Here is a 114,932-nt window from a genome sequence, read left to right as displayed (position 1 = left end):
GTGATCCCCAACCAGCTTCCGCTCGCCGTGGTCTGACAACGACGTCCGACCAGCGGTCAGCAGCATGGCGCCCCGGCCCCGACAACGACGTCGGACCGGGGCGTTCGCCTTTCAGCGGACGGGGTGGCCGATGGCCGCCACCCGGTCCGCCACCGCGGCCAGGGTCGTGGCGGGGTTGAGCGCGGTCACCACGTCCGAAGTCAGCGACCGCCCGGCGTACACGTGCCGCACCGCGCCGAGGTCGACCGGCATCTCGTAGTAGTCCCGCGCCCAGTCCTGATAGGACTCCGGCGTGCGGTCGGTCAGCAGCGCGAACAGCCAGTCCGCCCCGTCCTGGTCGTCGTCGGGGAAGTCGATCTCCCCGTGCTGCCAGGCGGTGTCGTCGGTGCGCCGCCACAGGCACACCGTGCTGCGCGGGACGCCCTCGTCGCAGAACGCCGGCTCCTCCACGCACTGCCGGAACACCTCGGGCACGGCGTCGACGACACCGGGCCACGGCTGGTCGTCGTCGGTGGCATAGGGACTCATCGGCGACTCGTGGTCGAAACCGCGCACGTACGCGCCCGCCGCCGTGAACACGACGGAGTACTCGTTGCCCGAACCGTCGTCCATGGACGCCAGCTCCTCACCGGGTGCCCACGAGGCGTCGAACCGGTGGCGCCGGACGTCGTCGTCCGGGTTCAGCACGAGGTCCAGAACGGCAAGCGAACGGCACAACGCGCGCAGTTCCTCGATGGCGGGCAGGAGCCGGGCGACGTCGTAGGCGGTCACGCCGTCATCCAAGCAGTTCCGCGCCGGTAAAAGTCCGCGTGAGGTGTCCTTCGTGATGGGAACGAGAAAGGTTCGGCCCTTCGCTGATGATTTGCGCCACAAACTGAATGGAGGACTAGGGTGTGTGTCAGGCGTGAGCGTCGTTCCACTCCGTGAAACGCGAAGCACCTTTCGGGTGAATTTGCCGGTTGAGACGGTGCAATCGCGCCCCCGTTAACCCATTGGTCATCCGCTCGGGTAAAACTGGAAGTGCGAGATCAACTCGGTCGGGGGGTGAACCATGCGCAGTGTGTTGCTGGCCGTCGTGGTCGCCCTGTGCGCCGTGCTGGCCCCGGCGGTGTCGACCGCGTCGATCGGCGCGCCGCCGCCCAAGTCCAAGACGTCGGCCCCGAAGGAAGAGGCGCCGCGCGAGGAGCGCGAGCCGAGCCGGTTGCGCCTGCTGACGGCCTCTTCGGCGGTTGAACGTTCATCCACCGTGGCCAAGCCCCGTGAGGTGGCCCTCGCGCCGCGCGTCGAGGCGGCCGGTGCCAAGCCGGTTCCCGCCGCCGAACCGACAGCGGTCTGGCGCACACCACCCGCACTGCAGGTGTTCCGGAACTGATCGGTCCCCGCCGGTCGGTTCCAACTGAACACAGATCTCAACCCCAGCAGTGAGGGATTCCCGTGGACTTCCACCGCTTTGTTCAGCATGCCCGCGCACACGCCAAGTCGCGGCCCCAGGCCATTGGCGAGCAGCTCGCGCGGGGGCAGAAGCCGTCGACGATGTTCATCACGTGTGCCGACTCGCGCATCGTCACCGCGGCCATCACCGGCGCGGAACCGGGCTCTCTCTTCGAGCTCAGGACGGCGGGCAACGTCATTCCGCCGTATTCGCTGAACGCGCCCACGAGTGAGATGGCGACGATCGAGTTCGCCGTCCTGCAGCTCGGCGTCAGCGAGATCGTCGTGTGCGGGCATTCGCACTGCGGTGCGGTGATGGCGCTCAACGGCGCCGCGATCGACCACCTGCCGGCCATGCGCGGCTGGCTCGGTGAGCAGCGGCCGCGCAGCTCCGCGGACCCGGCCCTGCGCGGTGAGGGGCAGGAGCACGTGCGCGCGCAGCTGAGGGCGTTGCTCGACTACCCGTTCGTGGCGGAGAAGGTCGACCGAGGCGAGCTCCGCGTGCACGGCTGGTTCTACGACATCGAGACCGGCGAGGTCTCCGCGTGCGCCGAGCACGCGTTCCTGCCGCTGTAGGGGGGCGGGGTCCGGATGAAGAACAAGGTGTGGGCCGACCTGGGTGCGTCGGTCGTCGTCTTCCTCGTGGCGCTGCCGCTGTGCGTCGGTGTGGCGGTGGCGTCGGGGGTGCCGGCCGAGCTCGGGATCGTGACGGGCGTGGTCGGCGGGATCGTCGTCGGGTTGCTGCCGGGCAGCACGATGCAGGTGAGCGGACCGGCGGCCGGGTTGACCGTGCTGGTGGCGGACGCGGTCGGCACGCACGGGATCGCCGCGCTCGGCGTGATCGTGCTCGGCGCCGGACTGCTGCAGGTGGTCCTGGGCCTGGCGCGGTGCGGGCGGTGGTTCCGCGCGATCTCGCCGTCGGTGGTGCAGGGCATGCTCGCGGGCATCGGCCTGGTGCTGGTGCTGGGGCAGCTCTACCCGCTGGTCGGCGCGCAGGCGCCGGCCACGACGGGGGAGAAGGTCGCGGGACTGGTCGACCTCGCGGTGACGCCCGCGGCGGTGCTGCTGGGCGTCGCGACGATCGCGATCATGCTGCTGTGGCAGCGGTTCGCCTGGCGTGCGGTGCCGGGTGTGCTCATCGGAGTGGTGGTCTGCACCGCGGTCGCCGAGGTGGCGGGGCTGCCGGTGGCGCGGATCCAGGTCGGTGAGCTGGCCACGGACGTGCACCTGCCGGAGTTCTCGCTGCTCGGCGCCGGGGTGGTCGGCTCCGCGGTGGTGTTCGCGCTGGTGGCCTCCGCGGAGAGCCTGTTCAGCGCGGCCGCGGTGGACCGGATGCACGAGGGGCCGCGGACGAAGTACGACCAGGAGCTGGTGGCGCAGGGCGTGGGCAACACGATCTGCGGCCTGCTCGGCGCACTGCCGATGACGGCGGTGATCGTGCGCAGCTCCGCCAACGTGGCGGCGGGCGCGCGGACGAAGGCGTCACGGGTGCTGCACGGCGTGTGGCTGCTGCTGTTCGTGGTGGCGCTGCCGGGGCTGCTCGCGCTGATCCCGGTGGCCGTGCTCGCCGCCGTGCTGGTGCACGCCGGGTGGAAGCTGCTCGGGCTCAAGCAGGTCGTCGCGCTGTGGCGCACCGACCGGGCCGAGGGAGCGGTCCTGGTGCTCACGGCCGGGCTCATCGTCGCCACGGACCTGCTGACCGGCACGCTGGTCGGCCTGCTCGCGGCGATCGTGAAGACCGCCTGGGACGTGTCCCGGCTGTCGGTGGTCGTCACCCCGGACGGGCTGGAGCTGAAGGGCAACGCCACGTTCCTGCGGCTGCCGAACCTGCTCGACGTGCTCGACGGCGTCGACAGGGACCACGTCAGGATGGACCTGAGCGGGGTCCGGCACCTCGACCAGGCCTGCGTGCAGGCGATCGACCAGTGGGTCGACGAGTCCCGCCGCGCGGGCCGCACCGTCGAGCTGGTCGGCAGGTAGTGCGGGGCCCGGTGCCGCGGCCGGCTGTGGTCGCGGCACTGGGCCGTTCGGGTGTACGCCGCTAACGGTCGTGGTGACACTGTCGATCCTGCAGGTGAGTCACAGGGGGCGACACATGACCAGCACAGCGGTGCAGACGGGCTTCGACACCGGGTTCCTCGGCACGGACGCCGGGATTCCGGTGCTGACCGGGGCGGGCGCCGAGGACGCGGTCGAGCTGAACGGCTCGACCACCATCGACTACACCCACTTCTCGCTCGCGCTGAGCAGGTCGCGCAGGTTCGCGAGCTGGGTGGCGTGGAACATCGACGGTGCCGCCATGAAGGCGTTGAGCCGCACCGGCATCCCGTTCGTCAAGGACCCGAGGGTGCCCGCGGAGTTCCAGACCGGTGACGAGCTCTACCGAGACAACCGGCTCGACCGCGGCCACATCGCGCGCCGCGCCGACCTGTGCTGGGGGCCGACGGCGGAGGCGAAGAAGGCCAACCGGGACTCCTTCTTCTTCACGAACATCACCCCGCAGATGGACGACTTCAACCAGAGCACCAAGGAAGGCCTCTGGGGGCGGCTGGAGGACGCGGTGCTCGCCGACGTCGACGTGGACGACCTGAGGGTGAGCGTCTACGGCGGACCGGTGTTCAACGTCGACGACCGGGTGTTCCGCGGTGTCCCGATCCCGCGCGAGTTCTTCAAGGCCATCGCGTTCGTCGTGGACGGCGAGCTGCGTTGCAGCGCGTTCCTGCTCACCCAGAACCTCGTGCTGGCCGAGGCGCTCGACCTCGACGAGTTCCGGGTGTTCCAGGTGTCGCTGACCGAGCTCGAACAGCGGGTGAGCTTCACGTTCCCGGCCGAGCTGCACGCCGCCGACACGTCCGCCGTGCAGCCGCAGGACGCGTCGCAGCGCCCGCCGCTGGGCAGCCTCGCCGACATCAGGTGGTGATCCGCAGCCCCGGCAGCTCCCGGCGCAGCCCGGCCAGCCGGGCCGGTGACTCCGGCTGGTGCACGACGAGGTGCTCCAGCGCGGGCAGCACGCGCAGCTCGTCCGCCGCGGGCACCCCGAACACCTCCAGCGTCGTGATGGTCGGCCACCGCTCCAGCCCCGCCAGCGGGTAGGGCGGGCGGTGGTCGAGGGCCAGGTGCCGCAGCGCGGGCAACGCGGGCAGCGCCGCCAGACCGCCGTCCAGGCCCTCGTCGCGGACCTGCAACCGCCGCAGCGCACCGCCCTCCAGCGACGCGAGGTCGACCCGGCTGAAGTGCAGGTGCAGCTCATCGAGTCCCCGCACCGGCGCCAGGTCGAGCCGCCCCAGCGGCCGGCACCGGCTCAGGTGCAGCTCCCGCAGCGACCCCGACAATGCGAGCGGGGCCAGCTCGCGCACCACCTCGTTCTGCCACAGCTCCAGCCGGTTCAGCGCGGGCATGGCGCCCAGCGGGTCGAGCGGGTTGATGTTGCCGATGCACCGCACGTACCGCAGCTTCGCGAGGTGCGCGATGAACTGGATGCGGTGCCAGCCGCGGACGTCCACCCGCCGGTCGCCGAAGTCCACCCCGGACAGCACGGTCCGCGCGTAGTCCTCCGCGTCCGGGGTGTTCCGCCACGCCCTCAGCAGCTCGTCGACGACCATCACCTGGTCCACGGCCACGAACTCCGCGAGCCGCTCCCACGCGCCCTCACCGCCGATGTTCGCGAGCGTCCGCACGACGAACGCGGCCTCGGCCACCGCCTCCGGTCCCGGCAGCAGGTCCACGACGAACGACCCGGCCTCGGCCAGCGCGTCGGCGTGCGCGAAGCTCGTCGGCGGGATCAGCGCGGCCGCCGCCGACGTCACCTGCGCGCGTGCGGTCTCCGGTTCGATCACGTCGGCCTGCTCCAGGCACGCCAGCGCGAGCAGCCGCAGCCTGTCCCGGCCGCGTTCGTCCTTGCGCGTGTCGTCGTTGCCCGCCAGCAAGTCCATCAGCACCCTGGCCCGTTCGCGCGGCCGGGCGTGCGCGACGGCCATGACCACCACGTCGTGCCACTCGTCCAGGTGCGCCCGGTCCACCAGCAGGTTCAGGTCGCCCGCGTCCACGACCTCCTTGGCCGCCAGGTAGTCGCGGAACGTCCGGTGCACGAACTGCACCCGTTCCCCGGCCGCCTCCCGCAGCAGCCCGGCGCGTTCCAGCAGCCGCTGCATCGCCTCATCCGGGTCCACGTCGTGCGAGCGCAGGCCGCGCATCGCGTTCCCCAGCCGGTGCACCGCCTCCTCGCGCGGCACCATCAGCTCCCTGTTGCGCACCAGCGAGTACGCGAACCGCTGCAGCAGGACGAGCTGCTCCTCCTTGGAGAACGCCGGCAGCACCAGGCCGCGGTCCTCGTCCCAGCGCACCAGCAGCAGGTCCAGCGCCGCCTCGTACAGCGACCGCCGGTCCCGCGGCAGGTGCATGTTCCGGTCCTGGTGCAGCGCGCACAGCAGTCCCGCCAGCAGCGGGCTCGACGCGAGCCGCCGCAGGTCGGGGCGCTTCGCGAGGGTCGCCACCAGCCGCGTCTCGCACTCGGCGAGCCACACCCGCGCGTCCCGCGGCAGCCCCGGCTCGTCGCGCGCCGCCGTGTGCCAGGCCTCGACGAAGTCGCGGACCCCCTTGTCGCTCAACGGCAACAGGTCGAACGCCGCGAAACCGCAGTCCTCCAGCCAGTCCTCCGGCACCGCCGCCGGCCGGGTCGTGACCGCGTACCGCGCCTTCGGGTAGGCCGCCACGAGCTGCGCGAGCCACTGCCGCGCCTCGGCCCGCCGCTCCCACACCAGCTCGTCCACGCCGTCGACCAGGACCAGCGCCCTGCCCTCCCGCAGCCGCGCGGTCACCCACCCGGACGGCTTCTCCTCCTCGATCACGGCCGCGGTCCAGGCGATGAACTCCTCCGGCTTCGGCAACGCCGTGCACTGCCGCAGCGGCACGAAGAACGGCACCAGGCCGAGCCACTCGTCGCCGGAGGTCCTGGTCTCGCCCAGCGCGTTCATCGCGAGCCAGCGCAGGAACGTCGTCTTGCCCGCACCGGCGCCGCCGCGGACCAGCACCCGCGGCGTGTCCGCCAGTGCCGCCGCCACCGGCAGCCCGGCACCGGTCAGCTCGCCGGTGTCACCGACCCTGGCCACGGCCAGCGACACGTACGAGCTGTCGAACGAGTGCCGGCGCGGCGCCCGTCCCCGCGAGACCCCGAACACCTCCAGGCCGCCCAGCGCGTGCGCGACCTGCTCGGCGTACCGGTCCTCGAACTCGCGGTGCGCGGCGACCACGGCCGCGCGCTGCTGCTCGGGCAACCGCGCCACGGCGTCCGCGGTGCGCTGACCGAGCTGGAACATCGCCACGGCCAGCCGCCGCGCGTACTCCGGCTGCGACCGCACCAGCTCGACGATCGCGACGCACACCCGCGTGAGCAGCGCGTCGTAGCCGGCCGAGGCCGCCTCGGACAGCCCAGCCGCCCGCCGCACCGCCACCGACCTGGCCAGCACGTGCGCCCGCAGCGCCTCGGGCGTCAGCACCACGTGCAGCGCCTCGTCCTCGCGCAGCGGCAGCGCGGCCTCGACCGACTCGCGCACCGCGGCCACGGCGGCGCGCCACTCGTTCTCCGCGACCCCGCCGAGCTCACCGCGGGCGAGCTCGGTGCCGATCCGCTCGACCAGCGGACCCGGCCTGGTCAGCTCCCGCTGCCGCTTCTTGTCCCGCGCACCCTTGTGCGCCGCGTCGAAGAGCCCGAGCAGGAAGCGTTCCAGCACGGTCTCGAGCACCATCAGCAGTCCGGCGGAGAACGGGTCGGGCACGGTCCCCAGTATCAGCACGTGATCACCGGTGCGGCGGCGACTTCACCAGGTGTTCACCCGCCGGGCGCGTGCACCGCGCGGACGTGCTCGATGCGGAACTCCCGGCTCACACCGCCCTCGCAGTCCGCCGTCAGCACGCCGTCGAGGTGCTTGACCGGTGTGATCAGGACCGACTCCGTCTGCCGCGGGCCGCTCGCGTACCCGATGCGCACCGGCCGGCCGTCGACCAGCGCCGACGCGAGCCGCTGCACCTCCTCGTCGCGCAGGAAGACGTTCTGGTCGCGCAGCAGCCGCGCCGCGTTCGCCCTCGGCGTGCCCCGGCCGAGGACCTGCCGTTCCTGCTCCACCAGCCGCACCGCGAGCTGGGTGAGCTCCAGGTCGTCCAGCTCGGCGCGCTGCCGGTCCGGTCCGCGCTCACCGCGCGCGGGCGCCCGGTCCGGCCGTGAACGCTCCACAATGGACCGGTCAGCGCCGTCGACGCCCTTCGGCGCGTACCCGGCCGCGCGCAACGCCGCCAGCGTCTCGGGCATGGGCGCCGCGGACGCCAGCACGGTCGGCGCGAGGAACCGCAGTCCCAGCTGCGCCAGCGACCGGGACCGCGCGATCTCCCGCAGCAGCGCGGGGTCCTCCGCCCGCACGCAGCACGCGACCTCGGTCACCGTCAGCTGCCCGTGCCGCCGTGCCACGTCCTGCACCAGGTGCTCGACGGCCTGCGGCAGCGGCCCGTCCGCCACGACCCCCAGCCGCAGCAGCACCTCCTCGGACGGCAGCCCGGCGTCGAGCGCCCGCCGGATCGACTCCGCCGACAGCCGCCACACCCGCGCGGAGTCGCCGTCCTCCAGGTCCGCCACCAGGTCCAGCGTGGCGGCGAGCACCGTGCCCGGCAGGCCGTCCACCACCGCGGTCAGGTCCGCCAGGAACACCGCCCGGTCCGCGGCCGGCGGCATCAGCTCCACCGCGGCCGCCGCCACGTCACCGCCGTCGCGCACCGCCAGTCCCAGCGGCGTCAGCGCGCCACCCGCGACCAGCCCCAGCGCCTCCAGCTCGGTGATGACGACCGCCGTGGCCCGCAGGTCGTGCACGGCCGGGCGGGCCCACTCCAGCTCGGCGACCAGCTCACCGGGCTCCACGACCGCGTGGCCGGTGCTGAACGCCGCGAGCGTCGACCGCCGCAGCTCGGCGCCGCACTGCCCGGCGTAGTCGCGCAACGCCGCCCGCGCCTGTTCGGCGTCGGGCCGCCAGTCCATCCGCCGCCACGCCTCGACCAGCCGCGCGAGCCGGTCCCCGGGGTGCGCGTCCCGCCACGCGTCGGCGTGCCGCGTCGGCAGCAGGCGCCCGCGCTCCAGCCCCAGCAGCTGCGCCTCGACCGCCAGCTCCAGCCGCAGCCGCAGCACGCCGTCGGTGACCCGCAGAGCCCGCGCGACCCGCCGGATCTCCCCGGTCGCGACACCGCCGGTGTGGCGGGCCTCGAAGGCGTCCCGCTCGCAGTGCGCCAGCAGCCGCGCCACCCCGTCCACCGTGGACGTCGCGGGCCCGACCGGCGAGACCCGCGGCACCGGCCCGCGCCGCGCCGCCGGTGGCCGCGGCGTGAGGTGCGGCCGGGCGTGCAGGGCCCGCACCGAGTTGACCTCCTTGAGCACCGGCCCCTCCGGCCAGGCCAGCGCGCGCACCTTGAGCTCGGCGAACGCCCGGTCGAACTCCCGCACCGAGCACCGCAGCTCCGCGCACACCGCGTCGACGCTCGCCGAGCGGCCCAGCCGGACGATCGCGCCGAGCACGTCCACCGCGCCCTGGTCGAGGTCCTCCTCCGCGCGGTGCACCGAGTCGGGGTCCGTGAGCTGGTACGCGAGGTCCTTGAGGGTGCGCAGCAACCGGTCGCCCACGTCCCTGCGGTGTGTCAGCACCGCCGCCACCGCGTCCTGGTCGAGCCGCTGGAGCCAGTTCGCGAGCGCGGTGGTACGGCGTGGCATTCGTCCGAGTATGCCCCGACCGTCTGCGCTCAAACGAGTTTTCACGCATTCGGGCGTGCCGCCTAGGCTGACTCGGTGACGTTCGAAGGTTTCGGCGAGTACGCGATCGACTTCTACGACGGCCTGGTGCTGGACAACTCGAAGGCGTACTGGGACGACAACAGGGAGACCTACCTGCGCGACGTGCGCGCCCCCATGGAGGCGCTGCTGCTCGCGCTGGAGGGGGAGTTCGGTGAGGGCAAGGTGTTCCGGCCGTACCGCGACGTGCGGTTCGCCAAGGACAAGACGCCGTACAAGGACCACTGCGGCGCCGTGATCGAGAAGGGCCGCGGCGGCGGCGCGTACTACGTGCAGCTCAGCCCGGAGGGCCTGATGGTGGGCGGTGGCTCGTTCCACATGCAGTCCGACCAGCTGGCCCGCTACCGCGCCTCCGTCGACGCGCACGGCGTCCTGCTGCGCAAGGTCGTCGACAAGCTCGTCAAGCAGGGCTGGAAGCTGCACGGCGACGTGATGAGGTCGAAGCCGCGCGGGTTCGCCGACGACCACCCGCACCTCGACCTGCTCAAGCACCGGTCGATCTGGGTGCGCAAGGTCTGGGAGCCCGACGACGTGCTGCACGAGCCGGGCGCCCTGGACCGGGTGCGCAAGGCGTGGCGGCAGCTCAGGGACCTCAACGCGTGGTGCGAGGACCACGTCGGCGTGAGCGAGAAGCCGCGGCGATAGCCCAGCCGAGACCGATCCCGGCCACGTCCACCAGCGCGTCGAGGACGTCCCCGCTGCGGTGCAGCGGCGTGATGAGCTCCTGCAGCACCTCCGAGAGCCCCGCGTACGCCACCAGCGCCCACAGCACGTGAGGGATCTTCGCGTGCAGGCCGGTGAACGCGAGCAGGCCGAAGAGCACCAGGTGCACGACCTTGTCGGTGCCCGGCGGCGAGGAGGGCACACCTGACTCGGGGGTGAACAACACGACGACGCTGAGCAACGCGGCGAACACGAACGGGAACACTCGACCCATTGGCAGAACATTACCGAGGAGTAGTTCGGGATCGGTCCAGGAACGAGGACTACTCTCTCTACACGTGAGTCGACGCGCAAAGATCGTCTGTACCCTCGGTCCCGCCACTGGCACGCCCGAAAAGGTCCGTGACCTGGTAGCGGCCGGTATGGACGTGGCCAGGATGAACTTCAGCCACGGCAGCCATGCCGACCACAAGCAGGTCTACGACATGGTCCGCGCCGCAGCGGACGAGTCCGGTCGCGCCGTGGGCATCCTCGCCGACCTGCAGGGCCCCAAGATCCGGCTCGGCCGGTTCGCGGCCGGCCCTGTCGACTGGAACAACGGCGACATCGTCCGCATCACCGTCGAGGACGTCGAGGGCACGCACGACCGCGTGTCGACGACGTACAAAGAGCTCGCGAAGGACGCCAAGGTCGGCGACCGCCTGCTCGTGGACGACGGCAAGGTCGGCCTCGTGGTCGTCGAGGTCGAAGGCTCCGACGTCGTGTGCGAGGTCACCGAGGGCGGACCCGTCAGCAACAACAAGGGCCTCTCGCTGCCCGGCATGGACGTCTCCGTGCCGGCGCTGTCGGAGAAGGACATCGAGGACCTCGAGTTCGCGCTCTCGCTGGGCGTGGACTTCATCGCACTGTCGTTCGTCCGCTCGCCCGCCGACATCGACCTGGTCCACCAGGTCATGGACCGCGCGGGCAGCAAGCGCCTCCCGGTGATCGCGAAGATCGAGAAGCCGGAGGCCGTGGACAACCTCGAAGCCATCGTGCTGGCCTTCGACGGCGTCATGGTCGCCCGCGGCGACCTGGGCGTCGAGCTGCCGCTGGAGAGCGTGCCGCTGGTGCAGAAGCGCGCGATCCAGATCGCCCGCGAGAACGCCAAGCCGGTCATCGTCGCGACCCAGATGCTCGACTCGATGATCACGAACTCCCGCCCGACCCGCGCCGAGACGTCCGACGTCGCGAACGCGGTGCTCGACGGCGCGGACGCCCTGATGCTCTCCGGTGAGACCTCGGTCGGCCGCTACGCCATCGAGTCCGTGCAGACCATGGGCCGCATCATCGAGGCCGTCGAGACCGAGTCGGTCGTCGTGCCGCCGCTGACGCACGTCCCGCGCACCAAGCGCGGTGTGATCTCCTACGCGGCCCGCGACATCGGCGAGCGCCTCAACGCCAAGGCCCTGGTCGCGTTCACCCAGTCCGGCGACACCGTCCGCCGCCTGGCCCGCCTGCACACGCACCTGCCGCTGCTGGCGTTCACGCCGGAGCCGTCGGTGCGCTCGCAGCTGTCGCTGACGTGGGGCACCGAGACGTTCATCGTGCCGCGCGTGGAGTCCACCGACGAGATGGTCCGCCAGGTCGACGTGGCCATGCTGGAGATCGGCCGCTACCAGGCCGGTGACCTCATGGTGGTGGTCGCCGGATCGCCTCCTGGCACCATTGGGTCGACGAACCTCATCCGGGTGCACCGGCTGGGGGAGGAAGACCACGCGTAGGAGTGTTGGAACGTGACTGAGGCCGCCCGTGCCGCTGCCGCCGGACCACCCGGTGTGAGTGGCCAACCCGCAGTGGACGACCTGGTCGCGTTGCTCGACCTGGAACGCATCGAGGAGAACATCTTCCGCGGTGTGTCCCCCGCCGAGTCGCCGGTGCGCGTCTTCGGCGGGCAGGTCGCCGGTCAAGCCCTGGTGGCCGCGGGTCGGACCGTGCCGGTGGAACGACGGGTGCACTCGCTGCACTCGTACTTCATCCGGCCCGGCGACCCGCGGGTGCCGATCGTGTACGAGGTGGACCGCATCCGCGACGGCCGCTCGTTCACCACCCGCCGCGTCGTGGCCGTGCAGCACGGCAAGGCCATCTTCGCCCTCTCCGCCTCCTTCCAGCTGGAGGAGCAGGGCGTCGAGCACGCTTCCTCGATGCCCTCCGTGCCGGACCCGGAGACCTTGCCGACGTGGACCGAACAGGCCGCCGGCTACTCCCTGGTGAACTCGAAGTTCCCGCGCCCGATCGACGTGCGCTACGTCACCGAGCCGCCGTGGGAGTCCCGTGAGGACGGTCCCGGCGAGGCCGTGTCCCGCGTGTGGATGAAGGCCGACGGCAAGCTGCCGGACGACCCGATGCTGCACATCTGCGTGATGACCTACGCCTCGGACATGACGCTGCTGGACGGCGTCCTGGCCAAGCAGGGCGTCTACTGGGGACTGGACAAGGTCCTCGGCGCCTCCCTGGACCACGCGATCTGGTTCCACCGCCCGTTCCGCGCCGACGAGTGGCTGCTGTACGACACCGCCTCGCCGTCCGCCTCGGGGAACCGCGGGCTGGCGACCGGGCAGTTCTTCACGCAGGACGGGCAGCTGGTGGCCACGGTGGTGCAGGAGGGGCTGATCCGGGTCGTCAAGTCGGACTGAGGCCCTGTGTGAGTGATCAAGGGCGGGTCGTCGCACGTCGATGACCTGGCCGTGATCATCACGCTGGCCGACTACGACGCCCTGCCCGAGGAAGACTGCCGCCGCCACGAGCTGGTGGACGGGGTGCTGGTGGAGATGCCACCGCGCTATCCCGTGCACCAACGCGCGGTGCGCCTGCTGGCGGACCAGTTGGAGGACCAGCTGCCCGTCGAACTCGACGTCGTGCACGCGTTCGACGTCCTCCTCAAGGACAGTGCACGCCCGCTCATGCGCAAGCCGGACGTCGTCGTGGCTTCGAGCAAGCTCTTCGACGCCGGGGTGACGCGCTTCGACGCGGCGGACGTGGCGCTGGTGGTCGAGGTCCTGTCCGAGGAGTCGGAGGACGTGGACCTGCGGGTGAAGCCGCGCGAGTACGCCGCCGCAGGAATCCCGGACTACTGGGTGGTCGCGCTGGACGAGCCGGTCAGCATGGTCGCGCACTCCCTGGTGGACGGCCGGTACGAGCTGGCCGGAGGAGGCTCGCGGGTGCTCGACGTGCGCAGCCCGGCACCGATGACGGTGGACCTCGCCGCACTGGTTCGACGTCGCCTGATGGAGTAGCTCCTAGCACGCCTGTTCGAACCACCCGTGCGGGTCTTCAAGCCGGGTCGGACCTGAAGATCAAGCCGGATGAGTACGCTGCTGCGGGTATCCAGTACTACTGGATCGTCGATCTCAAGGACCCGATCAGCATGGCGGCACACGTTCTGGTCGACGGTCGCTACGAGTACGTCGGCGGCGGTACCGGGAAGGTCGAGCTCCTCAGTCCCGCACCACTGGTGGTCGACCTGGATGCGTTGACCCTCAACCGCTAGTCCGCGCGGCGCCGCCGGTGCGTCGGCCGCAGGGTCGCCGGCGGGGTCAGCGCCCGTGTCTCCACCCGCTCCAGCACCACCGACGACGTCAGGTTCCGCACCTCCGTCCGCGACGCGATCTTGTCCATCAGGAACGCCTGCAGGTGTGTGGAGTCCGCCACCGCGATGTGGATCAGGAAGTCAGCCTGCCCGGAGACGTGGAAGATCGACCGCGTCTCGGGCTGGGCCATCACGAACGCGCGGAACGCCGCCACCACCGGGCGCGTGTGCGGCCGCACGTTCACCGAGATGACGGCCTCCAGCGGCAGTCCGAGCACGGCTGGGTCGACGACGGCGTGCGAGCCCGTGATCACGCCCAGCTCGCGCAGCCGGCGCACCCGCTGCAGGCACGACGACGGGGCCAGGCCGACGATCTCGGCGAGCGACCGGTTCGGCAGGGTGGCGTCGTTCTGCAACTCCTCCAGGATGTGCCAGTCCACCGAATCCAGTTCGGCTTGTTCGCGCATAAGCGAACATCGTACTGACCAGGTGGAATGTGGCAGAACGAGTGGCGGACGATCCCGCCATGCACATCGCGTGGACGTCTTTCCTGCTGGCACTCGTGGTGATCACGGTCGTGCCCGGTCCCGACTTCGTCCTGATCATGGGGAACGCGGTGCGCAGCCTGAGGCTGGGCGTCACGGCGGCGCTGGGCGTGGTCACGGGGCTGCTCGTCCACGCGACGCTCGCGACCGTCGGACTGAGCGCGCTCGTGGTGGCGGTGCCGACCGCGCTCTTCCTCGTCAAGGCGGTCGGCGCGCTGTACCTGGCCCACCTCGGGTTCATGACGCTGAAGGGCGCGGGCAAGGAGCAGGAGCTGCCGCGCAGCGGTGGCAACGTGTTCCTGCGCGGCCTGCTCTGCGATCTGTTGAACCCCAAGGTGATGCTCACGTTCCTGAGCCTCATCCCGCAGGCGATGGACCCGAACAGCCCACCGCTGCCGCAGGCCGCGCTGCTGAGCGCCGTGACGGTCGGTGTGTTCGCGGGGTTCTGGGTGGTGGTGGTCCCGCTGGCTCGTCAGCTGGGCACGGTGCTGAGCAGGCCGAAGGTCCGCACGGCGTTCGAGCGGGTCTGTGGTACCGCTCTCATCGGGATGGCGGCGTCAGTTCTCGCCGCTTGAGTCCCACGAGACGCTCAGCTCGTCGCGCGTCCCGAACCGCACCAGGTGCCGTTCGACGACGTCGCGCAGCCGGGCGGCGTCCTCCTCCGAGGAGGCCTCGACGCGCAGCCGCAGCGCGTCCGGAAGAGCGGCGAAGGACGCCGTTCCCGCGGAGAAGCGGACGAAACCGCGTCCGTCCTCCCAGGACCCTTCCAGGTCCTTCTGCGTGAAGTGCTTGACCAGCTGGGACCCGTAGCGCTCGGCGCGGTCGGTCGCCGAGGTGCCCTCGCTCACGAACGTCATGAAAACCAACTTACGCCTTGCTGTACGTACCGTTGGGTGACGCGGTTCACCTGGCGAAACGATGGCTGAGAAGACGCTGTGACATCTCGCGCAAAGCTTGAGAACACGGCAGGCTGTCGGCCATGACGGAAGGCAAAGCACGTATCGCGGTCACCGGTCTCGCCACCATGGGCAGCAACCTCGCGCGCAACCTCGCGCGGCACGGTTTCAAGGTCGCCGTGCACAACCGGACCCCCGCGAAGATGAAGTCGCTGCTCGACGAGCACGGCCACGAGGGCGACTTCGTCGGCGCCGAGACGCTGGAGGAGCTCGTGCAGAGCCTCCAGACGCCGCGCCAGATCATCATCATGGTGAAGGCCGGTGGGCCGACCGACGCCGTCATCGACGAGCTGAGCGGGCTGCTGGAGCCCGGCGACATGGTCATCGACGGCGGCAACGCCCACTACGCCGACACGCGCCGCCGCGAGGCCGCCCTGAAGGAGAAGGGCCTGCTGTTCGTCGGCGCCGGCATCTCCGGCGGCGAGGAGGGCGCCCTCAACGGGCCCAGCATCATGCCCGGTGGTCCCGCCGAGTCCTACGAGCACGTCGGGCCGGTGTTCGAGGAGATCGCCGCCAAGGTCGACGGGCAGCCGTGCTGCGTGCACGTCGGGCCGGACGGTGCCGGGCACTTCGTCAAGATGGTGCACAACGGCATCGAGTACGCCGACATGCAGCTGATCGCCGAGGCGTACGACCTGCTGAGCCGCGTCGGCGGGCAGACGCCGGCGGAGATCTCCGAGGTCTTCACGCAGTGGAACTCGGGCGACCTGGAGTCGTACCTGGTCGAGATCACCGCCGAGGTGCTCAAGCACGTCGACGCGGACGGCACGCCGCTCGTGCAGGTCATCGAGGACGCCGCCGAGCAGAAGGGCACCGGCCGCTGGACCGTGCAGGAGGCGCTGGAGCTCGGCGTCCCGGTCACCGGCATCGCCGAGGCCGTGTTCGCGCGCAGCCTGAGCGGCCACACCGACCAGCGCAAGGCCGTGCGCGACGCGTTCGGTGCGAGCGAGGTCGTGGCGAAGCCGGACGCCGAGCTCGTCGACGACGTGCGGCAGGCGCTGTACGCGTCGAAGGTCGTCGCGTACGCGCAGGGCTTCGACATGATCCGCGAGGCGTCGAAGAACTTCGACTGGGACATCGACCTCGGCGCGATGGCGACGATCTGGCGCGGTGGCTGCATCATCCGCGCACGGTTCCTCAACCGCATTCGCGAGGCATATGACGCGAACGCGGATCTCGCGTCTCTTCTGGTGGACGACTACTTCCGCGACGCCGTCCGGAATGCCGAGGCCGCTTGGCGGCGCGTCGTGGTCCGCGCGGTCGAGTCCGGTGTCCCGACGCCCGGTTTCGTGTCCGCTTTGGCCTACTACGACGGACTTCGCTCGGAACGGCTGCCCGCGGCACTCGTTCAGGGACAACGCGACTTCTTCGGCGCACACACTTATCGGCGCACCGACAGGGCCGGTAGCTTCCACACGTTGTGGTCAGGCGACAGGTCTGAGGTGGAAGCGTGAAACTTCGTTTACTGGGGGCGGTCGTCGTCGCGGCGGCGGGGTTGACCCTGACGTCCAGCGGTGGCGCCGTGGCGGTCGGCAACGAGGCGCTGACCCGCGATCTCGACGCCATCCTCGCCGACTCCGGGCTCAAGGGCGCGGACGTCGGCATCACCGTGCGGGATGCGAACACCGGTGAGGTCGTGTACACCAGATCAGGTGGTAAGCGCTCTCAGGTCGCGTCGAACCTGAAGGTGCTCACGACCGCGGCGGCGCTCGACCTGCTCGGGCCGGACCACCGGTGGAAGACCGAGCTGCAGTCGTCCGGTGCCCGTTCGGGTTCGACGCTGACCGGCGACCTCGTCCTGCGCGGCACGGGCGACCCGACGATGTCCGCCGCGCGCTACCAGGCGCTGGCGGCGGCGTTGAAGAACAGCGGTGTCACGCAGGTGACCGGCGCGCTCGTGCTGGACGACACGGCGTTCGACGCGCAGCCGTACGGCAGTGGCTGGGCGTGGGACGACGAGCCGTACTCCTACAGCGCGGAGACGTCGGCACTGACGCTCTCGCCGGATGAGCGGTACAGCGCCGGCACGGTCCTCGTGCGGGTGAAGCCGGGCGCCGCGACGGGCGCGCCGGTGCAGGTGAGCGTCGAGCCCGCGAACGACGTGGTGCAGATCCAGAGCACGGCGACCACCAACGGGGACGCCGGCATCACCGTCGAACGCGAGCACGGCACGAACGTGATCAAGGTCAGCGGTTCGACCTGGGTCGAGACGACCGCGCTGTCCACCGTCAAGGATCCGACCGGGCTCGTCTCGTCGGTGTTCGGCAAGGCGTTGGAGCAGAACGGGGTCCAGGTCCTCGGCGGCGTCAAGCGGGCCAAGGCGCCGCAGGGTGCCGCGGTGCTGGCCTCCGACACGTCGCAGACGCTCGGCCAGCTGATCACCCCGTTGCTGAAGAACAGCAACAACATGCTGGCCGAGGTGCTGGTCAAGACCGCGGGCGGCTCGTTCGCCAACGGTGTCAACCAGCTCAGCCGCAAGTGGGCGGGCCTGGGCATCGACCCGAACTGGGTCGAGGTCTTCGACGGCTCCGGCATGTCCCGGCTGAACCAGATGTCGCCGGACGACCTGACCTCGATCCTGGTGAAGGCGAAGACCAAGCCGTGGTTCGGCACCTGGTCGGCGGCGCTGCCGGTCGCGGGCAGGGACGGCACGCTGGCGGGCCGCATGAAGGGCACCGCCGCGGAGGGCACCGTGCTGGCCAAGACCGGGTCGCTCTCGGGCGTCTCGGCGCTGTCCGGGTACGTCACCACGGCGTCGGGCCGCCAGCTGGTGTTCTCGCTGGTGCAGAACAACGTGGTGCTGTGGTTCAGCCCGAAGGCGGTCGAGGACAGGGTCGCCGTGCGGCTCGCCTCCGACGGCGGCGCGCAGGTGGCGACGCCGAAGGTCGAGTCCGTTCCGCAGCAGCGGAAGGCCCCCGCGCAGGAACGCGTGACGGTTCCCCCGCAGGAGCGCTTCGACGTCGAGTGCTCGTGGATCGGCACCTGCTGACCCACGCGTGAGACCACTGGAGCCGCCCCGGGACGAACCGGGGCGGCTCCGGCGTTTCCTAGGCCGGTGACGGCACGGGTTCGAGCCCGTTGCGGTCCGGGTCCACCAGGTACACGCGGGCGTTCGAGATGTCGAAGTACAGGCCCTTCAACGAGAGCGCGCCCGCGGCGACCGCCTCCCGCACGCTCGGGTACCCGAGCAGGTTGTCCAGCTGCTGCGCCACGTTCGCGACCGCGAGCCGGTCGGCCACCGGCAGCTCCGCGCAGCCGGGCGCGGTGGGGGCGTGGAAGCGGATCAGCGACGGTTCGGCGTTGCGCAGCCAGGAGTGCAGGTGTGAGCCGCGGGCGGCGCCGCCGCTCACCAGCGCCTTCATCGCACCGCAGTCGGAGTGCCCGCACACGACGATCGAGCGGACGCCGAGGACCTCCACCGCGTACTCGACCGCGGCGCCGACCGACCGGTCCTCAGCGGTGTGCATCGGCACCAGGTTGCCGATGTTGCGCACGCAGAACAGGTCGCCCGGCCCGGACGTGGTGATCAGGTTCGGCACCACCCGGGAGTCGGCGCAGGTGATGAAGAGCTGCCGCGGTCGCTGCCCGCGCACCGCCAGCTCCCGCAGGAACGGCCGGACCAGCGGCGCCGACCGCGTCTCGAACTCGTGCATGCCCCGCAGCATGGGATCGCTCTCCGGCGACGGCCGCTGCGACGGCAGGTGCACCGTGGTGCCCGCGCCCTGCCAGTGCGACCACGGCGCGAACCAGCGCGGCAGCGGACCGGGCAACGTCTTGCGCCGCCCCGGCCTGCCCTGGTCCGCCTGGTCGAACCAGGTGTCGTGCACCTCGTCGACCTGAACCCGGCCACCGAGCCGTTCGTAGCCCTCGCGCCAGTCGTCGATCGCCTCGTAGGACGCGTGGTCCAGGTAGTCGACGTGCAGCTCCAGCACCACGGTCTGCCCGAGCGGCAACCGGCGCAGCTCGCGCACCAGCCCCCCGACGCCGAGGAACACCAGCGACCCGCGCACGCACACCCGGTTGCCCTCGACCCGCACCGAGCAGTGCGTCAACCGGTACAGCGCGCGCAGCAGCGCGATCGTCAGCCCCGCGACCACGCCCTCCAGCAGTCCGAAGAGGACGACGCCGAGCACGGTCGCCGCGTAGACCAGGAGCTCCTGGTGCCGCACCAGGTTGCGCATCCGCTCGACCGACACCAGCCGCAGGCCGACGACCAGCAGCACGCCCGCCAGCGCCGCCAGCGGGATCTGCTCCAGCGCGGGAGCGAACGCCAGCACCGCCACCGCGATCCACAGCCCCTGCATCATGGCGGCGCAGCGGGTCTTCGCGCCCGCGGCGACGTTCGTGGAGCTGCGCGCCAGGCCACCGCTGATCGGGAACCCGCCGAGGGCGCCCGCGAGCACGTTGCCGGTGCCCTGCGCCATCAGCTCCCTGTCCAGCCGGGCCCTCGGCCCGTCGTGCAGCCGGTCCACGGCCACCGCCGACAGCAACGACTCCATGCTCGCCACCAGCGCGACCGTCACCACGGCCACGACCACGGTTCCGGCGCTGCCCTGCGGCATCTCCGGGAACACCGGGGAGTGGCTGTCCGGCAGGTCGACCCGTGCGACGTCGAGGCGCAGCGCGACCGCGAGCCCGGTCGAGGCGGCGACGGCGACCAGCGGCGCCGGCACCAGCGAGGCGCGCGGGACCCGCGGCCACAGCAGCAGGACCGCGACCGCGACCGCGCCGGCCAGCACTGATCCCAGGTGGGACCCGGCCAGCTGACCCGGCAGCAGGGCGACGTTCGCGGGAACCGACGACGCCGCCGTGCCGCCCAGCACCACGACGAGCTGACCGGCCGCGATCGAGATGCCGATGCCCGCCAGCAGGCCGTGCACGACGGCGGGGGACAGCGACATCACCAGCCGGCTGATCCCGGTGAGGCCCAGCGCCACCTGGAGCACCCCGGCGGCCAGCGTGATCGCGGCGGTCGCGGCCCAGCCGAACTGCGCCACCAGCCCGGCGACGATCACCACGAGCCCGGTGCCCGGTCCGCTGATCTGCAACGGCGCCCCGCTGAGCGCGCCGACCACGACACCGCCGACGACGGCGGAGATCAGCCCGGCCATCAGCGGCGCGCCGGTGGCGTGGGCGATGCCCAGCGAGAGCGGGATCGAGATCAGGAACAGCACGAAGCTCGCGGGCAGGTCGTGCCGCAGGACCAGGCGCACCCCGCCCGGAGGACCGTGCGGGGTGTGCTCGCCGGCGTTGGACCGCTGGAGGTGGTTCACGTCTTCTTGCCTTTCGTGGGAACGGCGGAATGACCGCATGGCCCTGTGCGACCGGCACAGGACATGGGGAAGGGGGAGAGCGCGGGTGAAGGGGCGCTAGCGGCGCTGTAAGGGCAGCAGGCGGCGCGGCCGGACGGCAGCGAGCGCGTCGGCGCGGTCATGCGGGGTCGGCACGGGAACACCTCCGTGTCGGCACGAGGATCCGGGGTCGGGACCAGGCCGCGTCACCACAATGATGCGGGCGGAGGCGGCGCTGTGACAGACCTTTCAGCCGGTCGTGTTGATCTTCGCGGTGATCGTCACGCGAGGTGATGGCCGACCGGCACGAGAAGGGCCGGCTCCGGTCGGGGGGTGCGGAGCCGGCCCAGGCCGGGGCGGAGCTGAAGAACTATCGAGTTCCGGAGTTCAGCCCACCGGGCGCAGGTGCTTGCCGTGCGAAGTCCCCTGTCCCACGACGGTCAGGACGAGCTGCGCCGACAGGTAGGCCCGGCACGGCGCGGGCATCCGCCGGGAGAACCAGCCGCGCCTGCACGTGGCGCAGCGGCCGTGCTCGTCGGGCTGGTGCTCGTCCAGCAACGCCTTGACGACCGCGACCACCCTCGGCAGCTCTACCCTGGCGAGCACGAGGGCCGTCTGGTCGTCACCGCGCTCGGCGAGGTCCGCGAGCGTGGCCAGGTGGGAGTGCAGCGACCTGTCCAGTTGGCTGAACACCGTGACGGCCATCAGGCTCAGAGCTCCAGTCCTCGCGTGAGCAACCCATGCAGCCTGGCCCGGCCCGGAGCCGAACTGCAAGTTGCAGTACACGAATGGATGACGTCCCTTTGCGGGCGTGTCCTTTGCTCTCAAACTTGGACGCGGACCAGGAGGTGTGGATGCCACGGGGTAGCAGCCCGACCCTGCGCAAACGCCGGCTCGTGAGCGAGCTGCGGCGGTTGCGCGAAGCGGCCGGGCTGACGATCGAGGAGGTCGGCGAGCGCCTCGAGTGCTCGGCTTCCAAGATCAGCCGCATCGAGACCGGGAGGGTGGGGGTGAGCCCGCGCGACGTGCGGGACATGCTCACCGCCTACGGTGCGGACGCCACCACCCTGGAAGAGCTGGTCCAGCTGGCCAGGGAAGCCCGCCGCAAGGCGTGGTGGGACGAGTTCGGCGACATCGTGCCCGGTCGCTACGTCGGGTACGAGGCCGACGCCGACTCCATCAGGACCTACCAGGGCCTGATGATCCCCGGCCTGCTGCAGTGCGAGGCGTACACGAGGTCGTTGATCTCCCAGGTGCTCCCAGAGGCGAGCACCGCGGAGATCGACCGGCGGGTCCGGTTGCGCAAGGCTCGGCAGGCACTGCTGAGCGAGGACGACCCGTTGCGCCTGCACGTCGTGATCGACGAGGCCGCCCTGCACAGGCTCGTCGGCGGCGCGAAGGTGATGCGCACGCAGATGGCGCGTCTGCTCGAAGTCGGTGCACTGCCGAACGTCACGATGCAGGTCGTGCCGTTCAGCGCCGGTGGTTACGCTGCGATGGACGGGCCGTTCGTCATCCTGAGCTTCCCCGAGCAGCTGGACCCCGACGTGGTGTACATCGAGAGCACGAGAAGCGGCGTCTACCTGGAGCAGTCCGGTGACGTCAATTGGTACGCCGAGGTGTTCGAGCGTCTGGTGCGGACCGCCCTCAAGCCGGCGGACTCCGCGACCCTGATCACGGAAGTCGCTCGCGCTCTCGGCTGATCGCAGACCGGGAGTGAACAGACAGTGGAAAGCCTGCGTTGGCGCAAGAGCAGCCGATCGTCCGCCAGCGGACCCGACTGCGTGGAGATCGCGCTCGTCCCGGCCGGCGCGGCCGTGCGTGACAGCAAGAACGCGGACGGGGCCCAGCTCCGGTTCGGGTCCGCCGGGTGGGAGGGCTTCCTCTCCGCCGCCAGGACCGGCACGTTCGCCAGCTGATCGACGACAAGCCGCGAAGAACCGCGAAGCCCCGGCTGGATCGCCCAGCCGGGGCTTCGTCGTGTGCGGAAAGGGGGACGTGGGCCGGCCGGCGTTCCGCCGCCGCGGGCTGGATGCCCCTTGCACGCCGGCCGGCCCACGTCGATCATGGGGAGCAGCGGGTGTTCCGCTGTCCGGTCCAACCCCGTCGACTGCTCGACCCCCGGGTTTCCGTTGATCTCGCCGTCTGTGGTTGGTTGGACACGCTAAGCGTAAGAATGCCTTCTACAGCACGACTGGAGCCCGACTGAAGTGGTCCTCAAGCTCCAGCTGGCCACCAGGCGAAGGACAGATCGGTGACACTGCGCGAGGAACCCCTGCGGTTCGAGGTTCTCGGCCTTCTCCGGGTCGTTCGCGCAGGTCACGAGGTCGATCTCGGTGCGGCCAAGCAGCGCGCCGTGCTCGCCGTGCTGCTGCTGTCGCGCAACACCCCGGTGAGCAGGGGCACGATCATCGAGGCCGTCTGGGGCGACAACGTGCCCTCCAGCGCGGTCAACCTGGTGCAGACCTACGTCGCCGGGCTGCGCCGCGCACTGGAGCCGGCCCGCGCGCGCCGGGCCCCCGCGGAGCTGCTGACGTCCGTCGGCGACGGTTACCTGCTGCGGGTCGAGACGGGCGCGCTGGACCTCGACGTGTTCGAACGCCAGGTCTCGCTCGCGCACCGCATGCGCGCGGCGGGGGACCTCGCCGGAGCCGCGGTGGAGCTGGACGACGCGCTGGCGTTGTTCCGCGCCGAGCCGCTGGGCGGCGTGTCCGGTCTCTTCGCCGACGTCGAACGCGGCCGGCTCGTGGAACGCAGGCTGGCCGTGGTCGAGGAACGCGCCGAGCTCGGTCTCGCGATCGGCCAGGGCCCCGAGCTCGTCTCGCAGCTCACCTCCCTCGTCGCCGAGCACCCGTTGCGCGAACGCGGGCACGGGCTGCTGATGCGCGCCCTGGTCCAGGCCGGCCGGCAGGCGGAGGCGCTGGCCGCCTACCGCGAGGCCCGCCGGGTGCTGATCGACGAGCTGGGCGTGGAACCGGGGCCGGAGCTGCGCCGCGTGCACCAGGCCGTGCTGGCGGGGGACAGCCCCGAACCGGAACGCGCGCCGGTCCGCCTCCCGGCGCAGCCGGCCCCCGAGCCCGTCGTGACCGTTCCCGCGCAGCTGCCGCGCGCACCCGTCGCGTTGATCGGGCGGGACGCGGAGCTGGCGCGGATGGACTCGTTGCTGAGCGCGCACGACGGTCCCGTGCTGCTGGTGACCGGTCCGGCCGGCGTGGGCAAGACGGCGCTGGCGCTGCACTGGGCGCACCGGGTGCGCGAGGAGTTCCCGGACGGCCAGCTCTACGTCGACGTCCACGGCTACGACCCGAACCGGGAACCGCTGGAGATCGGCGAGGTGCTGAACCGGTTCCTGCGCGCCCTCGGCGTTCCCGCCGGCGACACCCCGGTCTCGGTCGACGAGCGGTCGGCGTTGCTGCGCACGCTCTTGGCCGACCGCCGGATGCTGGTGATGCTCGACAACGTCCGCGGCTCCGGTGACCTGCTGCCGCTGCTGCCGGGCGCGCCGTCGTGCGTGGTCGTCACCTCGCGCCGGCGCCTGGTCGGCCTGGTGGCGCAGGTCGAGGCGGAGCTGGTCGAGCTGGACATGCTCACCGCGGACGCCGCCGTCGACGTGCTGGGCCGCGTCGCGGGCCGCGGTGCCGCCGAAGCCGCCGCCCTGCGGTCGCTGGCCGAGCTGTGCGACGGTCTGCCGCTGGCGTTGCGGATCGCCGCCGCCCGGCTGGCGGTGTCCCCGAAGCTGCGCGTCGCCGAGCTCGTCGAGGAACTGCAGGACGAACACGGGCGGTTGGCCGCTCTCGGGCTGGAGGACGGCGAAGGTCCCGTGCGCGCCGCGCTGGACGCATCACGCCGTGCGCTGCCAGCGGTTCCCGCTCGCCTGTTGCCCGTCATCGGCCTGCACCCCGGCGCCGACCTGACCCCGCACGTCGTCGCGGCGATGGGGGAGGTCTCCCTGCTGGAGGCCCAGCGCGCGCTGGACGCACTGGCCGCCGCGAACCTGCTGTCCGTCTCCGAACCGGGCCGCCTCGTCGCCCACGACATGGTCCGCGTCTACGCGAAGACCCTGGCGGGCGAGCTCTCCGAACCGGAGCGCCGGGCCGCCACCGGCCGCATGCTGGACTACTACCTGCACTGCGCGGACCTCGCCGACGGCCTGCTGCCCATCAACCGCGGCAGCGTCCTGGTGGCCCCGGAGCACCGCCCGGCCGCCGTGCCGTCCCTGACCGGCCCCTCCGACGCGATGGCCTGGTTCGACTCCGAACGCGCCAACCTCATCGCCGCCACCGAGCACGCCGCGTCCTCCGGCTGGCACGTCCACGCCTGGCAGCTGCCGTACACGCTGTCCCGCTACCTCTGGCTCCGCACCGAACGCGAGACCTCGCTGCGCATCACCCAGGCCGCGCTGGCCGCCGCGAACGCCCTCGGCGACGACGAGGCGCGGTTCGTGATGCAGTTCAACCTCGGCGTGGCGCTGTTGCAGGTGGAGCGCAAGGAGGAGGCGCTGACCGCCCACCGCGGCGCCCTGGAGGTGGCCCGCGGCAAGGCCGACGTCCACCAGCAGGCCCGCGCCCTCACCACCGTCGCCGGCACCCTCATGGACCTGGGCCGCACGGAGGAGGCGGAAGCGCACTACCGCGAGGCGATGGAGGTCTCGCGCATCGCGGGCTCCCGGTGGGCGGAGGCCAACGCCCACCACCACCTCGGCCTGCTCTACCTCGCCAACGACCGCTACGACGACGCGATGCCGTGGCTGCGCGTGGCCCTGCGGATGTACCACGAGGTCGGTGAGCAGTGCGGGGAAGCCGCCTGCCACGTCGACCTCTCCACCGCGCTCCTGGAGACCGGTGACACCGAGGGCGCCCTGTCGTCGGCCCGCACCGCGCTGGCCGTCGCGTGCGACGCGGTGTCGCCCTACCACCAGGCCCTGGCCCACGACCGGCTCGCCGCGGTGTTCGACCGGCTCGGGGCCGCGGGTGCGGCGGCGCACTGGCAGCGGGCGCTGGCGCTGTTCACGGAGCTGGGGGCACCGGAGGCGGACGGCATCCGGGCGAGGCTGGCACGGGCGCGCGCGGTGACCGCGGTGTAGCAGGCGGGGTAAGGCTTCTCGCTGCCGATCGCACCCGTTCTGCCAATGCGCCCGGCCCACCCTCAGCACCACCCTCAGGTCCATGACCGAGTGGACCCTCGAAGCCGTCAACGCCGAGATCGCCTACCGCCGCGCGAACGCCCGCTGCACCTGGCAGCGGTCCAACGGCGGCCCGCGCCGCTGGTTCCACCGGGTGATCCACCGCACCTCCCGGAAACACGGCGGCACCAGCCCGTGAGGTGTGCGAGCATGCCTCCCGTGGCACGTCTGGGTTCCGGAATTCCCCTGGTCGCCCGCGACCGCGAGCTGGCCCGGTTGCGCGCCGCCCTCACCGGCGCCGGCAACGGCACCGCCGCCGCGGTGCTGCTCGCCGGTGACGCCGGCGTCGGCAAGACCCGGTTGGTCGACGAGCTGGCCGCCGCGGCCGACGACACGCTCGTCCTCTTGGGACGCTGCCTCGACGCCGGTGAGACCGGGCTGCCCTACCTCCCGTTCGCCGAGGCCCTCGGCCAGCTCAAGACCGGGACCGCGCACCGCCCGGCGCTCGCGATGCTCCTGCCGCAGCTGGCACTTCCGGCCGAACGCGAGCCCGGCACCGAGGCGATGCTGGCGCCCAGCCTGATCCCCGGCCGCCGGCCCGTGCAGGACGTCGGCCAGCTCCAGCTCTTCGACGCGGTGCTCGGCCTGCTGACCGAGCTGTCGGAGCGGCAGCGGGTGCTGCTCGTCGTCGAGGACCTGCACTGGGCCGACGCGTCCACCCGCTACCTGCTGTCGTTCCTGTTGTCCCGCTTGAGGTCCCAGCGCCTGCTGGTGGTCGGCACCTACCGCAGCGACGACCTGCACCGCAGCCACCCGCTGCGGCCCCTGCTGTCGGAGCTGGTGCGGCTGCCCGCCGTCGAACGGCTGGACCTCGCGCCGTTCAACGCCGCCGACGCACGCAGGTTCGTGGACGCGTTGAGCGACGACCTGCCCGCCGACGTCGTGCAGCAGGTCGCGGAACGCTCGGAGGGCAACGCGTTCTTCGCCGAGGAGCTCATCGCGGTGGCGGCGTGCGACGACCGCTCGCTGCCGAGCGCGCTGGCGGACGTGCTGCTGAGCCGGGTCGAGCGGTTGAGCCCGGAGGCGCAGCACGTCGTGCGGGTGGCATCGGTGCGGGGCCGCCGGGTGCGGCACGAGCGGCTCAGGGAGGTCGCCGGGATGAGCGACCTCGCGCTCGACACCGCGCTGCGCGAGCTCGTCCAGCACCACCTGCTGGTCGTGGACGACAACGAGGTCTACACCTTCCGGCACGCGTTGCTCAGGGAGGCTGTCTACGGCGACCTCCTCCCCGGCGAACGGGTCCGGCTGCACGCGGCGTACGCGCACCACCTCGCGCACCACCTCGACGAGCGGGGCGCCGCGGCCGCGCTGGCGCACCACGCGTTCCAGAGCCACGACCACGGGCAGGCGCTCACGGCGTTCATCAAGGCCGCCAAGGAGGCCGAACGCGCCGGCGCGCCCGCGGAGTCGTTGCAGCACCTGGAGATGGCGCTCAACCTGTGGAACGCGGTGCCCGCGGCGGACCGTCCGTCCGATGTGGACGAAGCGGTGCTGCTGCGGCGGGCGTCCTGGGTGGCGGGCACGGCCGGGCAGCCGGAGCGGGCGGTGGCGTTCGGGCGCAGCGCGACGAAGGCGCTCGCCGGGCAGTCGCCGGAGGAGCAGGCCGAGGTGCTGCTGCGGCTCGCCCAGGCGTTGTCGATCCTGGACGGCAACGACCAGGAGCACCACGAGGTCATGATGGCGGCGTGGAACCTGGTCTGCGACCGGGACGCGAGCCCGACGCGGGCCCGCGTGCTCGCCGGCAAGGCCTCCCTGCTGCGGCAGGAACGGCGCGGGGAGGAGGCGCGCGAGGCGGCGGAGCTGGCCATCGCCGACGGGCAGGCGGCGAACGCGCCGGGAGCCGTGGCGGACGCCCTCGGCACGCTCGGCATCCTCGACGACTACGCGAACCGGCCGGAGGACGCGTGGCGGAACTTCGAGCGCGCGATCGAGTGCGCCAGGGAGGTCGGCGCGGTCAACACCGAGCTGCGCGCCCGGTACTACCACGGCCTGATGCACTACGACCGCGGTGACCTCACCGCCGCCGCCCGCGTCTACAACGAGGCGGGCGAGCGGGCCCAGGAGACCGGGCTGACCTGGAGCATGTTCGGCCTGGAGATCCGCATCCAGCAGGTGCTCGTGCACTACTACCTGGGCGACTGGGACTACGCGGACTGGGCCAGCGAACCGCCGGGCATGTCCGTGTCCTCGACGGTGCTGGCCAGGTTGCGCGCCGCGAACACCCACCTCACCATCGGCCGCGGGCAGCTCGCCGAGGCCGAGCGGGTGATCACGAAGCTGCGCAGCGACTGGCACCGCGACATCCAGATCGCCCTGATCACCGGCGGCACCGGCGGTGAGCTCGCGCTGTGGCGGGGACGGCCGGAGCTGGCCGTCGAACGGGTCACCGACGTGCTGGAGTGGACCCGCAAGCTCGGCGGGCCGTGGATGCTGGCCGACATCCGGATCGGCGCGATCGGCGTCGCCGCCCACGCCGACATCGCCGCGAAGGCCCGCCGCAAGCGGGACCGGCAGGCGGAGGAACAGGCCGTCGCCGAGGGCCGCAGGCTGGCCGAGCACGTCCGGCTGACCGCGCGCAACGGCGTCCCGCGCTCCGGTGCGCTCGGACCGGAGGGCCGCGCCTGGCTGGCCCGCTCGCAGGCGGAGGAGTCCCGGCTGACCGGCCCCGGTGACCCCGCGCTGTGGCAGGCCGCGGTCGACGGGTTCGGCTACGGCCTGGTGTTCGAGCAGGCGCTGTGCCGGTGGCGGCTCGCCGAGGCGCTGCTGGGCGCCGACCGCAGGGAGGCCGCGGCCGACGAGCTGCGCCGGGCCGACGAGACCGCGGCGAAGCTCGGTGCGAAAGCGCTCGCGGACGCCGTGGCCGGTGTCGCCAGACGGGCCCGCATCACGCTGAGGGCTGACGCGCCGGTGCGCGAGCAGGTCGACCTGTTCACGCCGAGGGAACGCGCGGTGCTGGAGCTGGTGGCCTCCGGGCGGACGAACCGCGAGGTCGGCGAGGAGCTCTACATCAGCGAGAAGACCGTGTCCGTGCACCTCTCGCGCATCATGGCGAAGCTGGGCGCCTCCCGGCGCGCGGAGGCCGTGGCGATCGCCTACGACCGCGCCCTGCTGGCACCGCCCTGACCCCTTGCTTCCCGCCGCAGATGCCATCGGCGAAAGGAGGGGGCGGGCGGGTACGACTGGGGGCTGCTCGAATCGCCGTGGGTTGTCATCCCACAGGCTGATGCGGAACGCGTCGCCGAGATGATGCCCGCGCACGAACCACCGAAATAGCTTCTTCCTCGTCAAGGACAGACCCCCTGCGAGGAAGGCACGAGACATGTCTGCACTGGTGTCCGAGGTCGGCACCCGGACCGCCGCGGCGGCCCACAACCTGGTGAAGGTCTACGGCAAGGGTGACACCGCCGTGCGGGCGCTCGACGGGATCGACGTCGCGTTCCAGGCCGGGCGGTTCACCGCCATCATGGGCCCGTCCGGGTCCGGCAAGTCGACGCTGATGCACTGCCTCGCCGGACTGGACACGGTGGACAGCGGCGCGATCCACATCGGACAGACCGAGATCACGAAGCTGAACGACAAGGACCTCACCAAGCTGCGCCGCGACCGCGTCGGGTTCGTCTTCCAGGCGTTCAACCTGCTGCCGACGCTCACCGCCGAGCAGAACATCCTGCTGGGCCTCGAACTGGCCGGCCGCAAGCCCGACCAGGAGTGGTTCGACACCATCGTCACCGTCCTGGGCCTGCGCGACCGCCTCACCCACCGCCCGACCGAGCTGTCCGGTGGCCAGCAGCAGCGCGTGGCCTGCGCCCGTGCCCTGGTCGCCCGCCCCGAGGTCATCTTCGCCGACGAACCGACCGGCAACCTGGACTCCCGCAGCGGTGCCGAGGTGCTCGACTTCCTGCGCATGTCGGTGCGCAAGCTGGGCCAGACCGTGATCATGGTGACGCACGACCCGGTGGCCGCCAGCTACGCCGACCGCGTGGTCCTGCTGGCCGACGGCCGCCTCGCCGGTGAGATCCACCAGCCCACCACCGAGTCCGTCGTCAACGCCCTCACGCACCTGGGGGCGTGAAGCGATGCTGAAGACGATCCTCGCGGGCCTGCGCGCCCGCACGGCGCGGCTGGTGCTGTCCAGCATCGCCATCGCGCTCGGCGTCGCGTTCGTGACGGGCACCCTCGTGCTCGGCGACGCCGTCGAGGAGCAGACCAGGGACAACTTCGCCCGCAGCGCCCGCAACGTGGACGCGGCGGTGCACCTGTCGGAGAACAGCCCCGACCGGGACAACGGCATTCCCGTCGACTTCCTGCAGAAGATCCGCGCCGCCACCGGTGTGGCCGGCGCCGACTCCCGCGAGTTCGGCAGCGCCGCACTGCTCGGCGGTGACGGCAAGGCCCGCAACGCGCTGGTGCAGCCGCTGCCCACCACGGAGGCGCTGCGCGACTTCAACCTCAGGGACGGCCGGTTCCCGGCCAAGGCCGACGAGGCCGCCGTCGACACCAAGACCGCGCAGATCGCGAAGCTCAAGGTCGGTGACCAGGTCAAGCTGCTCGACGAGGACAACGCCGAGCACGCGTTCACCGTCGTCGGCACCTACCAGCAGGGCGCCGGCAGTCTCTCGATGTCCGGCAGCGACCACGTCGTGGTGTCGCCGGAGGGCCTGCACACGGTCATCCCGAAGCAGCGCGTGTACGAGATCGTCGCCGTGGCGAAGGACGGCGTGTCGCAGCAGCAGCTCGTTGACACCATCAAGGGCGTCGTCGGCGCGAGCTACCAGGTGCAGACCGGTGAGCAGCTGACCCAGGAGACGCTCAAGCAGGTCGGTGACGCCGCCGCGGAGATCAAGACGTTCCTGCTCGCGTTCGCCGCGATCTCGCTCGTCGTCGCGGGCATGGTCATCTACAACACCTTCACGATCCTGGTCGCCCAGCGCACCAAGGAGCTCGCGCTGCTGCGCTGCGTCGGTGCCGAACGCGGCCAGGTGTTCCGCAGCGTGCTCGCCGAAGCGGTCTTCATGGGCCTCGCGGCGTCCGTGCTCGGCATCCTCGGCGGTCTCGGCGTCTCGGCCGGCCTGCAGGCACTGGTGGGCACGGTCGGCGGCCCGAGCGGGGACGACGTAGCGATCCGCCTGCCGATCTCGTGGGTGACCATCGCCGCCGGCTTCGGCGTCGGCGTGGTCGTGACCGTGCTGTCGGCCGTGCTGCCGGCCCGCCGCGCCACGAAGGTCGCCCCGGTGGCCGCGCTGCGCTCGCAGCCCGACAGCCACGACGACGTCGCCCGCACCGGCAAGGTCCGCATCGTCCTCGCCGCGTTGATCGCGCTGGCCGGTGGCGTCGCCGTCTACTTCGGTCTCCGGCAGGAGGAGGAAGAGCTGGCGATGTTCATCACCGGCGGTGCCACGATGGTGCTGCTGCTCGCGGTCCTGCTCCTCGGCCCGCTCTACGTCGGCCCGGTCAACCGCCTGTTCGGCAAGGTGCTGCGCGGTGTCCCGGCCAAGCTGGCCTCGGCCAACGCCGGTCGCAACCCGAAGCGCACGGCCGCGACCACGGCGGCGCTGATGATCGGCGTGACCATCGTCGCGATGGTGACCGTGGTGGCCGGCAGCGGCCGCGAGACGATGAGCAAGAAGGTCGACGAGCGGTTCCCGTCCGACTACGAGGTCAGCTCCAGCGTCTACAGCCAGCCGCTGACCTCCAAGTTCGCCGACGAGCTCGCGAAGGTCCGCAACGTCGCCCAGGTCGCGCCGCAGCTCACCGCGTCCACCGAGTCGCCGCAGCTGCCCTACGCCTACGTCACCGGCTACCCGGCGGACGCGATCGGCTCGCTGGTGCGGGCGGAGACGACCACCGGGCCGCTGACCCCGCTGAAGGACGGCGAGATCGCGATGCGCGAGAAGGAGGCCAAGGAAGCGGGCCTCTCGATCGGGTCGTCGCTGAAGCTCGGCGGCAAGGACTTCACGGTCGTCTCGCTGCTCAAGGACAACAGCTACGGCACCGGCATCGTCACGCTGCCCTCGGCCACGGCCCTGCTCCCCGAGGCCCCGAAGGGCTACGAGAAGCTGCTGGTCAAGCTCGCTCCCGGCACCGACGTCGCGACCGCGCGGGCCGACCTGGAACGCGTCATCGCCACCTCGCCGGTCGCGGTGCTGAACTCGGCGGCGGAGACGAAGGCCGAGCTCAACGGCCAGATCGACCAGATCCTGCTCTTCATCTGGGCGCTCGTCGGCCTGGCGCTGGTCATCGCGTTGTTCGGCATCGCGAACACGCTGACGCTCTCGGTGCTGGAGCGGACCCGCGAGTCGGCGCTGCTGCGGGCGCTGGGCCTCACCAGGGGTCAGCTGCGGCAGATGCTGGTGGTCGAGTCGATCCTGATGGCGCTGATCGGCGCGGTCGTGGGCGTCGTGCTCGGCGCCGGGTTCGGGTGGCTGCTGGTCCAGGCGATCTCCAACTCGGAGCTGCAGATCAGCTTCTCCGTCCCGTACGGCCAGATCGGCATCATGCTCGGCCTCGCCGTGGTCGCCGCGGTCGTCGCGGCCGCCCTCCCGGCCCGCCGGGCGGCGAAGAGCTCCGTGGTGGCGGGCATGGCGGAGGCGTAGGACGTCCGTTCCGGCCGGGTGAGTTCGGGGACCCGCCGGAACGGACCGGGTGGTGCGGAACAGGGGCCGCACGACCGGGGATCGGCAGAGGTCCGGTGCACTCGGGGCACCGGACCTCCGCTGTGTCGAGTGCACGCGGGGAGCTTTCGTACTCTCCTGGTGCACGGAAGGGCCCCGCGTGCCCACCCGGCAGGGGGGACGGGCGGGAGTGGAAAAAATCTTGGGAGCGCGCGTCATGTTTTGGGCGCGACGCCCTCTACCTGGGGTGAGAGGGACGACCGGAGCGAGGGCCCGGTCGTCCCTCTCTCCGTTCCGGCGCTTCCGCGCCACCCGGTTGAGACGCCGCGGGAGTTCGTCCCAGGTTTTTGTTGCTCCTGTCCACAAAGTTACGGAACGATGTCGACCGCTTGACACCGGCGCGTCTCCAGTTGAGTGTGAGAGCGCTCTCACCGAGGTTCACATGCGCCAACGGCGCCGTCGAGGAGGACGGATGAACAGAAGGCTGGTCGGCAGCGCTGCTGCGACCCTCGTGATGGTTCTGGTCGCGGGATGCGGCGGGAGTTCCGAGGCTGACGGCAAGGTCGAGCTGTCACTCGGCCTGTTCTCCGACTTCGGTTACGACAAGCTGATCGAGGAGTACATGGCCTCGCACCAGAACGTCAAGATCGAGCAGCGCAAGGTCAAGATGGAGCAGCACAACACGCAGCTCGCCACGCAGCTGGCGGGTGGCCGCGGTGCCGCCGACATCGTCGCGCTGGAGGAGGGCGTGATCTCGCAGTTCCGCGCCTCCAAGGACAAGTTCGTGAACCTCGCCGAGTACGGCGCCAAGGACCTGAAGTCGCAGTGGGCCGACTGGAAGTGGAACCAGGGCACCGCCGACAACGGTGAGTTCGTCCTGGGCCTCGGCACCGACATGGGCAGCCTGGGCCTGTGCTACCGCAGCGACCTGTTCGCCGCGGCCGGCCTGCCGACCGACCGCGCCGAGGTCGCGAAGCTGTGGCCGACCTGGGCGGACTACGCCAAGGTCGCGGACCAGTTCACGGCCAAGACGCCGAACGTGAAGTTCGTCGACACCGGTCGCAACGTCTACAAGGCCATCCTCGACCAGACCGAGGAGGGCTACTTCGCGAAGGACGACTCCTACATCGCGGAGAAGAACGACAAGGTCAAGACCGCGTTCGACACCGCGGCCGCGCTCGGCGCCAAGCAGCAGACCGGTGCGCTGGAGCCGTTCAGCCAGGAGTGGAACGTCGCGCTGAAGCAGGGCTCGTTCGCCACCACCACCTGCCCCGCCTGGGCGCTCGCGCTCATCAAGGCCGGTGCCGGTGACGGTGCGGCCGGCAAGTGGGACGTCACGACGGCGCCCGGCGGTGGCGGCAACTGGGGCGGGTCGTTCCTCGCGATCCCGAAGCAGGGCAAGCACCCGAAGGAGGCCTACGAGCTGGCCAAGTGGCTGACCGCGCCCGAGCAGCAGAAGCGGATCTTCAAGGAGACCGGCAACCTGCCCAGCCAGCCGAAGGTCTACCAGGACGCCGAGGTCCAGGCCACGGTCAACGAGTACTTCAACTCCGCGCCGGTGGGCCAGATCTTCGCCACCTCCGCCGAGTCGCTCAAGCCCACCTACCGCGGCACGAAGGACTCGAAGGTCGGCCCCGTGTTCGGCACCGCGCTCACGCGCGTCGAGCAGGGCAAGCAGTCCGGAGCAGACGCCTGGACGCAGGCGTTGAAGGAAGCACAGGACCTCGTCAAGTGACGTTGACGCGTCCGGAGACCGAGGCGGCCAGGGCCGCCTCGGTTCCTCCGTCCTCGAACGAGCCCCGGCGGCTGGGGCTGAGCCGCTGGGACGCCAGGTACACGCCCTACCTGATCATCGCGCCGTTCTTCCTGGTCTTCGCGGTCTTCGGGCTCTACCCGCTGCTGTACACGGCGTGGGTGTCGCTGCACGACTGGCAGCTGATCGACGGTGACCAGGGGTTCGTCGGCCTGGAGAACTACAGCCGGCTGTTCGGCGACCCGAACTTCTGGAACGCGCTGTTCAACACGATCAGCCTGTTCGTGCTCTCGACCGTCCCGCAGCTTCTCGCCGCGCTCGGCCTGGCCGCGCTGCTCGACCGGGGGCTGCGCGGCAGGGCGTTCTGGCGCGCGGGCGTGTTGCTGCCGAACGTCATCTCGGTCGCCGCGGTCGCGCTGGTGTTCGCGCAGTTCTACGGCCGCGACTTCGGCATCGTGAACTACCTGCTGGGGCTGGTGGGCATCGACCCGGTCGACTGGCGCGCCGAGACGTGGGCCTCACACCTCGCCGTGTCGTCGATGGTGATGTGGCGCTGGACCGGCTACAACGCGCTGCTGTACTTGGCGGCCATGCAGTCGGTGCCGAGGGACATGTACGAGTCGGCCACCCTGGACGGTGCCTCGCGCTGGCGGATGTTCTGGTCGATCACCGTGCCGTCGATCCGCCCGACGATCCTCTTCACCGTCGTCACCTCGACGATCGGCGGTCTGCAGCTGTTCGCCGAACCCGCGCTGTTCGACCCCGGTTTCGCGGCCAACAACTCGACCGGTGGCAGCGACCGGCAGTTCCAGACGCTCGTGCTTTACATGTACGAGAAGGGCTTCCGGCTGTTCGACGCGGGCTACGCGGCCACCGTGGCGTGGATGCTCTTCCTCGTCGTGCTGGTGGTCGCGGTCATCAACTTCACGCTGACGCGGCGCATCGCGTCGAAGGGGTGATCGGCCGATGACTCGCACGAAGGCCGGACCGCTGCTCTACGGGTTCCTGGTCGCGGTGCTCGCCGCCTCGGTGTTCCCGCTGTACTACTCGTTCATCGTGGCGTCGAAGGACAACTCGGTGCTCGGCGAGAAGCTGCCGCCGCTGGTCCCCGGCGGCAACCTCGTCGAGAACGTCACCCGCGTCTTCGACACGGTCGACTTCTGGCTCGCCATGCAGAACTCGTTCATCGTCGCCTCGACCGTGGCCATCTCGAACGTCGTGCTGGGCACGCTCGCGGGCTTCGCGTTCGCCCGGCTGCGGTTCAAGGGCCGCGACTCGCTGTTCCTGGTCGTGCTCGGCACCGCGATGGTGCCGACGCAGCTGGGCGTGATCCCGCTGTACATGCTGATGTCGGACCTGGACTGGTACGGCACGCTGCAGGCGGTCATCGTCCCGGTGCTGATCGGCTCGTTCGCGGTGTTCTGGATGCGCCAGGCGTGCGAGGAGACCGTGCCGCACGAGCTGATCGAGGCCGCGCGGGTGGACGGCTGCTCGGTGCTGCGGACGTTCTGGCACGTCGGGTTCCCCGCCGTCCGGCCGCAGGCGGCGGTGCTCGGCATGTTCACGTTCATGACGTCGTGGAACGACTTCTTCTGGCCGCTGATCGTGCTGGACCCCAACGACAGCCCGACCGTCCAGGTCGCGCTGTCGACCCTGGCCAGCGGCTACTACACCGACTACTCGCTGATGCTGGCCGGCGCGTCGCTCGCCGTCCTGCCGGTCATCGCGATCTTCGTCCTGCTCTCCCGCCAGATCGTCGGAGGAATCATGCAGGGTGCTGTGAAGGGGTGAGTGAATGACGACCGACTCGGACGTCGAGGTCGAGCGGGAGGTGCTGAGCTTCCCGCCGGACTTCCTGTGGGGAGCGGCGACCGCGGCGTTCCAGATCGAAGGATCGACCACAGTGGACGGTCGGGGGCCTTCGATCTGGGACACCTTCGCGGCCACGCCGGGCAAGGTGCTGAACGGCGACGGCGGCGACCCGGCCTGCGACCACTACCGCAGGTACGCCTCCGACGTGGACCTGATGGTCTCGCTCGGGCTGGCCGCCTACCGGTTCTCCATCGCCTGGCCGCGCGTGCAGCCCAGCGGCAGCGGCGCGGTCGAGGAGCGCGGGCTCGCGTTCTACGACCGGCTGGTGGACACGTTGCTGGACAAGGGCATCCAGCCGCTGGCCACGCTGTACCACTGGGACCTGCCCCAGGTGCTGGAGGACTTCGGCGGCTGGCGCAACCGGGACACGGCCTACCGCTTCGCGGAGTACGCGGCCGTCGTGCACGAACGGCTCGGCGACCGGGTGGAGGCCTGGACGACGCTGAACGAGCCGTGGGTGTCGGCGTTCCTGGGCTACGGCAACGGCATCCACGCCCCCGGCGTGGCCGACCCGGTGGCCTCCCTGGAGGCGGCCCACCACCTGCTGCTCGCCCACGGCCTCGCCACGCAGGCGCTGCGCGCCCAAGCCCCGGCCTCGCACCGGCTGTCGCTCGTGCTGAACTTCAGCACGATCTGGGCGGACGACTCCTCGGAGGCGTCGCTGGAGGCGGTGCGCAAGGTCGACGGGCTGCAGAACCGCATCCTGCTCGACCCGGTGCTCGGCCGCGGCTACCCGCTGGACGTCCTGCAGGACACCGCCTGGCTGGGCGACTGGACGAACGTGGTGCGCGACGGCGACATGGAGACCATCGCGACCCCGGTCGACTGGATCGGCGTCAACTACTACAACCCGACCCGCGTGGCACCGGCCGAGGAGGACTTCGTGCCCGAGGGCCCGCACGCAGGCCTGCGCGGGGTGGCGCTGCAACCGCCGCGCGGTGAGCTCACCGGCTTCGGCTGGGAGCAGAACGCCGACGCGTTCACCGAGCTGCTGGTGCGGCTGTCGAAGCACGTCGACGGCATCCCGCTGGTGGTCACCGAGAACGGCTCCGCGTTCCCGGACGAGGTCGACGAGCTCGGTCGCGTCGTGGACGTGCAGCGCACGAGGTACCTGGTGGACCACGTGCGCGCGGTGCACCGGGCCATCTCCGAAGGCGCGGACGTCCGCGGGTACCTGGCGTGGTCGCTGCTCGACAACTTCGAGTGGGCGGCCGGGTACTCGCAGCGGTTCGGCATCGTGCACGTCGACTTCGAGACGCAGCAGCGCACGGTCAAGGAGAGCGCGGCGACGTTCTCCCGGATCATCGGGAACAACGGCCTGCCGGCGCACGGCTACGCGGTCTGACCGCTCGGCCGGACCGGGGACTCCGGCGCTCTCACCCGCGGACACGCCCGTCCGCAGGTGAGAGCGCTCTCTCGTTTTTCCGGCCGCTCGGCGTCACTGGCCAGGACGGCGGAGTTCGCCGGGGACGCGCGACAATTCCCCCCATTTCGAGACCCCGGGCTTTTCTGGATCGTTTTACCGCGGTGTCGCGTTCCCGCAACAGCACCCGGCGATCCTGGTTCGCATGATGCGAGGAGTGCTCACCGAGGACCTGGTGCTGCGTCCGGGCACGGCCGCGGACACCGACGCCGTCGCCGCGCTGCACGGCAGATGTTCGATGGGGACGTTGTTCAACCGCTACCACTCCGGGATGAGCACCGTGCCGCGGCGCTGGCTGCACCGCCTGCTCAGCCCCTCGCGCGGGACCACGACCGTGGTGCAGAACGGTGACCGGCTGATCGCGCTGGGGCAGCTCATCCGCACCGGGCTGCCGGGCTGCGCGGAGGTGTCGTTGCTGGTGGAGGACGCGTGGCAACGCCGTGGAGTCGGTGCCGCGCTGCTGTCCGCACTGGCTTCCGAGGCGGAGCTGTTCGGCTGTCGGGAGCTCGTGGCGTGGTGCCTGCCGTCGTCGACCGCTCTGGTGCGGACGGCCGTTTCCGCCGGTTTGCCCGTTGCGACCCGCCGGGAGGACGGACTGGTCCGGGTCTCCATCGCGCCACGGGGAAGCACGCCCGATCCGCCGAAAGTGGCCGCTATTGGGGAAAAAACGCGCTGAAAAACGCGGAAACCCTCCTCCGAGATCGCTTGCGGCTAAGCTGACCAGCGACTCAAAGGCTTTTCATCGAGGAGTGGTGGTGCTCGTGTCCAACCACGCGCGACCGACGCTGGAGGACGTGGCCGCGAGGGCAGGGGTCTCCCGCGCCACGGCGTCACGGGTGCTGAACGCGTCGCCGAGGGTGAGCCCCGAGGCACTGGAGGCCGTGAACGCCGCCGTGCACGCGCTGGGCTACCAACCCAACCGCGCGGCCAGGGCACTGGTCACCCGCCGCACCGGCGCCGTCGCCGTCGTGTTCTCCGAGCCCGAACCCAAGATCTTCGACGACCCGCACTTCGCGCGTCTCATCCGCGCGGGCGCCCGCGCGCTGGCCGACGTCGACGTGCAGATGGTCCTCATGCTCGTCCACTCGCTCGACGACCAGGCCCGCGCCCACCGCTTCCTCGCGGGCGGCCACGTCGACGGCGCGCTGGTGTTCGCCCCGCACCGCAACGACGAGCTGGTCTCGATCGTGAAGAAGCTGCCGCTGCCGGTGGTCTACGCCGGCAAGCCCTGGGGCTCCCTGCGCGGCATGCACCTCGTCGACAACGACAACGAGGGCGGCGCCGTCCTCGCGACCGAGCACCTCAAGTCGCTGGGCCGCCGCAAGATCGTGCACGTCTCCGGCCCGCTCGACGAGCTGTCGGCGATCGACCGGCTGAACGGCTTCAAGTCCGCGCTCAAGCTGGACGACAAGGCCGCGGCCCGCCTCACCGAGGACGGCGGCTTCACCCGCGAGGGCGGCCGGAAGGCCATGTCGGCGCTGCTGGCGAAGGTGCCCGCGCTCGACGCCGTGTTCGTCGCGTCGGACCTGATGGCCGCCGGCGCGCTGGAAACGTTGAACGAGGCCGGGAAACGGGTGCCGGAGGACGTCGCCGTGGTCGGGTTCGACGACCACATCGCGATCGCCGAGCACACCGTGCCGCCGCTGACCTCGGTGCGCCAGGACTCGGACTCGCAGGTGAAGCACATGGTCGCGCACCTGATGAAGCTGCTGCGCGACGAGACGGTGAAGCGCAAGCAGGAGATGCTGCCGACGGCGCTGGTGCGGCGCGAGTCCGCCTGACCGGCAGGGGAGTGCGCGCCCCGGCTGAGCGGGGCGCGCGGACTCACCCCGGGTTCTTGCAGGTGGGTGGAGGCAGCGGGTTCAGCGGGCTGCACGGCCACCCCGACGGCGTCGCCGTGGTCGTCGTGGTCGTGCTCACCGGTGGCGGCGGTGCCGGGTTGGTGACGGCCGGCGGCGGGGTGGTCTTCCTGGGCGTCTGCTGCGTGCTCGACGTGGAGCTCGGAGGACTCGGCGGAGCGCTGCTCGACGGCGTGGTGGTCTCGGTGCTGCTCAGTGACGTGCTCGGGGTGGTGGTGATCCAGCTGGAACCGGGTGTTCCGGCCGACGGGGCCTCTTCCGAGACACCGTGGATGGCCATACCCACCAACACACCGAGCAACGCGGAGCCGAGCACAGCGGAGCCGCCAGCGGCCCACAGTGCGCGCACGGCAGTCCTCCTCAATTGCTCACGGATGGAAGTCAGGTGGTCACGCTCACGGCAGGCTACCGGTAGTAAGGGCGCAGGAGAACGCTCACCTGACTGCCTTATCGGCGCCCTGACGCCCCTGGTTGAGTGGCCGCCGTCAGCGGACCGCAGTCCGGGCGAGCACCGGACCGGCCCCCGCAAGCCCTGCCACCAGCACGGTTCCGGTCAGGCGCCACGCCGGAGCATCACCCGAGCAGGTGAACACCTCGGCGAACTGCTCCATCGAGTGACGCGGACCCGAACGCGCGCACAGGGGGAGGCCGGCGTCGACCGTGCCGCCTTAACAACTCAGTAAGGTCTTGCCGGTCCGATTTGCGCCAGTATTTCGGTATGCGCCATCGTCGATTCCTGATCCCCGTCGCACTCGTCCTCGTGGTCGCGCTCGGGGTCGGCCTGTACCTGTTCCAGCCGTGGCGCCTGCTGACGACCCGCGAAACGAACGAGGCGCTCCTCGTTCCCGCGGGACCCACCTCGTCCGCGCCGATGACGACGTCCGGGACGAGTGCGGAAGCCACTCCCGTCGCACCCCCGCCGGTCGAAACGCCGCGAGAGGTCGCCACCGGCGCATGGCGGTCGCTCGAACACGCCACCACCGGCCAGGCGAGCTTGGTCGAACTGCCTGGTGGCGGGCACTCCGTGCAGTTCGCGGCGCTCGCCACCAGCGACGGCCCCGACCTGTACGTCTACCTCTCGCCGCACGCGTCCACCGCGGCGGAGAAGACCTTCGGACAGGGATTCACCAGTCTCGGCAAGCTGAAGGGAAATCGTGGCGACCAGGTGTACGAAATTCCGGCCGGAGTCGATGTCTCCACCATTCGGAGTGTCGTGATCTGGTGCAAGCGCTTCTCCGCGGGCTTTGCCGTAGCACCGTTGGAACAGGCCTGAAACACCCGCTCCCGCCTGCTCTGTTCGCACTATTGACTTTTGTGGTCTAGACCACATAGCGTCATTGTGAGATCACGACATCGTCCCTTGCCGGTGGGTGGGCGGTCAGCCCCATCGGTGAGGAGCACGGCTCACCGGGTGGGCCTTCTCCGGCGGTGGCACGACCCCGGCTCTCCCCGGGGTCGCGCCACCGCCGGTGGCCCGCAGGCGTTTTACTGTGGCTCGTGCACACCCGGACCGTGGCGATCCACTACGTGCGAGCGGCCCTGCGCGCCTGCCCGCGCGCGGACGAGGTGCTCGCCGGTGCCGGGGTCCCCGCCTCGCTGCTCGCCGACGACCGGGCGCGCGTCACGCCGGCCCAGTACACGCGGCTGGTCCAGACGCTGTGGGAGGTCCTCGACGACGAGTTCATGGGCTTCGGCCCGCGACCGTCCAAACGCGGCACCTTCGCCATGATGTGCCTGCTGGCCGTGCACTGCCCCGACCTCGAGTCGGCGCTGCGCAGGGGGCTCGCGTTCTACTCGCTCTTCGACGAGCCGCTGGACCTCGCCCTCACCGGCGGCACCTTCCGGCTGCACGTCCCCGGCGACCCCGACCACTTCCTCACCGAGTCGCTGCTCGTGCTGTGGCACCGGTTCTCGTCGTGGCTGATCGGACGGCGCATCCCGTTGCGGCAGGCCACCTTCGCCTACCCCGAGCCCGCGCACGCCGGGGAGTACCACCTGATCTTCAGCTGCCCGATGGCGTTCGGCGCACCGGACACGACGATCAGCTTCGACCCCCGGTTCCTGCGGATGCCGGTGGTGCAGGACGAGGCGGCGCTCAAGCGGTTCCTGCGGCACTCTCCGGCGGAGCTGTTGTCGCGCAGGGACTACGGTGCCGACACGGCCGGGCACGTGCGCAGGCTGCTCGGCAGCGGGGTCACGGGCCTGGAGGCGGTCGCGGCACGGCTCGGCATCTCCGCGCCGACGTTGCGGCGCAGGCTGGCCGCGGAGGGCACGTCGTTCCGCGAGGTGCGCGAACAGCTGCTGCGCGACCAGGCCGTGGCGTCGCTCGTGCGCGGCGGTGAGTCGGTGGAGGAGCTGGCGCTGCGCCTCGGGTTCTCCGAGGCGAGCGCCTTCCACCGGGCCTTCAAGCGGTGGACCGGGTCCTCACCCGGCTCCTACCGCGCCTGAGCACCTGGTGCCAGAAATCTCGTCCGCCCCTCGTTGCAGACGCCAGCAGGGCCAGGTGCGGGAACTTGGGGCGTCACAGGCACGACATCTGGCAACCTGCCTAGAACTGGTCGCGCTCCCGCAGCGAAGCCGGAGGGCGGAACCGTTCGCCGTAGGTGTCCGCGAGGTAGTCCGCCCGCTCCACGAACGCCTGCACGCCGAACGAGTTGATGAACTGCAGCGTGCCACCGCTCCACGGCGCGAACCCGAACCCGAAGATCGAGCCGATGTTCGCGTCCGCCACGGAGGTCAGCACGCCCTCGTCGAGGCACCGCACGGTCTCCAGCGCCTGCACGAACAGCAGCCGGTCGCGCACGTCCTGCTCGGACACGCCCGCGTCGGCCTTCGCGTACCGGGTGGTGAGCTCTGGCCAGAGGAACTTCTTCGAGCCGTCGGACGGGTACTCGTAGAAGCCCGCGCCACCGGACTTGCCGGTGCGCCCCAGCGAGACCATCTCGCGGATCAGGTCGTACGCCGGGCTGTCCGACACCAGCGACGGGTCGTCGGCGAGCGTCTGGTCGTGGATCTTCAGCTGCAACGACAGCGTCACCTCGTCCGACACCGCGAGCGGGCCGACCGCCATGCCGGACTTCTTGGCGACGTTCTCGATCAGCGCCGGCGCCACGCCCTCGGCCAGCATCGTGATCGCCTCGATCACGTACGTGCCGAACGTCCGCGAGGTGTAGAAGCCGCGCGAGTCGTTGACCACGATCGGCGTCTTCCCGATCTGCCGCACGTAGTCCAGGGCGCGCTGCAACGTCTCCTCGGACGTCTTCTCGCCGCGGATGATCTCCACGAGCCGCATCTTCGGCACCGGCGAGAAGAAGTGCAGGCCGATGAACCGCTCCGGCGCGGACACCGACGACGCGAGACCGGTGATCGGCAGCGTCGAGGTGTTGGACGCGATCACCGCGTCGGGCAACGCCTTCGCCTCGGCGGCGGGCAGCACCGCGTTCTTCAGCTCGCGGTTCTCGAAGACGGCCTCGATGACGAGGTCGCAGCCCGCGAGGTCGTCGTCGGAGTCGGTCGGCGTGATGCCCGCCAGGCCCTGAGCGCCCTTCTGAGCGCCTTCGAGGCTGACGTCCTTCAGCACCACCTCGATGCCCGCCTTCGCGGACACCTCGGCGATCCCGGCGCCCATCATGCCCGCGCCCAGCACGCCGAGCTTGGCGACGCGCTTGCCCGTGGCGGACGCGCGGCCGTTGACCTCGTTGAGGTTGAACCAGAACGCCGTGATCATGTTCTTCGAGACCTGGCCGGACGCCAGCTCCACGAAGTAGCGGCCCTCGATCTTCAACGCGGTGTCGAAGTCGACGTACGCGCCCTCGACCGCCGTCGCCATGATCTTCTCCGGCGCCGGGTAGACGCCGTGCGACTTCTTGCGCAGCACGGCGGGTGCGGCACCGAGCAGGCCGTAGCTGTTCGGGTCGCCGAACTTCAGGTCCGGCACACCCGCGCCCTGCACGTCCCACGGCTGCACGGGCGTCGGGTTCGCCTTGATCCACGCACGGGCCTCGGAGACCAGCTCCTCGCGCGTGTCCACGAGCTGGTGCACGATCCCGGCCTGCAGCGCCCGCTCCGGCCGCAGCTGCTTGCCCTCCATGAGCAACGGCAACGCCTTCTGCACACCCAGCAGCCGCACCATGCGGGTCACGCCACCGCCGCCGGGCAGCAGGCCCAGCGTCGCCTCCGGCAACCCGACGCGGATGCCGTTGTCGTTCAGCAAGATCCGGCGGTGCGCGGCCAGCGCGATCTCGAACCCGCCGCCGAGCGCGGTGCCGTTGATCGCGGCCACGACCGGTTTGCCGAGCTTCTCCAGCCTGCGCAGCTGCGCCTTGAGCTCCTCGACGCCCTCCAGCGCCTGGGAGGCGTTCTCCGGGGTGATCGCGATGAGCACGTTCAGGTCGCCGCCGGCGAAGAAGGTCTTCTTGGCGGACGTGATGACCACACCGGTGATGTCGTCACCTTCGAGCTTCGCGACGGCATCGCCCATCAGCTCGCGGTACTCGTCGTTCATCACGTTGGCGGAGCCGGACATGTCCATCGTCAGGGTGACGATGCCGTCGGAGTCCTTGTCGTAGTGGAAAGGCACCTCAGATCCTCTCGATGATCGTCGCGATGCCCATGCCGCCGCCCACGCACAGCGTGGCCAGGCCGCGGCGCAGGTCCCGGCGCTCCAGCTCGTCCAGCAGCGTGCCGAGGATCATGCAGCCGGTCGCGCCCAGCGGGTGGCCCAGCGCGATGGCGCCGCCGTTGACGTTGACCCTGTCCTCCGGGACGTCCATGTCCCGCAGGAACTTCAGCACGACCGACGAGAACGCCTCGTTGACCTCGAACAGGTCGATGTCCTCGACCGAGAGCCCCGCCCTGTCCAGCGCCTTGCGCGCCGAGGGGGCCGGACCGGTCAGCATGATCGTCGGCTCGGTGCCCACGACCGCGACGGACACGATCTTCGCGCGCGGGGTGAGGCCCAGCGCCCGGCCGGCCGCCGCGGAGCCGATCAGCATGGCCGCGGCGCCGTCGACGATCTGCGACGAGTTGCCCGGCGTGTGCACGTGGCTGATGCGCTCGACGGTGGGGTAGCGGTCGATCGCGACGGTGTCGTAGCCGAGGTCGCCGTGGAACTGGAAGCTGGGCTTCAGCCTGCCGAGGGACTCCACGGTGGACTCGGGGCGGATCGTCTCGTCCTCCTTGAGCACCACCGTGCCGTTCTGGTCGACGACCGGGACGACGGACCGCTCGAAGAAGCCGTTCTTCTGCGCCTCGAACGCCTTCGCGTGCGACCGGGCGGCCCACGCGTCGACGTCGGTGCGGGAGAAGCCCTCCAGGGTCGCGATCAGGTCGGCCGACACGCCCTGCGGCACGAACGACAGGTCGAAGTTCGTGGCCGGGTCGATCGCCCACGCGCCACCGTCGGAGCCCATCGGCACGCGCGACATCGACTCGACGCCACCGGCCACCACCAGGTCCTCGAACCCGGACGCGACCTTGGCCGCCGCGAGGTTCACCGACTCCAGGCCGGAGGCGCAGAACCGGTTGAGCTGCACACCGGCGGGACGCTGGTCCCACCCGGCGGCCAGCACCGCCGCGCGGGCGATGTCACCGCCCTGCTCGCCGATCGGGGACACCACGCCGAACACGACGTCGTCCACCGAGGAGGTGTCCAGGGAGTTGCGCTCGGACAGCGCGCGCAGGACACCGGCGGCCAGCTCGACGGGCCGCACGCTGTGCAACGACCCGCGCTTGCCCTTGCCGCGCGGCGTGCGCACCGCGTCGAAGATCAAGGCTTCGCTCATGGCACCCACGCTAAGCCCGGCTCCTGACGCTGGCCATGACCGTGGAGGGTGACCGATTAGCTCAGGAGGAGCTCCATGTGCTCGGGTTCGTCGCAGTCGATGAACCCGAGCCTCCCGTAAAGCCTGCGTGCGGGCAGGTTGTCCTCGTACACGCGCAGCCGCACGACCTTCCAGCCCTCGTCCGCAGCCCACGCCAGCACGCCGTCCACCAGCGCCTCCCCGACGCCGCGGCCGCGGTGGGAGCCCCTGACCCACATCGAGCAGAGGTGCAGGCCGGTGGGCTTCGGCGTGGCACCGACCAGCCCGACCGGCTCCGGGGCGAACGCGATGAGCCTCAGCCCCCGCTCGACGGCCTCCCGCCAGTCGTCCTCGGTGAACGCCTGCTCGTGAGCCAGCGCCGACCCGAAGCCGCCGGGGTCGGTGGCCAGCGCCTCCAGCCGCACGTCACGCCACACCCGCCAGTCGTCCTGGCTGACCCGGTGAATCCGCACACCGGGCAGTCTGACCGACCGAGGTGGTTTTTTCGCTCAGTTTTTCGGGTGACGGGCAGGCGCGGCGGTCATGGCGTCGGCCACCCGCCGGTGGTTTCGTTGACCGCATGGCAGAGCGTCGATCGCGGTGGATGGACAGCGACCTGGACCAGTTGCGCCAGCTCGCGCGCACGTTCATGGAGAAGGAGGTCGTGCCGCACCAGGAGCGCTTCGCCGAGCAGAAGCAGGTCGACCGCGACCTGTGGACCAAGGCGGGCGAGCTCGGGTTGCTGTGCCTGAGCATCCCCGAGGAGTACGGCGGCGGTGGCGGCACGTTCGCACACGAGGCCGTTCTGCTCGAAGAACAGGCACGTGCCGGCGACAGCTCGTGGGGCAACAGCGTCCACAGCGGCATCGTGGCCCACTACCTCAACTCCTACGGCACCGAAGAGCAGAAGCACCGCTGGCTGCCCAAGCTCGCGTCCGGCGAGTACGTCGGCGCGATCGCGATGTCGGAACCCGGCGCGGGCTCGGACCTGCAGTCCATCCGCACGAAGGCGATCCGCGACGGCGACGAGTACGTCATCAACGGCTCCAAGACCTTCATCACCAACGGCGTGCACGCCGACCTCGTGGTCGTCGTCGCGAAGACCGACCCCGGTCAGGGCGCGCAGGGCATCTCGCTGCTCGTGGTCGAGCACGACATCCGGCGCGGCCGCGTGCTCGACAAGGTCGGCATGAAGGGCCAGGACACCGCCGAGCTGTTCTTCGACGACGTCCGGGTGCCCGCGGAGAACCTGCTGGGCGGCCAGGAGGGCATGGGCTTCGTCCAGCTCATGCAGCAGCTGCCGCAGGAACGCCTCATCATCGGCGTCGCCTCGATCGCGGGCATCGAGGCCGCCGTCGACGTGACGCTGAAGTACGTGAAGGAGCGCACGGCGTTCGGCAAGGAGCTGATCAAGTTCCAGAACACCCGCTTCAAGCTCGCCGAGTGCGCCACCGAGGCGGCCGTGACCAGGGCGTTCATCGACGAGTGCGTCGAGAAGCACCTCAAGGGCGAGCTCGACGTGCCGACCGCCGCTATGGCGAAGTACTGGGCGAGCGACCGGCTGAGCCGCGTCGTCGACGAGTGCCTGCAGCTCTTCGGCGGCTACGGCTACATGAACGAGTACCCGATCTCCCGCGCCTGGACCGACGCCCGCGTGCAGCGGATCTACGGCGGCACGAACGAGATCATGAAGGAAATCATCGCGAGGTCGCTGTGAGCGGGCCGCTCGCGGGGCTGAAGGTCGTCGAGCTCGCGGGCCTCGCGCCCGCGCCGTTCGGCTGCATGGTGCTCGCCGACCTCGGCGCGGACGTGGTCCAGGTGCACAAACCGGGCGCCCACCCGGCGGTCCCCGGTGACTTCCTCGGCCGCAACCGGCGCTCGATCGCGGTCGACACCCGCACGCCCGAGGGCGCCGAGCTGGTGCTGACCCTGGTCGAACGCTCGGACGTGCTGGTCGAGGGCTTCCGGCCGGGCGTCACCGAACGGCTCGGCATCGGGCCCGCGCAGTGCCTGGCCCGCAACCCGCGCCTCATCTACGGGCGCATGACCGGGTGGGGCCAGGACGGGCCGCTGGCCGACCGGGCCGGGCACGACATCAACTACATCGCCGTCGCGGGCGCGCTGGAACCGCTCGGCCGGGCCGGCGGGCCACCGTCGTTCCCCATCAACCTCCTGGGTGACTTCGGCGGGGGAGGGCTGCTGCTGGCCCTCGGCGTGCTCGCCGCGCTGTACGAGAGGGAGCGGTCCGGGCGCGGCCAGGTCGTGGACGCGGCCATGGTCGACGGTGCCGCGCTGCTCACCACGTTCCTGCACGGCATGCGCAACGCGGGCATGTGGTCCGGTGGCCGCGGCGAGAACATGCTCGACGGCGGGGTGCCGTTCTACGACGTCTACGAGGCCGCGGACGGCAGGTACGTGGCCATCGGCGCGCTGGAGGAGAAGTTCTACGCCGACCTGGTGCGCGTGCTGGGGCTGGCGGACGCACCGTCGCGCAACGACCCGGCCCGGTGGCCTGAGCTGCGCGAACACATCGCGGCGGCGGTCAGGACCCGCACCAGGGACGAGTGGGCCGACCTCGCGCGGGACACGGACGCCTGCCTGGCGCCGGTGCTGACCCCCGCCGAGGCGGCGGAGCACCCGTTCACCGCGGAGCGCGCCACCTTCGTGGACGTCGCCGGTGTGCGGCACCCGGCGCCGGCGCCCCGGTTCGACCGGACCCCGGCGGCGGTTCCGACCCCTCCGGTGCCGGTCGGGGCGAACACCGCGGAAGTGCTCGCGAACATGGGTGTGGCGGAAGACCGAATTGCGGAACTGCGGCGGGCTGGAGCAATTGCGTGAACGGTCGGAGGCGCATTAATGACGACACCACGCCGTGACGGAGCGTGATGCCGGGCATTCGGCATCCGGGTGAGGCCCGGTGCACCTGTGTCTTGTCCAAGCTGTGGGATTCGAGGGTCCTCGCGCTCACCTCGTGCCCAGGACATCGGCGCTGGAAACCGGCGGCTTTAGCCGCCATTCGAGTGACAACAGGCCCGGTGCAGACGTGCGGTGGCGGTGGATCCGCCGCCCTGCCTGGCGTGGTGGTTGTTCATCGCACGGGTGAATGAGGGAGCATGTCGGGTGACACGGGCGGTTCGCCGCCCCACCTGTGAGCGACATGGACGGAGAGGGACCTGTGAACCTCAAGAAGGTGCTGGTGCTGGCGGGCGTCGCGCTGGTGCTGTTCCTCCTGATCACCCAGCCGGAAGAGTCCGCGTCGGGGGTCCAGACGGCCCTCGGCTGGCTGCGCGAGGGTGCGGAGTCGATCATCACCTTCGTCAGGAGCCTCTTCGGGACGGCCACCCCCGTCGCCTAGTGACCCTCGGTGATCCTCGGCCCTCCGCGTTGAGCCGGACGGGTGGAATGAGGCCAATCACGCACTGGTAACGGGTGTTCTGGCGATTCAGGGTCTGGCGATTGTCAGACCTACCGAATACCTTCCGCTGCAATGGCCGATCCCCGACCGACGAGGAGGCATGGATGGTCGAGGACTCCGGGGTCCACGAGCTGTTGCAGCAGTGGGCGGCTGAACGGTCTGACGACGCAGAGATGCAGGAGGTGAACCGGATCAAGAACGCGTGGCTCGCGGAGGCTCCCCCCTCGGCGCCCGGCATCCCCGTGCAGCGGGGAGGCAGGAGTGGGCCGCGTGGCTTGGTCAAGGTCGACTCGGCGGATCCGGCCTACGTGGCCGCGATGCGCAAGCGGGCGCCGGAGGCACCCGAGGCACTGCTCGCCGCCGCGGCGAGCTACTGGCAGCTGGTGGGCGACGTCGCCGAGGCCGAGCAGTGGTGGGACGCGGGCATCAGCCCGCTGGACCAGCGCGCGCTCGACTACCGCGCCGCCGGCCTCACGCCTGCCGACCTCGGAAGGCGCCTGGGACCGATGACGGTTCTCCAGCACCTCCGCCGCGGTTCGGCCGCGGCCTGGTGCGTTGCTCGTCTGCAGAGGCAGCGCCGGGACGGCGTGGCGTAGGAGAAGCGGGCTGTCGAGGCATCGGCAGCCCCGAAGTTCACTCGCAAACGGGCACGCGCGCTCCCGTGGCGCGCTACCCCTCACGGGTGGCCTCCTGACAGGAGGCCTCACCCCAGTAGTGTGGAGGTCGTGCGCGGCCTCCTTACTCCCCAGCGTGTGCTGATCGCGCTCGCCTGTCTGGCGGCGCTGGTCCTCTGCTGCGGGCTCGCGTGGTGGCAGTGGCAGCGCTTCGAGTCCGCGAGCGGCACGTTCCAGAACCTCGGGTACGTGCTCCAGTGGCCGCTCTTCGGCCTCTTCCCCCTCTTCATGGTGTGGCGGTTCCGCCGTCTCGCGCGCCAGCGCCGTGACGAGGCTCTCTCCGCACCGGAGCCGGTTGCACCCCCCGTCGCACCGGTGACTACCGTTGACGCCGTCAAACCCGCGCCTGTCGAGCACTTCGACGACGAAGAAGACGCGGAGCTCGCGGCCTACAACCGCATGCTCGCGGACCTCAACGCGCGGGACGGTCGTTGAGCGAAGGCGGGCAGATGAAGGGTGCGTTGACCCGGTTCCGGGTCATGGCTTACGTGGTCGGTGTCTTCCTGCTGCTGCTGGTCGTGGCGATGGTGCTGAAGTACGCCGCCGGCATGGACCAGGCGATGAAGGTCGTCGGCCCGATCCACGGGTTCCTCTACGCCATCTACCTGGTGCTTTCGGTCGACCTGGCGCTGAAGCTGCGCTGGTCCATCAAGGGCACCGCGCTCGTGCTGGTCGCGGGGACGATCCCGTTCCTGTCGTTCTGGGCGGAGCGCAAGGTGGTGGAGAAGACTGCTCAGGGCGTGCCGCTGTGACGTTCGGCCTGCTAGCGTCTGGGGCAACCAACTGAACACGGCCGTCGATGTCGCGCGGGAGAGCTCCCTTCAGCGGGAGCGCCGAAGGAGCAACTCCTCCCCGGAATCTCTCAGGCACAGATACCGCACGACGAAGGCAACTCTGGAAAGCAGGCTCATCAGGAGCCTCGCCCACGGTGCAAGTCGCTCCGGCGACGAAGCTCTCAGGCTCATGACAGAGGGGGAGGCTCGCTCTGGTGAGGAGTCTCCGGTGGACCGTGTCATTCTTCTGTTGCCTCAGCCGGCCTGGCCCGGCTCTTCGGCGCACCCTGGAGGAGCGTTCTGATGTCCCGCCTCACGCCACTGAACGCTGAGCACGAGTCGCTCGGCGCGATGTTCACCGACTTCGCGGGCTGGAAGATGCCGCTGCGCTACTCCAGCGAGCTGGCCGAGCACCACGCCGTGCGCACCACCGCCGGCCTGTTCGACCTCACGCACATGGGTGAGATCGTGCTGACCGGGCCGCAGGCCGGTGCCGCACTCGACTACGCGCTGGTCGGCCACATCTCCGCGCTCGCGGTCGGCAAGGCCCGCTACACGATGATCACCCAGGCCGACGGCGGCGTGGTCGACGACCTGATCGTCTACCGGCTGGGCGACGAGGAGTTCATGGTCGTCGCCAACGCCTCGAACGCCGCCGTGGTCGCCGAGGCGCTCGTCGAGCGGGCCGCCGGGTTCGACACCGTCGTCACGGACAGGTCCACGGACTACGCGTTGATCGCGATCCAGGGCCCGAAGTCGGTGGAGGTCCTGGCCGGGCTGACCGACACCGACCTGTCGACGGTGAAGTACTACGCCTCCTACCCCTCGAAGGTGGCCGGGGTGGACGCGCTGCTCGCGCGCACCGGCTACACCGGCGAGGAGGGCTTCGAGCTGTTCGTCGCGCCCGACGACGCCGCCGCAGTGTGGACGGCGCTGCTGGAGGCCGGGCAGCCGCACGAGCTCAAGCCGTGCGGTCTCGGCTGCCGCGACACGTTGCGCCTGGAAGCCGGAATGCCGTTGTACGGCAACGAGCTGACCACCTCGCTCACCCCGTACCACGCGGGTCTCGGCCGGGTCGTGAAGCTCGACAAGCCGGGCGACTTCGTCGGCCGCGAGGCGCTGACCGAGGTGTCCGAGTCCGATGTGGACTCCGTGCTGGTCGGCCTGAAGACCCCCGAGCGCCGCGCGCCCCGCCACGGTTACGCCGTGCTGAACGGCGACGAGGTCGTCGGCGAGGTGACCTCGGGCGCGCTGTCGCCGACCCTGGGCTACTCGGTGGCGATGGCCTACGTGAACCGGGCGAGCTCCGCGCCCGGCACCCCTCTGCTGGTGGACGTCCGCGGCAAGAAGCAGCCGGTCGAGGTCGTCGCACTTCCGTTCTACAAGCGCGCCAAGTAGGGAGATCCTCCAGATGTCCGACCAGTTCAACGCCTCCCTCGCGGAGTACGACCCCGAGGTCGCGCAGGCCGTTGCGGCCGAGCTGGCGCGCCAGCAGGGCACCCTCGAGATGATCGCCTCGGAGAACTTCACGCCGGTCTCGGTGCTGCAGGCCCAGGGTTCGGTGCTGACCAACAAGTACGCGGAGGGCTACCCCGGCCGCCGCTACTACGGTGGCTGCGAGCACGTCGACGTCGTCGAGCGCCTCGCCATCGAGCGCATCAAGTCGCTCTTCGGCGCCGGTTTCGCCAACGTCCAGCCGCACTCCGGCGCCCAGGCCAACGCCGCCGCGATGTTCGCGCTGCTGCAGCCCGGCGACACGATCCTCGGCCTGGACCTCGCGCACGGCGGTCACCTGACCCACGGCATGCGCATCAACTTCTCCGGCAAGCTCTACAACGTCGTGCCGTACCACGTCTCCGACGGTGACGGCCGCGTCGACATGGCCGAGGTCGAGCGCCTCGCCACCGAGCACCGCCCGAAGCTGATCGTCGCCGGCTGGTCCGCCTACCCGCGCCAGCTGGACTTCGCCGAGTTCCGCCGCATCGCGGACTCGGTCGAGGCCTACCTGATGGTCGACATGGCGCACTTCGCGGGCCTCGTGGCCGCGGGCCTGCACCCCTCGCCCGTCCCGCACGCCCACGTCACGACCACGACGACGCACAAGACCCTCGGCGGTCCGCGCGGCGGCGTGATCCTGTCGAACGACGCCGACATCGCCAAGAAGATCAACTCGGCGGTGTTCCCCGGCCAGCAGGGCGGTCCGCTGGAGCACGTGATCGCCGCCAAGGCCGTGGCGTTCAAGCACGCCGCGTCGGAGGAGTTCGCCGACCGCCAGCGCCGCACCCTCGACGGCGCCCGCATCCTCGCCGACCGCCTCTCGCAGCCCGACGTCGCGCAGGCCGGCGTGAAGGTGCTGACCGGCGGCACGGACGTGCACCTGGTCCTGGTCGACCTGGTCAACTCCGAGCTGGACGGCAAGCAGGCCGAGGACGTGCTGCACCGGATCGGCATCACGGTCAACCGCAACGCGGTCCCCAACGACCCGCGCCCGCCGATGGTCACCTCGGGTCTGCGCATCGGCACCCCGGCACTGGCCACCCGCGGCTTCGGCGAGGGGGACTTCACCGAGGTCGCCGACGTGATCGCCGAGGCCCTCAAGCCGGGCGCCGCGATCGACGAGCTGCGCGCCCGCGTCGAGGTGCTGGCCGCGAAGCACCCGCTGTACTCCACGCTCTGACCCTGCGGCAACGAAGGGGCGGCACCGGACCTCCGGCGCCGCCCCTTCGCCGCCTGTTCGAACGTCACGCGGGGGCCCCGCGTTTCCCTGTGGGGAACGCGGGGCCCCCGCGTGACGTGAAAGACCACTCGATCGGGTGAGAGCGGAACGACGGGAACCCCGGCCCCTTCCCCAGGGCCGGGGTTTCGCGTGTCAGGGTGTCGTGTGTGTCAGGTGGACCGTCCTAACGGGATGGTCGTTGCAAGGGGACTAGGCCGCGGGCACCGTCACGCCGGGGGGAAGGCATTCGACGTTGCGCTTGCCGTCGGGCTGGATCACGAACCAGGTGTTGCCGACGCCCTGGCCTTTCCAGGCACCCGGCTTCGGGTCCTGCGAGTAGGCGTAGAGCGCCCAGCCGTCGATCGCGACCTGCTTCTTGCCGTCAGCGCGGGTGATCAGCGAGACGAGCTTCGAGTCGATGCCCTCGACCTGCGGGATCGTGTCCGACAGCAGCGGCGGCCACGTGATGGCGCACTGGCCGTTGCAGTTCGACTTGCCTTCCGGCTTCGGGGTGTCCTTGTCGAAGCGGTACATCGTGCGGCCGTCGCCGTCCTGGACGACCAGGCCCATCTTGTCGACCGGCTTGCCGACCAGCTTCAGCGAGCTGACCGGTGCGGCTGCGGGGGGCTGCTGCGCGGCCGGGGTCTCCGGTGCCTGCTGCTGAACCGGGGTCTCGGGCGCCTGAGCGGGTTCCTGGAGCACCGGGGGCTGACCCACGTCGCCGTAGTCACCGAGGACGCCCAGGTCGGTTTCGGTCTGTGCCACCGGCTTCGAGTTCGTGCCACTTCCCGTGGCGCTCCAGACACCAAGACCCAGCACAACTGCCAGTCCCGCGGCGAGCCCGATGGCAATGCGGTTACGTCGGATCACACTCATGTCCTCCTTGTCCGTCGTTCGCTCTACCGGGCCATACGGGCGTGGTTGCGTCTCGGTTCAGAAACGAACCGAACCTCTTGCCGTCCCGAACGTCAGGCGGAGCCGGTTTCGCAGGAGGTGCAGGATGGTCGTCGCTGGTCAGCTGGCAGGAGTGGCGGAACGGGTGCTGGGTGCGCCGCTTCTGATCGGGATTCGGGCGTGGGACGGGAGCGTGGCCGGCCCACAGGACGGGACCGTGCTCGTGCTCCGCTCCCGCGACGCGCTGCGCCGGCTCGTGTGGAGCCCGAACGAGCTCGGGCTCGCGCGGGCGTACGTGAGCGGCGAGCTCGACGTGGAAGGCGACCTCGCGGCCGGGCTCTCCCAGGTCTGGGGGCTGGTGCGGCGCGGTGTCACGCGCAGGCCGAAGCTCACCGAGGTGGTGCGGCTCGCGCTGGACCTCAAGGTGGTCGGGCGCAACCCGGACGCGCCGAAGGAGGAGGCACGGCTCAAAGGCGCGCTGCACAGCAAGAAGCGGGACCGGGACGCGATCTCGCACCACTACGACCTGAGCAACGCCTTCTACCGGCTCGTGCTCGACCCGAGCATGGCCTACTCGTGCGCGTACTTCACCGCCGAGGACGAGGAACTGGAGCAGGCGCAGCACAACAAGCTCGACCTGGTGTGCCGCAAGCTCGGCCTGCAGCCCGGCCTGCGGCTGCTCGACGTCGGCTGCGGGTGGGGCTCGATGATCATCCACGCGGCGAAGCACTACGGCGTGCACGCCACCGGGGTCACGATCTCCGCTCAGCAGCGCGAGCACGTCCTCTCGCGCATCGCGGCCGAAGGGCTGGAGGGCCGGGTCGAGGTGCGGCTGCAGGACTACCGCGAGGTGCGCGGCGAACCGTTCGACGCGATCTCCACGATCGAGATGGGCGAGCACGTCGGCGAGCGGAACTACCCCGAGTACGCCGCGACGCTGCACCGGCTGCTCAAGCCAGAGGGGCGGCTGCTGCTGCAACAGATGTCGCGCGGCCGGAACGCGCCGGGCGGTGGTGCGTTCATCGAGTCGTACGTGGCACCGGACATGCACATGCGACCGGTCAGCCAGACGACCGGGTTCCTGGAGGCGGCCGGGCTGGAGATCCGGGACGTGCACGCGTTGCGCGAGCACTACGTCTGGACCGTCCGCGCGTGGGCACGGACGCTCGAAGAGAGGTGGGACGAGGTCGTCGCGCTCGTCGGCGAGGGTCAGGCGCGCGTGTGGCGGCTCTACCTCGCCGGCGGCGCGCTGACGTTCGAGGAGGGACGGATGGGCGTGGACCAGGTCCTCGCTGTGCGCACGAGCGAGAACGGCCGCAGCGGCATGCCGCGCGTGCGCCGTGAGCTGGTGGCCCGGTGAGCTACCCGGTCAGCTTCCTCGTGGTGCTGGTGCTGCTCACCGCGTTGTTCGGCTACGCGGACCGGCGCAAGCGCTACGACCTGGTCGACTCCGCCTGGGGACCTGGCTTCGCGGTCATCGCGGTGGTGACGTTCCTGTTCGCGGACGGCGAACCGGTGCGGAACGTGCTGGTCACGGTGCTCACGGTGATCTGGGGCGTCCGGCTCGGCGTGCACATCCTCCTGCGCAACCGGACCAGGGACGAGGACCCGCGCTACCGGGACATCCTCAAGCGCGCCAAGGGAAATCCGCGGCTGCGGATGTACCGGGTGTACCTGTTGCAGGCCGTTCTGATGTGGATCGTGTCGCTGCCGGTGCAGGTCGCACAGCACCTTGACGCGCCGTGGGGAGTGCTAGATTGGGCCGGAACGACCTTGTGGGTGGTCGGCTTCACAGTTGAGTCAGTCGGTGACTGGCAGCTCTCGCGGTTCCGGGCGGACCCGGCGAACGAGGGCGCCGTCATGGACCGCGGGTTGTGGCGCTACACCAGGCACCCCAACTACTTCGGGGACGCCGTGGTGTGGTGGGGCCTCTTCCTGTTCGCGGTGCACTCCTGGCCGGCGGCGCTCACGGTCATCAGTCCGGTGGTCATGACGTGGCTGCTCGCCAAGGGCACGGGCAAACCGCTGCTCGAGAGGGACATCGTGTCGCGCCGGCCGGGGTACGCCGAGTACGTGCGTCGTACCAGCGGTTTCGTTCCCATGCCCCCGCGTTCGCGCGCGGGATAGTGTGAGCGGGTGGGCAACGACATCTCCTTCCCGCGCCAACAGGCGCGCTCTCAGCGGTTCACCGTCGGCGCACCGCGCACCTTCGCGGTGTCGCCGGACGGTTCGCGCGTGTTCTTCCTGCGCCCGGCCACGGCCACGAGCCGTGCGAACGGGTTGTGGGAGCTGAACACGACCACCGGCGTCGAACGGCTGGTGGCCGATCCCGGCCGCCTGCTGACCGAGCAGGAGGACCTGCCCGCGGAGGAGAAGGCCCGCCGCGAACGCACGCGCGAGTCCGGCGCGGGCATCGTCGGCTACGCCCTGTCCGGTGACGCGAACGTCGCCTCGTTCGCCCTGTCCGGCCGCCTGTTCGTGGCCGACCTGGTGAGCGGGGACGTGCGCGAGCTGCCGACCGGTGGCGGCGTCATCGACCCGCGCGTCGACCCGACGGGTCAGCGCGTGGCGTACGTGACGCGCGGGACCCTGCGCGTGGTCGAGCTGGACTCGGGCGACGACCGCGCGGTCGCCGTGCCCGACGGCGAGGACGTCACGTTCGGCCTGGCCGAGTTCATCGCCGCCGAGGAGATGTCGCGCTACCGCGGCTACTGGTGGGAGCCGGACGGCACCCGCCTCATCGCCGCGCGCGTGAACAACTCCCCGGTGCGCCGCTGGTACATCGCCGACCCGGCGAACCCCGCGACGCCGGCCACCGAGATCGCCTACCCGGCGGCGGGCACGGACAACGCCGCGGTGTCGCTGCACGTGGTGTCGCTGGACGGCACCTTCGTGCCGGTGCTGCTGGAGTTCGACTACCTCAACGACGTGCACTGGTCAGCCGGTGGTGCGCCGCTGATCACCACGCAGACCCGCGACCAGCGCACCCGCCGCGTCCACTCGCTCGCCCCGGAGACCGGTGCGGTGTCCGAGCTCGCCGTCGAGACCGACCCGGTGTGGCTGGAGGTCAGCGACGGCGCCCCGGCGTGGACGCCCGACGGCCGCCTGGTCCGGATCGTGCACTCCGGCGACGAGTACGCGTTGCAGGTCGGCGACGACGTCGTGACCGAAGGCCTGCAGGTGCGCCGGGTCCTGGACATCACCGACGACTCCGTGCTGATCGCGGCCTCCGCCGACGACCCCACCCAGGTGCACGTCCACTCCGTCGGCGCGACGGTCGAGCAGTTGTCCACAGGGGATGGTGTGCACACCGCGGTCCGGGGCGGTGGCACGGTTGTACTCGCATCGTCCTCTTTGGACTGGTGCGGCCCGAAGGTCACCGTCGGCGGTCGCGAGATCGAGTCGTGGGCCGAGACGCCGGTCATCAGGGCGTCCCCGCGCATGCTGACCCTCGGCGAACGCGACCTGCGCGCCGCCCTGCTGCTGCCTGCCGATCACGTGCCGGGCACCAAGCTCCCGGTGCTGCTGGACCCCTACGGCGGCCCGCACGCCCAGCGCGTGCTGTCCGCGCAGAACGCGTTCCTCGCCTCGCAGTGGCTCGCCGACCAGGGCTTCGCGGTGCTCGTCGCCGACGGCCGCGGCACCCCCGGTCGCGGTCTGGCCTGGGAACGCGCCATCGCGTTCGACTTCGCCGGCGCCACCCTGGAGGACCAGGTCGACGCCCTGCACGCCGCGGCGGCACTCGAACCCGACCTCGACCTCGGCCGGGTCGCCATCCGAGGCTGGTCCTACGGCGGTTACCTGTCGGCACTGGCCGTCCTGCGCCGCCCGGACGTGTTCCACGCGGGCATCGCCGGCGCCCCGGTCACCGACTGGCGCCTCTACGACACCCACTACACGGAGCGCTACCTCGGCCACCCCGACGAGCGGCCAGAGGTCTACGACTCCAACTCGCTCATCGCCGACGCGGACAAGCTCTCCCGCCCGCTGATGATCGTCCACGGCCTCGCCGACGACAACGTCGTGGCCGCCCACACCCTGCGCCTCTCCAGCGCTCTGCTGGCGGCGGGCCGGCCGCACACCGTGCTGCCGCTGTCCGGTGTCACGCACATGACGCCGCAGGAGCAGGTCGCGGAGAACCTGCTGCTGCTCCAGGTGGACTTCCTGAAGCAGGCGCTCGGCTAGGCGCGCACGAACGGAGGAGGGGCGCCTCCTGGTGACCGGGAAGCGCCCCTCTCTCGTGCCGGAAACCGGCTCAGGCCAGCGACTGCCGCACCCGGTACGGCGGAATGCTGTTGCCCAGCAACGCCAGGTCGTCGATCGACTCCGGCCGGTACCCGGCCGTGGCCAACCGCTCGACCATCAGCGCCGTCGGGTCCTCGACGACGTCCGCGCGCCCGAACAGGTACGCCCACTCGTGCTCGTCAGAGCCGTAGTACGCAACCGTCTCGAACACCTCGTTGAACCGCTGCCAGGAGCGGATCAGCGTGGTGTTGCGCCACATCGTCTGGCAACCGGACTGGTTGACGACGACGCCGCCGGGACGCAGCAGGGCCTTGCACATGCGCAGGAAGTCCGCGCCGTACAGGCGGTTGTGCTGCGCCTCCTCCTCACGCTCGTCGGGCAGGTCCACCAGCACGATGTCGTACTTCTCCGACGTCGTGCGGATGTACTCGAACCCGTCGATGTACTGCACGCGGATCGGGCCCTCGCCCTTCTCCGCCAGCGCCAGCTCCTCGGTCGTGTAGCCGTACGGGAGGTGCTCCGCGCACAGCTTCACGGCCTGCTCGTCGATGTCGATGTGGTCGACGACGGTGGCGCCGTGCTGCACCGCCATCTGGCACACCACGCCCTCGGACGAGCCGATGACCAGCACCCGCTCGACCTGGTCGGCCAGCAGCAGCGCCGGCACCATCAGGGCCTCGTGGTAGGTCAGCTGGCTGAGCTCCGTGGACTGGCGGTCGTCGTCGCAGAACAACGACAGGCCCTGGGCGGTGCGGGCGATCACCAGGTGCTGGAAGTCGGTCTTGGTGTCGACCAGCACCTCGTCCACGCGCCAGTGGCGGGTCATGCCCTCGGCGAGCGGCTCGTTGATCGTGTTCACGCGGCGTGCTCCTTGATGCCACGAGTGACGAGGTCCGTGCTCACGTGAGCAGCGCCCAGAGCGTCAGCGAGTAGCTGGACGGCGAGCGCGGGTTTCGCACGAGTACCGCAGGTGAACACGTCGACGAACACCGACCCCACCTCGGGGTAGGTGTGGATGGACGCGTGGGACTCCGACAGCAGGGCCAGCACGGTGACTCCTTGGGGATCGAACTTCTTGGAGATCACCTCCAGCACGGTTGCGTCGGCCTGCGTGAGAACCTCACCGAGGGCGTGGCGCAGGAACTGCTCGTCGTCGAGCAGATCGGCACTCACACCCGAAAGCTCTGCAAGTACGTGCTGTCCCGCGAACAAACCGACGGTCTCCTCGGTCTGACAGGGCGCTTCGGACATCAATCACTCCAAACTATGTGAAGTACAGGCGGACTCAGACGCAGTACGTGGCCAGCGGCGGGAAGCCGTTGAAGCACACGGACGAATAGGAGGAGGTGTAGGCGCCGGCGTGGAGGATGTCCACGTGGTCGCCCGCCCTCAGGTCGAGCGGCAGGTCGTAGCGGGTGTGCTGGTAGATCACGTCGTCCGCGTCGCAGGTCGGACCGGCCAGCACCACCGGTCCGGTCGGCCCGCCGTCGCGCGAGGTGCGCAACCGGTACGCGATCGCCTCGCCCTCGGTCTCGGCGAGCCCCTGGTAACGGCCGATGTCGATGTACACCCAGCGGCGTTCGTCCGCATAGGACTTGCGCGACACCAGCACGACCGACGAGCGGATCATCCCGGCCTCCGCGGAGATCGCGCGCCCCGGTTCGATCATCACCCGCGGGCGTGCGGCACCGAAGTGCCGGGCCAGCGACTCCTCGATGGCGGCGGCGAAGGCCTCAAGGCTCGGCGTGTCCTCCTGGTACACGGCCGGAAGCCCGCCGCCCAGGTTGACCGTGGTGGTCTCGATGCCCTCCGCGCGCAGCTTCGCGGCGATCAGGGCGGCGTCGGCGATGCCGGAGTCCCAGCCCGCCACGGACAGCTGTTGCGAGCCCGCGTGGAAGGCGACGCCCAGAGGAACGAGCCCCAACCGGTGCGACAACCGCAAGAGATCCGTCGCCATCTCCGGATCGCAACCGAACTTGTTGCCGAACGGGTAGGTGGAACCCTTGCTGTGGACGAGGATCCGCACCAGGACGGACGAACCGGGCGCGTGCTCGGCGAGGAACCGCACGTCCTGCTCGCTGTCCGACACGAACAGCCGCACCCCGCGGGAGAAGGCGTACGCGATGTCGGCGGCCTTCTTGATGGGGTTGCTGTAGGAGATCGACGACGGTGCGGCGCCGCGCGCCAGGCACAGGTCGATCTCCGCGGGGGAGGCGACGTCGAACTGGGCGCCCTGGGCGACCAGCGTCGCGACGACGTCGGCCTCGGGGTTCGACTTGACCGCGTAGAAGATGTCGATGGACGGCATCGCGGCGTGGATCGCCTGGTAACGCGCGCGGATCGTCTCGAGGTCGATCACCAGACACGGTGTCGACGGGTGCTCCTGGTCCAGGAAACGCCGAATACGAGCCTCTGCCTCGTAACGCCGGTCGACGGCGAAGCTCTCGGTCATTTCCCCAGGGTTCCCCCTTCATCCGCCTCGCGTCCGTACGCGGGCACGGCCGTCCACTCTACGGCCTGCACACCGCAAGTGCGCAATCCCGTGGGGCCGAGTGTGATTTAGCCAGCAGACCGGAGCTCGACCAGCGTGATGTCCGGGGGAGCGCCCACGCGCACCGGCGGCCCCCAGAAACCCGCACCACGACTGACGTACAGCCACGTGTCGTCCACCTTCGACAGCCCCGCGACAGCGGGTTGCTGCACCGGCACCACGAAGTTGAACGGCACCATCTGTCCACCGTGTGTATGACCGGACAACTGCAGGTCGACTCCGCGTGAAGACGCGTCGCCCACCTGCACCGGCTGGTGCGCCAGCAGCACGGCGGGGTTGGCGCGGTCGCGGCCGGTGAAGGCGCGGTCGAGGTCGGGGCCGTCGCCGTAGGACTTCCCGGTGACGTCGTTCACGCCGACGAGCTCGATCCCACCGGCGACGGTCAGGCCCTCGTTGCGCAACGGGTGCACGCCCAGCCGGTCGAGCTCGGAGATCCACTGCTCGTGACCGGAGAAGTACTCGTGGTTGCCGGTCACGAAGAAGCTGCCGTGCCGGGACACCAGGTCCCGCAGCGGTGCCGCGGCCTCGCCCAGCTCGGCCACGGTGCCGTCGACCAGGTCGCCGACGATCGCGACGAGGTCGGCCTCCTGCTCGTTGATCATCCGCACGATCCGCTCGGTGTGCGAGCGGCCGAGCAGCGGGCCGAGGTGGATGTCGCTCACCACCGCGATCCGGAAACCGGACAGCGAGGGCTTCAGCTTGTCCAGCGTCACCGGCACGTTCAGCAGCTGAGGGTCGCCGAGCGCCTGCGTCATGCCATACCCGACGACACCGCCCGCGGCGATGCCGGAGCCGATCGCGACCGACCGCGCGATGAACAGGCGGCGACCGGGGTCGGGCACGACCTCGACCGGCTCGGCCGCCTCCGCGCCGGTGCCGACGGGCACGGGTGCGGCGCTGGCCCTGCGCAGCAGGATGCGCCGCGGGACCTCGGCGATGCCCAGCGCGATGGCCAGGTAGAACAGCACGGCCAGCCACACGAAGCCCGGCCAGGCGAAGAACTTCCCGTACTCCGGCGGCACCCGGCGCGTCACGACCAGCGCGCTCATCAGCACCAGGAACGCGCCGGCGATGGCGGCGGTGCCGACGCGGCGCCCGAGCGAGCGCGGCCGGGTGGTGTCCACGACCAGCCTGCGCCACAGGTAGAAGTGGCCCAGTGCGGTGGGGACGCCGAGGAGCAAAAGGAAAATCACGACATCAGTATGCGTTTCGCGAACTCCGTGCAACCCGCCAGGTTGGCGGTGGCGTGAGTAACCCGGTACCGCAGACAGGGGGAGACCTGATGAGTGACCGGGACGCCGCGTTCCAGGAGTACTTCGCGGCCCGTTCCGACGCCATGCGCGGCACGGCGTATCTGCTGTGCGGCGACTGGCATCGCGCGGAAGACCTCGTGCAACAAGCCTTCACGAAGCTCTACCTGGCGTGGCGGCGAATAGACCGGCACGAGGCGCTGGACGCCTACACCAGGCAGGTACTGGTGCGGACGTTCCTGTCCGAGCGGCGGCGCGGGTGGTTCCGGTTCGAGTCGGTGAGCGAGGACCTCGCCGACTCGGCCGCTGCACCGGGTCGCTACCCGGAGGAGCGGATGGTGCTGCTGGAGGCGCTGGCGAAGGTGCCTCCGAAGCAGCGCGCGTGCCTCGTGCTGCGGTACTGGGAGGACATGTCCGTCGACCAGACGGCCGCTGTCCTCGGGGTTTCGGGAGGAACGGTCAAGAGCCAGGCCGCGCGGGGGCTGCAGACGCTGCGCGGTCTGCTCTCACAGCAGGAGAGGGTTCGATGAACGAACAGGACCTCAGGACGGCTTTCCAGGACGTGGTGGTGACCAGCAGCCCCCCGCCGGCCATGGATCCGAACCGTGCGCTCGACGTCGCGCGCAAGGCCCGGTCCAGGCGGCGGTCGTCGCAGGTCGGCGCGGTGGTGGCGGTGCTCGTGGTGGGCATCGGCCTCGGGTCGGCGTTCGCGCTCGACCCCGGCGGCACGCAGGACTACCTCATCGGTGCGGGGCCGAGCAGCAGCAGCTCCCAGCCGGGTGCCTCGTCGAAGATGGCGTGGCCGTCCGGGCAGAACGACCGCACCGCGCAGCAGGGCCCGCAGGCTGCGCGCGGCGTGCAACTGCTGGAGGCGGTCAAGCAGTCCGCCCAGGCGCACGGCTTCGAGACGCCGTCGCTGAAGTACCAGGACACGAAGTACCAGAACGGCGACCTGCTCCACACCCAGGCGCAGATCTCGTCGAACGAGGGTGAGCCCGAGGTCTGGGAGTACACGTCGTACGTGCCGGTCCGCAAGAACGACAAGGTCGGCAAGCTGATCGTCGAGGTGTCCACGCCCAGCCAGGGCAGCGCCTCCGAGCCGTGTGCCCTGGCCAGGCAGTTCTGGGGCATGAGCCGGGCGATGTGCAAGGTGCGCGACGTCGACGGGAAGAAGGTCGGTGACGCGGCCAGCACGGACCAGGGCCGCGTGATGGGCTGGATGTCGTACAAGCACCCGAACGGCTGGGTCGTGAACGTCGCCCAGAGCGCGGGCTACGACGGAGGCGGCTACCCGGCGCTCGACGTCGAGCCGTTCTCCGGCGAAGAGCTCGCCGCCATGGCGGTCGACCCGAAGTTCGTCCTCGGGAGCTGACCCGGTCGCACACGGAGGGCGGTCACGTTCTGTGGCCGCCCTCTCTCCTGCGTCCGATCGGGTGTTTTGGCAGGTAGAGTGCCGCCCGCGATGCGGACTCTGCTCATCGACAACTACGACTCGTTCACGTTCAACCTCTTCCAGCACCTGGCCGAGGTGAACGGCGCCGAACCCGTGGTCGTCGCCAACGACGACCCGCGCTTCCGGCTGTCCGCGCTGCGGTCGTTCGACAACGTGGTGATCTCGCCGGGACCCGGCCGGCCGGGCAACCCCGCCGACTTCGGCCTCTGCCGCGCGGTGGTCGAGCACGCCGAGATCCCGTTGCTGGGCGTGTGCCTGGGCCATCAGGGGCTGTGCCTGTCCTACGGCGCCACGGTCGGTCCCGCACCGGTGCCGCGCCACGGCATCGTCTCACCGGTGACGCACACGGGCGTCGACGTGTTCGCCGGTCTGCCGTCACCTCTCGAAGTGGTCCGCTACCACTCGCTGGCGGTCACCGAGCTGCCTCCTTCCCTGGAAGCCGTCGCGTGGAGCGACGACGGCGTGCTGATGGGTGTGCGCGCGCTCGACCGCCCGGCGTGGGGCGTGCAGTTCCACCCCGAGTCGATCTGCACCCAGTCCGGCCGGGAGCTGCTGGCGAACTTCGCCGCCCTCACCCCCACCCGGACCGCCGCCGTCCCCGAACCCGCGGTGGTTCGTACAACGGCTCAGAAGCGCCCTGTGCACGTTCGCCGCCTGGACCTGGCCGTGGACGCGGAGCAGGCGTTCGCGGCCCTCCACGGGACCGCTGAGACCGCGTTCTGGCTGGACAGCGGCTCCGGCGGGCGGTTCTCGTTCCTGGGTGACGCCTCAGGGCCCCTCGCGCGGGTGGCCCGGTACTCGGTACCGGACCAGGAGCTGGTCGTCGACGGTGAACGCCTGCACTGCCCGTCGTTCTTCTCGTGGCTGGACGAGGACGTGGCCGCCTGGGCCGTCGAACACCCCGACGTGCCGTTCGACTTCGCGCTCGGCTGGGTCGGCTACCTCGGGTACGAGCTGAAAGCCGAGTGCGGCGGTGACTCCGCCCACCGGTCCGACCACCCCGACGCGTCGTTCGTCTTCGCCGACCGCGCCGTCGTGATCGACCACCACGAAGACACCACTTATTTGCTGTCGTTGACCGACGACGACTGGTTCGACCAGGTATTGGTCGTATTGAACGCACTCACCCCGTTGCCGGCCCCTGAACCGCCCGCCGCGGCCACCGTGCAACTGCGGCACCCGCGCACGCACTACCTGAAGCTGATCAACGCGTGCCAGGAAGCCATCACCGCCGGCGAGACCTACGAGGTCTGCCTGACGAACATGATGTCCTGGCAGGCCGACGTGGACCCCTGGGCCGCTTATCGGCTGCTCCGCGCCGCAAATCCCGTACCGTTCGGCGCGTTGCTGCGTTTCGGTGAACTGTCCGTGCTCAGCGGGTCACCCGAACGATTTATCCGCGTCGACCGGGATGGCGTCGTCGAGTCATCGCCGATCAAGGGCACCCGCCCCCGCGGCGAAGACGCCGCCGAAGACGAGATGTTGCGCACAAGCCTGGCCCGATCGGTCAAGGACCGCGCCGAGAACCTGATGATCGTGGACCTCGTCCGCAACGATCTCGGCACCTGCGCGGAAGTCGGTTCCGTCGAGGTGACCCGGTTGTTCGACGTCGAGACCTACACCACCGTCCACCAATTGGTGAGCACCGTGCGGGCACGACTTCGACCGGACAGTTCCGCCGTCCGATGTGTTCGAGCCGCGTTTCCCGGCGGGTCCATGACCGGAGCACCGAAGATCCGGACCACGCAGATCCTCGACGGGCTCGAAGCTGGTCCACGTGGCGTGTACTCGGGAGCCCTCGGATACTTCTCGCTCAACGGCGCCGCGGACTTCAGCATCGTCATCCGAACGCTGGTCCGCAACGGTGCCCAGGTCAGTTTCGGCGTCGGCGGAGCAGTCATCTCGCTGTCCGAGCCGGACGCGGAATTCGAGGAGACGGCGGTCAAGGCGACAGCCGTGTTGCGGCTGTTCGGAGCGGACTTTCCCGGTCGCTGATCCCACGCGTTCCGGGGATGGTGTGAACGAACCGGGACGTGTTACACCTTTGTGCTTCTGTTCTTGGTAACACGTCGGCCGGCCACCCGGCCGACGTGTGGAAACCCCGCGAGTCCGCGCAGGTCAGGACGCGTGCGCTTCCTGGAACTGCACGACCAGGTTCTGCGGAATGCGGCCGCGGTCCGAGATCTGGTGCCCCTGCGCACGGGCCCAGTCCCGAATGCGCTGCGCCTCAGCCTTGTCACTGGCCTTCACCGTGGACTTGCCGGTGCCCTTGCGCTGCTTGCGGCCACCCGCACGACGAGCCTTGGCGACGAAGTCCGCCAGCGACTCGCGAAGCCGCTCCGCATTTCCCTTCGACAGGTCGATGGCGTACTCGACACCGTCAAGTGCGAAGGTCACGGTCTCGTCGGCTTCTCCGCCGTCGAGGTCGTCGATGAGTTGGACGACGGTCTGCTGTGCCACTGTTCCTCCGTTGGGTACTCACATAGCACGCGGATCCTCGACCAAACCACGTGCACCGACAACACCATAGTCCACACGAGGAAAAACGGCGAACCTTTCGCCGCTGAAATGTGACCCAACCGCCCGGTCGGGGCATTTTGCGGAGGAAACCGCAGGGGTGTTATGGGTCCAAAATGTGCAGCTAGTCGTCTCATCACGCCGCTGTTGCTGGGCTTGCCGGACGCTTCACCATTCCCGCTGACGGAGCAGCGTTGCACATAACGCACCACCCGTCCTCCGGGTATCCTGCACATACCCGCCAGGGGTAGGGAAGGTCAGGAGCGATGCACGGGTACACCGCGGACAAGGACGCATACCTCAAGCGACTGCGCCGCATCGAGGGACAGATCCGCGGCCTCCAGCGCATGGTCGAGAACGACGAATACTGCATCGACGTCCTCACCCAGATCGCCGCCGCCACGAAGGCCCTCCAGGCCGTCTCCCTCGGCCTCCTCGACGAGCACCTCAAGCATTGTGTCGCCCAGGCCGTCGCCGAAGGCGGCCCCGTCGCCGAGGAGAAGCTCGCCGAAGCCACCGCGGCCATCAGCCGTTTGGTGAAGTCCTAGGGGTACCCGCAACAAACCACACCGCCAGATCCGCTACAGTTCACCCCGCTACGCCCCCGTAGCCCAATCGGCAGAGGCAGCGGACTCAAAATCCGTCCAGTGTGCGTTCGAGTCGCACCGGGGGCACGACCTTCGGGCGGGGTATGTCTGCGGAACGCGCGGACATACCCCGCCCGTGGTGTTTTCTGGGCTCCCAGGTCCCCGGCCGGGCGTTGTTTTGCGCCTTGGTGCGTGGGAGGGTCGGAACGCGATGACCTTGCTGGCGGGGGTGGTGTGGTGGGGTTGCGGGTCGAGGTGGACCACTCGCTCGGCGGGCGGTGGACGTCGTTGCGCAGCGGGGAACGCGAGTGGCTGTGGGCCAGAGAGGACCCGGCACGCGCGGCGGTGTCGCCCGGAGACCCGTGGGTGGACGCGGGCGGGCTGGAGGAATGCGTTCCGACGCTGCGCGGGCTGCCCGACCACGGTGACGTGTGGAGCCGGCCCTGGCACGAGGTCGACGGCTGGTGGGCGGTGGAGACACCGGAGTTCTCGTTCCGGCGGCGCTTCGGCGGTGAAGGCGACGTGGTGGTCGTCGACTACGAGCTGACGGCCGAACCCGGCTATCGGTTCGTGTGGGCGGCGCACGCGTTGCTGGAGCTCAGCCAGGAAGCCCGTCTGGAGGCACCGGAAGGAGTCCCGGTGCTGATCGCGGACCCCGCGCCGGTGATGAGCGAGTGGCCGGCGGGACTGGCAACGCTCGGACCGGACGACGGCACGGCGACCGGTGCGGTGCTGCGCCACGACCGCATCCGGGTGGTCGACGGCGAGCACGCGCTCGACTTGCGGGTGGAGTGCGCGGGACAGCCGGTGTCGATCGCGCTGTGGCGGAACCTCAAGGGCTGGCCGGAACCGGAGCCCTACCGCAGCATCGGGGTGGAACCCATGGTCGGCGCGAGCTTCGAACGCACCGACCCCGACAACCCGGTCGCCGTCGTGCCCGCCGAAGGGATCGTGCGGTGGCGGCTCACCGTGGAATCGGCGTGACCGTGCGGCCCCCGAAGGTGTCCTCAAAGGACTGAAGCTCCGGGTGCGTGCCTGCCGTGAGCTGATCTGCCCACAGCAGCAACGGAAGCGGCCGCGGCGGTGGCACCGGCATCGTCGGGTGCATGACGAACGACAAGATGTTCAGCCCCGGTCTGAGGGACCGGTTCTTCGCGCAGCGGGTGCTGATCCTCGACGGCGCGCTCGACGACGACAACGGCACGGTGCTCGCGACCCAGATGCTGTCGCTGGCGAGCGAGGACCCGCGGCAGGACATCGCGCTGTGGATCCACTCGCCCGGCGGGTCGGTGCCGTCGATGCTGGCGATCCGCGACGTGATGCGGCTGGTCCCGTGCGACGTGGCGACCCTCGCGCTGGGTCTCGCGTGCAGCGCGGGCCAGTTCCTGCTCTCCGCCGGCACCAAGGGCAAGCGGTTCGCGTTGCCGCACGCCCGCATCCTCATGCACCAGGGGTCCGCGGGCATCGGCGGCTCCGCGGTCGAGGTCGAGGTGCAGGCCGACGACCTGCGCCACACCAGGGACACCGTGCTCGGGCTGATCGCCGAGGACACCGGCCAGCCGTTCGACCGGATCTTCACCGACTCGCTGCACGACCGCTGGTTCACCACCGACCAGGCCCGCGAGTACGGGTTCATCGACCACGTCGTCAGCGACCTGGGCCAGGTCGTCCCCGTCCGCACCCACCAGTTGGGCCTGCACTCCGGAGCCGTCGCATGAGCACCTACACCATCCCCAACGTCATCACCCGCGACGCCCGCGGCGAGCGGATCATGGACGTCTACTCGCACCTGCTGTCGTCGCGGATCGTCTACCTGGGCACCGGGATCGACTCGGGCGTGGCCAACGCGCTGATCGCGCAGCTGCTGCACCTGGAGTCGGACAACCCCGACCTGGAGATCAACCTCTACATCAACTGCGAGGGCGGCGACCCGTCGGCGATGCTCGCGCTCTACGACACCATGCGCTACATCAAGGCACCGGTGGCGACGACGTGCGTGGGCCAGGCCGTCGCGGCGGGCGCGGTCCTGCTGGCCGCGGGCGCGGAGGGCCGCCGGTCACTGCTGCCGCACGCCAGGGTCGTGCTGCACCAGCCGGCGGCACAGGGCAGGGGCACGATCCCGGACCTCATCCTCGCCGCCGACGAGGTCGTCCGGGTGCGCTCCCAGTTGGAGAACGTGCTGTCGCGGCACACCGGGCGCGACGTCGCCCAGCTGCGCCACGACACCGACCGCGACCGCGTGTTCGACGCGGAGGGTGCTGTGGCGTACGGACTGGCCGACCAGGTGCTGGAGCAGCGCTAGGCCGCCATGAGCACCGGTCCGCTGGGACGGCCGAGGGACCGCGTGGTCATCACCGGGCCGCCGGGGCGGTGCACCGGACGCGCGGTCTGGAAGTGCCGGACCTGGCCCGCGATGCCGACGAGCAGGTCGGCCAGGTCCACGCCCAGCGCACCGGTGACCGCGGCGATCATCTCGCTCGACGGCTCCTTGCGCCCGCGTTCGATCTCGGACAGGTACTGCGTCGAGATGCCCGCCCGTTCGGCCACGTCGACCAGGCGGGCACCCTGGAGCTCCCTGATCTCGCGCAGCTTCCGGCCGAGCGCCTCGCGCCACAGCGGCTGCGGCTCGCGCTTGCCCTTGAAGTCGAAGATGTCCGCCATGCCGCCATCGTGACAGCAGCCGCACCGGCCGGAAGGTGCGTTCTGCTGTCGGCAGAAAGACGCCGTCAGCTCAACGCGGCGACCACCGGGCACGTCTCGCGCGGCCCGTTCGCGGCCACGTCGAGCAACGCCAGCCGCACCCGTTCGAGGTCGCGCACCCGTTCCTCGATCTCGCCCACCTTCTCCTCGATCACCCCGCCCAGCCCGGCCACGTCGACCGGACCGGCGGACAGCGCGAGGATCTGGTCGATCTCGGTGAGCGTGAACCCGAGCAGCTGCGCGCGGCGGATGAACTTCAGCCGCTTCACCGCCTCCGGCTCGTACTCGCGGTACCCGCCGCTGGTGCGCCCCGACGGGACGACGAGCCCGCGCCGTTCGTAGAACCGCACCGTGCTGATGCCCACGCCCGCCGACCGGGCCAGTTCGGAGATGCGCACCGCCGGACGCTACCCCGCCCTGCGCCCGGCCAGCAGCGCCCGCAGCTGCGCCGCACCCCACGCCACCTCCAGCACCAGGAACACCGCCAGCACCGGCGTCTCGCCCTGCCAGAGCGCCCGGGTGAACCACCCGCTGAACAGCACCCTGCCCACCGTGTCCGCGGCGATCAACACCGGTTCCGGCCGCACCCACCGGACCACCGACCACAGCACCACGACCGTGCCGAACAGCGTGGCGAACAACAACGTCATCGCGTTCGGCGGGGGAGGCGGCGCACCCGGCAGCCCGAGCGCCGCGTGCAGGTCCCCGATCAGACCCAGCGCGAACGCCGCGGTCCACGGCGTGAGGAAGGCGGCGCTCGCCACCAGGTCGTACAGCGCGCCCGCCCGGCCCCACCTGGTCACCGCGGCGCGTTCCGAAGTCTCGACGGTCTCGATCACACCGCCACCCTCGACCCTGCACCACGGTGCAGGGTCAAGCCCGCTCAGGAGAACGCGATGGACCGCGCCGACCGCAACGCCCTGTCCACGTCCCGCCAGTAGGCGCGGAAGCCGGCCGGCGCCGACCGGGCGTGCTCGCCGCCCTCCGCGCGCAGGAGGTCCATGTGCTCGGCCGTGAGGATGACGAAGAACTCCCACCGGTTCTGCCCGGTCATCGCCGGAACGGCGCGGTCGCGCCCGCGTTCCAGCTCGCGGTGCACCATCTTGAGGTCCAGCAGCCGTTCGCACTGCGCCGAGTCCCGTGCCGCGTCGATCAGGGTGCCCACCAGCGCGATCAGCCGGTCGTAGTCGTCGAGCAGCAGCTCGACGGTGTAGGTGGAGCGGTGCGTGCTGACCCGGTTCTCCTGCTTGCGCCGCCACCAGACCGGCGCGAGGTCGTGCGCGAGGACGTCCCCGTCCTCGCGCAGCCGCCGGGCCAGCTCGCGCAGGTTCCCGTCGCCGGCGTGCTCCCGGTACTCGAACGCGACCGCCCGCAACGAGGTCCGGTCCGGGTGCAGCGTGCTGAAGTGCTGCAGCAGCACCGACTGGTCCTCTTCGGACAGCGTGCCCCACTCGCCGTACGGCCCTCCGCAGGCCTCCGCGAGCTCGTCGAGGCACAGGGCGGCCGCGAAGAGCTCGTCACCGCCCCACTCCTCGTTGATCCACCGGACGAAGCCGGGATGCACGGCGTTCATCGGTCTCCCTCCCCGGAGCAGAGGGTAGCGCCGCGGCGGAACGCCGGCCGGTGCCAAATCAATGACATCTCCTCCGGTCACGGGCATGATCGGTCGCATGAGATCTGGGGGCGGAGCTCTTCTGGCGGTGGTGACCGCGCTCGTCGCACTGACCTCGTGCGGCAGGCACACGGCGTTGCGGCAGGAACCGGTGCTTCCGCCACCCGCGCTGACCACGGCGGCACCGGCGGAACCGGCCTGCACCGGCGGCCTGCGGTTCACCACGAGCGGCGGCGACGCGGCCACCGGCCTGCGCGTGATGGCGGTCGAGGTGGTCAACTGCGGCATCGAACCGGTGCAGCTCAACGGCCACCCGCAGGTGCGCCTGCTCGACGAGCGCTGGCAGCCGCTGGACGTGGCGGTCCTGCCGGGTTCCGGCGGCATCGCACGGCTCGAAGGCTTCGACGACCCGCCACAACCGATCACCGTGCAACCGGGCGAGCGCGCGCGTTCGGCGATCCTCTGGCGGAACACGCACACCACGCTCGACCCGCCGCAGGTCGGCAGCCACGTCGACCTGGCGGCCGCACCCGGCGGCGCCTGGCAGTCGCTGGTGCCGGTCGCACCCGAGCGCAGCATCAACATCGACCTGGGCAGCACGGGCCGCATCGGTGTGCGGGCGTGGTACCGCTGAGGTCCACTGTAGACGGTGTCGCGCACGTGTCGGCCGGGTAAATTCTTCCGGCGCCGCAGCGTTTCCGTGTTCTGATGGCCGCATGTCGACCACCGCACTGCTGAGCTTCACGCTCGTCGCGCTGCTCACCGTCATCACCCCGGGCCTGGAGACCCTGCTGGTGCTGCGGACGGCCCTGCTCGTCGGCCGGCGCGCGGCGCTGGGCGTCGTGGTCGGCAGCACCCTGGGCTGCCTGGTGTGGGCGGCGGCGGGTCTGGCCGGCCTGACCGCGCTGCTGACCGCGTCCGAACTCGCCTACGACCTGGTCCGCGTCCTCGGCGCCGCCTACCTGGTGTACCTGGGCGTGAAGGCGCTGTGGACCGCCCGCACGCCCGTCGACCTCGACGAACCGGCCCCGGTCCCGTCGGTCCGCGCCGCCGTGCGCGTCGGCCTGCTGACGAACCTGCTCAACCCCAAACCCGGCGTCTTCTACCTCTCGCTGCTGCCGCAGTTCCTGCCCGCGTCCGCACCGTCGTGGGGCGTGCTGCTCGTCGCCATCCACCTCGGCATCGGCCTGCTGTGGTTCCCGGTCCTCATCGGCCTGGCCGCCCGCGCCCGCGCCTTCCTGCTGCGCCGGCGGCTCCTGCTCGACCGGCTCACCGCCACCGTGCTGATCGCGCTGGGGCTGAAACTGGCCGCCGAGACGCGGTGAGCCGGTGCCGACGAACCGGCTACCAGCGGCGGTCGGGGTCGTCGCCGGTCACCGACCGGTGCCACGCCGCCAGCGCCACCCGGCTGGGCAGGCCCAGCTTCGTGCGGATGTTGACCACGTGCCGGTCCGCCGTCCTGGGCGAGATGAAGAGGCGGGCGCCGATCTGCTTGGCCGAGAAGCCGTCGGCCACCAGGCCCGCGATCGTGAACTCCTGCCTGGTCAGACCGCCGGGCAAGGTCGGCCGGGGCGGGCGGCGCTCGGAGTCGGGCACCGGTTCCAGCGCGAGCTCCATCGCCTGGTCGGGGCGCAGGTCGGCGCCCAGGGTGGCGATCACCGGGTGGTCGTCGCCCAGTGCGCGGCGGACGGTGCGGTCCGCGCGTTCCAGCAGGACGCGGAACGGGGTCAGGCCGGCGAAGGAGATCCGGGTGGTGCGCTCCTGCGACCGCAGCGCGCCCAGCAGGCGGGTCGCGCGGTCGTGGGCGCCCAGTTCGGCGCAGGTGCACGCGAGCAGCCACAGGCTGTGGGCGGGACCGTGGGTGTCGCCGAGGGTGAGCTGGATGCGCAATGCCTCCGCGGCGTGCGGGTGCGCGAGGGCGGGGTCGCCGTGCAGCAGTTCGTAGAGGCCGCGGTGCCACAGCGCCCACGCGGTCGACCAGGCCACCCCGGTGCTCTTCGCGGCCAGCGCGGTCGTCGCCTTGTCGGCGGCCTCGGCGTCGAGCAGGAGGCAGGAGGCGGTGGCGAGGAACAGCTCGATGACGTACGTGTCGCCCGGCGCCGAGCGTTCCCTGGACAGCTCGGCGAGGCGCTCGTACACCGGCACGCAGTCCGCAGAGCCCGCCACGAGGAAGAGCTGCGTCGCCTCCACCCACATCAGGTCCACATCGGACTCCGCATCCGGTGGCTGCCCGCGCAACTCGCTCAGCAACGGGCCCGCCGCCGCGAGGTCGCCCTGCGTCAGGGCCAGCAACGCCTGGTGCGCGGCCAGCGACGTCCGCAGCGGCGGTCCGACGGCCTCGCGTGCGATGGCCAGCAGGTCCTGGAACTGGCCGAGCACGCCCGCGAGAACGGGGAACCGGGTCCGCCCCAGGTCGATCAGCATCGTCGCGCCGGTGGGCGCCAGGCCGGGGGAGCGCAGCGCGTACCCGATGGCGGTCCGGAGGTTGGGCCACTCCTCCCGCAGGCGCGCGACCCACCGCGAGTCGTCCGGTGAGAACCACGACCTCGCGGCCTCCTCCGCCACCGCGCTGTAGTGCCGCACATGTCTGCGCCGCACCGCATCGGGGTCCGTCAGCAGACCTGTGCCGAACCGCGCGACCGTGTCCTGCAGCCGGTACCGCGTCCGCTCCGCCACCGGGTTCGCCGACACCGTCACGAGCACCCTGTCCACCAGTGCGGACAGCGAAATCTCCCTGCCGCACAACGCTGTCGCCGCAGCGAGGTCGAAGTCCGCCGGGAACACCGACAGCGCCGCCCACAGCTCGCGCTCCTCGTCGGAACAGCCCCGCGCCACCCACTCCAGCACCGGTGCGCGCACCGGCTCGCCCGGTCGCGTCGCGGCCAGCTCGACCGCCAGCGGCGTCCCGTCCAACGCCTCCGGCAGCCCTGCCTCGGCAACCGCCACCCGGTCGCGGAACAGCGCCAGCGCATCATCAGCGGACAACGGCGGCACCAGCAGCACGCACTCGCCGTACAGGTTCAGCGGTGCACGCGAGGTCACCAGGACCGTGAGCCCCTCGCAGTGGCGCAACAGGTGGTGCACCAGGTCCCGCACGGCGTCGAGCAGGTGGTCGCACCCGTCCAGCACGAGCATCAAGTGCTTGTCGTACAACGCCTCCACGAGCCGACAGGGGCCGGCGTCCCGCCCGTTGTCGACGACGCGCAGCCCGGCCGCGACCGTCCTCGCCAGCAGCGCCGGGTCGTCGAGCTCGCCCAGCGGCACCAGCCACACCCCGTGCCGGAACGCGGTGTCGTCCCGCACCGCGCGCGCCGTCTCGACCGCGATCCGCGTCTTGCCCACACCGCCCGTGCCGACCAGCGTCACCAGCCGCGACCGGCCGAGCAGCGCCCTGGCCTCGGCCAGCTCGGCGTGCCGGCCGATGAACGCCGTGGGCCGGTCGAGCAGATCGTCCCGCACGGTCATCGGCGCATCCTTGCCCAGCTCGCGCGCGCCACGGCGAGAAGGATCGACTCACCACCCTTTCGGCCTAGCACTCTCACCCGGCGCGCCCACAGGTCAGCGCACGGGCGCGGGCTCGCGGTCGCGGGAACGGATGATCATCTTGCCGGCCAGGCGGACGCCCTGCCGCGCGTTCAGGTGCGGCAGGTAGGCGCGGCTCACCGCGTTGGCGATGCGGGGCAGCGCCGCCGAGTCCGGGTACGCCATGAACATCGGCCGGTAGGTCGGCTGGAACTTCGCCTTGAACGCGAACAGCGACCGGAACCCGTACACCGGCTCCAGCACCTGCCCGGTGAGGTCCAGCACGCGCTGCACCCCGCGCGGGGGTTCGCCGCGGTCGAGGCGGGCCAGCGGGGCGCCGGACAGGCTGAGGAACCGTGCGCCCTCCTCCTTCAGCGACGTCGCGGCGGAGGCGATCAGGAACTCCATCGAGCCGCGGAACCCCTCCGAGCGGCGGCGCATGAAGTCCAGCGTCCAGCCCACGACCTCGCCGTCGGCGTAGACCGGCAGCCAGCTCGTGACACCGTGCACCGTGCGGTCGGCGTCGACCGCTACCAGGCAGCGCACCCCCTCTCCGGTCAGCTCCTCCAGCCCGCCGAGCGTGAACCCCATCTCGGGCAGGCCCTTGTCCGCCACCCACTCCGCCGAGATCGACCGGATCTGGTCGGTGATCGCGAACGGTGCGTCGGCGAAGGTGCACCACTCCGCGGTGATGCCCGCCTTCGCCGCCTTGTTCAGCGCGGTGCGGACGTCCTGCCACTTCTTGCCCGTGAAGCTCAGCGCCTCCAGTTCCACCACGGTGTCCTCGGCGACCTGCACGGCCGACCAGCCGAGGCCCGCCACCGCGTCCCTGGTCGCCGCGCCCACGCTGTACAGGCACGGCGTCCAGCCGTTGCGCGCGCAGAACTGGGCGAACCCGCGCACGGCCGCGAGAGGCGCCGGACCGATCGGGTCGCCGACGGTCAGCGCGATCGTCGCGACCACGCGGTACGCGATGGCCGTCTCGCCGTCGGGCGTGAACCAGTACTGGTTGCCGCGCCACGTCGTCATGTACGACAACGACGAACCGCCGTGGCGCCGCATCAACGCACGCGCGCGCTCGGCCGCCTCGGTGCACGCGGTCGGCCAGGAACGCCACGACGCCATCAGCAGACCGGCGAGCGCGATCAGCCAGAACACCACGCCGGTGTACTCGAACAGCAGCGCGCCCACGAACCCGTCCGCCGAGAACTGCAACGGCACGAGCCCGACCAGGTACCCCGGCGGCAGGAACCGCGCGGGCAGGTCGGCGAGCAGCTCGGAGAACCCCGGCGCCGGCGTGAGTTCGTCGCGCACCAGGTACCCGCCGAACACGTACAGCGCCGACAGCAGCGCCACACTGCCCAGCGTGAACCGCCAGAACCGCACCACGGCACGCCGGGGCAGCGCGACGTCGAAGTGACGACGCGTCACCAGCAGCACGACCGTGATCGCGAGCGGCACCAGCATCGGCACGCTGTACGAGAACGCCAGGTCCAGCGCCCCGCGTTCGGGGATCTGCGCCGCCTCCACGACGTACCACCCGATGAACGCCGCGTACGCCGCGTTGCAGACCAGCGCCGACCACCACGCGAACCGCCGTCCGCGCCGCAGGCCTTCCGCGAGCACCAGCAGCAGCATCGCCGGCAGCACCGACATCACCAGCGCCGGGAACCGCCCGTACGACAGCTGGACCAGCATCGTCCGGCACAGGTCCACCGCGTCCGGGTTGCCGCACACGACCGCCACCTCGTCCTGCGACGGCTGCACGACCGCCACGACGTCGGCGAACCACCACAGCGGACCGTCCTGGTTGGGCGACAGCATCGCCACCACCGGTCCCAGCGCCGAGGCCGCCAGCAGCAACGCCACCAGCACCCGCGTCTCCTGCAACGTGCGCGCCCTGTGCTCGCCACCTCCCTTCAGGAACAACGCTCCGACCAGCAGACCCACCACACCACCGGACAGCCGGAGCAGGTCCTCCAACCATCCTGAGTAGAGCGTAAGGACCAGCACCGACAAGATCGTGAACAAGCGCACCCGGCGCCGCCACAGCGGTGGCAGGCGGAACGTCAGCGCCAGCGCGAGCCCCACCCCGCCGATCGACGGCCCCGCGGCCACGTGGCCGACCAGCGAGTCCAGCCACCACCAGCCCGCGGCCTGCCCGAGCAGCACCCACGAGATCCCCAGGAACGCGCCGACCACGTGTGACACCAGGAAGATCGCCGCCGTCCGCAGCGATCCGAACTCCCGTTCCGCCAGCGCGCCGAAGACCAGCAGGAACACCGTCGTCGCGACGTAGCCCGGCAGGTCCATCGCCCACAGCACCGAGGTCAGCACCGTCCACGCCGGACTGTCCGTGCCGAACCCGACCCGCTCCAGCACCTCGTCGACCGGCGGCGCCAGCGTCCCGACGGTCCAGAACACCACCAGGAACGAGCACGTCAGCGGTGCCGTCCGGAACAACCGCGCGATCATCCGCCGCGCCCTGCGCGCCACGGCCACCACCCCGTTCACCTGCTCAACCCCGTCCGTGCCGCGAGCCACGGCAGCGCGTGTTCGTAAAGCCCGGCCCGCCACACGTTCCAGTCGTGCCCGCCGGGCAGCTCGTGCCGCACCACGTCCATGCCCGCCTTGCGGCAGACTTCGAGCACCAGCGCGTTCGCCTCGCGGAACCCCGGGTCGCCCAGGCCGACGACGATGACCCCCGCGGTGTGCGGGAACCGTTCGCGCGCGAGGACGTCCAGCGGGTTGACCCGCAGGAACGCCGCCTCGTCCCCGGCGAAGGCGGCCTTGACGGTCTCCTCGCGCGTGCCGAGCGTGGGCTCGGCCTGGCCGCTGAGGTCGATGAAGTTGCCGTAGACGTCCGGCGCGCGCACGGCCAGCTGGAACGAGCACGTGCCGCCGTGCGAGAACCCGCCGACGGTCCACGCCTCCCGGCGTTCGTCCACGGTCAGCCGCTTCCTGACCCACGCGGGCACGTCCCGCGCGAGGTACGTCTCCGACTGCCCGAGCTTCGAGTCGAGGCAGAGCGGGTTCGCCGTCACCGCACCGAGTTGGTCGGGCACCACCACGACCGGCGCGAGCCCGTCGTGCGCGCGTGCGAACGCGTCCATGTTCTCGACGAGCCGTCCGGCGTCGTGCCAATCGCGCGGACTGCCCGGTTGACCTGCCATCAGCACGATGACGGGCAATCGGGGCCGTGGGGTCGCCGAGTACGCCGGTGGCAGGTACACCCACGCCGGACGTGCCTTGAAGGCGCCCGGGATGTCGACCTCGGAGACCGTCCCCTTGTCCGGCAGGTCCGGCGGCTTGCGCCACACGTCGGCCAGCCGCTTGCCCGCGGGCACCTCGAGGACGGCCGAACCGGGCTTCGCGGCCTCGTCGAGGTCCACGGTCGGGTTGCTGAAGACCTCCAGCGCCGCCCGCATCGTCGGGTACTGCCCGAAGAACGCGTTCGTCGCCGTCACCGCGCTCGACACGACGACAAGAGCGGCCACCACGCTCAACGTGCGCAGGTACCACCGCCCGGCCCGCAGCCGCGCGACCGCCAGGCAGAGACTGACCAGTGCCGCGCCCAGCCACCCGAGCAGGACCGCCGGCAGCGGTTCCGGCCACGGTTTCCACACGTGGTCGACCACGTACGCCAGCCCCGCGACGACCAGCGCACAGCCCAGCACGGTCAACGGCAGCACGCGCGTCCACCACGTCCGTTTCGCCCGCATCGCCAGGAAGAGCAGCGCGACCACGCCCGCGGCAGTCGCGGCGACGGGGATCGGCCCGTGTAGCAGGGACAGATCCAAGGGGCTGGACATGCCGTCAGTTCATCAGCAGATCTACAGGTTCCACATCGGAGATTGGTCTCGGTTCGATGACGTGAACATCAGCCTTAAGGCTGACAACGCTTCAGCTGATCGGTGCGTCGGGCCACGCGTTCGCCAGCACGCGCAAGGCCTCCGGGTGCTCGGCGATCTCCGCGGCGCGGGACAAATCGGACTCCGCCAATCCCAGCTCCCGCAACGAGGTCGCGGCTCCCAACCGTGCCGCGGTGTCGTGGACGCGCCCGCCCAGGTCGGCGGGTGCGGTGTGGGGGAGCAACACCGTGTGCGTTGCGGCATGGGGCATTCCGAACGATCCACCCAAAACGTGCGCCAGTTTGTGGTGCAGCCCCATGGGAACCGACGCCAGGCACGTTCCCGCCAACCACGCCGAGTACAACAACTCGGTCCGTGCGTCCACCGTGGACGGATCGTCAGCCAGTGCGTGCAAGATGCCGTCGATGGCCTTGACGGCGATGGCGTCGATCAACGGGTTCTCGTTGCCGCGTGCCGTCACGGCGTGCGCGAGCGCGTTCACGGCGCTGGTCACCGTGACGTCCAGCGGCAGGTCCAGCGTCAGGTCGACGTCGTAGACAACCGTGTCCGGCTGCACCGCCGCGTCCCGCCGGGTCTTCTTCAGCCCGTCCGCCGTCTCGCCCAGCACCGGCGTGACCTCGGAGCCCGCGTAGGTCGTCGGAACGATGACCTGGGGCACGCCCGCGCGCACCGACAACGCCTTCGCGAGCCCGGTGCCGGACCCGCCACCGACCGACACGACGCAGTCCGCGCCGTGCTCGCGCAGCACCGCGAGCGCCCGGTCGGTGACCTCGACCGGGGTGTGCACGGTGGCGCCGGTGAACCGGGCCGCGAGCAGCGGTCCCAGCGCCTCGGCGACCCGGTCGCCGCCGTGCCGGGCGATCAGCAGGACCCGCGCGGCGCCCAGGCGCTCGACCTCGGCGGGTACGGAGGAGGAGGTGCCGCGACCGAACACGATCCGCGTGCGCGCCGGCTCGAAGGTGAAGCTCACGAGGTCGTATGTTCAGCGCCACGGGGACCGGTCGCAACTCTGCGGAACCAGACTTTCGACTCTGCTAGGTGACTTTGTCACTCCGTAGCGTGAAAGTTCATGAACCGTGCTCGTGTTGTAGTGGCGTTAGTAGGGGCCCTGACCCTCGCGCCAATCCCTGCCACAGCGGCGACACCGGCGTTCACCCTGTCCGGCGGCGTGTCCGCTCCCATCCACTCGATGGCCGACGCCGTCCGCGAGAGCGTCTGGGTCGACACCGGCCTCGACCTCGACGGCGACGGCCGCGGCGACCGCGTCACGGCCGACGTCATCAGACCCGCCACCACCGGGCGCGTGCCCGTGATCATGGACGCCAGCCCGTACTACCAGAGCGCGGGCCGCGGCAACGAGAGCGAGGTCAAGACCTACGACTCGGCCGGCGTCCCGGTGAAGTTCCCGCTCTTCTACGACAACTACTTCGTCCCGCGCGGCTACGCCGTCGTGCTGGTCGACTTCCTCGGCACGAACCGGTCGCGCGGCTGCGTCGACGTCGGCGGGCGGGCGGAGATCGCGTCCGCCAGCGCCGTGATCGACTGGCTCAACGGCCGCCGGACCGGCTACACGACCGTCACCGGCAGCACGACGAAGTCCGCGAGCTGGTCGACCGGCGCCGTCGGCATGATCGGCAAGTCGTGGGACGGCTCCATTGCGAACGGCGTCGCGGCGACCGGTATCGACGGTTTGAAGACCATCGTCCCGATTGCCGCTATCAGCTCGTGGTACGACTGGTTCCGTTCCGACGGCGTCTCCTACCGCAGCTACAGCTCCCCGACGGGCCTGGGTTCGCAGTTCGAGAACTCCAACGCCAGCTCGCGCTGTGGTGCCGTGCGCACGGAGATCAACAACGGCTCTCCGGCCAACGGCGACTACACGGCCATGTGGCAGCAGCGCGACTTCGTGCGCAACGCCTCGCGTGTGAAGGCGTCCGTCTTCGCCATCCACGGCCAGAACGACCTCAACGTGAAGACGCTGCAGTACGGCCAGTTCTGGGACGCGCTGCCGGCGACCATGCCGAAGAAGCTGTGGTTCTCGCAGACCGCGCACGTCGACCCGTTCGACTTCCGGCGCGCCGAGTGGGTGCCGACGCTGCACCGGTGGTTCGACCGCTGGCTGCTCGACGTGCCCAACGGCATCGAGAACGAGGCCCAGGCGTCCGTCGAACGCAACCCGGACCAGTGGGAGGACACGCAGACGTGGCCGCCCGCCGGGACCACCACGCAGGTGCTGCGGCCTTCTGCCGCGGGCCTCGGCACGACGCCCGGCACCGGGACCGCGGCGTTCACCGACAACGGCAGCGGCACGCCGTCCTCGTGGCTCTCCGGCTCGAACACCGGCCGGGTCGTCCACTCGACCGCGCCGCTGACGTCGGACCTGCTGGTCGCGGGCACGTCGTCGATCACGGTGGGGGTGTCGTCCTCGACGCCGACCGCGCACCTCACGGCGTACCTCGTCGACTACGGCCCGGCGCGGGTCCGCACCGGTGAGGGCATCCGCACGCTGACCGCGGAGTCGTGCTGGGGCGAGAGCCGCACCGGCGACGACGCCTGCTACCGCAACACCGAGACCACGGCGGGCAACGTCGACGCGCAGGTCATCGCGCGCGGGTGGGCCGACCTCGCGAACTACGAGTCGCGTTCCACCACGCGCACCATCACGCCGGGCACCAAGTACCGCATCACGTTCCGGCTGTCCACAACGGACCACCTCGTCCCGGCGGGCCACCGCCTGGGCCTGCTGATCGGCGGCACCGACTCCAGCGTGATCGTCGCGCCGGGTCGGCTGCCCCGGCTGACCGTGGACCTGGCGGACACCTCGGTGCGGGTCCCGATCCGCGGCACGGTGCCGGCCGCGTCCGCCGCCCCGATCACCGCGCTCAGCGTTTCCGCAGGTACGCAGAGCGCGCTGGGCTAGCTCCCCGCGTTGTCGGTGCCGCTCGCTAGCATCGGCGGCATGGGTTCAACCGACCACGGAGACGCGCTGCAGGTCCTGCAGCGCGTCTTCGGGTACCCCGAGTTCCGCGGCGAGCAGGCCGACATCGTCGAGCACGTGATCGCGGGCGGCGACGCGCTCGTGCTCATGCCGACCGGCGGCGGCAAGTCGTTGTGCTACCAGATCCCGGCGCTGGTGCGGTCCGGCACCGGCGTGGTGATCTCCCCGCTCATCGCGCTGATGCAGGACCAGGTCGACGCGCTGCGCGCCCTCGGCGTGCGCGCGGGCTTCCTCAACTCGTCGCTGTCGTGGGACGAGCGCCGGATGGTGGAGGCGGAGTTCGTCGCGGGCGAGCTCGACCTGCTCTACCTCGCGCCCGAGCGGCTCAGCTCCGAGGCGACCGTGCAGCTGCTCGACAAGGCCGACATCGCGCTGTTCGCGATCGACGAGGCGCACTGCGTCTCGCAGTGGGGCCACGACTTCCGGCCCGACTACCTCTCGCTCGCCCACCTGCACGAACGCTGGCCGAAGGTCCCGCGGATCGCCCTCACCGCCACCGCGACCGAGGCGACCCGCAAGGAGATCCTCACGCGCCTCGACCTCGGCGACGGCCGCCTGTTCGTCTCCAGCTTCGACCGCCCGAACATCCAGTACCGGATCGTGCCGAAGAAGGAGCCCAAGAAGCAGCTCCTCGACCTGCTGCGCGGCGAGCACGCCGGTGACGCGGGCATCGTCTACTGCCTGTCGCGCGCCTCGGTCGAGAAGACCGCCGAGTTCCTGGTGGCGAACGGCGTCGAGGCGCTGCCGTACCACGCGGGCCTCGACGCCTCGGTCCGCCAGCGCAACCAGGCCCGCTTCCTGCGCGAGGACGGCCTGGTCATGGTCGCCACCATCGCCTTCGGCATGGGCATCGACAAGCCGGACGTCCGGTTCGTCGCCCACCTCGACCTGCCGAAGTCCGTCGAGGGCTACTACCAGGAGACCGGCCGCGCGGGCCGCGACGGCCTGCCGTCCACCGCCTGGCTCGCCTACGGCCTCGCCGACGTCGTGCAGCAGCGCAAGATGATCGAGTCCTCGGAGGGCGACCAGGCGTTCCGCCGCCGCAGCCAGGCGCACCTCGACGCGATGCTCGCCCTCTGCGAGACCGTCAACTGCCGCCGCACCTCGTTGCTCGACTACTTCGGAGAACCCGGCACCCCCTGCGGCAACTGCGACACCTGCCTCACCCCGCCCGAGTCGTGGGACGGCACGGTCGCGGCCCAGAAGCTCCTCTCCACTGTCTGGCGCCTGCGCACCGAGCGCAACCAGAAGTTCGGTGCCGGCCAGGCCATCGACATCCTGTTGGGCCGCAAGACCGCCAAGGTCCTGCAGTTCGACCACGACCGCCTCAGCACCTTCGGCCTCGGCGAGGACCTCACCGAGTCGGAGTGGCGCGGTGTGGTCCGCCAGCTCCTCGCCCAGGGCCTCCTCGCCGTGGAGGGCGAGTACTCCACGCTCGTCCTCACGCCGGCCAGCGGCGACGTCCTGTCCCGCAAGCGCACGGTCATGATGCGCAAGGACATGACCCCGGCCCGCTCCACCACCCGCACCGCCACACCGGGTGCCAAGCCGAAGGCCGCCGCCGACCTCCCCGCGGAGGCCGCCCCGCTCTTCGAGACCCTTCGCAAGTGGCGCGCCGACCAGGCCCGCACGCAGGCGGTCCCGGCCTACGTGATCTTCAACGACGCCACCCTCCGCGGCATCGCGGCCTCCCGCCCCACCACGCTCGCGGCCCTCGGCACCGTCAGCGGTGTGGGCCAGGCCAAGCTGACCAAGTACGGCACCGCGGTCCTCGAACTGGTGGCCGACGCCGGTCCTGGTGCCGCGGCACCGGACCAGGCGCTCCTCGGCACCGGCACCCCGGCGAAGCCCGCGCGGTCCGCCCGGCCGTCGTCGCGCGCCACCGCGGCCGGTGCCTGGGCCCCCGGCGCCTCGGACGACGACGGGTTCTCCTCGCTGCCGGAACCGGAGGAGTGGCCCGAGCCCGAGGAGCCCCTCGACTGGTGACGGGGCCTCACCCCACCGCTTCGATCCGCACCCCGCCCACCACGTTCCTGCCCGACGTCCCGACCGCGGCGAATCCCGTCCGGTTCAACACCAGGCACCCGCGTCCCACCCCGACGACGGGCGCTGTCACCTGCCGCCCGCTGTCCAGGTGCGTCACCCGCACCACGGTCCCGACCGGCAGGACGGACGAGAACGCCTCGGGTGCCCCGCCCACGTCGGACAACGCGACCGAAGCCCCCTCGCACACAACTCGTCCCGCGGTCCCGGAAGCCCGCACCTGCGCCTTCGCCGACGGGTCCGGCGCCGGCGCATTTCCCACTATCTCCACGAGCACGCGCCGGAGAACCGTTTCCGCTCCACCTCGCGCGGCGTCCGGCGACCGCAGCGTCTCGTACGCCGCGTAGTTCAGCACCGCGCACTTCTGCGCCGTCCCCACCACGGGAACGGTGATCCTGCGCTTGTTGGCGAGATTCGTGATGCGCAGCGAGGTCCCCACCGGGATCTGGTCCGACAACACCCCGGCCGGCCCGCCGACCTCCTTGAGCTCAAGTGGTTTTCCGGCGCAGACCTCCTTGCCGGCGACCGAGGTCTGCGCCGACGGCGAACCCGATCCAGCCAGAGCGAAGGCCGTACCCCCGACCGCGGCCACGACCGAGAACACCCCGGCGGCCGCGATCCAGCCCTTTGACCAGCGCATGTGCAACACCCGACCCTTCTGTCAGGCCGTACGGCCCGCGGAACGGCCCGGTTCAACGACGGGTGGCCCTCACCAGCGCGGTCGGGTCGCAGGCAGCCAGGTGGTCGCGCACCACGACGTGGGTGAAGCGGTACTCGCCGTCGACCCGCGTGAGCAGCAGCCGGTCCTCGGCGAGGTGCAGCAAAGCCGTGCGGCGGAACGACAACTCACCCAGCGACAACGGCCGGGTGAGGCCTTCTGCCGCCCATTCCGCGAGCGCGTCGAACGGCCAGACGTAGTCGCGGGCGGCGACCGGTGTCACCATCAACCCGAGCGCGACGCCCAGCGCCGCACCCCACGACCCGAACGACGCGATGCCGCCCAGCAGACCCACCGCACCGGCCAACGGCACCGCGGGCTGCACCCACCACGGCCGGCCGAGCCGCATCCGCTGGTGCTGTGCCGGGCGCACCGTGCGCCACACCCGTCCCACCGCCGCCGCGAACACGCCGCCCGCCACACCCGCGGAGAACCCCAGTCCCATACCGGCCAGGACGGAATGCGGCCCGACCCACACCATGGACACACCGGGCGCCGCCGTGATCAGGATCGACCACGGCACAGGCGCGTCACCGGGGACAAAACCCAATGCCAAGAAGAATGTCGCCACCACCACGAACGCATACGCGGCGAAGTACGGCCACGGCGTTGCTATCCCGCCGAGCCACAAACCCACGAAACCGACCAACAAGCCCATGACCAGACCGGCCAGGAAACCCATCCCGGCGGTTATCAGACCGTGTGCGCGCCCTGGCGGATGGAACACGTGCGGCAGCTTGTTCACCCACACCAGCATCAGCGAAGCCGACACCACGAACGTCAACGCGGACCAGAAGCCGAGCTGCAGCCCGGTTATGAACGTCACCGCACACACCCCACCGGCGAATGCGGCGGGTACGGCCCGGATGAACAGCAACCACAGCGGACGCGTCGGCAGCAGCGGTAACCACGCACGGCGGTGTGGCATGTGCACGGGCGCACCGAGGTTCGGTCGGCCGAGCCGGGCCAGGAACTTGAGCGCGCGGATCGCAGGACCGGCCCCGTGCTGACCGGAGAGCCGCTCGACGACGAAGGAACCGACGAGGTCCGTGCCGATCGTGTCGACCTGCTTGTCGAGGTGCGTCAGCGCCAGGAGGTTCAGCGCCAGCGGGGAGGTCAGCTGCTCCCACACCTCCGGGGTCAGCGCGGCCTCCAGGCTGTCGAGCCGCGGGCTGACCGACGCGACGTACTCCAGCACCTCGCCGCGGGACAGGGGGTCGACGTGGGCGGACGGCAGGTTCTCGATGGGTCCGGTCGAGACCACGACCGAGGCGAACGGCGCCAGTTCGGACTCGCAGTGCTCGCGGTCGGCGCGCGGCACCTCGTCGAGCCCGTCGACCAGCACGGCCACCCGGTTCCGGCGCAGCCAGATCGTGCCGGCGGAGCGGCTGATCCCGTAGCGGCGGTTCATCTCGCGCAGCAGCCACGCGGTGAACTCGGTGGGCTTGCGCGCGCCGTACGGCCGCCAGGTCGCGAGGTCGACCACGACCGGGATCGGTGCGCCGGGGTCGTTGCGGGCCCGTTCCACGAGCACCAGGCAGAGTTCGCGCAGCAGCGTCGACCGGCCGCTGCCGACCGGTCCGACCAGCACCATCGTGTGGCCGAGCCGGTCGTACACGGCGGGCAGGTCGGTGGAGGAGATCTCGTCGCCGTCCGCACGGACGGACAGCTTCGGCTGGCGCAGCACACCGAGCTTGACCTGGGTCTGCGCGGCGAGCGAGGAGGCGAGCAGGGCCTTGACCCGCGCCTCGACCCGGTTCAGCGCGGCCGACCGGCTCGACGTCTCGTGCCCGCGGACCCGTTCCCAGACGGTCAGGACCACCGCGACCAGCACGATCACGCCCACCGCCGGCCACAGCCAGCGCCCGAACTCGCCGAGGAACTCCGGAGCGGTGCCGCCGGTGCTGACGCTGATCGCCGCCGGGAGCAGCAGGAGGACCGTGACCAGGCACAACCCGGCCAACGCGGTGAGCCGTGCCGCTCTCGACAGCCCGCTCGGATCCACCTTCACCTCCGCGATCCCGGCGAACGACGGTAACCGGGACGGCAGGATCGCGGAAGTAACTCGGACGGGTGGTGCGCAGACAGTGCGTTCGGCGGTTTCCCGCCTCACTCACATGCGACTCACCCGCACGAACAGCCTCAGATGCCCACTTCCGGGGGTTCGGCTGCACGGGGTGCCGGTCGCGTGCTGAAGCGAAAGCGGCCGGCGCACTCCAGGTGAGTGCGCCGGCCGCGGAGGTCACTGCTGGCCGCCGAACTTCCGGAGACCTTCCTTGAGCTTGTCCTCGCCTTGGTCGATGTGCTCGCTGTGCTTGCCGCCGGTCTTCTCGTCGGCGAACTGGCCTGCGCGCTCCACGCCCTGGTCGACCTTGTCGCCGTGCTGACCGACGAGGTCCTTTGCCTTGTCCTTCAACTCGTCGAAGCCCATGACTGCATCACCTCCCTATGGAGTCGGGATACCCGGTCTGGCATCCGGTACACGTCGCTGGATGGGGTGAAGCGTGGCGAGCCACGCGTGGAGGGACACAGATGACCGGCAGCTGAGTGATCCGTTAACCCTTGCCGGGCCACGACCCCCTCCACTAGGAAACGCGCATGAGGCGAATCGCAGCTGGACTGGCAGTGGCGGCACTCGCCGTCGTCTTCGGCACGACGGGCACCGCGGCCGCGCAGGAAGACCTGGCCAGGCCGGACTGCGGCTACACCGCGACGCCCGAGGAGCCCGCAGCCCGCCCGGTGCCCGTGCCGCACGACCCCTGGTTCACCAGGGGCAAGGTGCTGGTCAAGGTCAAGACCAACCAGGGCGACATCCCGCTCGTGCTCGACCGCACCAAGGCGCCGTGCACCACGCACAGCTTCATCCACCTCGCCCACCGCGGCTTCTACAACAGCACCGAGTGCCACCGCCTCACCGCGTACCCGACGCTGAAGGTGCTGCAGTGCGGCGACCCGTCCAACACCGGCGAGGGCGGCCCTGGATACAGGTACCGGGACGAGCTGCCGACTGACCTGCAGCCCGTGCCGAACGACCCGACCGGCCAGCGCCGCATCTACCCGCGCGGCACGCTCGCCATGGCCAACGCCGGCCCGGACACCAACGGCTCGCAGTTCTTCCTCGTCCAGTCCGACTCGGTCCTGCGCCCGAACTACACCGTGTTCGGCCAGATCCTGCCCGAGGGCCTGAAGACGCTCGACAAGATCGCCGCCGGCGGCATCGCGGGGGAGAACCCGGTCGACGGCCGCCCGAACGTCAAGTCCGAGCTCAGGTGGGTGCTCCCGCTCGGCATCTGACCCGTCAGGCCCCGGAACGGGCCCACCCCGACAACGCACCGTAGAAGGCGTCCGAGAGCCGCCGGACCACCTGCTCGCCAGGGAGTCCGGCGGCTCTCGTGAGGTCGAGGATCTCCCGCGGGTCGAACAGCGCGTTGTGCAGGAACCGGCCCACCGGCAGCAGCGGGTCCGGCAGCGCCAGGTCGATCAGCACGCCGCGCAAAGCCCGGTCCCACGCGCGGCAGAACACCGCCGCCGTGGCGTCGGAGCAGCGCAGCCGGTCGAGGAACCCGCGCTGGGACCAGAACCGCGCGATCACCGGACCGTGCACGTCCTGCAGCTCGACCCAGTGCGCCACCTGGTGCTCGAACAGGTCCTTGCCGGTCTTGCGCGACTTCTCGCCGTGCTCGGCCAACGACGTCATGACGTCCTCGTGGTAGGCGACGACAAGCGCCTCCACGGACGGGAAGTGCCGATACGCGGTCGCCTGCGAAAGGCACGCCTCGCGAGCGATGGACTGCATCGTCGCCGTCGTCGGCTCCTCCCGCAGAACGTGCGTCGCCGCCTCCAGCAACCGCTTGCGGTTGCGGCGCGCGTCGCTGCGGCTGCTCGTGTCCACTGGCAGGACGTCCTCCCCGTCGAACGTCTTTCGACGAACTGCCAGTGCAGGATAGGGCGAAGATCAGCGGAATGCGGCGATTCCGGTCAACGCGTGGCCGATGGAGAGCAGGTGGATGTCGGAGGTCCCCTCGTAGGTCAGCACCGACTCCAGGTTGTTCGCGTGCCGCAGCGGCGAGTACTCCAGCGAGATGCCGTTCGCGCCGAGCACGGTCCGGCTCTCCCGCGCGATCGCGATGGCCGCCTCGACGTTGTTGAGCTTGCCGACGCTGATCTGCTCCGGCCTGAGTCGGCCCTCCTCCTTCAGCCGCGCGAGGTGCAGCGCGAGCAGCATGGCGTTGTTCACCTGCACCGCCATCGTCGCGAGCTTGCGCTGGGTCAGCTGGAACGCCGCGATCGGCTGGTCGAACTGGATCCGCGTGGCCGCGTAGCCCAGTGCCGTCCGCAGGCAGTCCCTGGCGGCACCGACCGCCCCGAACACGATCCCGAACCGGGCCTCGTTCAGGCACGACAGCGGTGCGCCCAGCGACGTCGCCCCCGGCAGGCGGGCGCTGTCGGGCAGCCGCACGCCCTCCAGGACCAGCTCGGACGTGACGGACGCCCGCATCGACAGCTTGTGCTTGATGTCGTGCGTCGTGAACCCCGGGGTGCCGCGCGGCACGAGGAACCCGCGGATGCCGTCGCCGGTCTGCGCCCACACGGTCGCGACGTCGGCCAGCCCGCCGTTCGTGATCCACGTCTTGGTGCCGTCGAGCACCCAGTCGGAGCCGTCGCGGACCGCGCGCGTGCGCATGCCCTTCGGGTTCGAGCCGTGGTCGGGCTCGGTCAGGCCGAAGCACCCGATCGCCTCGCCCGCCGCGAGCCTCGGCAGCCACTCCTGCTTCTGCTCCTCCGACCCGTACCGCCAGATCGAGAACATCGACAGCGAGCCCTGCACCGACACGAAGCTGCGGATGCCGCTGTCCACGGCCTCCAGCTCCAGGCACGCGAGCCCGTAGGCCAACGCCGACGTGCCCGCACACCCGTAGCCCTCCAGGTGCATGCCCAGCACACCGAGCTTGCCGAGCTCACGCGCCAGCTCACGCGGCAGCACGCCCTCCTCGAACCAGCCGGCGACGTGCGGCCGGACGTGGTCGGCCAGGAACGCCGCGACGGTGGCCTGGATGTCGCGCTCCTCGTCGCTCAGCAACGACGGGATGTCCAGCAGCTGCAACGGGTCCTGCACTTCACGGCTCCAGCTTCGGCGGGCGCAGCCGGTAGCTCACCGGTGTGCGCGACAGGCGGATGGGGTTCGCGACGAGCGTCATGCCGTCGATCGTCGTGGTCGGAGCGAGGCCGAGCGACTCGGCCAGCGCGAACGCGTGCGCGATGTCGTTCACCGGCCCGCACGGAACGCCCAGGGGCGTCAAGGTCTCGAACCAGTGCCGCGCCGGCCGTTCCCGCAGCTGCCGCGCGAGGACCTCGAACAACGCGTCCACGTTCTCCACCCGGTCCGGGTTCGCCGCGAACCGCGGGTCGGTCGCCAGCTCCGGCACGTCGAGCACCGAGCACAACCGGCGGAACTGCCGGTCGTTGCCCACCGCGAGCGCGATTGGCTGGTCAGCCGTCGGGAACACCTCGTACGGCGCGATCGACGGGTGCCGGTTGCCCAGCGGCTCCGGGATCGCACCGGCCAGCGTGAAGCCCGCGCTCTGGTTCACCATGCTGGACAACAACACCGACAACAGGTTGAGTTCGACCCGCTGCCCCAGCCCGGTCTTCTCCCGGTGCCGCAACGCGGCCAGGATGCCCACGCAGGCGTGCAAGCCCGTCAGGACGTCGACCAGCGCCACACCGGTCTTCACCGGCGTGCCGTCACCGGTCACGCTCATCAACCCGCCGACGGCCTGCACGAGCAGGTCGTAGCCGGGCAGGTCGGCCCCCTTGCCGGAGCCGAACCCGGAGATCGAGCAGTACACGAGGTCGTCGCGGCCGAGCGACTCGTAGTCCAGTCCGAACCTCTTCATCGTGCCGGGCTTGAAGTTCTCCACCACGACGTCGGCGCGCGCGATCAGCTCGCGCGCCTGCTCCCGGCCCGCCGCGGTGCCCAGGTCGATCTGCACGGACGTCTTGTTCCGGTTGACGGACAGGAAGTACGTGGCCTCGTCGCCGTGGTGAGGCGGACCCCACGTGCGGGTCTCGTCGCCCCGGCCGGGCTGTTCGACCTTGACCACCTCGGCACCCAGGTCACCGAGCACCATGGTCGCGTAGGGCGCGGCCAGCACCCTGCTGAAGTCGGCGATCACCACCCCTTCGAGCGAGCTCATGCGACCCGCCCCCGCAGCCGCATCGCCGCGAGCACGCGTTCCTGAGCCACCTCTCTCGCTGCTGCATGTGTTGTCGTACCCCGGTTGCGCGCTTCGGCGAGCACGGTGGCCGCGTTCGCGCGCAGCTTCACCGACACCGCGTCGAGCACCACCGCGGGGTCGACGGGGAACGGCGAGTACCGCGCGTCCATCCCGAAGGCCGCCGCGACCACGCCGCCGGCGTTCGCGATGAAGTCCGGCACCACGGTGATCCCGCGCGCGGCCAGCACCTCCTGCGCCGCGGGGGAGGTGGGCAGGTTCGCCCCCTCGACCACGAGCGCGGTGTCGAGCTCCTTCGCGAGATCGGCGTCGACGACGTCCTGCACCGCCGCGGGCACCAGCACGTCGCACGGCACCCGCAGCTCGGCGCCGAGCGCCCGCAGGGCACCGCCGCCGTGTTCCTCCACCGCGAGATCGCCGCACTCCGCGCGCAGCCGCAACAACCGGTCGACGTCAAGACCTCCGGCGTCCACCAACGCGCCGTGAACTGAAGAGACGGCCACCACGATCGCGCCCAGCTCGGCGCACCGCTTCGCCGTCGCGGCACCCACCGCGCCGAAACCCTGGATCGCGACCCGCTTGCCGCGCAGGGGCATCAGCTCGTCCGCCACCTCGGCCACACCGAACCCGGTGACGCCCAGCTCGTCGTACGGCAAGCCGCCGAGTTGAGCCGGTGCGCCCATCATAGCGCCGCGGTCCGACAGTTCGTCCTGGACGATCGCGGCGTCCCGTTCGGTGAGGCCCATGTCGAGGCCCAGCACGTACTCGCGCGGCACCTCGTTCGACAGCTTGCGTGCGAACGCCCGCAGCGCCGCCTCCTTGCCGGGGGAGGCGGGGTCGAACCGGATCCCCGCCTTGGCGCCACCGAAGAAGAGGTCGACCCCGGCCCACTTCCACGTCATCACCCTGGCCAGCCGCGCGATCTCCGCGACCGTCACGCCGGGGCTCATCCGCGTGCCGCCCTTGCCCATGCCGCGCGCGGTGTTGTCGATGACCAGCACGCCCTTCATGCCGGTGCGCCGGTCCGACACCGCGACGACCTTCTCGGGTCCCCACTCGTCCATGAGCTGGAGAACGTCCACCGCACTTCCCCCTCCCGGTCGGGCTTCACACGCGGTTGAGCTCCGGCCGCGCCTGGCCGGCCGTGAACCTGGAGGCGTCCAGGGCGGACACGTCGAGGAAGGGCTCCCGGCCCAGCACGAGGTCGCGCACGACCTCGCCGACCGCGGGTCCCTGCAGGAAACCGTGCCCGGAGAACCCGGTGGCGTAGAAGAAGCGGCCCGCGCCCTCCGCCTGGCCGATGAGCGCGTTGTGGTCCGGGGTCACCTCGTACAGCCCGGCCCACCCGGTGCGCACGCCGACGTCGAGCAGCCGCGGTGCCCGCCGGCCGATCGCCTCGGTGAGCCGCGGCAGCCACGCGTCGGACACCTCCAGCTTGAACCCCGGCGTCTCGTCCGGGTCGGACATGCCCAACAGCAGGCCGCGGCCCTCGCGGTGGAAGTAGAAGGTGCTGCCGAAGTCGATGGTGAAGGGAACCACCCGATCGAGTAACTCCGGCATGGGCCCGGTGAACACCACCTGCCGCCGCAGCGGGGAAACCGGCAGGTCGACGCCCACCATCTCGCCGATCGAGCGCGACCACGCACCGGCCGCGCAGACCACCGTCCGGGTGATGACGGTGCCGCGGCCGGTTTCGACCCGAAAAGTGTCGGACCCGGCCCCTACTATCGATTCCACGGCAGTTCCGGTGCAGAAACGGGCCCCCATCCGGCGGGCAGCGGTGGTATATCCCAGGACCACGGACTCGGGCGTGCAGTGTCCGTCTTCCGGCGAATAGGCCGCCGCCAGCAGACCGTCCGTTTCGACCAGCGGAGACAACCGCCGGGCTTCCTCGACCGACAGCATCCGGCTCGGCACGCCGAGGGAGTTCTGCAGGTCGACGTTGCGCTCGAACGCCGTCACGTGGTCAGCCGAGGAGAGGAGGAACAGGTAGCCGACCCGGTGGAGATCGATCTCCTGCCCGGGCCGCTGCGGAAAGCGCTGGAACGCTTCGAGAGACCGAGCACCGAGCCTGATGTTGAGCTCGTCGGAGAACTGGGCGCGCACCCCGCCTGCAGCCTTGCAGGTGGACCCGGAGCCCAGCTCGTCCCTCTCCACGACGACGACATCGCGGACGCCCGCTTCGGCGAGGTGGAAGGCAATGGACGTGCCGATCACCCCGCCACCGATGACGACGACCTCAGCCCGCGCAGGGAGCTCCACTGAGCCGGACGTCATGGCAGGCCTCCGATCTCGTGGCGCCACGGCGGTCCCGGGCGCGTCGGCCGGACCGAGCCGCAGGCCACCCGCTGCACCGGTGCAGCGGGAGCCGGGCTCACGACGGCACTCGGCGCCCCGCCACCGTCACAGCCGGAAGCCAAGGTCCGCCTCGATCTCGAGCGTGTCCATCTGCGCTTTCTGCAGCGTGCCCGAGTAGTCCCAGTTCATGGACTGCCACCGGGTGAACTGGTCGAGCACCCACACACCCGACTGCCGGGAGCCGTTGCCGCTCTTGCCGTTGCCGCCGAACGGCAGGTGCGCCTCGGCCCCGGACGTCGAGTTGTTGACGCTCACCATCCCGGCGGAGATGCCCGCGCGGAAGCGGAACGCCTTGTCCGGGTCCGTGGTGTAGATCGAGCACGACAGGCCGTAGCCCGGTGCGTTGCCGAGTTCGACGGCCTCGTCCAGCGACGAGTACGCCATCACACCGACGATGGGGCCGAAGGTCTCCTGCAGGAACAGCTCGTCGTCCGCGCGGACGCCGGAGACGACCGCCGGGTGGTAGAAGAAGCCGCCCGTGCCCGTGAACCCACCACGAGGGTGGGAGGAGGTGATGCGACCGATCGGGCCGTGCACCACGTGGTGCTCACCGATCCAGCCGAGGTACTTCTCGTACGCCAGCGCGAACTTCTCGTCCAGCAGCGGTCCGTAGAGGACGTCGCCGGTCGGGTCGCCGACGACGGCGTCGGACACGGCCGCGGTGAAGCGGGCCAGGAACTCGTCGTACAGCGACTCGTGCACGATCGCCGTGCCGAGCGAGGTGCAGCGCTGGCCGGCGGAGCCGAAGCCGGCGAACAACGCGCCCTGCACGGCGAGGTCGAGGTCGGCGTCCTCGGTGACGACCATCGGGTTCTTGCCGCCGAGTTCGAGGCACGGCGTCTGGAGGTGGCGGCCGCAGAGCTCGCCGATGCGCACACCGACCTCGGTGGAGCCGGTGAAGCCGACCTTGTCGACGAGGCCCTGCTGCAGGGCCCGTTCCAAGCCGGTGAACGTCTCCGCGCCCTCGGCGAACACGACTTCGAACACGCCCGAGGGGAGGCCGGCTGCCTGGAACAGGTCGTAGAAGGCCTGGGCGGAGGCGGCGGAGTACTCGGCGGGCTTCCACACGACTGAGTTGCCGCACAGCAGCGCGGGCACGATGTACCAGGACGGGACCGCCACGGGGAAGTTGCCCGCGGTGATCACGGCGGCCACCCCGACCGGGTTGCGGAAGGTGAAGAGCTGCTTGTCGGGCATCTCCGACGGGACGGTCTGCCCGTAGAGGCGGCGGCCCTCGCCCACGAAGAAGTCGCAGGTGTCCACGATCTCCCGCACCTCGCCGCGGGCCTCGCCGATCGGCTTGCCGATCTCGCGGGTCACGAGCTGGGCGAGCTTCTCGGCGTTGGCCTCCACCAGGCGGCCGATGTTGCCGATGACCTGACCGCGCACGGGGGCGGGCACCCGAGCCCACTCGCGCTGCGCCGCCTTCGCGCGTCCCGCGGCGTCGATGAAGGTCGCGCTGGTCCCGAGCTCGATCTCGATGACCACGTCGGAGGTGTTCGACGGGTTCGTGGAGACGTAGGCCATGCCTCCACCCTGGTAGCTGCCCGGCGAGAACACCAGAGGCGGCAGAGCGAAACCTCGCGTCGTCGAGCATAAGCTGGCCTGGTGCTCAACCCGGTGCATCTCCGCACGCTCGTCGAGGTCGTGAGGGCCGGTTCGTTCGCCGAGGCGGCCCGCCGCCTTGGTTACACGTCGTCGGCGGTGTCCCAGCAGGTCTCGGCGTTCGAGCGGGCGGTCGGCGTGACGCTGTTCGAACGCGAGGCGCACTCGATCCGGCCCGCGTCGGCCGCGCTGCTCATCGCCGACCGGGGTGCGGAGCTGCTGGCCGCGTTCGACGGGTTCGAGCACGAGGTGAAGGCGGTGGTGCAGGGCCTGCGCGGGCGGCTGCGGATCGGCACGTTCCCCACGGCGTCGTCGCGTGTCGTGCCGAGGGCGCTCGCCCGGCTCACGGCCGAGCTGCCCGGTGCCGAGATCCGGCTGGACGAGGGCGAGCCGGAGTACGTGCTGCCGCTGGTGCTGACCGGGGAGCTCGACCTGGCGCTGGTCTACGCCTACGACCTCGTTCCCCGGACGTGGCCGGAGGAGCTGACGGTGCGGCCGATGCTGGACGAGGCGCTGCTGGTGATGGTGCCGGAGCACCACCCGGCGGCGCGGGTCACCGTGCGGCTGGAGGACCTGCGGGACGAACGCTGGATCGCGTCACGGGACGGCACGTCCGGAGCCACCTGCCTGACCCGGCTGTGCGCCGCGGCCGGGTTCGCGCCGCGGATCGCGTTCCGCAGCAACGACTACGAGGTGGTGCAGTCGCTCGTCGCGGCGGGTGTCGGCGTCGCCCTCGTGCCGGCGCTCGGCCACAAGGCGCTCAGCGGCACGCACGCGATGCCGTTGCGCGGCAAGCCGTTGCGGCGGCACGTGCACGTCGTGCACCGGACGGCGAACACCAACCCGTTGCTGCACGACGCGGTCAACGCCCTGCACCAGGCCTGCGAGGACGCCGTGGGCGACCACGTCGGCCTGCCATGACCGGGAGAACGGGGAGTCGGCGACAATGCGTCGGGTGAAGGCGAGAGCAGTGCTGCGCAGGAGGTCCGACAGCGCGGTCGGCTGGTCCCTGGCCATCGGTGGGACCGGCGGCACGGCCTACGTCCTGCTGCACCCGCTCCCCGGTGCCGGGTTCGCGCAGCAGACGGAGCTCGTCGCGGTGATGGCGCCGCTGATCTGGTTCTGCTGGATGGTCTTCGCGCACCCGGCGGTGCGCGTCCACGAGTCCGGGGTGCGGGTCGTCAACTGGTTCCGCTCCTACTGGGTGCCGTGGACGGCGCTGCGCGAGGTCGAGGTGACCCGCGAGGTCGTCCTGGTGCTCACGACGGGGGAGCGGGTCGACGTGACCGCGGGGGCGTTCTCGCTCGCGAGCGCACTGGGCGGCAGCCGGGTGCAGCACCGGATGCGCGAGGAGATCGAGCGGCACCGCCCGGCCGTGCCGCCCGCGGGTGAGGTGCCCGGCAGGCGGCTCGACCTCTGTCCGTGGCACTTCCTGGGGCTGGTCGCCCTGCTGCTGGTCGTGGCCTGGGCCGGCGTCTCCTGATCGCGCCCCTATTCGCCCGTCTGACCGTCGGCGAGCTCGCGCAGCAGGTCGAGGTGACCGACGTGGCGTGCGGTCTCCTGGGCCACGTGGGCGAGGATCCAGCGCACCGTGCGCTTGCCGTCCGCCGCGACAGCGTCCGCGCCGCAGTCCCGGAGGGCTTCGGCGTTGGCCCACTCCGCGCGGTAGGCGGCGATGAGCGTCTTCGGCGTGTCGGCCGGGTCGAGGTCCCACGACGGGTCGGGGTCGCCCTCCCACAGCGACGGCAGGCCGAGGCCCGCGCCCGCGATGCAGAGCCAGTAGCGCTCGACGGCGACGAGGTGCTTGAGAACGCCGAGCGCGGTCAGCTTCGGCGAGGTGGCGATCGGGGCGGCGGCCGCCTGCTCGCGGGTCAGGCCGTCGACCTTCAGGACGGCCGTCCTGCGCAGGAAGTCGAGGAACTGCCAGGCGAGCACACCTTCGTCGGTCGCGAGGTTCTCGGGCCAGGTTCGGGTCACGGCAGGAGTCTGCCAGCCGACTGCTCGGCGGGCTCCCGGTCGATCGCGAACATGATCAGCCGGTGGTTGTGCGGTACCAGCGCGGAGAGGTGTTGACCGGAGGTTGCAGCCTGGCGTTGACCACGACCACGTTCGGGCCCTCGGCTGTCAGCGCCTCGGCAAGGCCGCCGAACCCGTCGAGCGTGACCGCCGGGATGCCGAAGCTTTCGGCCAGCTTCGCGAAGTCAGGGCGGGTGAGGTCGACGCCGGTGATCGCGTGGCCGGCGATCTGCTGGTCGTAGCGCAACATGCCGTACCCGCCGTCGTCCACGACCACGACGGTCAACGGCAGCCCTTCCTGCCGCACCGTCGCGAGGTCGCCGCACGCGAACAGGAACCCGCCGTCGCCCACGACCGCGATGGTGCGCCCGTGCACCGCCGCGCCGATGGCAGCGGGGAAGCCGAACCCGAGCGTGCCCCAGCCGACCGGGTAGGCGAGCCCGCGCGGCCTGCGGACGTGGTGGAACCCGCCGAGCCAGTAGCCGGGGATGCACATGTCGGCGACGATCGTGGCGTCCACGCCCGCCATCGCGTCCAGGAACACCGCCGCCTCCGGCGAGTCCGCGCGCACGAACTCCCGCACCGCCGCGTTGACCCGTTCGACGTCCACGGCGGCCTTCTTGACCGGGACCGCTTCGGCGAGCGCCGCGGTCACGTGTCGCGCGTCGCCGAGCAACGCCACGTCGGCCGGGTAGTTCTTCGACAGCTCGGCCTCGTCGATGTTGATCGACAGCAGGGCGCGTGGCTTGGGCTGCGACCAGTTCTGCGTCATCATGCCGTCGAAGTCGGTGCCGATGGCGACCACGAGGTCCGCCTCGTCCCACAACGCACCGACCACCGGTGCGTGCACCGGTCCGCGCACGACGAGCGGGTGGTCGCTGATGCCGCGCGCGCCGTAGGTGGTGATGATCGGTGCGTTCAGCCTGTCGTTCACCGCGCTGATCGCGGCCCCGGCCCCGGACCGCGCCGCACCGCCGCCCACCCACAGCAGCGGCCGCTCGGCCTTCCCGACCAGCTCCACCGCCTCGGACAGGTCCGGCACCGGCGGCCGTTCGCCGGTGGCAGACCTGACACCCCACTCCACTTCCGCGGTCAGGAAGTCCGTCGGCACCCCGAGGTACACCGGCCCCTGCGCGCCTTCGAGAGCGGTGCGCACCGCACGGTCGACGTACGCGGGCAGTTCGTCCGCCGCCGGCACGTTGAACGCCGCCTTGGTCACCGGGCCGAACAACGCCCGCTGGTCCCGCGTCTCGTGCAGCACCCCGCGGTACACGCCGGGCCGCCGCACCGCGCTGGAGATGTCCGTCGCGATGACCAGCACCGGACTGCCCGACGCCATCGCCTCGCCCGTCGCACCGAGCGTGTTCGCCGCCCCCGGCCCCGTCGTCACCACCGCGACACCGAGCCGCCCGGTCGCCCGCGCGTACCCGTCCGCCGCGTACACGGCCGTCTGCTCGTGCCGCACGCCGATCATCCTGATGCCGGACGCCGCAAGCGCTTCCCACACCGCCAGGTTGTGCACACCGGGCAGGCCGAAGACCACCTCGACGTCGTGCGCGGCCACCATCGCCAGCAGGCTCTCGGCACCATTGGGCATGCGCTCGACGCTAAGGGGCGCTTATCGCACCGGCAACGGTCGTGCAGCAGGTCTGGTGCTCAGGACCACCTGTTCGATGCCTCTTCGACGGACCCGCGCCCGCCGAGCGTCGTCACGACCGGCGAGGGGGCCGTGCGCAGTCTGCCGAAGATCGGGTGGCGGGGCGTCCGGTGCACGACGAGGGCTGGTCTTCCTGTTCGCCGGCTGCGGGTCAGGGGCCCGGACGGCGGCGCCACCGCCCACCACGTCGTCCACATCGGACGAACCGGCCCGCGGAGTTCCAGGCGCGGTGGTGGACCAGTCCTCGACCACGAACCCGGTGACCGACACGTCCGGGCGGTTCTGCATGCGCGACCAGCGCGCCGCGGCTCACCGTCGACGTGCGGTACCGGTTGATCGTCGGCGCGGACAGAAAATCGGGTGCGCAGATCCGGTACCGTGGTCGGTGGCGTCGAGCAGACGTGGGGCTGGAGCCGCTCTCCCGGCAGTGGAGCGGAGTCCGTCGCAGAGTTCAGCAACTCCTGCTCACGAACTGCGCACTGACCACGTAGACGCGTGCACATGCGTCCTTGTCGGCCGAGCCGGGCGGCGGAAACGAGGACTGCTGCCATGGCACGTCTGTCCACCACGGACCAGCTCGCCGACCTGCGGCGCACCTACACGGGCGAGAACCTCTCGCAGGCCGTTCCCGCCGTGCGCGACGGGGCGCCGTTGCCCGACGCGACCACCGCGGCCCAGCAGCAGCTGGAGGCCAAGGTGCTGCTCGCCGGCTGCACGGCGGCGAGCATCGTCCAGCTCATGCCCCCGGCGAGCATCACGACGCCCACCCACGCGTTCCGCGCGGTGGAGCCGGGGGAGGCGGTCCGGCTGCACCTCGCGCCGCGCGTGCTGGGGCCGTTGCTGTTCGAGCTGCTACCGCGCACCGAGGGCGGCTACGGCATGGGTGTCGCGGGGCTCGTCCACCGGCAGCACCGGCGCTCCGCCGAGCTCACCACGGGGGAGGCGTCGGTGGTCCTCGCCGGTGTCGACCAGGCGGCGTGGGACCAGGGCATGCGGTACGTGCGGTGGATGCACGAGTTCCGCGGCGTCGAGTACGCAGACGGCGGCGGGCTCGACGAGGAGGTCGCGCAAGCGGCCACTGGGAGCGCTCTCCTGCGCCGGGTGCACCTGTGGCACGACGCGTGCTGGCTCCGTGCGCTTCCGCTGGGCGACGGCTGGTTCGTCGAGTGGCCGGGTGGTCCTTCCGAGACCGGCGTCCGGGAGAAGCTCGCCCACCCGCGGTTCGGCACGGCGCACGAGGTCGTGTTGCAGCGCAGCGAGGCGCCGGCCGAGGACGTCGACCGGGGCATGCGCACCTACCCGTGGCCGGAGGAGTTCGTGTCTGCCGTCACGGCTGGTGAGCCCGATCAGCGCCACGGGCGCCGGTAGACTGCCCTTTCGCCCGCAGGAACGATCGTCAGGAGGACCCCGGTGACCCAGCAGGCTGCCGAGGCCCAGTCCGAAGCCACGCGCAAGGCCCCGCGCGTGCTCGTCGCCGAGGACGAGGCGCTCATCCGCCTCGACCTCGTGGAGATGCTGCGCGAGGAGGGCTACGACGTGGCCGGTGAGGCCGCGGATGGTGAAGAGGCGATCAAACTCGCGACCGAGCTCGACCCCGACCTGGTGATCCTGGACGTCAAGATGCCCAAGGTCGACGGGATCGAGGCCGCGCAGCACATCGCGGGCAACCGGATCGCGCCGGTCGTGATCCTCACCGCGTTCAGCCAGCGCGAGCTGGTCGAGCGCGCCCGTGACGCGGGTGCGATGGCGTACCTGGTCAAGCCGTTCGCGAAGCGGGACCTGGTGCCCGCGATCGAGCTGGCGATCAGCCGGTTCAACGAGCTCGCGGCACTGGAGCAGGAGGTCGCCGGTCTGACCGAGCGGCTGGAGACCCGCAAGGTCGTGGAACGGGCCAAGGGCATCCTCATGACCAAGCAGGGTCTGAGCGAGCCGGAGGCGTTCCGGTGGGTGCAGCGCACCGCCATGGACCGCCGCACCACGATGAAGGCCGTGGCCGAGGCCGTCATCGAGAACTTCGGCTGAGCTCCAGCCAGACCGAGTCCGCCTGCCGCCCCGGATCCTCGGGGCGCAGGCGGACTTCGACGTCGTGACTGCCCTTGAGCGCGAGGAGCAGCTCGTGCCGGCCGCCGACGCCACCGGGCGTGGCGACCGTGGCCGCGTGGTGCCGATCGACGTACACCTCGAAGCCCGCCACGGGAGCCACTGACGGTGTGGCGCTGCCGTCGAGGGTGACGACGAGCGTTGCCTCGTTCGGGGTCACAGCGGCGAACTCAGCGGTCATCACGGGCACGGCGGGCGGCAGGGGCCCTGGGGCGTTCGGCAGCCGCGCCCGCGTCTCGCCCGGCACCTCCAGGTAGCTCTCCAGCACCTGCGCCTGCGACGCGCCCGGCATCCGCAGCACGAACGGCGACAGCGCCCCGGTCTCGGGTCCGAGCAGCTCGGCCGGGACGTCACCGGCCACGGTGACCTCGGAGTCCTGCGCCGCCGACCAGCCCTCGGTCTGCGGCCGCAACGGGATTCGCGCCGTTCCGAGCTGCGCCACCAGGCCGTTCACGTCACCGCCGTCGCCCAGCCGGACCGTGGCGCGCAGCCGGGCGGACGGCGCGTTCCGCAACGGTGTGCGCGCCACGCCGATGCCCGGCGCCTCCTCCTCCGGCTCCAGCACGCGCAACGTGCCCGCCACGACGGGCGTCTCGACGACCTCGGTGACCGGCCGCGGTCTGCCGGAGATGCCGACGGTGTCGACCTCCACCCGTCCCGGCCGTCCCGGCGGCGCGGTCACGCCGACCAGCACGGTCGCCTGCCGCCACGCGGGCACCGCGGCCGAGCGGGAGATCTCCGCGCCGTCCTGCAGCACGCGCACGCCGTCGCGGGTCAGCACCACCTCGAACCGGTGCAGCACGCCGGCGCCGCGCGTGCCGGCGACCGAGTCGTCCACCACCACGCGGATCGCGCCGGCCGGGGGAGTGGGCCCGGCCAGGTCGGGCGTGCCCGGCACGAGGTCGACCACGAGCTTGCCGCGGGGACCCGCCGCCGACGTCACCACCGCGACACGCCCGAGCTCGCCGGCGTCTTCGAGCACCAGCGGTGACCGCGCCCGCAGGACCGCCGTGCCCTCGCCGCACGGCATGTCGACCACGAGCCGGCCCGAGCCCAGCGAGGGGTTCACGCAGCCGCGCCGGCCGCTGAGGTGGAAGTGCCGCTCCACCCGCGGGTCGTCGAACTCCTCCAGGAACCCGGACACCCGCTGCCGCCACGCCCCGTCGTCCCCCGCGCGTTCCTCGGCGCGGACCGGCGCCGACCGCCGGCCGTGCGCGTCGACCGCCCGCACCTCCGGTGTGCCACCGCCGGCGACCTCGGGTGACGCGACCAGCCTGCCCGACACCTCGTAGCCCGCGGCGCCCGCCACGGGAGACCATTGCACCCGCCCGTCGTTGCTCCAGACGGAGGACGGTGCCGAAATCGAGCCTGAACGGGGCGGTGGCTTGACATAGTCGGCCGTGTAGCTCGTCAGCCGCACAGGTTCCGAGCTGGGGTTTTGAGGGTCCGGGCCGGGGTCGCGCAGCAGCAGGACCGCCGAGGTCAGCACCCCGGCGGCAGCGATGACTGCGACCAAACGACGACGCGGAGTCATACGCCCAGGCTATGGCAGCAGTCCAAAGAGTGAACGAAGGTTACTGACGGTGACTTTCCTTAAACAAAACATAACGCCGAGTTGCGTTATGGTCACGAGCCCATTGGCGTTGATGACTGGGGTCACAATCAGCGCCTAGGGTCCGGCCATCCCTCAGCAGAGGGGCGTGGAGCGGTGCGCGGAGATCTCGCCATCGCAGTGAGCACGGATAGAGGAGGGACTCACGTGCGTAAGCACCTTGTGAAGTCCGCAGCGATCGTCGGCGCCACGCTGCTCGTCGTCGCGGCCTGTGGCACGAATGACAAGACCGAAGCGGGCGGCACCGGGGGCAGCTGCGACACGTCGAAGGGCACGCTGACCGTCGGCGTTGTCGCTCCGCTGTCCGGAAACCTGTCGGCGCTCGGCATCGGCATCAAGCAGTCCGCTGAGCTCGCCGTGGACGAGGCCAACAAGAAGTGCACCGTCAAGGGCTACAAGCTCCAGGTGTCGGCCCAGGACGACGAGGCGAACCCGGCCAAGGGCGCCCAGGCGGCCACCAAGCTGTCGACCGACCCGAACGTCGTCGGCGTCGTCGGCACGCTGAACTCGTCGGTCGCCCAGACGGTGCAGCCGATCCTGCGCGACAAGAAGATCCCGCAGGTGTCGCCCGCGAACACCAACCCGTCGCTGACCAGGGGCAACGACTTCCTGACGGCGCCGAAGCGGCAGTTCGACAACTACTTCCGCGTCTGCGCGACCGACGACCTGCAGGGCCCGTTCGCGGCCAACTACATGGTCGAGAAGGCCGGCAAGAAGAAGATCGCGATCATCACGGACGGCAAGACCTACGGCAAGGGTCTGGCGGACGAGTTCGCGAAGCAGGTCGCCAAGAAGGGCGGCACGATCGTCGGCACCGAGACCGTCGGTGAGAAGGACACGGACTTCTCCGGCGTCGTGTCGAAGATCAAGGGCCTCGCGCCCGAGGCCGTCTACTACGGCGGTGAGTACCCGGCCGCCGGTCCGCTGTCCAAGCAGATGAAGGACAACGGCCTGAACGTCCCGCTCATGGGCGGCGACGGCATCTACGACCAGAAGTTCATCGACCTCGGCGGCAAGGAGGGCGACCTCGCCACCTCCGTCGGTGCGCCGACCGAGTCGCTGGAGACCGCCAAGGCCTTCGTGACCGCGTACAAGGAGAAGTTCGGCAAGGAGGACTTCGCCGCCTACGGTGCGTTCTCCTACGACGCCGCGAACGCGATCATCGGTGGTCTGGCCAAGACCGTCGAGGGCGGCGAGTGGGGCGACGCCAAGCGCGACGCCATGCTGACCAACGTCGGTGCCTACAGCGGTTCCGGCGCCACCGGTGAGGTCAAGTTCGACCAGTACGGCGACAGCACCAACAAGGTCCTGACCGTCTACCAGGTCACCGGCACCAAGTGGGATGACGTGCAGACCGGCGAGTACACGGGCTGACCGACTGCTGATCGTTAAATGAAGCTGCGGCGGGGGCGGGCGAAGTTTGCTCGCCCCCGCCGTCTACGGAGGTAGTCGTGTCAGTCCTGCTCCAACAGCTGGCGAACGGGGTCGTGCAGGGCGCTTTGATCGCCCTGATCGCCCTCGGGTACACGATGGTGTACGGCATCATCCAGCTGATCAACTTCGCCCACGGTGAAGTCTTCATGGTGTCCTCGTACGGAGGACTCGCCACGTTCACGCTTCTTCCTGACGACCTCAAGAAGTCGCCTGCCGTGGCTCTGCCGCTGATGTTCCTGGGCGGCATCCTCGTCGCGGTCGTCGTGGCCGTGGTCATGGAACGCTTCGCCTACCGGCCGCTGCGCAACGCGCCCCGGCTCGCGCCGCTCATCACGGCGCTCGGCGTCTCGGTGTTCCTCCAGGAGGCCGTGCGCGTCTGGTACCCCGACGCCACGTCCAACCTGCCCTACCCGAAGGTCTTCCCGACGGGGAGCCTCGCCCTCGGCCCCATCAGCGTGCCGTGGACCGGCGTGCTGCTCGTGGTGCTGTCGGTCGGTCTGTCGATCCTGCTGCAGACCTACATCAACCGGTCGCGGATGGGCCGTGCGATGCGGGCCACCGCGCAGGACCCCGACACCGCGAAGCTGATGGGCATCAACCCCGACCGCGTGATCGTGCTGACGTTCGTGTTCGGTGCCGTGCTCGCCGGTGTCGCCGGCGTCATGTTCGGCGGATACCTGAACAACATCAACATCGACATGGGCTTCCAGAACGGCATCTTCGCCTTCACGGCGGCCGTGCTGGGCGGCGTCGGCAGCATCCGCGGTGCGGTCATCGGCGCGTTCATCATCGGTCTGATCAAGACCCTCGCCGGCCAGTACATGCCGGGCGGTACCCAGTACGACTACGTCTGGATCTTCGTCGTGCTGATCCTCGTGCTCGTCTTCCGCCCGCAGGGTCTGTTCGGCGAGCCGGAAAGGGTGCGCGCATGACCACGACCGCTGCTGAGAAGCGCTCCGCTCTCGCGCCACTGGGCAAGCCGTTCGCGGCCGTCGGCGGCGTGCTGTCGATCGTCGCGGCCATGCTGCCGTGGGTCACGTTCCCGCTCAACGACGGGAACTGGCCGGACAAGTCGACGCTGTCGTTCTTCGACGCGCCGTTCGCGCTCACCGGCTTCCGCTGGCACATGCTGGTGCTCGGTGTGCTCGTGCTCGTCGCCGCCTTCGCGCCGACCCCGTCCAAGGGCCGCGTCGTGCGCGCGCTGGGCTGGGGCGTCCTGTCGGTGGCCGCCATCAACGGCATCTACCTCGTCGTCAAGGGCGGCGGGTTCGGTGCCATCACCGCGTACAAGGACGTGGTGGCGTTCGGCAGCATCGCCGGCGTCGTCGCCGGTGTGCTGGTGATCCTCGCCGGCTACGGCATCGGCATCGAGCCGCCCGGCAACTGGCGGATCAAGCTCAGCACGCCGGTGGCGTACCTGGTGCTGCTGGTGTCGTTCGGCGCGGTGCTCTACGCCGTCTCCGCGATGCTGACCACCGGCGGTGTCGGTGCCGGCAACCCGTACGCGGGCGCCATCTTCCTGTCGTTCCTCGGCTTCGCCGGCGGACTGCTGGCGGCGCTCAACGGCATCGGCTACACCAAGTGGATCTCGCACCTGTCCGAGGAACACCGCGTGTTCAGCGTGATCGTGCTCCTGGCGTGCGCGCTGCTGCTGCCGTTCACCGACGCCGGCAACGAGTACTGGATGACGGTCGCGGCGAACATCGGCATCTACGCCGCCACCGCGATCGGCCTGAACATCGTCGTCGGCCTCGCCGGTCTGCTCGACCTCGGGTACGTGGCGTTCATGGGCATCGGCGCGCTCGTCGCGGCGAACTTCTCCGGTGCCGCCGCCGCGAACTTCGGCATCGACCTGCCGTTCCCGGTGGCCGCGGTCATCGCGGCGGTCGTGGCCGGCATCTTCGGCGCCATCGTCGGTTCGCCGACGCTGCGCGTGCGCGGTGACTACCTGGCGATCGTGACGCTGGCGTTCGGTGAGATCTTCACCCGCTCCGCGCAGAACAACATCGGCGGCATGACCAACGGCTCCAACGCCATCCCGGGCGTCCCGCAGCTGTCGCTGTTCGGCACTGAGTTCAACAAGCAGCTGACCCTCGGCTCGGTGAAGCTGCCGGCCGGTGTCCTCTACTACGTGCTCATCGTGCTGCTGGTCGCGGCGACGATGACGGTGTTCGCGAACCTCAAGTTCAGCCGCATCGGCCGTGCCTGGATCGCGATCCGCGAGGACGAGGACGCGGCCCGCGCGATGGGCATCCGCACCGGCAAGATGAAGATCCTCGCGTTCCTCATCGGCGCCATGCTGGCCGGTCTCGCGGGTGCGGTGTTCGCGCACAAGAACGGCACCGTGTCCTACGAGTCGTTCAAGTTCCTCGAGTCGATCACGCTGCTCGCGGCGGTCATCCTCGGCGGCATGGGCTCGATCCCCGGCGCCGTGCTCGGTGCCGCGCTGCTGTTCGTGCTGCCCGAGAAGCTGCGCGACTTCGAGGACTACCGCCTGATGATCTTCGGCCTCGCGCTGGTGCTCATCATGCGGTTCCGCCCGCAGGGCCTGATCCCCGACGCGCACCGGCGCGCGGAGCTGGCCGATGAGAACGTCGACGGCACCCACGTCGACGAGCTGCCGAAGGAGGCGAAGGCGTGACGCCGGTGTTGGAGGCGCGTGACGTCTCGATGGTCTTCGGTGGCCTCAAGGCGCTGAAGAACGTGACGTTGTCGCTCGACGAAGGCAAGATCGTCGGCCTGATCGGCCCGAACGGCGCGGGGAAGACCACGTTCTTCAACTGCCTCACGGGTCTGTACACGCCGACCACCGGCCAGGTGCTGCTCAAGGGCAACGTCCTGCCCGGCGACCCGGCCAAGGTGACCGACGCGGGTCTCGCCCGCACGTTCCAGAACATCCGGCTGTTCCCCAGCATGACCGTGCTGGAGAACGTCATGGTGGGCAGGCACGTGCGGATGAAGCAGGGCCCGCTGGCGTCGCTGTTCCACGGCCCGGCCTACCACCGCGGCGAGAAGGCGGCCCGCGAGCGCTCCCGCGAGCTGCTCGAGTTCGTCGGCCTGCGCGGACCGGACGACGAGCTCGCGCGCAACCTCCCGTACGGCGACCAGCGCCGTCTTGAGATCGCGCGCGCGCTGGCCACCGACCCGTCGGTGCTGCTGCTCGACGAGCCCACTGCGGGCATGAACCCGCAGGAGACGGAAGCGACGCAGCAGCTGATCTTCCGCATCCGCGAGACGGGTGTGTCCGTGGTCGTCATCGAGCACGACATCAAGTTCATCTTCGGGCTGTGCGACTCGGTCTCCGTGCTCGTGCAGGGCGAGCTGCTCGTCGAGGGCAGCCCCGAGGTCGTGCGCGCTGACCCGCGGGTCATCGAGGCCTACCTCGGCAAGCCGCCGGAGGAAGTCGAGCACGACATCGAGGCCGCGAAGGGGGAGCAGGCATGAGCCCGCTGCTCGAAGTCCGCAACCTCTCGGTCGCCTACGGCGCGATCGAGGCCGTCCGCGACATCTCGTTCACCGTCGAGGCCGGTCAGATCGTGTCGCTGATCGGCTCGAACGGTGCGGGCAAGACCACGACCCTGCGCACCATCTCGGGTCTGCTGCGCCCGGTGTCCGGCGAGATCCTGTTCCAGGGCAAGCCGATCCACAGCGAGCCGGCCCACGCCATCCTCGGCATGGGCATCTCGCACTCACCGGAGGGCAGGCGGCTCTTCCCGCGGATGACCGTGGAGGAGAACCTCCAGCTCGGCGCCTACGTCCGCAAGGACGACGGCGTGCAGGCCGACATGGACCGGGTCTACGAGCTGTTCCCCGTCCTGGGCGAGCGCCGGCACAACAAGGCCGGCCTCTTCTCCGGCGGTGAGCAGCAGATGCTCGCCATCGGCCGCGCGATGATGTCCAAGCCGCGCCTGCTCATGCTCGACGAGCCCTCCATGGGCCTCTCGCCGATCATGACCCAGCGCATCTTCGACACCATCAAGGAGCTGCAGTCGCTCGGCACCACCATCCTCCTGGTGGAGCAGAACGCACTGGCCGCCCTCGCGTTGTCGCACCACGGCTACGTGATCGACCTCGGCCGGACCACGCTGAACGGTCCCGGGCACCAGCTGCTGGCCGACCAGCGGGTGCGCGACGCGTACCTGGGCGAGTCGCACTGAGCCGGTAGCACGGCGAACGGGGCGGAGGAACCTTCCTCCGCCCCGTTTCGCTGTTCAGCCCGGCCGTGGTCCACGTTCGGGCGTGACGAGTCGAAAGCGCAGGTGGCTCCAGGCCAGCGCCGCATCCACTGTGGACACCGGGTGGGACCTGCCCCGGTGCTCAGGCCCCCGGTGCCTTGGGGCGGATGATGCACGTGAGGCGCGCGGTGCAGGTCCGCTTGCCCTCCTCGTCGGAGATGGCGATCTCGAACGTCGCCGTGGACCGTCCCAGGTGGAGCGGGCGGCACACGCCCGTCACGATCCCCTCGCGCGCCGCGCGGTGGTGCGTGCAGGACAGCTCCAGCCCGAGGGCGATGGAGCCGAACGACGCCGCGTGCATGGTGGCCGCGACCGAGCCCAGCAGCTCGGCGAGCACCGCGTTCGCGCCGCCGTGCAACAGCCCGAACGGCTGGCGGTTGCCCTTGACCGGCATGGTGCCGACCATCTCCTGGACATCCCATCGGGTGATTTCTATGCCCATGCGGGTGTGCAACTGCTCGTCTGCGTACTCGGTGGGCAGGTCGCCGATCACGTGCGCTCCAGGGCTCAAGCGAAACTGTCAGACCACCACCCTAGACTCGGGCTCGTGACTCCCTCAGACGTGAAGCGGCTCCTGCTCATCGACGGTCACTCGATGGCCTATCGAGCGTTCTACGCCCTGCCCGCCGAGAACTTCCGGACGGCCACCGGGCAGGTCACGAACGCCGTGTACGGGTTCACGTCCATGCTCATCAACATCCTGCGCGACGAGCAGCCCACGCACGTGGCGGTGGCGTTCGACGTCTCCCGCAAGACGTTCCGCTCCGAGCAGTACCCCGAGTACAAGGCCGGTCGCTCCAAGACGCCGGACGAGTTCCGCAGCCAGGTCTCGCTGATCGGCGAGGTCCTCGACGCGCTCCAGATCTGCAAGATGGAGAAGGAGGGCTTCGAGGCCGACGACGTCATCGCCACGCTGACCACGCAGGCGGTGGAGCAGGGCTTCGAGGTGGAGATCGTCACCGGCGACCGGGACGCGTTCCAGCTCGTCAACGACAAGGTGACGGTGCTGTACCCGGTCAAGGGCGTGTCCGAGATGGGCCGGTTCACCCCGGCCTACGTCGAGGAGAAGCACGGCGTGAAGCCCGAGCAGTACGCCGACTACGCGGCGGTGCGCGGCGACTCGTCGGACAACCTGCCGAACACGCCCGGAGTGGGCCCCAAGACGATCATCAAGCTGCTCAACCAGTTCGGCGGGCTCGACGGGCTGGTCGACCGCGTGGACGAGGTGCCGGGCAAGGTCGGCGAGGCGCTGCGCGGCAACCTGAGCAACATCATCATGAACCGCCAGCTCACCGAGCTGGTGCGCGACCTGGAACTGCCGTACCAGATCGACGGTCTGGCGGTGAGGCAGTGGGACCGCGACGCGGTGCACCGGCTGTTCGACGAGCTGGAGTTCCGCGTCCTGCGCGACCGGCTGTTCCAGACCCTGTCGACGGCGGAGCCCGAGGCCGAGGAGGGCTTCGAGGTCTCCGGCGGCGCGATCCCGGCCGGCACGCTGGCCACATGGCTCGACGAGCACGCCCGTGGCGCCCGCGTCGGCGTGGCGCTGCGGATCGCGGGCCAGGACGTCGAGGGCGTCGCCCTGTGCACCGCCTCCGGTGAGGGCGGCTACGTCGCCGTCGAAGGCCTCGACGAGGCCGACGAGCAGGCGCTCGCCGCGTGGCTGGCGGACGAGGGCGTCACCAAGGCGGGCCACGACCTGAAGCTGCCGCTGCGCCGGGTCCGGGCCCGCGGCTGGAAGCTGCGCGGCCTGACCTCGGACACGGCGCTCGCGGCGTACCTGGTGCGTCCCGGCCAGCGCTCGTTCGCCCTCGACGACCTGGCGCTGCGCTACCTCAAGCGCGAGCTGCGGGCCGAGGAGTCCGGTGACGGCCAGCTGTCGCTGCTGTCGGACGAGTCGGAGGAGGCCGCCAAGGTCGCCACCGGCGCGATCCTGCGCGCCCGCGCCGTGGCCGAGCTCGCCGACCGCCTCGACGCCGAGCTGGTGACGATCGGCGGCGCCGACCTGCTGGCGAACCTCGAGCTGCCGCTGATGAACGTGCTGGACGAGGTCGAGGCCGTCGGCATCGCGATCGACGTCGACCACCTGTCCGAGCTGGAGGCGCACTTCGCGGCCGGCGTGAAGCAGGCGGCGCAGGACGCGTACTCGGTGATCGGCAAGGAGATCAACCTCGGCAGCCCCAAGCAGCTGCAGGCGGTCCTCTTCGACGAGCTGAACATGCCGAAGACGAAGAAGACCAAGACCGGCTACACCACGGACGCCGACGCGCTGCAGAACCTGTTCGAGCAGACCGAGCACCCGTTCCTGCAGCACCTGCTGTCGCACCGCGACGTCACCCGACTCAAGTCCACTGTGGACGGCCTGCTGAAGTCGGTGGCCGACGACGGCCGCATCCACACGACGTTCCACCAGACGATCGCGGCGACCGGCCGGCTGTCCTCGACGGACCCGAACCTGCAGAACATCCCGATCCGCACCGACGAGGGCCGCCGCATCCGGCAGGCGTTCGTCGTCGGCGAGGGCTATGCCGAGCTGATGACCGCCGACTACAGCCAGATCGAGATGCGGATCATGGCGACGCTGTCCGGCGACGAGGGCCTGATCGCGGCCTTCAACTCCGGCGAGGACCTGCACACCTACGTTGCCTCGCAGGCGTTCTCGATCCCCACCTCCGAGGTGACCGGCGAGATGCGCCGCCGCATCAAGGCCATGTCGTACGGCCTCGCCTACGGCCTGTCCGTCTTCGGCCTGTCGCAGCAGCTGCGCATTCCCACCGAAGAGGCCCGCGAGCAGATGGAGGCGTACTTCTCCCGCTTCGGCGGCGTGCGCGACTACCTCAACGAGATCGTGGAGAAGGCCCGCAAGGACGGCTACACCGAGACCGTGCTGGGCCGCCGCCGCTACCTGCCCGACCTCAACTCGGACAACCGCCAGCGCCGCGAGATGGCCGAGCGCATGGCGCTGAACGCCCCGATCCAGGGCAGCGCCGCGGACATCATCAAGGTCGCGATGCTCGGTGTCTTCCGCGCCCTGGAGTCCTCCGGCCTGCGTTCCCGCATGCTGCTCCAGGTCCACGACGAACTGGTGCTGGAGATCGCCGACGGCGAGCGCGAGGCGGTCGAGGCCCTGGTCCGCGACCAGATGGGCAACGCTTACCAGCTCCAGGTGCCGCTGGAGGTCTCGGTGGGCGTCGGCCGTTCGTGGGACGACGCGGCGCACTAGCGCGACCGATCCGTTCCGCCGCACTGGAAAACTTGCCGTAGAACCTGAACTCTTCCCCTCAATTTGTTGCTCGTCAACGAGTTGAGGGGAAGAGTTCGGCTGTGGCCCCGCTCCCACGCCAGTCGGTGGGAACGCTCCAATGGTGTGTCCGCACACGTCCGGCCCGCTCATGGCGTACCGAGTCGGCCTTGACATCGGCACCGCGCGCGTAGACCGCGGTCATCGGCCGTGATGCCACCACCCGCGCCCGCCGGCCGGTCAGCCACCGGGCAGGGTGGCCGTGGCGCACCGGCGTCCTGTTCGTGCCGGGGCCGCACGAGGCCGGACAACTCGAACCCGATGTGGTTGAACCGCCGCCGACGTGGGTAGCCCCGGTGCGCGAAGAGGACCGGCCCCGCAGGCGGATCGGCGTTGCGCCGTTCGCCGCCGCCGGGTTGGTCGCGCTCGCAGCGGTCGGAGGGTGCACGGCCCACGAGGTGACGCGGGAACCACCGCGTGTCGTGGCCGAGGGCGCCGAGGTCCCGCCGCCCGGAACGGCACCGCCGCCCGCGCTGCAGCCATAACGGACGTTGATCCCGCCCATTCCGGCATCGAACCACCCCGGTTAACCGCCGTTGACACCGGCTGAACAAAACCAGCAGGCTGTCGGGGCGTCACATTAGGAGCCGATTTCAGTGGGGGATTTTTTCGGCTGCAAACGACCGACCGGGGAGACGGAATTGTCCATCGTCACTTCACTGGATTCGTCCATCGAGGAGCACGTTCACCGCGAGGTGGACAACGAGCAGCTGTGGGCCTCGCGCAAGTCGTTCTACGAAACGGGCTTCGCGCTCGTGTCCTACCTGTTGCCGGCCGACGTGAAAGCCATGGTGGCCGCAGAGGTGAACGACCTGCTCGCCGAGCAGTCGATCCGCAGGGACCTGCACCTCGCCGAGACCAGCAACAGCCCGCGGTACATGCGCAACGTCACGGCGGCCGACATCCGGGCCCACGCGGGTGCGACCGTCGACCTCTACAGCAGCCCCGCCTTCATCAGGGCGCTGAGCAACGTCGCAGGTGAGCAGGTTCTGGAGTGCCCGTACGAGCCGGAGCACTACGTCATCACCCACCTCGAGCGCCCCGGTGACACGCACGGGTGGCACTGGGACGACTACAGCTTCGGGGTCATCTACGTGGTGGACTGCCCGGATGTCGAGTTCGGCGGGTTCGTGCAGACGGTGCCCGGCACGTCCTGGGACAAGAAGAACCCGCAGGTCTTCAAGCAGCTGGTGAACAACCCCATCTATTCGTACGAGCTGCGGCCCGGCGACATCTACCTGCTGCGCACCGACACCACGTTGCACCGCGTGCACCCGGTCGAGGAAGGCGCCACGCGCACGATCATCAACATGGCTTACGCGGCCGAGCGGGATCTGAGCAAGGAAATCTCGCACGAAACCATGGAAGACCTTTTCCGCGTCTGAAATAAAGTATGAGGAGCGTCGTGGTCAACAAAGTGGTTCTTGCCTATTCCGGCGGTTTGGACACCTCGGTCATCCTGGCGTGGTTGAAGGAGACCTACGAGTGCGAGGTGGTCGCGTTCATCGCGGACCTCGGACAGGGTGAGGAGCTGGACAGGGCGAGGGACAAGGCGTACGCCATCGGTGCGGCGGAGGTGTTCGTCGAGGACCTGCGCGAGGAGTTCGCACGGGACTACGTCTTCCCGATGCTGCGGGCCAACGCCGTCTACGAGGACGGTTACCTGCTCGGCTCGGCGATCGGGCGGCCGTTGATCGCGGCCAAGCAGATCGAGATCGCGAAGACCGTCGGCGCGGACGCCGTGGCGCACGGCGCGACCGGCAAGGGCAACGACCAGGTGCGGTTCGAGCTCGCGTACCAGACGCTCAACCCGGACATCAAGATCATCTCACCGTGGCGGGAGTGGGACCTCAACACCCGCTCGCAGCTGCTCAAGTACGCCGCAGACCACGGCATCCAGATCGACAGCACCGGTGCGGCCGAGCGGCCGTACTCGGTCGACCAGAACCTGATGAACACCACCTACGAGGGCGAGGTGCTGGAGGACCCCGGCGCACTGCCCCCGCACGGCGTGTTCTTCCGGGTGCGCGACCTCGCGGAGGCACCGGACGAGCCGGAGCGCGTCACGATCACGTTCGAGGGCGGCGACCCGGTCGCGGTCGACGGCGTTCCGCTGAGCGCGACCGACACGTTCGGCAAGCTCAACGAGCTCGCGACGAAGCACGCGGTCGGCCGGGTCGACATGGTCGAGAACCGGATCATCGGCATCAAGACGCGTGGCGTGTACGAGACCCCCGGCGGTACGGTCCTGCTGACCGCGCGGCGCGCGCTGGAGGCGTTGACGCTCGACGGCGAGGTGGCGCTGCTCAAGGAGGAGCTGATGCCGCGCTACGCCAGGCTCGTCTACCGCGGTCTGTGGTTCGCCCCCGAGCGGGAGATGCTGCAGGCGGCGATCGACCACAGCCAGCAGAACATGTCCGGCGACGTCGAGGTGGCGCTGTACAAGGGGAACGTGAGCGTGCTGCGGCGCACCTCGCCGTTCTCCCGGCACAGCCGCAAGCGCGTGTCGTTCGAGGCGGGCGTGGGCGCGGCCGCCTACGAGCGGCACCACCCGGAGGGCTTCATCCGGATGAACGCGCTGCGCTTCGCGTCGGTCGCCGCGGCGGCCGACCCAGCGCCTGAGGGAGTTTCATGAGGATCGTCTTCTTCGGCTACGGCGAACTCGGCGCGGTGGTGCTCAGCGCGCTCGTCGAACACCACGACGTCGTGCTGGTGCTGACCCACCGCACCGAGTTCACCGGGCTCGGTGAGCCCCACGTGGCCGACCTGGTCGAGCAGCACGGGCTGCGGTCCGTGATCTCGTCGAACGGGCGCGAGCCCGAGCTCCCGGCGCAGCTTCGGGAGCTGGGTGCGGACGCGATCGTGTCCACGAACTGGCGCACCCGGCTGCCCGGCGAGCTGCTGACCACCTCGCGGCTGGGCGCGTTGAACGTGCACGACGCGCTGCTGCCGAAGTTCTCCGGGTTCGGTGCCGTCAACTGGGCGGTGCGGGAGCACGAGAGCGAGACCGGCGTGACGGTGCACCTGATGGAACCCGAGCTCGACACTGGGCCCGTCGTGGTGCAGCGGGTCGTGCCGATCGGCGACCACGACACGGCCACCGAGGTCTACGAGCAGGTGACCGCGCAGTACGTGCCGGCGACGCTGGAGGCGCTGCAGAAGCTGGCCGCGGGCGACCGGGGCACCGCGCAGGACGCGTCGAAGCGCACGTTCTGGCACCGGATCACCGAGGACGACACCAGGATCGACTGGACGAGGAGCACCAGGGAGATCTACGACCTGGTCCGCGGCCAGTCCGACCCGTACGTGAACGCCTGGACGATGCTCGACGGCCGCAAGGTCGCGGTGAAGAGGGCCGCGCCGCCGTCGATGGGCTTCTGCGGCACGCCCGGCCGGGTCGTGCGGCAGGCGGACGGCGGTGTCGCGGTCGTGACGGGCACCGAGGGGATCATCCTGCTGGAGGTCCAGGTCGACGGCGAAGAAGCACGTCCGGCGGCCGAGGTGTTCAAGAAGATGGGCGGCCGGCTCACCTGATCGTGGCCATGCGGGAGGATGCGGTGCGTGCGTACCGCATCCTTCACGCCGATCAACACGGCGATCCCCAGTCCCGGTTACGTCCAGGCGGCCAGCGTGCCCGGCGGCAGCAAGCTGCTGTTCGTGAGCGGTCAGATCCCGGTCGACGCCGACGGCAACGTGCCCGACAACTTCGACGACCAGTGCCGCCAGGCGTGGGCGAACGTGTTCGCCGCGCTCGAAGCGGCTGGCATGGACCGCACGAACATCGTCAAGGCGACGACGTTCCTGTCCGACCGCAAGTACCGCGGCGCCAACTCCCGCGTGCGCCAAGAGGTCCTCGGTGACCACGAGCCGGCGGTCACGGTGATCGCCTGCGACATCTACGAGGAGGAGTGGCTCCTGGAGATCGAGGTCGTCGCGGCCACCAGCGGGTGAGCGACCGGATCTCCGCGAGCGTCCGGTCCACCTCCTCCGGTGTGTTCGTGATGGCGGCGCCGATCCGCGCATGGGGCCGCCGGTAGGGCGCGGTGGTGATCTGGATCCGTTTCCGCTCAAGGCGGGCGACGAGCTGGTCGCCGGTCTGCCCGGTGACGTCGAAGCACACGAGCCCCGCGGACAGGTCCTGGTCGCGGGGCGTGTGCACGGTGACGCCGGGCAGCTCGGCGAGTCCTTCCTTGAACCGCGTGGCCAGCTCGGTGATCCGGGCGGCCACGCGGTCCCGGCAGCGCCGTGCCGCCGCGGCCGCCCAGGCTCGGCAGCAGTGGCACCACCTGCGGCTTCACCTACGTCATGCCGGTGCCGCGCGGCCTGGACAACCACTTGTGCGTGCCCGCGACGAACACGTCCGCGCCGGTCCGCGCGGGGTCCTCGTCCACGGCGGCCAGCCCGTGCACACCGTCGATGACCAGCAGGCAGCGGTCCTCCTGCGCGCGTCCCCTGTTCGCCTCGGCGACCACTTCGGCGCACGTGCGCACGGGCATGCGCAGGCCCGTGCTGGACTGCACCCAGGTGATGCCGACGGCACGGGTGCGCGGGGTGATCGCGCTCGCGCGGGTTCGACGCCAGGTAGAACTGGCCGAAGTTCACCAGATCGGGGTCCAGCCGGAACTTGCGCCGCACGGCGCCCCAGTCCAGTCCCTGCACGGCCGACGCCGCGGCCGGTGCGACGGCGAGCAGTCCGGCTCAGACGAGGAAGTCACGACGACCCACGCCTGTCATGGAACCTCGCGAGCGGTCCCCGTGTCTCCTCCCGCGCGAACGGAACACCGGTGCTGAGCGCTTTCGCACCGATCGCGCACAGCTCGCCGAGCATGCTCACGCCGATCGACAGCTGCGTGGGCGCGTGCCCGCCGATCAGGAACCCGAGCCCGGTGCTCACGCCGATCGACGCCACCCACGCGAGCAACGTCCACGGCGTGTACCGCTGCCACAGGTGCCCGTCGCGTTCGTAGAGCCTGGTCGTGATGCCCCGGAGCACGCCGAACGCGAACCCCGCCGCGAGCGGCAACAGGTAGCTCGCGTGGAAGTCCGTCGTCGCCCTGATCC

The 114,932-nt window shown here is 70.6% G+C and carries 107 protein-coding genes, 1 tRNA gene and 2 riboswitches (2 of these 110 running past the window's edge); of the genes, 66 read left to right on the top strand and 42 right to left on the bottom strand.

Going from position 1 to position 114,932, the window contains the following annotated elements; genetic code table 11:
- Positions 1-36, top strand: the 3' portion of a protein-coding gene (locus AB0A63_RS14600) for a glutamate synthase subunit beta (RefSeq protein ID WP_360390324.1). Its footprint begins 1,470 nt before the window's first position; the window shows 36 of its 1,506 coding nt (coding positions 1,471-1,506); its start codon lies off the left edge, out of view; the stop codon is at positions 34-36.
- Between the two features lie 75 nt (positions 37-111).
- Here the strand turns inward: AB0A63_RS14600 and AB0A63_RS14595 are convergent, their stop codons facing one another.
- The gene (locus AB0A63_RS14595; protein WP_360390321.1) at positions 112-771 is read right to left on the bottom strand and encodes a hypothetical protein; all 660 of its coding nucleotides are present in this window, start codon (positions 769-771) and stop codon (positions 112-114) included.
- Between the two features lie 280 nt (positions 772-1,051).
- Between AB0A63_RS14595 and AB0A63_RS14590 the strand changes: the two genes are divergently transcribed.
- The 4 genes from AB0A63_RS14590 (at position 1,052) to AB0A63_RS14575 (ending at position 4,351) form a co-directional block, all read left to right on the top strand.
- Positions 1,052-1,372, top strand: a complete 321-nt coding sequence (locus AB0A63_RS14590; protein ID WP_360390318.1) for a hypothetical protein — start codon at positions 1,052-1,054, stop codon at positions 1,370-1,372.
- A 161-nt stretch (positions 1,373-1,533) separates the two neighbouring features.
- Positions 1,534-2,007 carry a carbonic anhydrase gene (locus AB0A63_RS14585; protein ID WP_360390315.1) on the top strand — a complete coding sequence of 158 codons (474 nt, stop codon included), beginning with the start codon at positions 1,534-1,536 and terminating at the stop codon, positions 2,005-2,007.
- A gap of 15 nt (positions 2,008-2,022) precedes the next feature.
- Positions 2,023-3,411: a SulP family inorganic anion transporter gene (locus tag AB0A63_RS14580; protein ID WP_360390313.1), complete on the top strand. Its 1,389-nt coding sequence runs from the start codon at positions 2,023-2,025 to the stop codon at positions 3,409-3,411.
- A 115-nt stretch (positions 3,412-3,526) separates the two neighbouring features.
- Positions 3,527-4,351 (top strand): DNA/RNA non-specific endonuclease, encoded by an 825-nt coding sequence (locus tag AB0A63_RS14575; RefSeq protein ID WP_360390310.1) that lies wholly within the window; start codon positions 3,527-3,529, stop codon positions 4,349-4,351.
- Here AB0A63_RS14575 and AB0A63_RS14570 read toward each other — a convergent pair.
- On the bottom strand, positions 4,341-7,223 hold the full coding sequence (locus AB0A63_RS14570) for an NACHT domain-containing protein (protein WP_360390308.1): 2,883 nt from the start codon (positions 7,221-7,223) through the stop codon (positions 4,341-4,343). The genes AB0A63_RS14575 and AB0A63_RS14570 overlap by 11 nt on opposite strands.
- 35 nt (positions 7,224-7,258) lie before the next feature.
- Positions 7,259-9,175 carry a helicase-associated domain-containing protein gene (locus AB0A63_RS14565; RefSeq protein WP_360390306.1) on the bottom strand — a complete coding sequence of 639 codons (1,917 nt, stop codon included), beginning with the start codon at positions 9,173-9,175 and terminating at the stop codon, positions 7,259-7,261.
- 75 nt (positions 9,176-9,250) lie between these two features.
- Here AB0A63_RS14565 and AB0A63_RS14560 point away from each other — a divergent pair, with 75 nt between their 5' ends.
- A complete protein-coding gene (locus AB0A63_RS14560; RefSeq protein WP_360390303.1) occupies positions 9,251-9,898 on the top strand; it encodes a DUF2461 domain-containing protein in 648 nt (215 codons plus the stop codon).
- Here the strand turns inward: AB0A63_RS14560 and AB0A63_RS14555 are convergent.
- A complete protein-coding gene (locus AB0A63_RS14555) occupies positions 9,846-10,190 on the bottom strand; it encodes a VanZ family protein (RefSeq protein WP_360390301.1) in 345 nt (114 codons plus the stop codon). The two genes, AB0A63_RS14560 and AB0A63_RS14555, sit on opposite strands and share 53 nt — an antisense overlap.
- A gap of 64 nt (positions 10,191-10,254) precedes the next feature.
- On the opposite strand from AB0A63_RS14555, the gene pyk reads away from it, so the two are divergent.
- From pyk to AB0A63_RS14535, 4 genes are all read left to right on the top strand, one after another.
- The gene (gene pyk, locus AB0A63_RS14550) at positions 10,255-11,679 is read left to right on the top strand and encodes a pyruvate kinase (RefSeq protein WP_360390298.1); all 1,425 of its coding nucleotides are present in this window, start codon (positions 10,255-10,257) and stop codon (positions 11,677-11,679) included.
- A 12-nt stretch (positions 11,680-11,691) separates the two neighbouring features.
- Positions 11,692-12,591: an acyl-CoA thioesterase II gene (tesB, locus tag AB0A63_RS14545; RefSeq protein WP_360390296.1), complete on the top strand. Its 900-nt coding sequence runs from the start codon at positions 11,692-11,694 to the stop codon at positions 12,589-12,591.
- Positions 12,592-12,603: 12 nt separating this feature from the next.
- Positions 12,604-13,191, top strand: a complete 588-nt coding sequence (locus tag AB0A63_RS14540) for a Uma2 family endonuclease (protein WP_360390293.1) — start codon at positions 12,604-12,606, stop codon at positions 13,189-13,191.
- Between the two features lie 131 nt (positions 13,192-13,322).
- A complete protein-coding gene (locus AB0A63_RS14535) occupies positions 13,323-13,445 on the top strand; it encodes a hypothetical protein (protein WP_360390290.1) in 123 nt (40 codons plus the stop codon).
- On the opposite strand, the gene AB0A63_RS14530 is transcribed toward AB0A63_RS14535, so the two are convergent.
- Positions 13,442-13,924, bottom strand: coding sequence for an Lrp/AsnC family transcriptional regulator (locus AB0A63_RS14530; RefSeq protein ID WP_360390287.1), 483 nt, complete (start codon positions 13,922-13,924; stop codon positions 13,442-13,444). The two genes, AB0A63_RS14535 and AB0A63_RS14530, sit on opposite strands and share 4 nt — an antisense overlap.
- 56 nt (positions 13,925-13,980) lie before the next feature.
- Between AB0A63_RS14530 and AB0A63_RS14525 the strand changes: the two genes are divergently transcribed.
- The gene (locus AB0A63_RS14525) at positions 13,981-14,604 is read left to right on the top strand and encodes a LysE family translocator (RefSeq protein WP_360390284.1); all 624 of its coding nucleotides are present in this window, start codon (positions 13,981-13,983) and stop codon (positions 14,602-14,604) included.
- Here the strand turns inward: AB0A63_RS14525 and AB0A63_RS14520 are convergent.
- Positions 14,587-14,886, bottom strand: a complete 300-nt coding sequence (locus AB0A63_RS14520) for a DUF2218 domain-containing protein (RefSeq protein ID WP_360390281.1) — start codon at positions 14,884-14,886, stop codon at positions 14,587-14,589. The two genes, AB0A63_RS14525 and AB0A63_RS14520, sit on opposite strands and share 18 nt — an antisense overlap.
- A gap of 122 nt (positions 14,887-15,008) precedes the next feature.
- Between AB0A63_RS14520 and gndA the strand changes: the two genes are divergently transcribed.
- Positions 15,009-16,439, top strand: a complete 1,431-nt coding sequence (gene gndA, locus AB0A63_RS14515; RefSeq protein WP_360390278.1) for an NADP-dependent phosphogluconate dehydrogenase — start codon at positions 15,009-15,011, stop codon at positions 16,437-16,439.
- Positions 16,436-17,974, top strand: coding sequence for a D-alanyl-D-alanine carboxypeptidase/D-alanyl-D-alanine-endopeptidase (dacB, locus tag AB0A63_RS14510; RefSeq protein WP_360390275.1), 1,539 nt, complete (start codon positions 16,436-16,438; stop codon positions 17,972-17,974). The genes gndA and dacB overlap by 4 nt, the downstream gene beginning before the upstream one ends.
- A 58-nt stretch (positions 17,975-18,032) precedes the next feature.
- Here the strand turns inward: dacB and AB0A63_RS14505 are convergent, their stop codons facing one another.
- Both AB0A63_RS14505 and AB0A63_RS14500 read right to left on the bottom strand, forming a co-directional pair.
- Positions 18,033-20,258 (bottom strand): SulP family inorganic anion transporter, encoded by a 2,226-nt coding sequence (locus AB0A63_RS14505; RefSeq protein ID WP_360390272.1) that lies wholly within the window; start codon positions 20,256-20,258, stop codon positions 18,033-18,035.
- A 405-nt stretch (positions 20,259-20,663) separates the two neighbouring features.
- The gene (locus AB0A63_RS14500; RefSeq protein WP_360390270.1) at positions 20,664-20,981 is read right to left on the bottom strand and encodes a hypothetical protein; all 318 of its coding nucleotides are present in this window, start codon (positions 20,979-20,981) and stop codon (positions 20,664-20,666) included.
- Between the two features lie 149 nt (positions 20,982-21,130).
- Between AB0A63_RS14500 and AB0A63_RS14495 the strand changes: the two genes are divergently transcribed.
- The 13 genes from AB0A63_RS14495 (at position 21,131) to AB0A63_RS14435 (ending at position 38,898) form a co-directional block, all read left to right on the top strand.
- On the top strand, positions 21,131-21,979 hold the full coding sequence (locus tag AB0A63_RS14495) for a helix-turn-helix transcriptional regulator (protein WP_360390267.1): 849 nt from the start codon (positions 21,131-21,133) through the stop codon (positions 21,977-21,979).
- Between the two features lie 24 nt (positions 21,980-22,003).
- Entirely contained in the window at positions 22,004-22,195 is a 192-nt protein-coding gene (locus tag AB0A63_RS14490) for a DUF397 domain-containing protein (protein ID WP_360390264.1), read from the top strand.
- Between the two features lie 335 nt (positions 22,196-22,530).
- Entirely contained in the window at positions 22,531-25,359 is a 2,829-nt protein-coding gene (locus tag AB0A63_RS14485; protein ID WP_360390262.1) for a BTAD domain-containing putative transcriptional regulator, read from the top strand.
- 82 nt (positions 25,360-25,441) lie between these two features.
- Positions 25,442-25,597, top strand: a complete 156-nt coding sequence (locus AB0A63_RS14480; protein ID WP_360390259.1) for a hypothetical protein — start codon at positions 25,442-25,444, stop codon at positions 25,595-25,597.
- An 11-nt stretch (positions 25,598-25,608) separates the two neighbouring features.
- The gene (locus AB0A63_RS14475) at positions 25,609-28,581 is read left to right on the top strand and encodes an AAA family ATPase (protein WP_360390256.1); all 2,973 of its coding nucleotides are present in this window, start codon (positions 25,609-25,611) and stop codon (positions 28,579-28,581) included.
- A gap of 196 nt (positions 28,582-28,777) precedes the next feature.
- Complete coding sequence (locus tag AB0A63_RS14470) at positions 28,778-29,530, top strand: ABC transporter ATP-binding protein (protein ID WP_360390253.1); 753 nt, start codon at positions 28,778-28,780, stop codon at positions 29,528-29,530.
- A 4-nt stretch (positions 29,531-29,534) separates the two neighbouring features.
- Positions 29,535-32,051: an FtsX-like permease family protein gene (locus AB0A63_RS14465; protein ID WP_360390251.1), complete on the top strand. Its 2,517-nt coding sequence runs from the start codon at positions 29,535-29,537 to the stop codon at positions 32,049-32,051.
- Positions 32,052-32,541: 490 nt separating this feature from the next.
- Positions 32,542-33,804 carry an extracellular solute-binding protein gene (locus tag AB0A63_RS14460; protein WP_360390248.1) on the top strand — a complete coding sequence of 421 codons (1,263 nt, stop codon included), beginning with the start codon at positions 32,542-32,544 and terminating at the stop codon, positions 33,802-33,804.
- 77 nt (positions 33,805-33,881) lie between these two features.
- Entirely contained in the window at positions 33,882-34,781 is a 900-nt protein-coding gene (locus AB0A63_RS14455; protein WP_360391452.1) for a sugar ABC transporter permease, read from the top strand.
- Positions 34,782-34,788: 7 nt separating this feature from the next.
- On the top strand, positions 34,789-35,613 hold the full coding sequence (locus AB0A63_RS14450) for a carbohydrate ABC transporter permease (RefSeq protein ID WP_360390245.1): 825 nt from the start codon (positions 34,789-34,791) through the stop codon (positions 35,611-35,613).
- 4 nt (positions 35,614-35,617) lie between these two features.
- Positions 35,618-37,039: a GH1 family beta-glucosidase gene (locus AB0A63_RS14445; RefSeq protein WP_360390242.1), complete on the top strand. Its 1,422-nt coding sequence runs from the start codon at positions 35,618-35,620 to the stop codon at positions 37,037-37,039.
- 223 nt (positions 37,040-37,262) lie between these two features.
- Positions 37,263-37,793 (top strand): GNAT family N-acetyltransferase, encoded by a 531-nt coding sequence (locus AB0A63_RS14440; RefSeq protein WP_360390239.1) that lies wholly within the window; start codon positions 37,263-37,265, stop codon positions 37,791-37,793.
- Between the two features lie 79 nt (positions 37,794-37,872).
- Complete coding sequence (locus tag AB0A63_RS14435; protein ID WP_360390236.1) at positions 37,873-38,898, top strand: LacI family DNA-binding transcriptional regulator; 1,026 nt, start codon at positions 37,873-37,875, stop codon at positions 38,896-38,898.
- A gap of 43 nt (positions 38,899-38,941) precedes the next feature.
- On the opposite strand, the gene AB0A63_RS14430 is transcribed toward AB0A63_RS14435, so the two are convergent.
- Complete coding sequence (locus AB0A63_RS14430; RefSeq protein WP_360390234.1) at positions 38,942-39,325, bottom strand: hypothetical protein; 384 nt, start codon at positions 39,323-39,325, stop codon at positions 38,942-38,944.
- Positions 39,326-39,676: 351 nt separating this feature from the next.
- Here AB0A63_RS14430 and AB0A63_RS14425 point away from each other — a divergent pair, with 351 nt between their 5' ends.
- Complete coding sequence (locus tag AB0A63_RS14425) at positions 39,677-40,249, top strand: DM13 domain-containing protein (RefSeq protein WP_360390231.1); 573 nt, start codon at positions 39,677-39,679, stop codon at positions 40,247-40,249.
- Between the two features lie 224 nt (positions 40,250-40,473).
- Complete coding sequence (locus AB0A63_RS14420; RefSeq protein ID WP_360390228.1) at positions 40,474-41,424, top strand: AraC family transcriptional regulator; 951 nt, start codon at positions 40,474-40,476, stop codon at positions 41,422-41,424.
- Between the two features lie 100 nt (positions 41,425-41,524).
- Here AB0A63_RS14420 and AB0A63_RS14415 read toward each other — a convergent pair whose 3' ends face one another.
- Genes AB0A63_RS14415 through AB0A63_RS14405 form a run of 3 tightly spaced genes read right to left on the bottom strand, consistent with a single transcriptional unit; the run spans position 41,525 to position 45,250 of the window.
- Positions 41,525-43,507: a 3-hydroxyacyl-CoA dehydrogenase NAD-binding domain-containing protein gene (locus AB0A63_RS14415; protein ID WP_360391449.1), complete on the bottom strand. Its 1,983-nt coding sequence runs from the start codon at positions 43,505-43,507 to the stop codon at positions 41,525-41,527.
- Positions 43,508-43,556: 49 nt separating this feature from the next.
- Positions 43,557-44,759, bottom strand: coding sequence for an acetyl-CoA C-acetyltransferase (locus AB0A63_RS14410; RefSeq protein ID WP_360390226.1), 1,203 nt, complete (start codon positions 44,757-44,759; stop codon positions 43,557-43,559).
- Positions 44,760-44,815: 56 nt separating this feature from the next.
- Complete coding sequence (locus tag AB0A63_RS14405; protein WP_360390225.1) at positions 44,816-45,250, bottom strand: GNAT family N-acetyltransferase; 435 nt, start codon at positions 45,248-45,250, stop codon at positions 44,816-44,818.
- Positions 45,251-45,357: 107 nt separating this feature from the next.
- On the opposite strand from AB0A63_RS14405, the gene AB0A63_RS14400 reads away from it, so the two are divergent.
- From AB0A63_RS14400 to glyA, 8 genes are all read left to right on the top strand, one after another.
- On the top strand, positions 45,358-46,494 hold the full coding sequence (locus AB0A63_RS14400) for an acyl-CoA dehydrogenase family protein (protein ID WP_360390222.1): 1,137 nt from the start codon (positions 45,358-45,360) through the stop codon (positions 46,492-46,494).
- Positions 46,491-47,615 (top strand): CaiB/BaiF CoA-transferase family protein, encoded by a 1,125-nt coding sequence (locus tag AB0A63_RS14395; RefSeq protein WP_360390220.1) that lies wholly within the window; start codon positions 46,491-46,493, stop codon positions 47,613-47,615. The genes AB0A63_RS14400 and AB0A63_RS14395 overlap by 4 nt, the downstream gene beginning before the upstream one ends.
- Before the next feature lie 337 nt (positions 47,616-47,952).
- A complete protein-coding gene (locus AB0A63_RS14390; protein WP_360390217.1) occupies positions 47,953-48,132 on the top strand; it encodes a hypothetical protein in 180 nt (59 codons plus the stop codon).
- 164 nt (positions 48,133-48,296) lie between these two features.
- Positions 48,297-48,788: a helix-turn-helix transcriptional regulator gene (locus AB0A63_RS14385; protein WP_360390214.1), complete on the top strand. Its 492-nt coding sequence runs from the start codon at positions 48,297-48,299 to the stop codon at positions 48,786-48,788.
- 129 nt (positions 48,789-48,917) lie between these two features.
- The gene (locus tag AB0A63_RS14380; protein ID WP_360390211.1) at positions 48,918-49,301 is read left to right on the top strand and encodes a hypothetical protein; all 384 of its coding nucleotides are present in this window, start codon (positions 48,918-48,920) and stop codon (positions 49,299-49,301) included.
- Positions 49,302-49,315: 14 nt separating this feature from the next.
- Positions 49,316-49,618, top strand: a complete 303-nt coding sequence (locus tag AB0A63_RS14375) for a DUF3817 domain-containing protein (RefSeq protein WP_360390208.1) — start codon at positions 49,316-49,318, stop codon at positions 49,616-49,618.
- Between the two features lie 45 nt (positions 49,619-49,663).
- Positions 49,664-49,754, top strand: a riboswitch (glycine riboswitch).
- Positions 49,755-49,846, top strand: a riboswitch (glycine riboswitch). It abuts the riboswitch before it with no gap.
- A gap of 96 nt (positions 49,847-49,942) precedes the next feature.
- Positions 49,943-51,037: a glycine cleavage system aminomethyltransferase GcvT gene (gcvT, locus tag AB0A63_RS14370; RefSeq protein WP_360390205.1), complete on the top strand. Its 1,095-nt coding sequence runs from the start codon at positions 49,943-49,945 to the stop codon at positions 51,035-51,037.
- A 13-nt stretch (positions 51,038-51,050) separates the two neighbouring features.
- Positions 51,051-52,316 (top strand): serine hydroxymethyltransferase, encoded by a 1,266-nt coding sequence (gene glyA, locus AB0A63_RS14365; RefSeq protein ID WP_360390202.1) that lies wholly within the window; start codon positions 51,051-51,053, stop codon positions 52,314-52,316.
- Between the two features lie 249 nt (positions 52,317-52,565).
- On the opposite strand, the gene AB0A63_RS14360 is transcribed toward glyA, so the two are convergent.
- Complete coding sequence (locus AB0A63_RS14360; RefSeq protein ID WP_360390199.1) at positions 52,566-53,120, bottom strand: hypothetical protein; 555 nt, start codon at positions 53,118-53,120, stop codon at positions 52,566-52,568.
- Positions 53,121-53,355: 235 nt separating this feature from the next.
- Between AB0A63_RS14360 and AB0A63_RS14355 the strand changes: the two genes are divergently transcribed.
- From AB0A63_RS14355 to AB0A63_RS14345, 3 genes are read left to right on the top strand one after another with little or no spacing between them, the layout of a single operon-like run.
- Positions 53,356-54,609 (top strand): cyclopropane-fatty-acyl-phospholipid synthase family protein, encoded by a 1,254-nt coding sequence (locus AB0A63_RS14355; RefSeq protein WP_360390196.1) that lies wholly within the window; start codon positions 53,356-53,358, stop codon positions 54,607-54,609.
- Complete coding sequence (locus AB0A63_RS14350) at positions 54,606-55,376, top strand: DUF1295 domain-containing protein (protein WP_360390193.1); 771 nt, start codon at positions 54,606-54,608, stop codon at positions 55,374-55,376. The genes AB0A63_RS14355 and AB0A63_RS14350 overlap by 4 nt, the downstream gene beginning before the upstream one ends.
- Before the next feature lie 9 nt (positions 55,377-55,385).
- Positions 55,386-57,434, top strand: a complete 2,049-nt coding sequence (locus AB0A63_RS14345; protein ID WP_360390190.1) for a prolyl oligopeptidase family serine peptidase — start codon at positions 55,386-55,388, stop codon at positions 57,432-57,434.
- Between the two features lie 70 nt (positions 57,435-57,504).
- On the opposite strand, the gene AB0A63_RS14340 is transcribed toward AB0A63_RS14345, so the two are convergent.
- The 4 genes from AB0A63_RS14340 to AB0A63_RS14325 form a co-directional block, all read right to left on the bottom strand.
- A complete protein-coding gene (locus AB0A63_RS14340) occupies positions 57,505-58,320 on the bottom strand; it encodes a spermidine synthase (RefSeq protein ID WP_360391446.1) in 816 nt (271 codons plus the stop codon).
- Positions 58,321-58,349: 29 nt separating this feature from the next.
- Positions 58,350-58,745, bottom strand: coding sequence for an adenosylmethionine decarboxylase (speD, locus tag AB0A63_RS14335; RefSeq protein WP_030466682.1), 396 nt, complete (start codon positions 58,743-58,745; stop codon positions 58,350-58,352).
- A gap of 34 nt (positions 58,746-58,779) precedes the next feature.
- A complete protein-coding gene (locus AB0A63_RS14330) occupies positions 58,780-59,946 on the bottom strand; it encodes a type III PLP-dependent enzyme (RefSeq protein WP_360390188.1) in 1,167 nt (388 codons plus the stop codon).
- A gap of 107 nt (positions 59,947-60,053) precedes the next feature.
- Positions 60,054-61,238, bottom strand: coding sequence for a metallophosphoesterase (locus tag AB0A63_RS14325; RefSeq protein WP_360390185.1), 1,185 nt, complete (start codon positions 61,236-61,238; stop codon positions 60,054-60,056).
- Positions 61,239-61,327: 89 nt separating this feature from the next.
- Between AB0A63_RS14325 and AB0A63_RS14320 the strand changes: the two genes are divergently transcribed.
- From AB0A63_RS14320 to pabB, 3 genes are all read left to right on the top strand, one after another.
- Positions 61,328-61,825 carry a SigE family RNA polymerase sigma factor gene (locus AB0A63_RS14320; protein ID WP_360390182.1) on the top strand — a complete coding sequence of 166 codons (498 nt, stop codon included), beginning with the start codon at positions 61,328-61,330 and terminating at the stop codon, positions 61,823-61,825.
- Positions 61,822-62,667 (top strand): hypothetical protein, encoded by an 846-nt coding sequence (locus AB0A63_RS14315; RefSeq protein ID WP_360390179.1) that lies wholly within the window; start codon positions 61,822-61,824, stop codon positions 62,665-62,667. The genes AB0A63_RS14320 and AB0A63_RS14315 overlap by 4 nt, the downstream gene beginning before the upstream one ends.
- Positions 62,668-62,757: 90 nt before the next feature.
- Positions 62,758-64,743 (top strand): aminodeoxychorismate synthase component I, encoded by a 1,986-nt coding sequence (pabB, locus tag AB0A63_RS14310; RefSeq protein ID WP_360390176.1) that lies wholly within the window; start codon positions 62,758-62,760, stop codon positions 64,741-64,743.
- Positions 64,744-64,866: 123 nt separating this feature from the next.
- On the opposite strand, the gene AB0A63_RS14305 is transcribed toward pabB, so the two are convergent.
- Positions 64,867-65,208, bottom strand: a complete 342-nt coding sequence (locus AB0A63_RS14305; RefSeq protein ID WP_030466676.1) for an Lsr2 family protein — start codon at positions 65,206-65,208, stop codon at positions 64,867-64,869.
- Positions 65,209-65,531: 323 nt separating this feature from the next.
- Between AB0A63_RS14305 and AB0A63_RS14300 the strand changes: the two genes are divergently transcribed.
- From AB0A63_RS14300 to AB0A63_RS14280, 5 genes are all read left to right on the top strand, one after another.
- Complete coding sequence (locus tag AB0A63_RS14300; protein ID WP_360390172.1) at positions 65,532-65,813, top strand: metal-sensitive transcriptional regulator; 282 nt, start codon at positions 65,532-65,534, stop codon at positions 65,811-65,813.
- Positions 65,814-65,865: 52 nt separating this feature from the next.
- Positions 65,866-65,939: transfer RNA gene (locus tag AB0A63_RS14295), tRNA-Leu, on the top strand.
- Positions 65,940-66,089: 150 nt separating this feature from the next.
- Complete coding sequence (locus AB0A63_RS14290) at positions 66,090-66,836, top strand: hypothetical protein (RefSeq protein WP_360390169.1); 747 nt, start codon at positions 66,090-66,092, stop codon at positions 66,834-66,836.
- 122 nt (positions 66,837-66,958) lie between these two features.
- Positions 66,959-67,570, top strand: a complete 612-nt coding sequence (locus AB0A63_RS14285; protein WP_360390166.1) for an ATP-dependent Clp protease proteolytic subunit — start codon at positions 66,959-66,961, stop codon at positions 67,568-67,570.
- Positions 67,567-68,154: an ATP-dependent Clp protease proteolytic subunit gene (locus AB0A63_RS14280; protein WP_360390164.1), complete on the top strand. Its 588-nt coding sequence runs from the start codon at positions 67,567-67,569 to the stop codon at positions 68,152-68,154. The genes AB0A63_RS14285 and AB0A63_RS14280 overlap by 4 nt, the downstream gene beginning before the upstream one ends.
- Here the strand turns inward: AB0A63_RS14280 and AB0A63_RS14275 are convergent.
- The 4 genes from AB0A63_RS14275 to AB0A63_RS14260 all read right to left on the bottom strand — a co-directional run bounded on the left by AB0A63_RS14275 (position 68,151) and on the right by AB0A63_RS14260 (position 70,125).
- Positions 68,151-68,513, bottom strand: a complete 363-nt coding sequence (locus tag AB0A63_RS14275) for a helix-turn-helix transcriptional regulator (RefSeq protein WP_360390161.1) — start codon at positions 68,511-68,513, stop codon at positions 68,151-68,153. The genes AB0A63_RS14280 and AB0A63_RS14275 overlap by 4 nt on opposite strands.
- A 65-nt stretch (positions 68,514-68,578) precedes the next feature.
- Entirely contained in the window at positions 68,579-68,950 is a 372-nt protein-coding gene (locus AB0A63_RS14270; protein WP_360390158.1) for a MerR family transcriptional regulator, read from the bottom strand.
- Between the two features lie 9 nt (positions 68,951-68,959).
- Positions 68,960-69,391: a hypothetical protein gene (locus tag AB0A63_RS14265; protein ID WP_360390156.1), complete on the bottom strand. Its 432-nt coding sequence runs from the start codon at positions 69,389-69,391 to the stop codon at positions 68,960-68,962.
- 44 nt (positions 69,392-69,435) lie between these two features.
- Positions 69,436-70,125 (bottom strand): hypothetical protein, encoded by a 690-nt coding sequence (locus AB0A63_RS14260; RefSeq protein WP_360390153.1) that lies wholly within the window; start codon positions 70,123-70,125, stop codon positions 69,436-69,438.
- 97 nt (positions 70,126-70,222) lie between these two features.
- On the opposite strand from AB0A63_RS14260, the gene AB0A63_RS14255 reads away from it, so the two are divergent.
- Together AB0A63_RS14255 and AB0A63_RS14250 are read left to right on the top strand one after the other, a co-directional pair.
- Positions 70,223-70,798: a DUF4232 domain-containing protein gene (locus tag AB0A63_RS14255; RefSeq protein WP_360390150.1), complete on the top strand. Its 576-nt coding sequence runs from the start codon at positions 70,223-70,225 to the stop codon at positions 70,796-70,798.
- Positions 70,799-70,880: 82 nt separating this feature from the next.
- The gene (locus tag AB0A63_RS14250; RefSeq protein ID WP_360390147.1) at positions 70,881-71,489 is read left to right on the top strand and encodes a LysE family translocator; all 609 of its coding nucleotides are present in this window, start codon (positions 70,881-70,883) and stop codon (positions 71,487-71,489) included.
- Positions 71,490-71,508: 19 nt separating this feature from the next.
- On the opposite strand, the gene AB0A63_RS14245 is transcribed toward AB0A63_RS14250, so the two are convergent.
- The 4 genes from AB0A63_RS14245 to AB0A63_RS14230 form a co-directional block, all read right to left on the bottom strand.
- Positions 71,509-73,629, bottom strand: a complete 2,121-nt coding sequence (locus tag AB0A63_RS14245; RefSeq protein WP_360390144.1) for a LuxR C-terminal-related transcriptional regulator — start codon at positions 73,627-73,629, stop codon at positions 71,509-71,511.
- Positions 73,630-73,722: 93 nt separating this feature from the next.
- On the bottom strand, positions 73,723-76,200 hold the full coding sequence (locus tag AB0A63_RS14240; RefSeq protein WP_360390141.1) for a rhomboid family intramembrane serine protease: 2,478 nt from the start codon (positions 76,198-76,200) through the stop codon (positions 73,723-73,725).
- A complete protein-coding gene (locus tag AB0A63_RS14235; RefSeq protein WP_360390138.1) occupies positions 76,197-77,498 on the bottom strand; it encodes an alpha/beta hydrolase-fold protein in 1,302 nt (433 codons plus the stop codon). The genes AB0A63_RS14240 and AB0A63_RS14235 overlap by 4 nt, the downstream gene beginning before the upstream one ends.
- 91 nt (positions 77,499-77,589) lie before the next feature.
- Entirely contained in the window at positions 77,590-78,528 is a 939-nt protein-coding gene (locus tag AB0A63_RS14230) for an iron-containing alcohol dehydrogenase (RefSeq protein ID WP_360390136.1), read from the bottom strand.
- Between the two features lie 99 nt (positions 78,529-78,627).
- On the opposite strand from AB0A63_RS14230, the gene AB0A63_RS14225 reads away from it, so the two are divergent.
- Both AB0A63_RS14225 and recQ read left to right on the top strand, forming a co-directional pair.
- Positions 78,628-80,478 (top strand): Xaa-Pro dipeptidyl-peptidase, encoded by a 1,851-nt coding sequence (locus tag AB0A63_RS14225; protein ID WP_360390134.1) that lies wholly within the window; start codon positions 78,628-78,630, stop codon positions 80,476-80,478.
- Positions 80,479-80,517: 39 nt separating this feature from the next.
- Positions 80,518-82,542, top strand: a complete 2,025-nt coding sequence (gene recQ / locus AB0A63_RS14220) for a DNA helicase RecQ (RefSeq protein WP_360390132.1) — start codon at positions 80,518-80,520, stop codon at positions 82,540-82,542.
- 7 nt (positions 82,543-82,549) lie between these two features.
- Here the strand turns inward: recQ and AB0A63_RS14215 are convergent, their stop codons facing one another.
- From AB0A63_RS14215 to AB0A63_RS14205, 3 genes are all read right to left on the bottom strand, one after another.
- A complete protein-coding gene (locus AB0A63_RS14215; RefSeq protein ID WP_360390129.1) occupies positions 82,550-83,239 on the bottom strand; it encodes a hypothetical protein in 690 nt (229 codons plus the stop codon).
- Positions 83,240-83,291: 52 nt separating this feature from the next.
- Positions 83,292-85,328 (bottom strand): hypothetical protein, encoded by a 2,037-nt coding sequence (locus AB0A63_RS14210; RefSeq protein ID WP_360390126.1) that lies wholly within the window; start codon positions 85,326-85,328, stop codon positions 83,292-83,294.
- Positions 85,329-85,559: 231 nt separating this feature from the next.
- On the bottom strand, positions 85,560-85,748 hold the full coding sequence (locus AB0A63_RS14205) for an antitoxin (RefSeq protein ID WP_360390123.1): 189 nt from the start codon (positions 85,746-85,748) through the stop codon (positions 85,560-85,562).
- Between the two features lie 167 nt (positions 85,749-85,915).
- Here AB0A63_RS14205 and AB0A63_RS14200 point away from each other — a divergent pair, with 167 nt between their 5' ends.
- On the top strand, positions 85,916-86,611 hold the full coding sequence (locus AB0A63_RS14200) for a peptidylprolyl isomerase (RefSeq protein ID WP_360390121.1): 696 nt from the start codon (positions 85,916-85,918) through the stop codon (positions 86,609-86,611).
- 4 nt (positions 86,612-86,615) lie between these two features.
- Here AB0A63_RS14200 and AB0A63_RS14195 read toward each other — a convergent pair whose 3' ends face one another.
- The 6 genes from AB0A63_RS14195 to AB0A63_RS14170 form a co-directional block, all read right to left on the bottom strand.
- Complete coding sequence (locus AB0A63_RS14195; protein ID WP_360390118.1) at positions 86,616-87,209, bottom strand: TetR/AcrR family transcriptional regulator; 594 nt, start codon at positions 87,207-87,209, stop codon at positions 86,616-86,618.
- A gap of 63 nt (positions 87,210-87,272) precedes the next feature.
- The gene (locus tag AB0A63_RS14190) at positions 87,273-88,433 is read right to left on the bottom strand and encodes an acyl-CoA dehydrogenase family protein (RefSeq protein ID WP_360390115.1); all 1,161 of its coding nucleotides are present in this window, start codon (positions 88,431-88,433) and stop codon (positions 87,273-87,275) included.
- A 1-nt stretch (position 88,434) separates the two neighbouring features.
- Positions 88,435-89,514: a CoA transferase gene (locus AB0A63_RS14185; RefSeq protein ID WP_360390112.1), complete on the bottom strand. Its 1,080-nt coding sequence runs from the start codon at positions 89,512-89,514 to the stop codon at positions 88,435-88,437.
- A complete protein-coding gene (locus tag AB0A63_RS14180) occupies positions 89,511-90,635 on the bottom strand; it encodes a Glu/Leu/Phe/Val dehydrogenase dimerization domain-containing protein (RefSeq protein WP_360390109.1) in 1,125 nt (374 codons plus the stop codon). The genes AB0A63_RS14185 and AB0A63_RS14180 overlap by 4 nt, the downstream gene beginning before the upstream one ends.
- A 25-nt stretch (positions 90,636-90,660) precedes the next feature.
- Positions 90,661-91,830 carry an FAD-binding oxidoreductase gene (locus AB0A63_RS14175; protein ID WP_360390106.1) on the bottom strand — a complete coding sequence of 390 codons (1,170 nt, stop codon included), beginning with the start codon at positions 91,828-91,830 and terminating at the stop codon, positions 90,661-90,663.
- Positions 91,831-91,956: 126 nt separating this feature from the next.
- Positions 91,957-93,438 carry an aldehyde dehydrogenase family protein gene (locus AB0A63_RS14170; protein WP_360390103.1) on the bottom strand — a complete coding sequence of 494 codons (1,482 nt, stop codon included), beginning with the start codon at positions 93,436-93,438 and terminating at the stop codon, positions 91,957-91,959.
- Positions 93,439-93,519: 81 nt separating this feature from the next.
- Here AB0A63_RS14170 and AB0A63_RS14165 point away from each other — a divergent pair, with 81 nt between their 5' ends.
- Positions 93,520-94,437, top strand: a complete 918-nt coding sequence (locus AB0A63_RS14165) for a LysR family transcriptional regulator (protein WP_360390100.1) — start codon at positions 93,520-93,522, stop codon at positions 94,435-94,437.
- 34 nt (positions 94,438-94,471) lie between these two features.
- Positions 94,472-94,999 carry a PH domain-containing protein gene (locus AB0A63_RS14160; protein WP_360390097.1) on the top strand — a complete coding sequence of 176 codons (528 nt, stop codon included), beginning with the start codon at positions 94,472-94,474 and terminating at the stop codon, positions 94,997-94,999.
- Between the two features lie 8 nt (positions 95,000-95,007).
- On the opposite strand, the gene AB0A63_RS14155 is transcribed toward AB0A63_RS14160, so the two are convergent.
- Positions 95,008-95,493 (bottom strand): DUF664 domain-containing protein, encoded by a 486-nt coding sequence (locus tag AB0A63_RS14155; RefSeq protein WP_360390094.1) that lies wholly within the window; start codon positions 95,491-95,493, stop codon positions 95,008-95,010.
- Between the two features lie 55 nt (positions 95,494-95,548).
- Positions 95,549-97,129: a thiamine pyrophosphate-binding protein gene (locus AB0A63_RS14150; RefSeq protein ID WP_360390092.1), complete on the bottom strand. Its 1,581-nt coding sequence runs from the start codon at positions 97,127-97,129 to the stop codon at positions 95,549-95,551.
- Between the two features lie 609 nt (positions 97,130-97,738).
- Between AB0A63_RS14150 and AB0A63_RS14145 the strand changes: the two genes are divergently transcribed.
- Both AB0A63_RS14145 and AB0A63_RS14140 read left to right on the top strand, forming a co-directional pair.
- Positions 97,739-98,557 (top strand): hypothetical protein, encoded by an 819-nt coding sequence (locus AB0A63_RS14145; protein WP_360390089.1) that lies wholly within the window; start codon positions 97,739-97,741, stop codon positions 98,555-98,557.
- 42 nt (positions 98,558-98,599) lie between these two features.
- Positions 98,600-99,211 carry a response regulator gene (locus tag AB0A63_RS14140; protein ID WP_360390086.1) on the top strand — a complete coding sequence of 204 codons (612 nt, stop codon included), beginning with the start codon at positions 98,600-98,602 and terminating at the stop codon, positions 99,209-99,211.
- Here the strand turns inward: AB0A63_RS14140 and AB0A63_RS14135 are convergent.
- Entirely contained in the window at positions 99,192-100,613 is a 1,422-nt protein-coding gene (locus tag AB0A63_RS14135) for a hypothetical protein (RefSeq protein ID WP_360390084.1), read from the bottom strand. The genes AB0A63_RS14140 and AB0A63_RS14135 overlap by 20 nt on opposite strands.
- A gap of 435 nt (positions 100,614-101,048) precedes the next feature.
- On the opposite strand from AB0A63_RS14135, the gene AB0A63_RS14130 reads away from it, so the two are divergent.
- The 5 genes from AB0A63_RS14130 (at position 101,049) to AB0A63_RS14110 (ending at position 106,492) form a co-directional block, all read left to right on the top strand.
- Complete coding sequence (locus AB0A63_RS14130; protein ID WP_360390081.1) at positions 101,049-102,275, top strand: branched-chain amino acid ABC transporter substrate-binding protein; 1,227 nt, start codon at positions 101,049-101,051, stop codon at positions 102,273-102,275.
- Positions 102,276-102,352: 77 nt separating this feature from the next.
- Positions 102,353-103,267, top strand: coding sequence for a branched-chain amino acid ABC transporter permease (locus tag AB0A63_RS14125; RefSeq protein ID WP_360390078.1), 915 nt, complete (start codon positions 102,353-102,355; stop codon positions 103,265-103,267).
- Positions 103,264-104,976 carry a hypothetical protein gene (locus tag AB0A63_RS14120; protein WP_360390075.1) on the top strand — a complete coding sequence of 571 codons (1,713 nt, stop codon included), beginning with the start codon at positions 103,264-103,266 and terminating at the stop codon, positions 104,974-104,976. Before AB0A63_RS14125 ends, AB0A63_RS14120 begins: the two co-directional genes overlap by 4 nt.
- Positions 104,973-105,779, top strand: coding sequence for an ABC transporter ATP-binding protein (locus AB0A63_RS14115; RefSeq protein WP_360390072.1), 807 nt, complete (start codon positions 104,973-104,975; stop codon positions 105,777-105,779). Before AB0A63_RS14120 ends, AB0A63_RS14115 begins: the two co-directional genes overlap by 4 nt.
- On the top strand, positions 105,776-106,492 hold the full coding sequence (locus AB0A63_RS14110) for an ABC transporter ATP-binding protein (protein ID WP_360390069.1): 717 nt from the start codon (positions 105,776-105,778) through the stop codon (positions 106,490-106,492). Before AB0A63_RS14115 ends, AB0A63_RS14110 begins: the two co-directional genes overlap by 4 nt.
- Before the next feature lie 160 nt (positions 106,493-106,652).
- On the opposite strand, the gene AB0A63_RS14105 is transcribed toward AB0A63_RS14110, so the two are convergent.
- Positions 106,653-107,012, bottom strand: coding sequence for a hotdog fold thioesterase (locus AB0A63_RS14105; RefSeq protein WP_360391443.1), 360 nt, complete (start codon positions 107,010-107,012; stop codon positions 106,653-106,655).
- Between the two features lie 105 nt (positions 107,013-107,117).
- Here AB0A63_RS14105 and polA point away from each other — a divergent pair, with 105 nt between their 5' ends.
- From polA to AB0A63_RS14080, 5 genes are all read left to right on the top strand, one after another.
- Positions 107,118-109,793: a DNA polymerase I gene (polA, locus tag AB0A63_RS14100; protein ID WP_360390067.1), complete on the top strand. Its 2,676-nt coding sequence runs from the start codon at positions 107,118-107,120 to the stop codon at positions 109,791-109,793.
- Between the two features lie 719 nt (positions 109,794-110,512).
- The gene (locus tag AB0A63_RS14095; RefSeq protein WP_360390064.1) at positions 110,513-111,256 is read left to right on the top strand and encodes a hypothetical protein; all 744 of its coding nucleotides are present in this window, start codon (positions 110,513-110,515) and stop codon (positions 111,254-111,256) included.
- A 20-nt stretch (positions 111,257-111,276) separates the two neighbouring features.
- Positions 111,277-112,506 carry an argininosuccinate synthase gene (locus AB0A63_RS14090; protein ID WP_360390061.1) on the top strand — a complete coding sequence of 410 codons (1,230 nt, stop codon included), beginning with the start codon at positions 111,277-111,279 and terminating at the stop codon, positions 112,504-112,506.
- Positions 112,503-113,405 carry a methionyl-tRNA formyltransferase gene (locus AB0A63_RS14085; RefSeq protein ID WP_360390058.1) on the top strand — a complete coding sequence of 301 codons (903 nt, stop codon included), beginning with the start codon at positions 112,503-112,505 and terminating at the stop codon, positions 113,403-113,405. The genes AB0A63_RS14090 and AB0A63_RS14085 overlap by 4 nt, the downstream gene beginning before the upstream one ends.
- 27 nt (positions 113,406-113,432) lie before the next feature.
- Complete coding sequence (locus AB0A63_RS14080; protein ID WP_360390054.1) at positions 113,433-113,822, top strand: RidA family protein; 390 nt, start codon at positions 113,433-113,435, stop codon at positions 113,820-113,822.
- On the opposite strand, the gene AB0A63_RS14075 is transcribed toward AB0A63_RS14080, so the two are convergent.
- The 3 genes from AB0A63_RS14075 to AB0A63_RS14065 form a co-directional block, all read right to left on the bottom strand.
- Entirely contained in the window at positions 113,746-114,099 is a 354-nt protein-coding gene (locus tag AB0A63_RS14075) for a hypothetical protein (protein WP_360390051.1), read from the bottom strand. The two genes, AB0A63_RS14080 and AB0A63_RS14075, sit on opposite strands and share 77 nt — an antisense overlap.
- A gap of 70 nt (positions 114,100-114,169) precedes the next feature.
- The gene (locus tag AB0A63_RS14070) at positions 114,170-114,427 is read right to left on the bottom strand and encodes an aminotransferase class V-fold PLP-dependent enzyme (RefSeq protein ID WP_360391441.1); all 258 of its coding nucleotides are present in this window, start codon (positions 114,425-114,427) and stop codon (positions 114,170-114,172) included.
- 155 nt (positions 114,428-114,582) lie between these two features.
- Positions 114,583-114,932 carry the 3' portion of a DUF1453 domain-containing protein gene (locus tag AB0A63_RS14065; RefSeq protein ID WP_360390048.1) on the bottom strand. The gene runs 115 nt beyond the window's last position, so the window shows 350 of its 465 coding nt (coding positions 116-465); its start codon lies off the right edge, out of view; it ends in the stop codon at positions 114,583-114,585.

Source organism: Lentzea sp. NPDC042327 (assembly GCF_040647275.1).
Lineage (GTDB): Bacteria > Actinomycetota > Actinomycetes > Mycobacteriales > Pseudonocardiaceae > Lentzea.
The sequence above is the reverse complement of the archived record's forward strand: the minus strand, read 5'-3'. Positions and strand labels throughout refer to the sequence as shown.

Excerpts from the sequence above, each read along its gene's own strand:
- AB0A63_RS14590 (WP_360390318.1), top strand. The coding sequence starts at position 1,052 with ATGCGCAGTGTGTTGCTGGCCGTCGTGGTCGCCCTGTGCGCCGTGCTG.
- AB0A63_RS14585 (WP_360390315.1), top strand. The coding sequence starts at position 1,534 with ATGTTCATCACGTGTGCCGACTCGCGCATCGTCACCGCGGCCATCACC.
- AB0A63_RS14580 (WP_360390313.1), top strand. The coding sequence starts at position 2,023 with ATGAAGAACAAGGTGTGGGCCGACCTGGGTGCGTCGGTCGTCGTCTTC.
- AB0A63_RS14575 (WP_360390310.1), top strand. The coding sequence starts at position 3,527 with ATGACCAGCACAGCGGTGCAGACGGGCTTCGACACCGGGTTCCTCGGC.
- AB0A63_RS14565 (WP_360390306.1), bottom strand. The coding sequence starts at position 9,175 with ATGCCACGCCGTACCACCGCGCTCGCGAACTGGCTCCAGCGGCTCGAC.
- AB0A63_RS14555 (WP_360390301.1), bottom strand. The coding sequence starts at position 10,190 with ATGGGTCGAGTGTTCCCGTTCGTGTTCGCCGCGTTGCTCAGCGTCGTC.
- AB0A63_RS14535 (WP_360390290.1), top strand. The coding sequence starts at position 13,323 with ATGGCGGCACACGTTCTGGTCGACGGTCGCTACGAGTACGTCGGCGGC.
- AB0A63_RS14520 (WP_360390281.1), bottom strand. The coding sequence starts at position 14,886 with ATGACGTTCGTGAGCGAGGGCACCTCGGCGACCGACCGCGCCGAGCGC.
- gndA (WP_360390278.1), top strand. The coding sequence starts at position 15,009 with ATGACGGAAGGCAAAGCACGTATCGCGGTCACCGGTCTCGCCACCATG.
- AB0A63_RS14500 (WP_360390270.1), bottom strand. The coding sequence starts at position 20,981 with ATGGCCGTCACGGTGTTCAGCCAACTGGACAGGTCGCTGCACTCCCAC.
- AB0A63_RS14495 (WP_360390267.1), top strand. The coding sequence starts at position 21,131 with ATGCCACGGGGTAGCAGCCCGACCCTGCGCAAACGCCGGCTCGTGAGC.
- AB0A63_RS14480 (WP_360390259.1), top strand. The coding sequence starts at position 25,442 with ATGACCGAGTGGACCCTCGAAGCCGTCAACGCCGAGATCGCCTACCGC.
- AB0A63_RS14475 (WP_360390256.1), top strand. The coding sequence starts at position 25,609 with ATGCCTCCCGTGGCACGTCTGGGTTCCGGAATTCCCCTGGTCGCCCGC.
- AB0A63_RS14470 (WP_360390253.1), top strand. The coding sequence starts at position 28,778 with ATGTCTGCACTGGTGTCCGAGGTCGGCACCCGGACCGCCGCGGCGGCC.
- AB0A63_RS14465 (WP_360390251.1), top strand. The coding sequence starts at position 29,535 with ATGCTGAAGACGATCCTCGCGGGCCTGCGCGCCCGCACGGCGCGGCTG.
- AB0A63_RS14460 (WP_360390248.1), top strand. The coding sequence starts at position 32,542 with ATGAACAGAAGGCTGGTCGGCAGCGCTGCTGCGACCCTCGTGATGGTT.
- AB0A63_RS14450 (WP_360390245.1), top strand. The coding sequence starts at position 34,789 with ATGACTCGCACGAAGGCCGGACCGCTGCTCTACGGGTTCCTGGTCGCG.
- AB0A63_RS14445 (WP_360390242.1), top strand. The coding sequence starts at position 35,618 with ATGACGACCGACTCGGACGTCGAGGTCGAGCGGGAGGTGCTGAGCTTC.
- AB0A63_RS14440 (WP_360390239.1), top strand. The coding sequence starts at position 37,263 with ATGATGCGAGGAGTGCTCACCGAGGACCTGGTGCTGCGTCCGGGCACG.
- AB0A63_RS14415 (WP_360391449.1), bottom strand. The coding sequence starts at position 43,507 with ATGGACATGTCCGGCTCCGCCAACGTGATGAACGACGAGTACCGCGAG.
- AB0A63_RS14410 (WP_360390226.1), bottom strand. The coding sequence starts at position 44,759 with ATGAGCGAAGCCTTGATCTTCGACGCGGTGCGCACGCCGCGCGGCAAG.
- AB0A63_RS14400 (WP_360390222.1), top strand. The coding sequence starts at position 45,358 with ATGGCAGAGCGTCGATCGCGGTGGATGGACAGCGACCTGGACCAGTTG.
- AB0A63_RS14385 (WP_360390214.1), top strand. The coding sequence starts at position 48,297 with ATGGTCGAGGACTCCGGGGTCCACGAGCTGTTGCAGCAGTGGGCGGCT.
- AB0A63_RS14375 (WP_360390208.1), top strand. The coding sequence starts at position 49,316 with ATGAAGGGTGCGTTGACCCGGTTCCGGGTCATGGCTTACGTGGTCGGT.
- gcvT (WP_360390205.1), top strand. The coding sequence starts at position 49,943 with ATGTCCCGCCTCACGCCACTGAACGCTGAGCACGAGTCGCTCGGCGCG.
- glyA (WP_360390202.1), top strand. The coding sequence starts at position 51,051 with ATGTCCGACCAGTTCAACGCCTCCCTCGCGGAGTACGACCCCGAGGTC.
- AB0A63_RS14355 (WP_360390196.1), top strand. The coding sequence starts at position 53,356 with ATGGTCGTCGCTGGTCAGCTGGCAGGAGTGGCGGAACGGGTGCTGGGT.
- AB0A63_RS14340 (WP_360391446.1), bottom strand. The coding sequence starts at position 58,320 with ATGACCCGCCACTGGCGCGTGGACGAGGTGCTGGTCGACACCAAGACC.
- speD (WP_030466682.1), bottom strand. The coding sequence starts at position 58,745 with ATGTCCGAAGCGCCCTGTCAGACCGAGGAGACCGTCGGTTTGTTCGCG.
- AB0A63_RS14330 (WP_360390188.1), bottom strand. The coding sequence starts at position 59,946 with ATGACCGAGAGCTTCGCCGTCGACCGGCGTTACGAGGCAGAGGCTCGT.
- AB0A63_RS14320 (WP_360390182.1), top strand. The coding sequence starts at position 61,328 with ATGAGTGACCGGGACGCCGCGTTCCAGGAGTACTTCGCGGCCCGTTCC.
- AB0A63_RS14315 (WP_360390179.1), top strand. The coding sequence starts at position 61,822 with ATGAACGAACAGGACCTCAGGACGGCTTTCCAGGACGTGGTGGTGACC.
- pabB (WP_360390176.1), top strand. The coding sequence starts at position 62,758 with ATGCGGACTCTGCTCATCGACAACTACGACTCGTTCACGTTCAACCTC.
- AB0A63_RS14300 (WP_360390172.1), top strand. The coding sequence starts at position 65,532 with ATGCACGGGTACACCGCGGACAAGGACGCATACCTCAAGCGACTGCGC.
- AB0A63_RS14285 (WP_360390166.1), top strand. The coding sequence starts at position 66,959 with ATGACGAACGACAAGATGTTCAGCCCCGGTCTGAGGGACCGGTTCTTC.
- AB0A63_RS14280 (WP_360390164.1), top strand. The coding sequence starts at position 67,567 with ATGAGCACCTACACCATCCCCAACGTCATCACCCGCGACGCCCGCGGC.
- AB0A63_RS14275 (WP_360390161.1), bottom strand. The coding sequence starts at position 68,513 with ATGGCGGACATCTTCGACTTCAAGGGCAAGCGCGAGCCGCAGCCGCTG.
- AB0A63_RS14260 (WP_360390153.1), bottom strand. The coding sequence starts at position 70,125 with ATGAACGCCGTGCATCCCGGCTTCGTCCGGTGGATCAACGAGGAGTGG.
- AB0A63_RS14255 (WP_360390150.1), top strand. The coding sequence starts at position 70,223 with ATGAGATCTGGGGGCGGAGCTCTTCTGGCGGTGGTGACCGCGCTCGTC.
- AB0A63_RS14250 (WP_360390147.1), top strand. The coding sequence starts at position 70,881 with ATGTCGACCACCGCACTGCTGAGCTTCACGCTCGTCGCGCTGCTCACC.
- AB0A63_RS14245 (WP_360390144.1), bottom strand. The coding sequence starts at position 73,629 with ATGACCGTGCGGGACGATCTGCTCGACCGGCCCACGGCGTTCATCGGC.
- AB0A63_RS14235 (WP_360390138.1), bottom strand. The coding sequence starts at position 77,498 with ATGTCCAGCCCCTTGGATCTGTCCCTGCTACACGGGCCGATCCCCGTC.
- AB0A63_RS14225 (WP_360390134.1), top strand. The coding sequence starts at position 78,628 with ATGAACCGTGCTCGTGTTGTAGTGGCGTTAGTAGGGGCCCTGACCCTC.
- recQ (WP_360390132.1), top strand. The coding sequence starts at position 80,518 with ATGGGTTCAACCGACCACGGAGACGCGCTGCAGGTCCTGCAGCGCGTC.
- AB0A63_RS14215 (WP_360390129.1), bottom strand. The coding sequence starts at position 83,239 with ATGCGCTGGTCAAAGGGCTGGATCGCGGCCGCCGGGGTGTTCTCGGTC.
- AB0A63_RS14205 (WP_360390123.1), bottom strand. The coding sequence starts at position 85,748 with ATGGGCTTCGACGAGTTGAAGGACAAGGCAAAGGACCTCGTCGGTCAG.
- AB0A63_RS14200 (WP_360390121.1), top strand. The coding sequence starts at position 85,916 with ATGAGGCGAATCGCAGCTGGACTGGCAGTGGCGGCACTCGCCGTCGTC.
- AB0A63_RS14185 (WP_360390112.1), bottom strand. The coding sequence starts at position 89,514 with ATGAGCTCGCTCGAAGGGGTGGTGATCGCCGACTTCAGCAGGGTGCTG.
- AB0A63_RS14175 (WP_360390106.1), bottom strand. The coding sequence starts at position 91,830 with ATGACGTCCGGCTCAGTGGAGCTCCCTGCGCGGGCTGAGGTCGTCGTC.
- AB0A63_RS14170 (WP_360390103.1), bottom strand. The coding sequence starts at position 93,438 with ATGGCCTACGTCTCCACGAACCCGTCGAACACCTCCGACGTGGTCATC.
- AB0A63_RS14150 (WP_360390092.1), bottom strand. The coding sequence starts at position 97,129 with ATGCCCAATGGTGCCGAGAGCCTGCTGGCGATGGTGGCCGCGCACGAC.
- AB0A63_RS14145 (WP_360390089.1), top strand. The coding sequence starts at position 97,739 with ATGGCACGTCTGTCCACCACGGACCAGCTCGCCGACCTGCGGCGCACC.
- AB0A63_RS14120 (WP_360390075.1), top strand. The coding sequence starts at position 103,264 with ATGACCACGACCGCTGCTGAGAAGCGCTCCGCTCTCGCGCCACTGGGC.
- AB0A63_RS14110 (WP_360390069.1), top strand. The coding sequence starts at position 105,776 with ATGAGCCCGCTGCTCGAAGTCCGCAACCTCTCGGTCGCCTACGGCGCG.
- AB0A63_RS14105 (WP_360391443.1), bottom strand. The coding sequence starts at position 107,012 with ATGGGCATAGAAATCACCCGATGGGATGTCCAGGAGATGGTCGGCACC.
- AB0A63_RS14085 (WP_360390058.1), top strand. The coding sequence starts at position 112,503 with ATGAGGATCGTCTTCTTCGGCTACGGCGAACTCGGCGCGGTGGTGCTC.